The organism is Roseibium sp. MB-4 (assembly GCF_053005265.1).
Window position 1 is genome coordinate 1194294 of sequence record NZ_JBRKQB010000001.1, and the last position, 114024, is coordinate 1308317.

The 114024-nt window shown below is 56.0% G+C and carries 107 protein-coding genes and 1 tRNA gene (2 of these 108 running past the window's edge); 56 read left to right on the forward strand and 52 right to left on the reverse strand.

Annotated features, from left to right (window positions below; all coding sequences use genetic code 11):
• Positions 1-1216: the 3' portion of a tetratricopeptide repeat protein gene (locus ACVDG4_RS05560; protein WP_447234308.1), read on the forward strand. It extends 638 nt beyond the left edge of the window; the window shows 1216 of its 1854 coding nt (coding positions 639-1854); the start codon falls outside the window, past its left edge; the stop codon is at positions 1214-1216.
• Positions 1217-1224: 8 nt separating this feature from the next.
• Here the strand turns inward: ACVDG4_RS05560 and ACVDG4_RS05565 are convergent, their stop codons facing one another.
• The 5 genes from ACVDG4_RS05565 to ACVDG4_RS05585 all read right to left on the reverse strand — a co-directional run bounded on the left by ACVDG4_RS05565 (position 1225) and on the right by ACVDG4_RS05585 (position 6757).
• The gene (locus ACVDG4_RS05565; RefSeq protein ID WP_447234309.1) at positions 1225-2103 is read right to left on the reverse strand and encodes a class I SAM-dependent methyltransferase; all 879 of its coding nucleotides are present in this window, start codon (positions 2101-2103) and stop codon (positions 1225-1227) included.
• 22 nt (positions 2104-2125) lie between these two features.
• Entirely contained in the window at positions 2126-2815 is a 690-nt protein-coding gene (locus ACVDG4_RS05570; RefSeq protein ID WP_447234310.1) for an acylneuraminate cytidylyltransferase family protein, read from the reverse strand.
• Positions 2816-2836: 21 nt separating this feature from the next.
• Positions 2837-3868, reverse strand: coding sequence for a GDP-mannose 4,6-dehydratase (locus tag ACVDG4_RS05575; RefSeq protein WP_447234311.1), 1032 nt, complete (start codon positions 3866-3868; stop codon positions 2837-2839).
• Entirely contained in the window at positions 3861-5684 is a 1824-nt protein-coding gene (locus ACVDG4_RS05580) for an N-acetylneuraminate synthase family protein (protein WP_447234312.1), read from the reverse strand. The genes ACVDG4_RS05575 and ACVDG4_RS05580 overlap by 8 nt, the downstream gene beginning before the upstream one ends.
• 260 nt (positions 5685-5944) lie before the next feature.
• Positions 5945-6757, reverse strand: a complete 813-nt coding sequence (locus ACVDG4_RS05585; RefSeq protein WP_133950461.1) for a ferredoxin--NADP reductase — start codon at positions 6755-6757, stop codon at positions 5945-5947.
• Between the two features lie 459 nt (positions 6758-7216).
• On the opposite strand from ACVDG4_RS05585, the gene ACVDG4_RS05590 reads away from it, so the two are divergent.
• A complete protein-coding gene (locus tag ACVDG4_RS05590) occupies positions 7217-8251 on the forward strand; it encodes a GlxA family transcriptional regulator (RefSeq protein ID WP_133950463.1) in 1035 nt (344 codons plus the stop codon).
• A gap of 73 nt (positions 8252-8324) precedes the next feature.
• Here the strand turns inward: ACVDG4_RS05590 and ACVDG4_RS05595 are convergent, their stop codons facing one another.
• From ACVDG4_RS05595 to ACVDG4_RS05605, 3 genes are all read right to left on the reverse strand, one after another.
• Positions 8325-9179 carry a substrate-binding periplasmic protein gene (locus ACVDG4_RS05595; RefSeq protein WP_447234313.1) on the reverse strand — a complete coding sequence of 285 codons (855 nt, stop codon included), beginning with the start codon at positions 9177-9179 and terminating at the stop codon, positions 8325-8327.
• A gap of 150 nt (positions 9180-9329) precedes the next feature.
• Positions 9330-10085, reverse strand: coding sequence for a sulfite exporter TauE/SafE family protein (locus tag ACVDG4_RS05600; protein ID WP_447234314.1), 756 nt, complete (start codon positions 10083-10085; stop codon positions 9330-9332).
• 29 nt (positions 10086-10114) lie between these two features.
• Positions 10115-10954, reverse strand: coding sequence for a substrate-binding periplasmic protein (locus tag ACVDG4_RS05605; RefSeq protein WP_447234315.1), 840 nt, complete (start codon positions 10952-10954; stop codon positions 10115-10117).
• Positions 10955-11110: 156 nt separating this feature from the next.
• Between ACVDG4_RS05605 and ACVDG4_RS05610 the strand changes: the two genes are divergently transcribed.
• Positions 11111-12322, forward strand: a complete 1212-nt coding sequence (locus tag ACVDG4_RS05610; protein WP_447234316.1) for a winged helix-turn-helix domain-containing protein — start codon at positions 11111-11113, stop codon at positions 12320-12322.
• Positions 12323-12448: 126 nt separating this feature from the next.
• Entirely contained in the window at positions 12449-12652 is a 204-nt protein-coding gene (locus ACVDG4_RS05615) for a YgaP family membrane protein (RefSeq protein ID WP_040453271.1), read from the forward strand.
• 203 nt (positions 12653-12855) lie between these two features.
• On the opposite strand, the gene tdh is transcribed toward ACVDG4_RS05615, so the two are convergent.
• Together tdh and ACVDG4_RS05625 are read right to left on the reverse strand one after the other, a co-directional pair.
• Positions 12856-13893 carry an L-threonine 3-dehydrogenase gene (gene tdh, locus ACVDG4_RS05620; RefSeq protein WP_447234317.1) on the reverse strand — a complete coding sequence of 346 codons (1038 nt, stop codon included), beginning with the start codon at positions 13891-13893 and terminating at the stop codon, positions 12856-12858.
• Positions 13890-15077 (reverse strand): glycine C-acetyltransferase, encoded by a 1188-nt coding sequence (locus ACVDG4_RS05625; protein WP_447234318.1) that lies wholly within the window; start codon positions 15075-15077, stop codon positions 13890-13892. The genes tdh and ACVDG4_RS05625 overlap by 4 nt, the downstream gene beginning before the upstream one ends.
• Positions 15078-15313: 236 nt before the next feature.
• On the opposite strand from ACVDG4_RS05625, the gene ACVDG4_RS05630 reads away from it, so the two are divergent.
• A complete protein-coding gene (locus ACVDG4_RS05630; RefSeq protein ID WP_209002457.1) occupies positions 15314-15592 on the forward strand; it encodes a hypothetical protein in 279 nt (92 codons plus the stop codon).
• A 122-nt stretch (positions 15593-15714) separates the two neighbouring features.
• Here the strand turns inward: ACVDG4_RS05630 and relB are convergent, their stop codons facing one another.
• Entirely contained in the window at positions 15715-16275 is a 561-nt protein-coding gene (gene relB / locus ACVDG4_RS05635) for a type II toxin-antitoxin system RelB family anti-toxin (RefSeq protein WP_209177562.1), read from the reverse strand.
• A gap of 201 nt (positions 16276-16476) precedes the next feature.
• Between relB and ACVDG4_RS05640 the strand changes: the two genes are divergently transcribed.
• The 7 genes from ACVDG4_RS05640 (at position 16477) to ACVDG4_RS05670 (ending at position 24150) form a co-directional block, all read left to right on the forward strand.
• Positions 16477-18147 (forward strand): formate--tetrahydrofolate ligase, encoded by a 1671-nt coding sequence (locus ACVDG4_RS05640; protein ID WP_133950480.1) that lies wholly within the window; start codon positions 16477-16479, stop codon positions 18145-18147.
• A gap of 210 nt (positions 18148-18357) precedes the next feature.
• Positions 18358-19062, forward strand: coding sequence for a cobalamin B12-binding domain-containing protein (locus tag ACVDG4_RS05645; protein ID WP_447234320.1), 705 nt, complete (start codon positions 18358-18360; stop codon positions 19060-19062).
• Positions 19063-19068: 6 nt separating this feature from the next.
• Positions 19069-19746, forward strand: coding sequence for a DUF1638 domain-containing protein (locus tag ACVDG4_RS05650; protein WP_447234321.1), 678 nt, complete (start codon positions 19069-19071; stop codon positions 19744-19746).
• Positions 19747-19849: 103 nt separating this feature from the next.
• Positions 19850-20152 carry a virulence factor gene (locus ACVDG4_RS05655; RefSeq protein ID WP_133950486.1) on the forward strand — a complete coding sequence of 101 codons (303 nt, stop codon included), beginning with the start codon at positions 19850-19852 and terminating at the stop codon, positions 20150-20152.
• Positions 20145-21038 carry a methylenetetrahydrofolate reductase gene (locus ACVDG4_RS05660; protein ID WP_447234322.1) on the forward strand — a complete coding sequence of 298 codons (894 nt, stop codon included), beginning with the start codon at positions 20145-20147 and terminating at the stop codon, positions 21036-21038. The genes ACVDG4_RS05655 and ACVDG4_RS05660 overlap by 8 nt, the downstream gene beginning before the upstream one ends.
• On the forward strand, positions 21039-21992 hold the full coding sequence (locus tag ACVDG4_RS05665) for a methyltetrahydrofolate cobalamin methyltransferase (RefSeq protein ID WP_209173542.1): 954 nt from the start codon (positions 21039-21041) through the stop codon (positions 21990-21992).
• Between the two features lie 121 nt (positions 21993-22113).
• Complete coding sequence (locus ACVDG4_RS05670) at positions 22114-24150, forward strand: ASKHA domain-containing protein (RefSeq protein WP_447234323.1); 2037 nt, start codon at positions 22114-22116, stop codon at positions 24148-24150.
• Positions 24151-24182: 32 nt separating this feature from the next.
• Here the strand turns inward: ACVDG4_RS05670 and ACVDG4_RS05675 are convergent, their stop codons facing one another.
• Positions 24183-26618 carry a GcvT family protein gene (locus ACVDG4_RS05675; RefSeq protein WP_447234324.1) on the reverse strand — a complete coding sequence of 812 codons (2436 nt, stop codon included), beginning with the start codon at positions 26616-26618 and terminating at the stop codon, positions 24183-24185.
• Between the two features lie 137 nt (positions 26619-26755).
• Positions 26756-27739: a LysR family transcriptional regulator gene (locus ACVDG4_RS05680; RefSeq protein ID WP_447234325.1), complete on the reverse strand. Its 984-nt coding sequence runs from the start codon at positions 27737-27739 to the stop codon at positions 26756-26758.
• A gap of 193 nt (positions 27740-27932) precedes the next feature.
• On the opposite strand from ACVDG4_RS05680, the gene ACVDG4_RS05685 reads away from it, so the two are divergent.
• Together ACVDG4_RS05685 and ACVDG4_RS05690 are read left to right on the forward strand one after the other, a co-directional pair.
• The gene (locus tag ACVDG4_RS05685; protein ID WP_447234326.1) at positions 27933-28658 is read left to right on the forward strand and encodes a spermidine synthase; all 726 of its coding nucleotides are present in this window, start codon (positions 27933-27935) and stop codon (positions 28656-28658) included.
• A gap of 88 nt (positions 28659-28746) precedes the next feature.
• Positions 28747-30039: an MFS transporter gene (locus ACVDG4_RS05690; RefSeq protein WP_447234327.1), complete on the forward strand. Its 1293-nt coding sequence runs from the start codon at positions 28747-28749 to the stop codon at positions 30037-30039.
• 15 nt (positions 30040-30054) lie between these two features.
• Here the strand turns inward: ACVDG4_RS05690 and ACVDG4_RS05695 are convergent, their stop codons facing one another.
• Complete coding sequence (locus tag ACVDG4_RS05695; RefSeq protein ID WP_447234328.1) at positions 30055-31041, reverse strand: calcium/sodium antiporter; 987 nt, start codon at positions 31039-31041, stop codon at positions 30055-30057.
• Between the two features lie 305 nt (positions 31042-31346).
• Between ACVDG4_RS05695 and ACVDG4_RS05700 the strand changes: the two genes are divergently transcribed.
• Positions 31347-33533 carry a putative bifunctional diguanylate cyclase/phosphodiesterase gene (locus tag ACVDG4_RS05700; protein WP_447234329.1) on the forward strand — a complete coding sequence of 729 codons (2187 nt, stop codon included), beginning with the start codon at positions 31347-31349 and terminating at the stop codon, positions 33531-33533.
• Positions 33534-33542: 9 nt separating this feature from the next.
• On the opposite strand, the gene ACVDG4_RS05705 is transcribed toward ACVDG4_RS05700, so the two are convergent.
• The gene (locus tag ACVDG4_RS05705) at positions 33543-34241 is read right to left on the reverse strand and encodes a DUF2161 domain-containing phosphodiesterase (RefSeq protein WP_447234330.1); all 699 of its coding nucleotides are present in this window, start codon (positions 34239-34241) and stop codon (positions 33543-33545) included.
• A gap of 131 nt (positions 34242-34372) precedes the next feature.
• Between ACVDG4_RS05705 and ACVDG4_RS05710 the strand changes: the two genes are divergently transcribed.
• Entirely contained in the window at positions 34373-34801 is a 429-nt protein-coding gene (locus ACVDG4_RS05710) for a hypothetical protein (RefSeq protein ID WP_447234331.1), read from the forward strand.
• An 11-nt stretch (positions 34802-34812) separates the two neighbouring features.
• On the opposite strand, the gene ACVDG4_RS05715 is transcribed toward ACVDG4_RS05710, so the two are convergent.
• Positions 34813-35640 carry a DUF1194 domain-containing protein gene (locus ACVDG4_RS05715; protein ID WP_447235088.1) on the reverse strand — a complete coding sequence of 276 codons (828 nt, stop codon included), beginning with the start codon at positions 35638-35640 and terminating at the stop codon, positions 34813-34815.
• Positions 35641-35802: 162 nt separating this feature from the next.
• Between ACVDG4_RS05715 and ACVDG4_RS05720 the strand changes: the two genes are divergently transcribed.
• The 3 genes from ACVDG4_RS05720 (at position 35803) to ACVDG4_RS05730 (ending at position 39496) form a co-directional block, all read left to right on the forward strand.
• On the forward strand, positions 35803-36624 hold the full coding sequence (locus ACVDG4_RS05720) for an enoyl-CoA hydratase (RefSeq protein WP_447234332.1): 822 nt from the start codon (positions 35803-35805) through the stop codon (positions 36622-36624).
• Between the two features lie 5 nt (positions 36625-36629).
• The gene (locus ACVDG4_RS05725; RefSeq protein WP_306147309.1) at positions 36630-37160 is read left to right on the forward strand and encodes a CoA-binding protein; all 531 of its coding nucleotides are present in this window, start codon (positions 36630-36632) and stop codon (positions 37158-37160) included.
• 1055 nt (positions 37161-38215) lie between these two features.
• A complete protein-coding gene (locus ACVDG4_RS05730; protein WP_447234333.1) occupies positions 38216-39496 on the forward strand; it encodes an O-acetylhomoserine aminocarboxypropyltransferase in 1281 nt (426 codons plus the stop codon).
• Positions 39497-39568: 72 nt separating this feature from the next.
• Here the strand turns inward: ACVDG4_RS05730 and ACVDG4_RS05735 are convergent, their stop codons facing one another.
• Positions 39569-40696: a COX15/CtaA family protein gene (locus tag ACVDG4_RS05735; RefSeq protein ID WP_447234334.1), complete on the reverse strand. Its 1128-nt coding sequence runs from the start codon at positions 40694-40696 to the stop codon at positions 39569-39571.
• A gap of 136 nt (positions 40697-40832) precedes the next feature.
• Between ACVDG4_RS05735 and ACVDG4_RS05740 the strand changes: the two genes are divergently transcribed.
• Complete coding sequence (locus tag ACVDG4_RS05740; protein ID WP_040451813.1) at positions 40833-41045, forward strand: DUF2842 domain-containing protein; 213 nt, start codon at positions 40833-40835, stop codon at positions 41043-41045.
• Positions 41046-41058: 13 nt separating this feature from the next.
• Here the strand turns inward: ACVDG4_RS05740 and ACVDG4_RS05745 are convergent, their stop codons facing one another.
• Positions 41059-42132 carry a polysaccharide deacetylase family protein gene (locus tag ACVDG4_RS05745; RefSeq protein ID WP_447234335.1) on the reverse strand — a complete coding sequence of 358 codons (1074 nt, stop codon included), beginning with the start codon at positions 42130-42132 and terminating at the stop codon, positions 41059-41061.
• 153 nt (positions 42133-42285) lie between these two features.
• On the opposite strand from ACVDG4_RS05745, the gene ACVDG4_RS05750 reads away from it, so the two are divergent.
• A complete protein-coding gene (locus ACVDG4_RS05750; protein ID WP_447234336.1) occupies positions 42286-43488 on the forward strand; it encodes a GNAT family N-acetyltransferase in 1203 nt (400 codons plus the stop codon).
• Between the two features lie 36 nt (positions 43489-43524).
• Here ACVDG4_RS05750 and ACVDG4_RS05755 read toward each other — a convergent pair whose 3' ends face one another.
• Positions 43525-45885, reverse strand: a complete 2361-nt coding sequence (locus ACVDG4_RS05755) for a Wzz/FepE/Etk N-terminal domain-containing protein (RefSeq protein WP_447234337.1) — start codon at positions 45883-45885, stop codon at positions 43525-43527.
• A gap of 196 nt (positions 45886-46081) precedes the next feature.
• Here ACVDG4_RS05755 and ACVDG4_RS05760 point away from each other — a divergent pair, with 196 nt between their 5' ends.
• From ACVDG4_RS05760 to ACVDG4_RS05780, 5 genes are all read left to right on the forward strand, one after another.
• Positions 46082-46639: a polysaccharide biosynthesis/export family protein gene (locus ACVDG4_RS05760; RefSeq protein ID WP_133950516.1), complete on the forward strand. Its 558-nt coding sequence runs from the start codon at positions 46082-46084 to the stop codon at positions 46637-46639.
• Between the two features lie 105 nt (positions 46640-46744).
• Positions 46745-47974 carry a glycosyltransferase gene (locus ACVDG4_RS05765; protein WP_447234338.1) on the forward strand — a complete coding sequence of 410 codons (1230 nt, stop codon included), beginning with the start codon at positions 46745-46747 and terminating at the stop codon, positions 47972-47974.
• Positions 47974-49587, forward strand: coding sequence for an undecaprenyl-phosphate glucose phosphotransferase (locus ACVDG4_RS05770; protein WP_447234339.1), 1614 nt, complete (start codon positions 47974-47976; stop codon positions 49585-49587). The genes ACVDG4_RS05765 and ACVDG4_RS05770 overlap by 1 nt, the downstream gene beginning before the upstream one ends.
• On the forward strand, positions 49584-50852 hold the full coding sequence (locus ACVDG4_RS05775; RefSeq protein WP_306146779.1) for an O-antigen ligase family protein: 1269 nt from the start codon (positions 49584-49586) through the stop codon (positions 50850-50852). Before ACVDG4_RS05770 ends, ACVDG4_RS05775 begins: the two co-directional genes overlap by 4 nt.
• Before the next feature lie 137 nt (positions 50853-50989).
• Positions 50990-51066, forward strand: a tRNA-Pro gene (locus tag ACVDG4_RS05780).
• Positions 51067-51141: 75 nt separating this feature from the next.
• Here the strand turns inward: ACVDG4_RS05780 and ACVDG4_RS05785 are convergent.
• Positions 51142-51588 (reverse strand): MarR family winged helix-turn-helix transcriptional regulator, encoded by a 447-nt coding sequence (locus ACVDG4_RS05785; protein ID WP_447234340.1) that lies wholly within the window; start codon positions 51586-51588, stop codon positions 51142-51144.
• 86 nt (positions 51589-51674) lie between these two features.
• Here ACVDG4_RS05785 and ACVDG4_RS05790 point away from each other — a divergent pair, with 86 nt between their 5' ends.
• The 3 genes from ACVDG4_RS05790 (at position 51675) to ACVDG4_RS05800 (ending at position 54368) form a co-directional block, all read left to right on the forward strand.
• Positions 51675-52121, forward strand: a complete 447-nt coding sequence (locus ACVDG4_RS05790) for an ABA4-like family protein (RefSeq protein ID WP_447234341.1) — start codon at positions 51675-51677, stop codon at positions 52119-52121.
• Between the two features lie 288 nt (positions 52122-52409).
• Positions 52410-53570, forward strand: coding sequence for a matrixin family metalloprotease (locus tag ACVDG4_RS05795; RefSeq protein ID WP_447234342.1), 1161 nt, complete (start codon positions 52410-52412; stop codon positions 53568-53570).
• 135 nt (positions 53571-53705) lie between these two features.
• Entirely contained in the window at positions 53706-54368 is a 663-nt protein-coding gene (locus tag ACVDG4_RS05800; RefSeq protein WP_447234343.1) for an SOUL family heme-binding protein, read from the forward strand.
• Positions 54369-54433: 65 nt separating this feature from the next.
• On the opposite strand, the gene ACVDG4_RS05805 is transcribed toward ACVDG4_RS05800, so the two are convergent.
• Positions 54434-54619 (reverse strand): hypothetical protein, encoded by a 186-nt coding sequence (locus ACVDG4_RS05805; RefSeq protein ID WP_420338047.1) that lies wholly within the window; start codon positions 54617-54619, stop codon positions 54434-54436.
• Between the two features lie 276 nt (positions 54620-54895).
• Here ACVDG4_RS05805 and ACVDG4_RS05810 point away from each other — a divergent pair, with 276 nt between their 5' ends.
• The 3 genes from ACVDG4_RS05810 to ACVDG4_RS05820 all read left to right on the forward strand — a co-directional run bounded on the left by ACVDG4_RS05810 (position 54896) and on the right by ACVDG4_RS05820 (position 58830).
• The gene (locus ACVDG4_RS05810) at positions 54896-56131 is read left to right on the forward strand and encodes a cytochrome P450 (protein ID WP_447234344.1); all 1236 of its coding nucleotides are present in this window, start codon (positions 54896-54898) and stop codon (positions 56129-56131) included.
• Between the two features lie 72 nt (positions 56132-56203).
• Positions 56204-57403, forward strand: a complete 1200-nt coding sequence (locus ACVDG4_RS05815) for a glycerophosphodiester phosphodiesterase family protein (protein ID WP_447234345.1) — start codon at positions 56204-56206, stop codon at positions 57401-57403.
• 119 nt (positions 57404-57522) lie between these two features.
• Entirely contained in the window at positions 57523-58830 is a 1308-nt protein-coding gene (locus tag ACVDG4_RS05820; RefSeq protein ID WP_447234346.1) for a hypothetical protein, read from the forward strand.
• Positions 58831-58838: 8 nt separating this feature from the next.
• Here ACVDG4_RS05820 and ACVDG4_RS05825 read toward each other — a convergent pair whose 3' ends face one another.
• The 6 genes from ACVDG4_RS05825 to ACVDG4_RS05850 form a co-directional block, all read right to left on the reverse strand.
• Complete coding sequence (locus ACVDG4_RS05825) at positions 58839-59441, reverse strand: MerR family transcriptional regulator (RefSeq protein WP_447234347.1); 603 nt, start codon at positions 59439-59441, stop codon at positions 58839-58841.
• Between the two features lie 8 nt (positions 59442-59449).
• Positions 59450-59755 (reverse strand): integration host factor subunit alpha, encoded by a 306-nt coding sequence (locus tag ACVDG4_RS05830; protein ID WP_040451807.1) that lies wholly within the window; start codon positions 59753-59755, stop codon positions 59450-59452.
• Positions 59756-59897: 142 nt separating this feature from the next.
• Complete coding sequence (locus ACVDG4_RS05835; RefSeq protein ID WP_447234348.1) at positions 59898-60875, reverse strand: beta-ketoacyl-ACP synthase III; 978 nt, start codon at positions 60873-60875, stop codon at positions 59898-59900.
• Positions 60872-61936, reverse strand: coding sequence for a phosphate acyltransferase PlsX (gene plsX, locus ACVDG4_RS05840; protein ID WP_209177536.1), 1065 nt, complete (start codon positions 61934-61936; stop codon positions 60872-60874). Before plsX ends, ACVDG4_RS05835 begins: the two co-directional genes overlap by 4 nt.
• Positions 61937-62140: 204 nt before the next feature.
• Complete coding sequence (locus tag ACVDG4_RS05845) at positions 62141-62719, reverse strand: YceD family protein (RefSeq protein WP_447234349.1); 579 nt, start codon at positions 62717-62719, stop codon at positions 62141-62143.
• A gap of 24 nt (positions 62720-62743) precedes the next feature.
• Positions 62744-63289 (reverse strand): ubiquinol-cytochrome C chaperone family protein, encoded by a 546-nt coding sequence (locus ACVDG4_RS05850; protein ID WP_447234350.1) that lies wholly within the window; start codon positions 63287-63289, stop codon positions 62744-62746.
• Between the two features lie 114 nt (positions 63290-63403).
• On the opposite strand from ACVDG4_RS05850, the gene ACVDG4_RS05855 reads away from it, so the two are divergent.
• Positions 63404-63841: an outer membrane protein assembly factor BamE gene (locus tag ACVDG4_RS05855; protein WP_008197254.1), complete on the forward strand. Its 438-nt coding sequence runs from the start codon at positions 63404-63406 to the stop codon at positions 63839-63841.
• A 78-nt stretch (positions 63842-63919) separates the two neighbouring features.
• Here the strand turns inward: ACVDG4_RS05855 and ACVDG4_RS05860 are convergent, their stop codons facing one another.
• The 9 genes from ACVDG4_RS05860 to glyA form a co-directional block, all read right to left on the reverse strand.
• Positions 63920-66058 carry a sodium-translocating pyrophosphatase gene (locus ACVDG4_RS05860; RefSeq protein WP_447234351.1) on the reverse strand — a complete coding sequence of 713 codons (2139 nt, stop codon included), beginning with the start codon at positions 66056-66058 and terminating at the stop codon, positions 63920-63922.
• Between the two features lie 217 nt (positions 66059-66275).
• The gene (locus tag ACVDG4_RS05865; protein ID WP_447234352.1) at positions 66276-67499 is read right to left on the reverse strand and encodes an MFS transporter; all 1224 of its coding nucleotides are present in this window, start codon (positions 67497-67499) and stop codon (positions 66276-66278) included.
• A 135-nt stretch (positions 67500-67634) separates the two neighbouring features.
• The gene (gene thiL, locus ACVDG4_RS05870) at positions 67635-68633 is read right to left on the reverse strand and encodes a thiamine-phosphate kinase (protein WP_447234353.1); all 999 of its coding nucleotides are present in this window, start codon (positions 68631-68633) and stop codon (positions 67635-67637) included.
• A 2-nt stretch (positions 68634-68635) separates the two neighbouring features.
• Complete coding sequence (gene nusB, locus ACVDG4_RS05875; protein ID WP_447234354.1) at positions 68636-69169, reverse strand: transcription antitermination factor NusB; 534 nt, start codon at positions 69167-69169, stop codon at positions 68636-68638.
• A gap of 5 nt (positions 69170-69174) precedes the next feature.
• Positions 69175-69624, reverse strand: coding sequence for a 6,7-dimethyl-8-ribityllumazine synthase (gene ribH / locus ACVDG4_RS05880; protein ID WP_306146759.1), 450 nt, complete (start codon positions 69622-69624; stop codon positions 69175-69177).
• A gap of 168 nt (positions 69625-69792) precedes the next feature.
• A complete protein-coding gene (locus tag ACVDG4_RS05885; protein ID WP_447234355.1) occupies positions 69793-70404 on the reverse strand; it encodes a riboflavin synthase in 612 nt (203 codons plus the stop codon).
• Between the two features lies 1 nt (position 70405).
• Complete coding sequence (gene ribD / locus ACVDG4_RS05890; protein ID WP_447234356.1) at positions 70406-71533, reverse strand: bifunctional diaminohydroxyphosphoribosylaminopyrimidine deaminase/5-amino-6-(5-phosphoribosylamino)uracil reductase RibD; 1128 nt, start codon at positions 71531-71533, stop codon at positions 70406-70408.
• A 14-nt stretch (positions 71534-71547) separates the two neighbouring features.
• The gene (gene nrdR, locus ACVDG4_RS05895) at positions 71548-72024 is read right to left on the reverse strand and encodes a transcriptional regulator NrdR (protein ID WP_133950560.1); all 477 of its coding nucleotides are present in this window, start codon (positions 72022-72024) and stop codon (positions 71548-71550) included.
• 28 nt (positions 72025-72052) lie between these two features.
• The gene (gene glyA, locus ACVDG4_RS05900; RefSeq protein ID WP_422024387.1) at positions 72053-73360 is read right to left on the reverse strand and encodes a serine hydroxymethyltransferase; all 1308 of its coding nucleotides are present in this window, start codon (positions 73358-73360) and stop codon (positions 72053-72055) included.
• Between the two features lie 365 nt (positions 73361-73725).
• Between glyA and ACVDG4_RS05905 the strand changes: the two genes are divergently transcribed.
• From ACVDG4_RS05905 to ACVDG4_RS05920, 4 genes are read left to right on the forward strand one after another with little or no spacing between them, the layout of a single operon-like run.
• Entirely contained in the window at positions 73726-75312 is a 1587-nt protein-coding gene (locus tag ACVDG4_RS05905) for a SpoIIE family protein phosphatase (protein ID WP_447234357.1), read from the forward strand.
• Positions 75313-75321: 9 nt separating this feature from the next.
• A complete protein-coding gene (locus ACVDG4_RS05910; protein ID WP_209177525.1) occupies positions 75322-75873 on the forward strand; it encodes a SiaB family protein kinase in 552 nt (183 codons plus the stop codon).
• Between the two features lie 18 nt (positions 75874-75891).
• Complete coding sequence (locus tag ACVDG4_RS05915) at positions 75892-76290, forward strand: DUF1987 domain-containing protein (RefSeq protein WP_133950566.1); 399 nt, start codon at positions 75892-75894, stop codon at positions 76288-76290.
• On the forward strand, positions 76287-77108 hold the full coding sequence (locus ACVDG4_RS05920; RefSeq protein WP_447234358.1) for a GGDEF domain-containing protein: 822 nt from the start codon (positions 76287-76289) through the stop codon (positions 77106-77108). The genes ACVDG4_RS05915 and ACVDG4_RS05920 overlap by 4 nt, the downstream gene beginning before the upstream one ends.
• Positions 77109-77184: 76 nt before the next feature.
• Here ACVDG4_RS05920 and ACVDG4_RS05925 read toward each other — a convergent pair whose 3' ends face one another.
• The 7 genes from ACVDG4_RS05925 to ACVDG4_RS05955 all read right to left on the reverse strand — a co-directional run bounded on the left by ACVDG4_RS05925 (position 77185) and on the right by ACVDG4_RS05955 (position 83483).
• Positions 77185-77418 carry a DUF6898 family protein gene (locus ACVDG4_RS05925; protein ID WP_306146750.1) on the reverse strand — a complete coding sequence of 78 codons (234 nt, stop codon included), beginning with the start codon at positions 77416-77418 and terminating at the stop codon, positions 77185-77187.
• A 112-nt stretch (positions 77419-77530) separates the two neighbouring features.
• Positions 77531-78757 carry a L,D-transpeptidase family protein gene (locus ACVDG4_RS05930; protein ID WP_133950572.1) on the reverse strand — a complete coding sequence of 409 codons (1227 nt, stop codon included), beginning with the start codon at positions 78755-78757 and terminating at the stop codon, positions 77531-77533.
• Between the two features lie 384 nt (positions 78758-79141).
• Positions 79142-79657: a transcriptional regulator LdtR gene (ldtR, locus tag ACVDG4_RS05935; RefSeq protein WP_008190274.1), complete on the reverse strand. Its 516-nt coding sequence runs from the start codon at positions 79655-79657 to the stop codon at positions 79142-79144.
• Positions 79658-79813: 156 nt separating this feature from the next.
• Positions 79814-80704, reverse strand: a complete 891-nt coding sequence (gene mmsB, locus ACVDG4_RS05940; protein WP_306146747.1) for a 3-hydroxyisobutyrate dehydrogenase — start codon at positions 80702-80704, stop codon at positions 79814-79816.
• A 115-nt stretch (positions 80705-80819) separates the two neighbouring features.
• Positions 80820-81239 carry a DUF6163 family protein gene (locus ACVDG4_RS05945; protein ID WP_133950576.1) on the reverse strand — a complete coding sequence of 140 codons (420 nt, stop codon included), beginning with the start codon at positions 81237-81239 and terminating at the stop codon, positions 80820-80822.
• Positions 81240-81257: 18 nt separating this feature from the next.
• Positions 81258-82289 carry an enoyl-CoA hydratase/isomerase family protein gene (locus ACVDG4_RS05950; RefSeq protein ID WP_447234359.1) on the reverse strand — a complete coding sequence of 344 codons (1032 nt, stop codon included), beginning with the start codon at positions 82287-82289 and terminating at the stop codon, positions 81258-81260.
• 54 nt (positions 82290-82343) lie between these two features.
• Positions 82344-83483: an isobutyryl-CoA dehydrogenase gene (locus ACVDG4_RS05955; protein ID WP_008192462.1), complete on the reverse strand. Its 1140-nt coding sequence runs from the start codon at positions 83481-83483 to the stop codon at positions 82344-82346.
• A 268-nt stretch (positions 83484-83751) separates the two neighbouring features.
• On the opposite strand from ACVDG4_RS05955, the gene hemB reads away from it, so the two are divergent.
• Positions 83752-84747, forward strand: a complete 996-nt coding sequence (hemB, locus tag ACVDG4_RS05960) for a porphobilinogen synthase (protein ID WP_447235089.1) — start codon at positions 83752-83754, stop codon at positions 84745-84747.
• Positions 84748-84906: 159 nt separating this feature from the next.
• Here the strand turns inward: hemB and ACVDG4_RS05965 are convergent, their stop codons facing one another.
• The gene (locus ACVDG4_RS05965) at positions 84907-85866 is read right to left on the reverse strand and encodes a hypothetical protein (RefSeq protein ID WP_447234360.1); all 960 of its coding nucleotides are present in this window, start codon (positions 85864-85866) and stop codon (positions 84907-84909) included.
• A 166-nt stretch (positions 85867-86032) separates the two neighbouring features.
• Between ACVDG4_RS05965 and ACVDG4_RS05970 the strand changes: the two genes are divergently transcribed.
• From ACVDG4_RS05970 to ACVDG4_RS05980, 3 genes are all read left to right on the forward strand, one after another.
• Complete coding sequence (locus ACVDG4_RS05970; protein WP_447234361.1) at positions 86033-86548, forward strand: RDD family protein; 516 nt, start codon at positions 86033-86035, stop codon at positions 86546-86548.
• A 155-nt stretch (positions 86549-86703) separates the two neighbouring features.
• Positions 86704-88542 carry an SLC13 family permease gene (locus ACVDG4_RS05975; protein WP_447234362.1) on the forward strand — a complete coding sequence of 613 codons (1839 nt, stop codon included), beginning with the start codon at positions 86704-86706 and terminating at the stop codon, positions 88540-88542.
• 30 nt (positions 88543-88572) lie between these two features.
• Positions 88573-89352 (forward strand): arginyltransferase, encoded by a 780-nt coding sequence (locus ACVDG4_RS05980; protein ID WP_133950583.1) that lies wholly within the window; start codon positions 88573-88575, stop codon positions 89350-89352.
• A gap of 6 nt (positions 89353-89358) precedes the next feature.
• Here ACVDG4_RS05980 and ACVDG4_RS05985 read toward each other — a convergent pair whose 3' ends face one another.
• Positions 89359-90018: a uracil-DNA glycosylase gene (locus ACVDG4_RS05985; protein ID WP_447234363.1), complete on the reverse strand. Its 660-nt coding sequence runs from the start codon at positions 90016-90018 to the stop codon at positions 89359-89361.
• A gap of 10 nt (positions 90019-90028) precedes the next feature.
• Positions 90029-90619 (reverse strand): LabA-like NYN domain-containing protein, encoded by a 591-nt coding sequence (locus ACVDG4_RS05990; RefSeq protein WP_447234364.1) that lies wholly within the window; start codon positions 90617-90619, stop codon positions 90029-90031.
• Positions 90620-90999: 380 nt separating this feature from the next.
• Here ACVDG4_RS05990 and rpoZ point away from each other — a divergent pair, with 380 nt between their 5' ends.
• From rpoZ to recO, 9 genes are all read left to right on the forward strand, one after another.
• A complete protein-coding gene (gene rpoZ / locus ACVDG4_RS05995; protein WP_133950589.1) occupies positions 91000-91401 on the forward strand; it encodes a DNA-directed RNA polymerase subunit omega in 402 nt (133 codons plus the stop codon).
• Between the two features lie 103 nt (positions 91402-91504).
• Positions 91505-93745, forward strand: coding sequence for a RelA/SpoT family protein (locus ACVDG4_RS06000; RefSeq protein WP_447234365.1), 2241 nt, complete (start codon positions 91505-91507; stop codon positions 93743-93745).
• Positions 93746-93776: 31 nt separating this feature from the next.
• Positions 93777-94358: an orotate phosphoribosyltransferase gene (gene pyrE, locus ACVDG4_RS06005; protein WP_447234366.1), complete on the forward strand. Its 582-nt coding sequence runs from the start codon at positions 93777-93779 to the stop codon at positions 94356-94358.
• A gap of 35 nt (positions 94359-94393) precedes the next feature.
• Positions 94394-94996: a DUF2062 domain-containing protein gene (locus tag ACVDG4_RS06010; RefSeq protein WP_306146737.1), complete on the forward strand. Its 603-nt coding sequence runs from the start codon at positions 94394-94396 to the stop codon at positions 94994-94996.
• 54 nt (positions 94997-95050) lie between these two features.
• Complete coding sequence (gene acpS / locus ACVDG4_RS06015; RefSeq protein ID WP_133950595.1) at positions 95051-95482, forward strand: holo-ACP synthase; 432 nt, start codon at positions 95051-95053, stop codon at positions 95480-95482.
• 113 nt (positions 95483-95595) lie between these two features.
• Complete coding sequence (lepB, locus tag ACVDG4_RS06020) at positions 95596-96348, forward strand: signal peptidase I (RefSeq protein ID WP_209173413.1); 753 nt, start codon at positions 95596-95598, stop codon at positions 96346-96348.
• 48 nt (positions 96349-96396) lie between these two features.
• Entirely contained in the window at positions 96397-97104 is a 708-nt protein-coding gene (gene rnc / locus ACVDG4_RS06025) for a ribonuclease III (protein WP_447234367.1), read from the forward strand.
• Positions 97105-97224: 120 nt separating this feature from the next.
• Complete coding sequence (era, locus tag ACVDG4_RS06030) at positions 97225-98124, forward strand: GTPase Era (RefSeq protein ID WP_209002498.1); 900 nt, start codon at positions 97225-97227, stop codon at positions 98122-98124.
• 61 nt (positions 98125-98185) lie between these two features.
• On the forward strand, positions 98186-98941 hold the full coding sequence (recO, locus tag ACVDG4_RS06035) for a DNA repair protein RecO (protein ID WP_447234368.1): 756 nt from the start codon (positions 98186-98188) through the stop codon (positions 98939-98941).
• Between the two features lie 13 nt (positions 98942-98954).
• Here recO and ACVDG4_RS06040 read toward each other — a convergent pair whose 3' ends face one another.
• The gene (locus ACVDG4_RS06040) at positions 98955-101003 is read right to left on the reverse strand and encodes a putative bifunctional diguanylate cyclase/phosphodiesterase (RefSeq protein WP_447234369.1); all 2049 of its coding nucleotides are present in this window, start codon (positions 101001-101003) and stop codon (positions 98955-98957) included.
• 295 nt (positions 101004-101298) lie between these two features.
• On the opposite strand from ACVDG4_RS06040, the gene parC reads away from it, so the two are divergent.
• Positions 101299-103551 carry a DNA topoisomerase IV subunit A gene (parC, locus tag ACVDG4_RS06045; RefSeq protein WP_409690965.1) on the forward strand — a complete coding sequence of 751 codons (2253 nt, stop codon included), beginning with the start codon at positions 101299-101301 and terminating at the stop codon, positions 103549-103551.
• Here the strand turns inward: parC and ACVDG4_RS06050 are convergent.
• On the reverse strand, positions 103548-104429 hold the full coding sequence (locus tag ACVDG4_RS06050; RefSeq protein ID WP_447234370.1) for an AraC family transcriptional regulator: 882 nt from the start codon (positions 104427-104429) through the stop codon (positions 103548-103550). The genes parC and ACVDG4_RS06050 overlap by 4 nt on opposite strands.
• 16 nt (positions 104430-104445) lie before the next feature.
• Between ACVDG4_RS06050 and ACVDG4_RS06055 the strand changes: the two genes are divergently transcribed.
• The 4 genes from ACVDG4_RS06055 to ACVDG4_RS06070 all read left to right on the forward strand — a co-directional run bounded on the left by ACVDG4_RS06055 (position 104446) and on the right by ACVDG4_RS06070 (position 107632).
• Entirely contained in the window at positions 104446-104853 is a 408-nt protein-coding gene (locus ACVDG4_RS06055; RefSeq protein WP_447234371.1) for a PTH2-like family protein, read from the forward strand.
• Between the two features lie 154 nt (positions 104854-105007).
• On the forward strand, positions 105008-105739 hold the full coding sequence (locus ACVDG4_RS06060) for a hypothetical protein (protein ID WP_447234372.1): 732 nt from the start codon (positions 105008-105010) through the stop codon (positions 105737-105739).
• Positions 105740-106016: 277 nt separating this feature from the next.
• Positions 106017-107180: an iron-containing alcohol dehydrogenase gene (locus tag ACVDG4_RS06065; protein ID WP_447234373.1), complete on the forward strand. Its 1164-nt coding sequence runs from the start codon at positions 106017-106019 to the stop codon at positions 107178-107180.
• Positions 107177-107632 carry an acyl-CoA thioesterase gene (locus ACVDG4_RS06070; protein WP_447234374.1) on the forward strand — a complete coding sequence of 152 codons (456 nt, stop codon included), beginning with the start codon at positions 107177-107179 and terminating at the stop codon, positions 107630-107632. The genes ACVDG4_RS06065 and ACVDG4_RS06070 overlap by 4 nt, the downstream gene beginning before the upstream one ends.
• Positions 107633-107812: 180 nt before the next feature.
• Here ACVDG4_RS06070 and smpB read toward each other — a convergent pair whose 3' ends face one another.
• Positions 107813-108292, reverse strand: coding sequence for an SsrA-binding protein SmpB (gene smpB / locus ACVDG4_RS06075; RefSeq protein WP_133950617.1), 480 nt, complete (start codon positions 108290-108292; stop codon positions 107813-107815).
• Between the two features lie 42 nt (positions 108293-108334).
• On the reverse strand, positions 108335-109213 hold the full coding sequence (gene dapA, locus ACVDG4_RS06080) for a 4-hydroxy-tetrahydrodipicolinate synthase (RefSeq protein ID WP_447234375.1): 879 nt from the start codon (positions 109211-109213) through the stop codon (positions 108335-108337).
• 274 nt (positions 109214-109487) lie between these two features.
• Between dapA and ACVDG4_RS06085 the strand changes: the two genes are divergently transcribed.
• Complete coding sequence (locus ACVDG4_RS06085) at positions 109488-110402, forward strand: alpha/beta fold hydrolase (protein ID WP_447234376.1); 915 nt, start codon at positions 109488-109490, stop codon at positions 110400-110402.
• Positions 110403-110559: 157 nt separating this feature from the next.
• Here the strand turns inward: ACVDG4_RS06085 and ACVDG4_RS06090 are convergent, their stop codons facing one another.
• Complete coding sequence (locus tag ACVDG4_RS06090) at positions 110560-111735, reverse strand: porin (RefSeq protein ID WP_209173402.1); 1176 nt, start codon at positions 111733-111735, stop codon at positions 110560-110562.
• Positions 111736-112186: 451 nt separating this feature from the next.
• On the reverse strand, positions 112187-114024 hold the 3' portion of the coding sequence (pbpC, locus tag ACVDG4_RS06095; RefSeq protein ID WP_447234377.1) for a penicillin-binding protein 1C. The gene runs 289 nt beyond the window's last position; the window shows 1838 of its 2127 coding nt (coding positions 290-2127); the start codon falls outside the window, past its right edge — the gene reads right to left on this strand; the stop codon is at positions 112187-112189.

Sequence of the window (114024 nt, forward strand, 5' to 3'; positions counted from 1 at the left end):
AAACGCCGACGTAAAACATGAAGCGGCGCGCCTTTTGTTCTCCATGAACGAGTCAAATCTTGCGGTCTTCTATTCAAAACAGGCGCACGAGGCTGACCCTTCAGATTACCACAAATGTGTAACGCATGGCGTGAACTTGCTTATGCACGGTGATCACAAAGAAGCACTTCAGGTCATGAAAAAGGCCAAAAAGCATGCGCCGCCAAATAATCGAACTGTGGATTGGAACCTGGCACTAGCCTATCTCGCGAACGGTGATCTTAAAAACGGCTGGGAACTTCATACTGCGCGATTTGAAGATCCTTCCGCCCAAATCCTGCGGCGAACATTCGAGGTCCCGGAATGGCAAGGCGAAGACATTTCAGACAAGACGATACTCGTCTGGGCTGACCAGGGACTCGGAGACGCTCTGAAAGCAGGCACTATGTTGCCTCAGTTAATCAAATTGGCTGGAAAGGTAATTATCGAACTCTCGGAAAAAGGCGCCAAATATACGCAGTATTGTTTTCCAGAAGCCGTGTCCCGATTGGCACGAATGGATGAAAACAATTTTCAAACCTCTTTTGATTACGATCTGCACGTTAATATTGGAGAGCTCGTAAAGCATTTCAGACCGACGCTTGAGTCGTTCAAGACCGCCCCTTGCCCCGTCTATTCATTCGAGAGGGATAGGGCAGTCGAGTATTTGAAGCGTTTGAAGGGCTATCAAGACAAACCCGTCATCGGCTTTTCTTGGCGTTCCAAAAACCTCGCCGTGAACAGAGCGCGGTATTATCTTTCTGCGCCCGGAGTCACGCCCATATTGAAATCCAGAGATGCGATTTTCGTGAACCTCCAATACGCGGCGTTGGATAAAGAACTCAGTTATCTGAAAGACCAAGCCGGAGACCATTTCCATAACTTCGATGACGTCGATTTGTTTGATGACCTTTTAGGGGCTGCTGCACTAACAGCTGCCTGCGATTTCGTTGTATCGGCGAATACCAGTGTCGCGGATATGGCTGGCATTCTCGACGTGCCGGCAATCCGTTTTGGCCAACAGGAGCCTCCGCTTCTGCTGGGTCAAAAAAATCCGCCTTGGTATCCTTCGATGACATACATGCATCCATACACGGACAAGGCGTGTGTGGAGTTTGTTCCGGAAATCATCAAGGAAATGGACCGCCAGCTGGAAAACTGGACGCCAGAGCGACGCAACAAGCGCCTCGGACTTTAGATCAGCGCTTAAGCGGGTTTCCGCACAATCGCAACCAAGGTATCGGTGGCGTCGATCCGGTTAAGCGCCGCTTCATAGGAATTTCTAAGGTCTGATGTATCGATTGCCGCAAGTGTGGATTTGTGCCCACCGGGTCGCCCTCTGGACAGCCAGCCCAAATGATTGGACAGCGGATACCTCTGAACACCTTCAATAACGATCTCGGCGAACCCCGAAGCCGCCAATAGCCGTCGCAAGCTGTCACGGGTATGAAGCACCAGATGCTGGCTCCACAAAGTGAATTCTTTAAACTCATCGCAATTCAGTTGGTTTAGCAGAACATCCCCGGCGTGCGGAACCTCAGCGACCATCACGCCGCCTGGTTTCAAGACACGGTACAGCTCGTGCAGAATGGGAGCGGGCTCGGGAAGATGTTCCAGGACATGAAAACTCAGGACACTGTCCATTGAACTGTCCGGCAAAGCTGACAAGGATTTGTGGCACAATATCCCGGCAGCATTTAGAGCCGTGACATAATCCTGTTGCAATTCCACACCGCAGCAGCTCTGAGCTTCATTGCACACAGAATGGAGAAAGGCGCCGTCACCACAGCCAAATTCGACGATGTGCTTGCCAGTCACGAAGGGGCGGTAGGCCTCAACACGCCGCGATGCATCTACCGTGACTTCATAGTCCCGTTTGCCTATCAAAGCCTCATTTGCTTGCCGGTAGTCACCCTCTTGATAGACTTCATCGCCCCCGTAAAATCCGTCAATATAGATCACCCCTGAAAGCTGATCGCGATAAACGGTGACATCCTCACGATCACGGGTACGCGTCGCAAAGACCTCCTGGGTCTCCTTACTGGCGACGCCTAATTCTGCCAGCGTGTCATAAATGCTTGCCATCAGCTGTTCCTCAGCATTCCGTTCAGGACTGGTGTCCTGTAGCCCTTGCATATGCTTCCAGTGCCAACCAATCCCGTGGGGTATCCAAATCAATCTCGACCGCATCTGGCAGAACGACAGGGACGCTGCGCCCGAAGAACCTCACACCTGCGGACACAAAGGCATCCTTGCGAAGTGCGTATATTGCACCTGTTTCCCTAAACTCTTTTGGACGGTCCTGACGGCGCTGACGCGGTTTGCTGGCATCGTGATTGATCCCCCTCCCCGTACCGTCGGCCTCGACCTGCCATAGAAACGCATGCACCTCGACAACAGAAAATGCCGTATCCGCGTCCAATTCCGCACGAGCCGTCACGACCTGATCGATCTCCTCAGATGTCGTCAATGGCGAGGTACACTGCAAGAAAACAACCGTGTCCGCCGCTTGGCATGCATCGTTTTCAGAAATTGCATGCAGGACCGCGCTTTCGGAAGAGGCTTCATCCCCCGAGATATTTGCTGGTCGCTTCAAGGCTGCAGCCCCATACTCAAGCGCAACGCTTAAGATTGCTTCGTCGTCGCTTGAGACGAGAACATCAGAGATCGTTTTTGCACCCAGCGCTGCTCTGATTGCGTGAGCGACCAACGGGACCCCGAGGAAAGGCTTGAGGTTCTTTCCCGGTATACCCTTGGACCCACCCCGGGCAGGGATGATCGCTGCGACCCTTTCCATGCTTAGACCTCCAGATTTACCTCAAAGGCCTGGCGTGTTGAGTGCCGCTTTCTTCAGATCGTAAATGGCCATCCGGCGCGCGATCTCGGGAGCCAAGATCTCCGGCTTCCATCCAAGCAGTTCCTGCGCCTTGGCATTGTCACCGCGCAGATACACCACGTCGGATGCCCGGAAGTATCGGGGATCGACATAGGCAATCAACTTGCCCGTTTTCCGGTCGTAGCACTTTTCTTCCAGGCCCTCGCCTTCCGAATGAAGATCAAAGCCAACCTCCTGCGCAGCCATAAAGAGGAAGTCGCGCACCGTGTATTCCGTGTTGGTCGAGATCACGAAATCGTCTGGCTGGTTATGCTCTAGCATCTTGATCATCATGTCCGTGTACTCAGGCGCATATCCCCAGTCGCGCACACTGCTCAAGTTTCCGAGCGGCAATGCGTCTTTGCCCTGGAGTTTGATTTCCGCCAGCCAGCTTGTGATCTTCCGGGTGACAAACTCCAGCCCCCGCAGTTCGGATTCATGGTTGAACAAGATCCCCGAGGTTGCGAACATATCATACGCTTGCCTGTAGTTGACCACCAGAGAATGCGCCCCCAGTTTGGAAACAGCGTAAGGACTGAGCGGATTGAATGGCGTTTTTTCCGTCTGCGGTTTCTCCAGAACGTCGCCGTACATCTCAGACGTGGAGGCCTGATAGAGTTTTGTATCCAGCTTCAAGATACGCATGGCTTCAAGGATGTTCAGCACACCCATGTAGTTCACGTCAGAGGTGTAGTGCGGAAACTGGAAACTGTCGGCTACGAAACTTTGCGCGGCAAGATTATAGATCTGATCCGGTCTGATCTCGTTCAAAACATTCTGAACATTGGCAAATTCGGTCACTTCCAAAGTGCAGTATTTGATCTTGTCCCGGATGCCGAGTTCATTCAGACGGCCGGTCTTGGATGTGCTGCCCCGGCGCATTGCTCCATAGACTTCATGCCCTTTGTCAAGAAGGCCACGCGCCAGAAATGCTCCATCCTGACCGGAAATCCCGGTAATCAGCACCTTAGCCATTTTTTTCTCCTAACTGCCGGATGGCCTTGTCAAAACCATCTCCCTCTGACAGGTGTCCCTGCCAGACTTCCAGGACTTTGCGGCCTGGTCCGTTAATATATCGCGTTGGGTCTCCAAGGTCCCCTTCGCCAAATTCTATGCCCTCGCCATCAATTCCCACCGCATCGGCAATGTGGATGTGCTTGGAGAGTGGCATAAGCCTTAAGCACCAATTGCCCCAATCCGCCTTCGAGTAATTCGCGGACAGGATCAGGTGAGACAGATCCAGACAAACCTCCATGCCGATAGACGTGATGAAATCGATGTCATCCTCACCGCAGAACATGTCGAGGACCTCAGCACCGCCGAAATACCAAGCAATCCGAGGGAGCCACTGCGGATAAATCGGAGCTCCACGATCACGGCCAGCCTTGAGAAGAGATGCATGCAACTGATCATATGTCGCGGCCTTGCCCTCCGGAAGGACCCGGGAAAAGCTGCCCACGATCGGAACGCTGGCGCCTGTGCGTTGCTCAAGCTCCAGAGCCAAATCAACACAGGTTTCGATTACTTTAAGGCTGCGGCTTTGGGTGTCGGTGTCGGCAGCCAGTGGGTCGATCAGAGTTTTGCTGTCAATGTAATCCGGAATGTGGATTGAGTAATGGCGGTTCAGGTCCAAACCCGCCAACCCGTCATCCATGGACGCGCCAAACCTCGCAACTTCTTCGTAGGACAAATGAAGTTCATTATTTTTGATTGGAAACCGCGATTGGAGCACAGCGGCATCGTGCAAGCGAATTGGTATGGACAGTTGCTTCTCGTCGCAGAATCCGACCAATTCGGGCTCAAGCGGCGGTTTCGGTTCGGTGAAATGCAGCTCTGAAATGGCTACACCCTCAGCCACTGGCCGCCGGATGTTTGTAAGCTGGCGTTTTTTTATTTCAGCCCAGGTCAGTCCTTTCCGGGGTGCTTTAACAACGACATTGTCCACGCTCAGTGTCTCGCCTGCTTCAATAGCGCGGTTGGCATACAATGATGATCCAAGGTTCTGCATGTTTATGCGTTCACCTTGATTGATTTCGCGCTTTCCAGACCCTTGGACCGTGTAATAGGCATTTAAAAGCTGGCACATGCGGATGAACTCCGACGGGTCAGAAGATGAACTGTCATCAATGCCCTTGCCGTTCTTGTCCATCGTCAAATGGCGTTCAAACACCGTCGCGCCGTTCCCCGCAGCAACAAGGCAGACTTCCCAGTCTTGATCGTGGCTTGAATATCCGATTTCCGCATCGGTCTTTTGCTTCAGCGTTTCAATGAACTTCATCTGCTGGTTTCCGAGCAGAACTGGATAGTTCGAAATGCAGTGGAGATAGCAAATACCAGGCACATGACGGGTGGTGTCTATTGCTCGGAAAATATCCTCTTCGGTGTGCCCACCGGTGCTCAAGATCAAGGGCTTGCCGAGCGACGCCATTGAACTCACAAGATCGCTGTTCATGAGTTCCGCTGACGGCACCTTAAAAAAGTCAAACGTATTCAGCTGATCCCCGAAATCACCGGCATCTTCAAATTTGAAGAAACTGATGCCCGCAGCCATCCCTTTGTTCTTGATGTATTGGGCAAGCGCCAGGATGTCTTCAGGCGGTATGTAACTTTCATCGATTTCTTTGCTCAGGATCTCATCGCCAATCTCGCTCACGGCCTGGTAGAACCCGGCCTGACCGCGATACTGGAATTTCACGCCCCAAGCGCCTGCGGAAGCGGCAACATCAATAAGCTGTTCCGCGACCTGTGATGACCCGCGATGGTTGATGCCGAGTTCGGCAATAATCTTCATCCGTCCCTATCCCGACTCGGAATTGATTTTTGTGCGCCTACTGAAAACCCGTGAAGCTTGCGCCAAGGTTATTGCATGCATCACGCTGTGGATATTAACCGGCTTTGCGTTGGCACTGCCGTCCACAGCTTAACTCTGTATTTGCAATGGTATTGAGGATAAATGACGGTGTTAGAGCATGCAGGCGAACTGAATGCCCCGCGCAAAAAAAAGGCCGGGTCGCCCCGGCCTTTGTGATTCTCAGTCAGTGGAAACGCCGGTTAGCCGACGAATGCTCGTTCGACAACGAATTCTGCCGGCTTGTTGTTGGCGCCTTCGGTGAGTCCCGCTTCTTCCAGTAGCGCCTTGGTATCGCGCAACATGTCCATCGAGCCGCAGATCATGCCGCGGTCGATCGCCGGATCAAGTGGCGGAACGCCGAGGTCTTCAAACAACTTGCCTGACTGGATCAGATCGGTGATCCGGCCCTTGCGCGGGAAGTCTTCCCGGGTGACCGAGGTGTAGTGAATCAGCTTGTCTTTCGCGAACTCACCGATCAGCGGATCATTGAGTGTTTCCTGAACAAGGTCCTCACCATATTTCAGTTCAGCCACTTCCCGGCATGTGTGGGTCAGGATCACCTGATCGAACTTCTCATAGGTGTCCGGATCCCGGATCAGGCTGGCGAACGGCGCAATCCCGGTACCCGTTGAGAACATGTAGACCCGCTTGCCCGGTACGAGTGCATCGTTGACCAATGTGCCCGTTGGTTTCTTTTTCATCAGAACCGCATCACCCGGCTGGATCTTTTGAAGATGAGATGTGAGCGGCCCATCCGGCACTTTAATGGAGAAGAACTCAAGCTCTTCATCCCAGGCCGGGCTTGCGATCGAGTAGGCGCGGTAAAGCGGTTTGCCATCGATCATGAGACCAATCATGACAAACTCGCCGGAGCGGAACCGGAAGCTGGACGGCCGGGTCATCCGGAAGCGGAACAGCCGGTCGGTATAGTGCTGGACAGTCTTGACCTCTTCCACGAAGACACCGGCTGGGGCGGCGTCTGCGAGATCTGCGGGTTTGGCAAGTACGTTCATATTTGATCGATCCGTGGGTCTTGGCACATGCAATTAAAGCCCGTGTACCACCAAGTGCACCTTGACTTGAAGCAACATGGGACCACGAAATGCGCTTTCGGCAAAAAAAACATCCAAAAAAGCGGTGTAATGCGGTTTATCCGCTGGCGTCGGCAATGCCCGGGGAACTTGGGAACAGCGGCCTTCCCGGTCTGACCGTCCAAGCAATACCGCAGCGCAACATGTCCATTACTGACACAAGACAAGACCATTCTTGTATTACCGCTCAGCTTCTGGGCAGGTGACGGCCAGAAATTGATCAATGCGATCAAACCTCAAGCATTACCAGTGGATGGTTTACGACAAAATCGCGAACATTCGTCTTCACGTCGGATTTTATTTGACAGCCAAGTCAAAAACAAACAACTTACTGCAATCAAAAGATAAGCTTCAATAATACCTTCCAATGAGGCAAAGTAAATGTCCGGACGCGCGCACGACGACAGCTGTCAAAAAATAGCATTCGTGATCATGGACCGTTTCTCCATGAATGCATTCGCGAGTGTCATCGAGCCACTTCGCATAGCAAATCGGATGCTTGGCAGGGACTATTACGTTTGGGAAACTTATTCCCTTGACGGTAATCCCGTGGTGGCGAGCAACGGATGCGAAATTTCCGTAAAAAAATCTATTCGCGACCTTGGCGATGCGGACATTACACTTTTGTGTACTGGCGTCGATGTCGAGCGCTTGCCTCTTGATCCCGAACTCGGCAACAAACTGCGGCGCCTCAATGCCCTTGGCCGGACATTCGGTGCCATCTGTACCGGCGCATATTTGCTGGCCCGTTACAATCTTCTCGATGGCCGCCGCTGCACCATCCACTGGGAAAACCTTCGCTCCTTGCGCGAAGAATTCCCGGACGTTGAAGTGACATCAGATATCTTCTCGATTGACCGCAACTGCATTACCTGCGCTGGCGGAATGGCCTCTTTGGACATGATGTTGCGGTTGATCGCTATTCAGCATGGCGCCTATCTTGCGCACGAAGTGGCCGAAGTTGCGCTCTATCAGAACATGCGGTCTGGCGAATCCGCCCAGCGCCACGACATTGAAGCCCGGACGGGGATTTCCAACGCCAAGATCCTCGATGCTATCCGAATTATGGATCTGCACATTGAAGACCCGCTCAGCTGCCAGCAGCTTGCCATGACGGTGAACCTGTCTCCGCGTCAGCTAGAACGGTTGTTCCGCCGGCACTTCAACTGCACGCCAGGTCAGTATTATCTGCGTTTGCGTCTAGAGACCGCGCGCGATCTGTTGCGACGCACGAGCCGTCCGGTTCTGGACGTCGCACTTGCCTGTGGCTTTGCATCCACATCGCATTTCACAAAGTGCTACCGGGAGCGCTTCTTGTGCACCCCGACAGAAGAGCGTCAGTCCTATCAATGGGCCAATACCAAACCAACATCGAATGTTGGCACAGCGACCCCCATGCGTCTTGTCGCGAAGTAAGCACGGCCATTCCAACTTGCAAACGCCGCTCCGACTGGGGCGGCGTTTTTAATTACAACCAGTGGGATGGTCTTTATTGTCCAGGCCTTCGGTAGTCTGCCAGGACAGTGTCTATCCATCCTTCGGCCCGAAGCTCCTTGAGCTGTTCTTCGAAGCGGCCGAAAAGGTGCGCACAGGGCGATGTCCTGGAGAACAGAATATGCACTCCATTGGAGACAACCGGCCACTCCAGATCGATTAGTTGATCCGCCCCCTCACCCTCCTCAATGATTTTCAACCCGTGAAATCGGCCGAGGACGGCATAATCCGCGTTTTCGTTCAGCAGCATCGCAAGCATATCACGTCTAAAATCCGTTGGAACGGGAGCAATTTCCTGCATCGCGAGATGTTCACGCGCATATTGGTCGAAATCTTCGCCATAAGATCCGCCAAACGGCCTGATGCCCAACCGGCCCACCAGATCGGACCACTTCGACAAGGGAAACTCCTTGCCCTTCAAAACAAAAATAGCAACTTCGTCATCTAACACACTGGAAGAGTACTGGAATTTTTCTGCGCGCTCTTTTGTCCAGTATGCACCGAGAACAGTATCGAGACTGCCGTTTTCCAGTTGAACAAGTTGCCGCTTGAAAGGCGTTACAGGTTGGAAGACGACATCTATCCCGACGCGACGCCCGAGTTCGATCATTGTTGCCGGCAGCACACCAGACGCCAAGCCCGTATCGCTTGGTCGCATGATGACCGGATACCAATCCACGGTGCCATTCACCCGGATTCGATCACAGCGTTCCGCGGCCCGGGCCAGACCTGCTCCGCCAGCAGACATCAGCAACGCCGTTAGCAGCACTCCCAGCAAGCGAGTAAGCCCACGCTGGCATTTAAAAGAAGTATTACATTTAGGACGCATGTACCCGGGGTATCGAACCATAGATACCGTTCCTCGATCCTATCGGCCTTCTAAAAACCAGAGCGCCAAGCACCTCTGGTGACACTCAGACAGCCTGCGCATGCATTCCTAAAAAACACAAAACACAACTTCTGAAAACACGCCGGTTGCATTAACGCAGAGACAGGGAGATCAACCGGTTATGCGCCAGAGGCCCAGAGGCACCAAATAGAGCCCGAGGCATAGAATTGCGCCAAGGAATGCGCGGCGGAACCCGGCGTCCGACAGACGACCCCGCAAGCGCTGACCTATAAAGACACCGGTAAGGGCTGGAACCGTCAGGAGCAGTGACTGGATTGCCCCCTCAAATTCGAGAAGGCCGAAGCCGCCCAGTGCGAGCGCCAGCATGACCGTTGCAGACAAGAACAACAGCCCCATGGCCTGTACCAATTCGTCGCGATCAAGGCCCAAAGCCTGAAGGTACATCACTCCCGGGACTGTATAAGCCCCCGTCAACCCGGAAAAAATCCCGTTCAACGCCCCAAGGACCACACCAACGGACCGTTCCCATTCCAACGGGATGTGCAAGCGAAGACCTGCGAGCATTGGCACTGCATAAGCAATCATCAAGGCACCCAGGATCAAATCCGGCACACCCTGTGGCGCCTTTGTCAGAATGAAAGTTCCAAGCATCAGCGTTGCAGAGGCCGCAGCGAGAAACGGCCATAGCCGTTTGGTCAGTGCCTTCAGGTGCCCCCCGTAGACCGCTTGCCAGAGGTTCGTCAGGAAAGTGGGCCAAAGGATCAGCACAATGGCCGCTTCAACCCCGACGAACACAGTCATCAAACCGAGGCTGATTGCCGGCAGCCCCATTCCAACGGTTCCCTTGACGATCCCCGCCAGAATAAAAACGGCCGCTGCGATCAGATAAAGTTCAGGGCTGTTCATCTAGTAGCGACCGGCCCTCTTTCGGATGATCATTTTGCTAAGGATTCGGCTGACGGCGCAGTTTTCTTAAACCCGCCCGCAGTTTCAAATCCGGCTTGATACGCGTCCAGGATACCGGCCTGCAGCTGCTCTTCAATGACCGCATTGAACTTCGGGAGCAGATCAACACAGGGTGATTTGCGTGAAAACATAAAATGCACCGACCGCCGCGCCGCTGTCCACGGAACATCCTGGATCTGCCCGTCGAACCCAAACGTGGACACCGCTTTCTTCCCATAGCTGCGGGACATCATGATGTAATCGAACCTGCCATCTTTCAACATCTCCAGATCGGCGGCGATGTCGTCAAGCGACTGGCTGTCAATAATAAGATTATCAGCAGCGAATTTGTTGTTGTCTTTGCCAAGATGTACCCCGTAAGGCGCGCGTCCGCGCAATCCTATGAGGCTATTCAGATCGCGAGGTATCGTCTTCATGCCCGTCCGGATAAAGACAGTCACCTCATCTTCGTGAACAGGGTTGCTAAGTTCAAACTTGCTGAGACGTTCTTCCGACAGATAAGCTCCCGCGAGCACATCAATACTTCCGTGCTCCAAAAGCGCAAACAGCCGGTTCCATGGAAGGTCCGGCCCATATTCGCTCCTGACAGGTGCCTGCTCGGAAACGGAATGCGTTATTGCCGGGAATATGCCTTTCATTTCGCCAAGGTCGGGTGTCCTCCAGGAAAAGGGCCGCCATTCATTGGCGCCATTCACCTTGAGAACGTCGCAACTTGCATATGCAGGGCCGCCAATGAAGAGAACAACACTATACGCAACAAGAAATGCGAAAAGCCCCCCGCGCTTGCGTGGCTTTATACTTTGCCCCATTTTAATTGCACACTCCCCAGCCACACCTATAACACGAACAGTGCCCACATAGCTTACGATAGGTCAAGTAAAATTGCCAAGGGCTGGTAAGCCCCTCTGAGCCACCTGAGCTGAAATCGGGTTTTATTACCGATGTTTGGAATGTTAGATAATGTCATGATGAGTGCAGCCACCCCGATTATTGACAATACAACCGCACGCCAGCTTTTTCTGGATCGCCATGGTCTTGCGGTTCTTTCGGGCCGCACGACCACCGATCGTGTAAGCGAAACAATTTCCGCTCTTGGCTTTGTCCAAGTCGACAGCATAAACACGGTTTCCCGCGCTCATCACATGATCCTTTCCTCGCGGCTTCCCGGCTACAAGGAAACACATCTCAAACGGCTGCTTGAGAACGACCGTCAGCTTTTCGAACACTGGACCCATGATGCCTCGGTCATACCAACTGCCTCTTTTCCCCATTGGCGACTGCGCTTTGAGCGTGACCGGGCAAAGCTGATCGGGCGCTGGCGCAACTGGCGGCAAAACGGTTTCGAAGAGAAATTCAACGAGGTCCTGAAACAGGTTTCCGACCATGGACCTGTTTCTTCTTCGACAGTGGGAGAAAATGAGGCCCGCAGCAAAGGCGGCTGGTGGAACTGGCATCCGTCGAAAACAGCGCTTGAGTTTCTGTGGCGGACGGGTGAGCTGTCTGTCTGCCACCGGCGCGGATTTCAGAAAATCTACGACCTGACCGAACGTGTCATTCCGCAAGCGCATTTGGCGCAGCGTTTCGACGTAGACGAGACAATCGATTGGGCTGCTCGGTCGGCCCTAGACCGTCTGGGCTTTGCAACATCCGGAGAGATCGCGGCATTTTGGGACCTGATCACGCCTGCAGAAGCAAAAAGGTGGTGCGAAGCCAAGCTAGCAACCGGTGACATCATTGAAGCTTTGATCGAAGGCGCCGACGGCTCCCTTCGAAGAAGCTTCCTACAGCCGGAAACGCTGGTAACACTGGACAAACTGCCACCTCTGCCGTCAAGGGTGCGTATTCTCTCGCCTTTTGATCCGGCCTTGCGGGACCGTAAGCGCGCAGAACGGTTGTTCGGCTTTTACTACAGGATCGAAGTCTTCGTTCCCGAGCCGAAGCGGCAATACGGCTATTACGTCTTCCCCGTCCTGGAAGGAGACAGTTTGATTGGCCGGATCGATATGAAGGCATACCGCGCCGATGACCGACTGCATGTCAGAGCGTTTTGGCCGGAGGTAAAGACCCGGATGGGTAAGGGCCGGGTTGGAAAACTGGAAAACGAAATCGATCGGATCGCCAGATTCGCGGACTGCGGATCTGTCAGCTTTGAGCCAGACTGGCTGCGAGTTCCTTAAAGCGCTCGGTTGAGCTTTCTACGACCAAAGCCGCATGACGCTTTGCCGCACAATTTTGGCTGGTGTCAGGATGTTTTTAATCTCATTATTTCGAATGTTCGAATTATCCAATTAATGGAGAAGATCATGACAGTCGAACGGGGAATTCTGCTGGTGGTTGGTGCGCTCGTCCTGGCGACTGTGCTGCTGGCTGTTTACGTGAACATCAATTGGCTTTGGGTGACCGGCATTCTCGGTGTGCATTTGATGCAGGCCTCTTTCACCGGCTTTTGTCCGGTGGTCATGACCTTGAAGAAACTCGGTCTGCCGCAACGCCCCGGTTTTTCCTGACACCCACGTGCAATTTTGATTGCCAAGCTGCCCGTTGCCCACCGGGCAGACCGGCCTCACCGGATTGCCCGAGCCCACACTTGGGCAATCCGGTCTTTGTTCTTCAAAAACACGTATCCATGTCTACCGGCCGCGGCATGCCGACTTCCAATCATGGGCCTCGGTCTGTGTACATCAGCAGGCCAACGCCGTTTAGCTTCCAATCATTGCCAGCTTAAAACCACTTTGCCCGCCTCGCCGGATTTCATCGCCGCAAAGCCTTTTTCAAAGTCATCGACACCAAACCGGTGGGTGATGACGTTGCGCACATCGAGGCCGTTCTGCAGCATCGCAATCATCTTGTACCAGGTTTCGAAGATCTCTCGGCCGTAGACGCCCTTGATCGTAATCGCCTTGAACACAATCCGCGACCAGTCGACCGGTGATTTGCCAGGCGGAATGCCAAGCAGCGCGATCCGCCCGCCCATGACGAGGTTTTCAACCATTTGATCGAGCGCGATTTGATTGCCGGACATTTCCAGCCCGACGTCAAAACCTTCCTTCATGCCGAGCTTCTTCTCGATGCCCTTGAGATCTTCGCGCGCGACATTGACGGGTACGACATCTACAACGCGCGTTGCAAGATCAAGGCGGGCCTGGTTGACGTCCGTAATCACCACATTGCGGGCGCCGACATGGCGCGCGACGGCCGCGGCCATAATGCCAATTGGCCCTGCGCCGGTGATCAGCACGTCTTCACCAACCAGATCAAAACTCAAGGCCGTGTGGACTGCATTGCCGAGCGGATCGAGAATGGCGCCGATCTCGTCGTCAATCTCATCGGGCAGAGGCACCGCGTTGAACGCCGGCAACCGCAAGTATTCAGCAAATGCGCCTTGCTCGTTTACACCGATGCCCCGTGTCTCTGGGTCCAGATGAAACTTGCCTGACCGGGATTGTCGAGAATGTTTGCCGATCAAATGCCCCTCCCCGGAACAGCGCTGCCCGACTTCAAGATCATCAACGTTGCGGCCGACTTCGACGATCTCACCTGCAAATTCGTGCCCGGTGATCATTGGTACGGGCACCGTTTTGGACGCCCAATCGTCCCAGTTCCAAATGTGGATGTCGGTGCCGCAGATCCCGGTCTTGTTGATCTTGATAAGAACGTCGTCGGGACCGATTTCCGGAACCGGCGCGCGGGTCATCCAGAGCCCTTCCCGTGGCTCGGATTTTTCCAAAGCCTTCATCTGATTGCTCATAACAACACTCCTGTGGTCTTGCCGGCTTTCGCAAAAGCATCGAGCGCCCGGTCGAGATCTGCACGTGTCAGCGCCGCATTCATCTGGGTGCGGATACGCGCCTGGCCGCGCGGGACAACCGGGAAGAAAAAGCCTGAGACATAGACCCCTTCCTCAAAAAGGTTTGCCGCCATTGCCTGGGCCAATTTGGCCTCTCCCAGCATCACCGGAATGATCGGGTGTTCGCCGGGCAACAGCGTAAAGCCTAGAGCTTCCAGCCCTGCCCGCCAATAGCGCGCGTTGTCAAAGAGGTTTCTACGAAGCTCATCCCCTTCTTCCACCAGACGGATCGCCTCAAGGCCGCTCATGACAATGGACGGCGGCAGACTGTTTGAGAAAAGATAAGGCCTTGCCCGCTGACGCAACAGATCAATGACCGGCTGCGGTCCAGCGATATAACCGCCAATGCCGCCGCCCAGCGCCTTGCCGAGCGTTCCAGTCAAAATGTCGACATCCACGCCGAAATGTGCCGGAGTGCCTTCGCCTTTCGGTCCCATGAACCCGGTGGCGTGGCAGTCATCGACCATCACGACCGCCTCGTATTGTTTGGCGAGCGCGGTGATCTCAGGCAGGTTGGCGAGATATCCGTCCATGGAAAAGACGCCATCGGTCGCGATCATGATGTGACGGGCACCAGCCTCGCGGGCTTCCCGGAGCTTTGCCTCCAGATCCGTCATATCGGAATTCTGGTAGCGGTAGCGCTTGGCCTTGCAAAGCCGGATGCCGTCAATGATAGAGGCGTGATTGAGCGCGTCCGATATAATCGCGTCTTCCGGGCCAAGAAGCGGCTCGAACAGGCCACCGTTTGCATCAAAACAAGCGGCAAACAGGATGGCATCGTCTTTAGCCAAAAACCTTGCCAGGCGCTGCTCCAGCTCGCGGTGAATGTCCTGTGTGCCGCAAATGAACCGCACGGAAGCCATGCCGAACCCCTTTGGATCCATGGCATTTTTGGCGGCTTCGATCAGGACCGGATGATCGGCCAGCCCGAGATAGTTGTTGGCACACAGATTGATGACATCGCGCCCACCAACAGCGATATGGCCGCCTTGTGGTGACGTGATCAACCGCTCGCGCTTGTAGAGCCCTTCTGCCTCGATTTCCTTCAAGGTAGCGGAAATGTTTTCCAAGAACGCCTGCGACACGACAACCTCCGATAATCTGGAATTTTATCCATAATAGCGGATTCTTAGGTCTGGCGAAAGTGGAATTTCCATTATCACGGAGAGGATGGCAGTTTCACGGATGCAATAATCCATCCGACAATGACTCAACCTTGCGGGTTATATCAGACTTACGAATCTACTATTGGTTGATATTCTTGAATTGCACACTCGGCTCTCTGAGCAGCATACCCATTGAATACAACCGGGAGGCAAACATGACAGCTTCATTTGCATCAGCTCTTGTCGGCAGCGATGGAAACCTAACTTCGTCACAACATGTGGCCAGTTGCGACCACACCGGCACCGGCTCTTACATGGTGAACTATGATAGCAATTTTTCAGCTGTCACTGGGGCTCAGGCCACAGTGTGGGGCGATGGCCTCACTGTTGGCCTGAATATCTTTGCGGAAAACACCTGCCAGGTGAACATTCAAGACGCAAACGGCAACCCAAAGGATGCCGGCTTTTCGTTTTTTGTCCCGGGAACAACCTGACGCCTCCCGGGACCTCGTGGCGCCCTGATCCATCCCCTGATCAGGGGCCACACATTCTCAAATTTAGACAGCGACTTAATACCGACTGAGCAGCTGAAGCCCATCTCACTAGATGACGACTACTAGAAACGGACCACCATCAAAATAGCACGGGCTGGCCCGTTGACCGCCTCAATCGTGTGCGCCACATCGGCGGCGTAACGCGCGGTATCGCCTTTTTCAATCATCCCCGTTGCAACGCCGGACATGACCTTCAACGTTCCCTCTTCGGCGATCAACTGCTCCCGGGTTCCACGCTCATGAGGTTTGCTCTCCAGCTTGCCGCCATCAGCAAATATGAGCTCATAGACTTCAAACCGGCCCGTGTCCTGAGGCGCGGACAAGATCCGGATCTTGCATCCATCTCCCGCCCGATCAAGCGCCGGGGTTTGGCTCACCTTCACAATTTCCACCCGATCCTCGACAGCCTCTTCTCCGAGCAGGCCGGCAAAATCGACATTGAGTGCCCGGGTCAGATTGAGAAGCGTCGCAACCGTGGGATTGGATTCGCCCCGCTCAATCTGGCTGACCATCGAGCGCGACACACCGGAGAGCTTTTCAACCGCCTCAAGCGACAAGCCTTGCGCCCGGCGGGCCTTTTTCAACCGCTCCGGCAAACGGGAGAGAATATCTGAATCTGTCATGGCGGAATTAAAATCCGCTTGGCTAGAAAATGCAATTCTGAACCAGTGCCATTTCGCAATTATCGAAGCAGAAACGCCATCGTCGCATCCCAAACTTAGTAGGTCGCATTCAGAACATCTGTTGCACCGCCCTCTCTTCTAGCGTGCGGCAAAGACAACGCCCGGCTTTTTCCGGGAAACATAACATGTCGAGGAAACAGCATGGCCAGTGATATCGAGATTGCACGCGCAGCCAAAATGAAACCGATCCAAGAGATCGGCGACCGGTTGAACATTCCGGAAGAATCGCTGCTGCCTTATGGCCGCACCAAAGCGAAGATCTCCGCAGACTTCATCGAAGGGCTGAACGGCAAGGAAAACGGCAAGCTGATCCTGGTCACCGCAATCAACCCGACACCGGCCGGCGAAGGCAAAACCACAACGACTGTCGGCCTGGGGGATGGTCTCAACCGGATCGGCAAGAACGCCATGATCTGTCTGCGCGAGCCGTCCCTCGGCCCGTGTTTCGGTATGAAAGGTGGTGCAGCAGGCGGCGGCTATGCGCAAGTGGTCCCGATGGAGGACATCAACCTCCACTTCACCGGCGATTTCCATGCGATCACGTCAGCGCACAACCTTCTGGCCGCCCTTATCGAAAACCACATCTACTGGGGCAATGAGCTCGGCATCGACCAGCGCCGGGTGGTTTGGCGCCGGGTGCTGGACATGAACGATCGGGCGCTCCGCGAAATCGTCTGTTCACTCGGCGGTGTTGCCAACGGTTTCCCGCGTGAAGGCGGCTTCGACATCACTGTTGCGTCCGAAATCATGGCGATCCTCTGCCTGGCGACAGATCTGGAAGATCTGCAAAAGCGCCTCGGCGACATAATCGTTGCCTACCGCCGCGACCGCACCGCGATCACCGCGCGCGAACTGGAAGCTGACGGCGCGATGACCGTTCTCCTCAAAGAGGCCATCCAGCCAAACCTCGTGCAGACACTGGAAAACAATCCTGCCTTCATTCACGGCGGCCCGTTCGCCAACATCGCCCACGGCTGTAACTCCGTCATGGCGACCCAAACGGCTCTGAAACTTGCCGATTATGTCGTGACCGAAGCCGGTTTCGGCGCGGACCTTGGCGCCGAGAAATTCTTCGACATCAAATGCCGCAAGGCTGGTCTTTCGCCGGATGCGGTGGTGATCGTCGCCACCGTGCGTGCGCTGAAGATGAATGGCGGCGTTGCCAAGGAAGACCTTGGCGCAGAAAACATCGAAGCGGTCCAAAAGGGCTGCGCCAACCTCGGCCGCCACATTGAAAACATCAAGCAGTTCGGCGTCCCGGCCGTCGTCGCAATCAACCACTTTACCGCAGACACGGACGCTGAAGTCCAGGAGATCAAAAACTTCTGTGCGGATCTTGGTGTCGATGCCGTTCTGGCGTCCCACTGGGCCAAAGGCTCGGAAGGCACGGCAGAACTTGCCGAAAAAGTCGCAGCGCTTGCAGAAAGCGGTGCAGCCCAATTCGCTCCGCTCTACGAAGACGATATGCCGCTCTTTGAAAAGATCGAGACGATTGCAAAGCGCATCTACCGCGCCGACGAGGTCCTGGCCGACAAATCCATCCGGGATCAACTTCGCCGCTGGGAAGCAGACGGCTTCGGCAACCTGCCGGTCTGCATGGCCAAGACCCAGTATTCCTTCTCCACCGATCCGAACCTGCGCGGCGCGCCGACCGGCCATGGAGTGCCGATCCGCGAAGTTCGCCTGTCCGCCGGTGCCGGCTTCATCGTTGCGATCTGCGGGGAAATCATGACCATGCCGGGTCTGCCCCGCGTGCCGTCTGCAAATCATATCAAGCTGAACGATGAAGGCTTGATCGAGGGTCTGTTCTGATCTGTCCGGACCAGAACAGAAAACTTGAGGCGGATCCGCGTGATCCGCCTTTTTCTTTGCAAGTCATGGCAGTGCACCAATTCGAACCATCAGAAGCCCTCTGTCGCGAAAGCGACTAGCCATGTCGCATTGATGATATCGGGCAATTCCCCTTAAGGCATAAGGTTTTTCAACGTTTACCGGCCACGATAGCCTTTTTGGAGCTGCCAAATGTCTGACGAAGACGACATCGACCTGTCGGCCCTGTCTGACGATGAACTCGTCGAGCAGATGCATGATGATCTATATGATGGTCTGCAGGAAGAAATTCAGGATGCGGTGAACATCCTTCTGGAACGCGGCTGGGCACCTTACGACATCCTGACCAAGGCCCTTGTTGAAGGCATGCGGATCGTCGGCGTCGACTTCCGCGATGGTATTCTGTTCGTGCCTGAGGTTCTCTTGTCCGCAAACGCCATGAAGGCTGGCATGGGCATTTTGCGTCCGCTTCTCGCCGAGACCGGCGCTCCGAAAGTCGGCAAGATGGTCATCGGCACTGTCAAAGGCGACATTCACGACATCGGCAAGAACCTTGTCTCCATGATGATGGAAGGCGCTGGTTTTGAAGTGATCGACATCGGCATCAACAACCCGGTCGAAAACTATTTGGCTGCTCTTGAAGAGCATCAGCCGGACATCCTCGGCATGTCTGCCCTTTTGACCACCACTATGCCTTACATGAAGGTCGTCATCGACGAGATGAAGGAAAAGGGCCTGCGGGACGACTACATCGTTCTTGTAGGCGGTGCGCCGCTCAACGAAGAGTTCGGGCAAGCCGTTGGTGCGGACGGTTACTGCCGCGATGCAGCTGTAGCTGTTGAAATGGCAAAAGACCTGATTGCCCGGCGGCATAACCAGCTCGCCAACCGGGGCTGACAGAACATGTTTGAGGAGGCTCCCGACATGCAGGCGGGTGAGCCTCTTTTCCCGATCGGAACACAAGAGGACGCGAACGACAAGATCGGCCGCGTCCTTGTTGTAGCTTGCGGAGCATTGGCGCGTGAGATCATCGCACTCCGCGATCTCAATCAGCTTGATCACATTGATCTGACTTGTCTCCCGGCACAGCTGCACAACACACCGGAAAAGATCCCCGACGAAGTCCTGCGAGTCATTCTCCAGAACCGCGATATTTATTCCGACATTCTGGTTGCTTATGGCGATTGCGGCACTGGCGGTCTTCTCGACAAGGTACTGGAAGAAACCGGAACCCGCCGGATCGAAGGCGCGCATTGTTATGCGTTCTTTGCCGGACTGGAGACATTCGACCAATTTGAGGAAGACCAGCTCGGCAGCTTTTATCTGACCGACTTCCTCGCCCGGCACTTTCAGACAATGGTCATCGAACCCCTCGGCCTCGATTGGCATCCCCATCTGCGCGACATGTACTTTGCCCACTACACACGGGTTCTCTACCTGGCGCAGACAGATGATCCGGCCCTTGAAGAGGCCGCAAGACGGGCAGCGGAACGTCTTCAGCTTCCGCTTGAAATTGAACGCACCGGCTATGGTTTGCTGGCACCATTCCTGACGAAAGAACCTGCGATGCCTTCGCGCTGACATGCGGCACTGCACGGGTCGGTTTTTTACCGTGCAATGCCGCTATCAAGCGACCTGGATTGAGAGCTTTCCGGCAATCATGCTCGAAAGAGGACGACGTGAAATGGCGCAAAAGACAATCGTTTACTGGCGGGACATCCCGGCACAGATCCTGGTGAAAAAGGGCCGTAAGTCCGCCCGCCGGGAGCTGCCGGCTGTCTTCATGGAAACGATCGATGCCTGCGCGATGCGTGTCGGTGCCAAAGACAGTGATGCCTATATGGCCGAATGGCGCCGGGCAGAGCCTGTCGATGTTTCCGACGACCTTGAACAGGAAGCTGACACCGCGCTTGAAGCGCTTGTTGCCGATTACCCGAAACACCGCCTGATGGACCTGATGGCGAATGGAGGCCTGGAAAATGACTGATAGCAGCCTTTTGGCAAATGGCCGCCTGCCCGCCTCGACCGAAATGTCACCCAAACAGGTGGTCGAAAAGACAGAGCTTCTGGCTGCGATCCCGGCTGGCAGCCAGGTCTATGTCACCGATCTTGGCAATGCTCCGGAAGACACGATCGTCGCCGCAGCCAAGACCCTGACCGACAAGGGCTTGACTGCCGTGCCGCATATGGCCGCGCGTCGCTATGCGAGCGCTGCCGATTTCGAGCGCCGCATCACCCGCCTGACCCAGGAAGCCGGTGTTAAGGAAGTGCTCGCAATTGCCGGTGAAGCCGACAAGGCTGGCCCTCTTACCTCATCCGTTGCCCTTCTCGAAACGGGCCTTTTCGACAAGCTGGGCATTCAAAAGATTGCCGTAGCCGGTCACCCGGAAGGGGCACCGGACATCAAGCCGGACGTCATCAAATCGTTCTTGATGCGAAAGCATGAGCTTGCCGCAGACAGCGATGCGGAGTTTCGGATTGTCACACAGTTCGGCTTCGATCCGCATCAGGTCAGCGTATGGCTCGACGAGATCCGCGGCTGGGGCAATCAATTCCCGGTTCATATCGGTGTAGCGGGTCCGGCCAAGATGACGACGCTTTTGAAGTTTGCGGCCTTCGCAGGTGTCGAAAACTCGCTCAACTTCCTGAAAAAGCGCGGTGGCGCGGTGGTCTCCATGCTTGCAGGCTATGATCCGAACACAATGGTCGAGCCGCTGGAAGCCCGCGTCACCAGCCAGCCGGACAGCCAGCTCGCCCAAATCCACGTTTATCCATTCGGCGGTGTCGCCAAAACAGCTGAGTGGCTCACCAGCCGCGGGAGCTGGTCCTTTCAAACTTCGTCAACATCTTTGACCGCCAACGAGAGCGCATAAATGACCAGAACAATTGTCGCCTCCGCCACCAAGGAAGTCGTGATCGGCTTTGACCAGCCGTTTTGCGTGATTGGAGAGCGCATCAACCCGACCGGCCGCAAGAAGCTGGCTGCTGAAATGGTTGAAGGTAATTTTGAGACCGTGAAAGCTGACGTTTTGGCCCAGGCTGCAGCTGGCGCCACCATGCTCGACGTCAATGCCGGCGTTACCGCGGTGAACCCGAACGAGACCGAACCGCCGCTTCTGGTAAAAACACTCGAAATCGTTCAGGAGTTGAGCGATCTTCCGATCTCGATCGATTCCTCTGTCACCGAGGCGATCAAGGCAGGCCTAGAAGTCACCAAAGGCCGCCCGCTGGTCAACTCCGTAACCGGTGAAGAGGAAAAGCTGGAAGCGATCCTGCCGCTCATCAAGAAATATGACGTTCCGGTAGTTGCGATCTCCAATGACGAAACCGGTATCTCCGAAGACCCGGACGTGCGCTTCGAGGTTGCCAAGAAAATCGTTGAGCGTGCGGCGGACTTCGGCATTCCCGCGCACGATATCGTTGTCGACCCGCTCGTCATGCCGATCGGTGCCATGGGCACGGCCGGGCAGCAAGTGTTTGCGCTACTGCGCCGCCTCCGTGAAGAGCTGAAGGTCAACACCACCTGCGGCCTGTCCAACATTTCCTTCGGACTGCCGCACCGCCACGGCATCAACGCCGGCTTTATTCCGATGGTCATCGGCGCTGGCATGACGTCCGCGATCATGAATCCGTGCCGCCCGCAGGAAATGGAAGCGGTCCGCGCTGCCAACGTCCTGAACGGCACCGATCCGAACTGTCAGGAATGGATCATGACCTATCGCGACCACAAGCCGGCGGCGGCCGGTGCGGCGACGGCTGCACCAACAGAAGCCGCAGCGTCCGGCGGACGCCGCCGTGGGGGCCGCGCAGCGCGCCGGGCCGGCTGATTGCCAAATTGGCTCGGCAGCACACTTCAAGACCCGGGCGGCTTGCCGATCCCGGGTCTTGCCATGACCGCGCCAGATCATTGACAAACTGAACTCAAAACCGCTTGGACACAAATAGGACATGTCAGAGAGCACCGCGAAACTCGCCAAGGTTGTTTTCCAGCCCAGTGGGCGGCGTGGCACATTTGAAGTCGGAACACCGCTTCTGGATGCCGCGCGTTCTCTTGGTGTCTACGTGGAATCGGTCTGCGGCGGGCGCGGCATTTGCGGGCGCTGCCAGATCTCCGTCTCCGAAGGCACCTTCGCCAAGGAAAACCTGACGAGCGCCGCGGACCACCTTGAGGGTGCAACAGAAGCGGAAACACGCTACGCCACCTTACGTAATCTGCCGGACGACCGGCGCCTCTCCTGTCAGGCGAGAATCCTCGGCGACCTGGTCGTCGACATTCCAACCGACGCCCAAACGAACCGGCAGGTCGTGCGCAAGCGGGCCGAGGCGAAGACGATTGAACCGGACAGCGCGATTTCGCTGGTGACTGTTTCCATCGACGAACCGGATATGGAAACCCCGCGCGGTGACATTGACCGCCTGCGCGAGGCGCTTGCCAAAGAAGCCGGCGTTGAGACGCTGGCGACCGATCCGGTCCTGCTGCCAAAGGTCCAGACAATCCTGCGCAAGGGACACTGGACGGTCACTGCCGCCCTCCACACGGACATTTCGAGCGGCCCAACACTGGTGGCGCTCTGGCCGGGTGAAAAACAGGCTGTCTATGGCTTGGCTGTTGACATTGGCTCGACCACCATTGCCGCGCACCTGTGCAATCTTCAGAACGGACGTACAGTCTCTTCCGCCGGCACCTCGAACCCGCAGATCCGCTTTGGCGAAGACCTGATGTCGCGGGTTTCCTATGTCCAAATGAACCCGACGAAACTGCCGGATCTCGTCAAGGCCGTGCGCGAGGCGATCAATGCCCTTGTCGGCAAGCTGATCGGCGATGTCGGCGCAGAGCGCGCCGATGTGCTGGACGCCACCTTTGTTGGCAACCCTGTGATGCATCACCTGTTTTTGGGGATCGATCCGGTGGAACTCGGCGGCGCGCCTTTTGCGCTCGCGGCGTCTGACGCCATGGTTCTGAATGCCCGCGACCTCGATCTGGATCTCAATCCGGGCGCGCGCGTCTACATGCTGCCATGCATCGCCGGTCATGTCGGCGCGGACGCGGCGGCTGCAACGCTCTCCGAAAGCCCCTATTCGCTCGAAGAAACGACACTGCTTGTGGATGTCGGCACCAACGCGGAAATCGTGCTTGGCAACAAGCATCGCCTGCTGGCCGCTTCCTCCCCGACCGGCCCGGCTTTTGAGGGTGCGGAAATCTCCTCCGGCCAGCGCGCAGCGCCCGGGGCCATCGAGCGCATCCGCATCGACAAGGACACGTTGGAGCCCCGGTTCAAGGTAATCGGCGTCGACGAGTGGTCGGATGAAGAGGGCTTTTCGGAAAAGATCGACAGTGTTGGTGTCACCGGCATTTGCGGCTCCGGCATCATCGAGGCGGTCGCGGAAATGTATCTCGCTGGCCTGATCACCGAAGACGGTGTGATTGACGGCGCCATGGCAGAGAGAACCCACAGGGTCCGGTCTGAGGGCCGCACGTTCTCATATGTCATTGCCGAAGACGGCATCGAGATCTCGATCCTACAGACCGACATCCGCGCCATTCAGCTTGCCAAAGGCGCGCTCTATGCCGGCATCAAATTGTTGCAGGACAAGCTCGGCAGCGATCACATCGACCGCATCCGCTTCGCCGGTGCGTTCGGCAGCTACATCGATCCGAAATACGCAATGATCCTGGGACTTATCCCCGATTGCGCGCTCGACGGTGTTTCCGGCGTCGGCAATGCCGCCGGAACCGGTGCCCGCATGGCGCTGCTCAATCGAGGCTACCGGCGTGAGATCGAAGAAACAGTTCACAACATCGAGAAAATCGAGACCGCTTTGGAACCGAAATTCCAGGAGCATTTTGTCAACGCCATGGCCTTGCCCAACAAGGTCGATCCCTTCCCGAACCTGCGCGCTGCCGTGGAACTGCCTGTACGCAAGGAGCCGGTCGCAGCAGAAGGCACAGGCGACGGCCGGCGACGGCGGAGACGGCGGGGCTAGTCTGTTTTTTCACAGTGAAATGGCCCGTGCCCCTATCCGCGCATCCTTGTATGACCGGGATCATAAGGGGACGGCGCGATGATCTCAGCGCTGACCCTGTCTCCAAGAAGGTCAAGATCAAGCACCGTTCCTTCTCCCGAGAGCGCAGTGTCGACAAACGCATAAGCGAGATTCAGGCCGCTGCGATGGCCCCACTCGCCGGAAGTGACTGTCCCCACAACGGTGTCCCCCTGCATCAGCGAGGCCCCGCCATATGCGGGTGCGTGGGTCGCGTCAATTTTCAGAGTCACAAGTTTCTTCCTCGGCCCGTCCTTTAGGCGCTGTATCAAGGCGTCCTTGCCGACAAAATCGGGCTTATCCAACTTCACAAAGCGATCCAACCCGGTTTCAAAAGGATCGAATTCGGTGATCAGATCCGCCTTCCAGTGCAAGAACCCCTTTTCCATGCGCATGGATTCCACAGCTCTTGCGCCGAACACTCTCAGATCATGCGCCTTTCCAGCGTCCCTTAAAGCCAGATAGGCAGCATAGAGTGAAGCATTCGGGACATGGATCTCATAAGCAAGCTCGCCGGAAAAGCTGACCCCCATAACGGTTGCCGGGGCATACCCGATGAAGGTTTCGCGCACCGACAACCAGGGGAACCCTTCCTTCGACCAGTCGCCACGGCTGGCCGATCGCAGAACCGCCCGCGCCTTTGGTCCTGCCAGAACCAGAATGGTTTGGTCGTTGGTTAGGCTCCTTATCTCAACATCTTCATCCGGACGCAGATGGGACTTTAGCCAATCCATATCATGATATTCGGAGGCTGCTGCCGACCCATACCAGACACGGGCCGGCCCACGATCCGAAGCCGGAATGTTGGCGATTGTTGCCTCGGCCTTGACCATGCCATGCCGATTGAGCAGATACCCGAGACCGACCCGACCCTCCCGTTTCGTAACTGCGCCGCAAAACAAGCGATCGAGAAACGTGTGCCGATCCGAACCGGTGATCTCGATCCGGTTGAAACCATTGACTTCGCACAGGCCCACATGCTCCGCGATATGTTTCACCTCGCTTGCGACCACATCGAAAGCCTCATCGAAATGAAACCCGAGCGTTGGATGAAACTCTGGTGACGGCTTAATATAATCTACGCGTTCCCAGCCGTTCACCACCGTAAATTCTGCCCCTTCCGCCGCCATCACGGGTGTCAGCGGCGTTGTCTTGGCGGACCGCCCCGCTGGGCGATGTTCATGAGGGAAGTGAAATCGGAACTCGTTCTGGTAGTCTTCTTTGGCTTTCAGAGCGGTGAGCTCGACATTGGCGTGGCCGGTAAAACGGCGCGGATCGAGGCACCATGTGTCGTAGCACGCCTCGCCGTGCACGATTTGCTGCGCCAGCAGCCAACCATGTCCGCCTCCCTCACCCAAACCGGCCCTAAGCCCGATGATACAAAAAGCATTGCGTTTGCCCGGGATCGGTCCGACCAACGGCGCGCCATCGATTGTATAAGTGATCGGACCGTTGATGACGGTGTGAATTCCAGTGTCCATCAATGCAGGCATGCGGGCAAAAGCACCCTCAAGGACGTCGGTTACCCGATCCAGATCATCCGGACAGAGCGCGTTGACAAAATGCGGATCGATCCCGTCCATACCCCACGTCTTGCAATCCTGCTCGTAGAAGCCGACCAGCAAACCGTTCTTTTCCTGACGGCAGTAGTAGTCGCTGATCGGGCAACGAAGCAGTGGCATCCGGTGCCCCGCCTCCTTGATCGCCTGTATTTCCTCGGTCAGAAAATATTGGTGCTCCATTGAAGCGACGGGATGATGAATCCCCATCATTGCCCCGATTTCGTTCACCCTGTACCCACCAGCGTTCACGACAATATCGCAGTCGATGTCTCCATGCTCGGTATGAACCGTCCAGGTGTCATCCTTGTGCTGTGTCAGGCCCGTGACTGGCGTGTTGCGATAGATGGCCGCCCCGGCCTTGCGGGCACGGCGGGCCAGCGCCTGACAAAGCTGTGCCGGATCGATGTCGCCATCGAGCGGATCCCAAAGACCGCCAAGCAGATTGTCTGTTGAAATCAACGGATGGCGGCGTGCGCACTCCTGCGCATCAATGACTTCGAAGTCGACATCCATGCCGCGTGCCATTGATGCAAAGTGCCGGTAGCCCTGCATCTGGGCTTCGGTGTTGGCAAGTCGAATGCCACCGTCTGCATGGTGATAGTTGATCGGGTAATCTGGATCTTCGGCCAGCTCCTTGTAGAGCCGGATAGAATGGCTCTTCAAACCGACCATGGTTTGATTCATGCCGAAGTTGGTTACTTGGGCTGCAGAATGCCACGTCGTCCCGGACGTGAGTTCATTTCGTTCGACCAATACGACATCCGTCCAGCCCTCCTGGGTAAGATGGTAGATTGTCGAACACCCGGCGATACCTCCACCGATCACAACCACTTTCGTCCGCGTTTTCATACAACACCTCCACCACATCTCTCTCCGGGGTGCCGCAGTTTGAACAAAGTGGCAATGAGGCGGGCTGCGATTTTCAAAATATCAATATTGAACTTCGAAAAATTCGTAATTCCGAAGTGCTGTCCAAAGAATTCCGGTCAATCAGCACCCGTGACCAGACAAAATCGGTCCTCAAGCCAAGCGTTGCTTTGATGCATGGGGGTCAGCGCATGGCGTGTCAGCAGCTTGCGGAGTTTCTGATCGATGAGACCACGCACAGATCCAGCGCAATCTGGTGTGGTGATGAGAGACAGCGTCCGCGCAAAGCTTTTTCCGGGAAACTGGTGCATGCGAAGCTTTGAATGAAACCGGCGCGCCCTGGAGAACAGTAAAGGTGTTGTTATGGTCCATCCAGCACCTGCCGCCACCATTGCCATGAGGGTCTGGTTGTTGCCGCATTCGAAACGGTCGGGCATCTCCACTCCCAACCGGCGCAATTGTGCTTCGATCTGCCGAGCTATGAGCAGGTCACTGGTAAACTGCAGAAACGGTAGATCCGATTTGCCGGCCATGACATCTGCTGTCTCGTCAGTCCGCCCTTCTGGCAGCACCACCACAAATGGGTCACGAAGCAAAGGGGTGTCTTGCAGATTATTCACCCTCTCTGGCGGCATGGTCGCTATGCCGATGTCCAACCGGCGGTCACGCAGCATGTCAAGAAGTTCGCGGCTGGATCCGGACCGGAAAACGAAATTGCACTGGGGCATTTTTCTGGAAAGGTAAACCGCAAGGTCAGGCGTAATATCGCTATCCATGTCGGCAATACTGCCGAACCTGAGATAACTGGTTTCCGTGACATTCCCGGCACTAGCTTCCGCTGTCGCCTTGCGGATGGACCCGAGGGCCACGTCGATTTCCTTCAAGAACATCTGCCCTTTGGGCGTCAGCATCATAGGGCGACGGGCATGATCGAACAGCTCTACGCCAAGATGTTCTTCAAGGCTGCGCAGGTGGTGCGAAACAGTACTGATGGACAAGCCTGTTTCATCAGCAGTCTCCTGAACCGACGACTTGCGGGCGCAGATCTGAAAGAGTTCCAGGGCTTTCAAGGTAAGGTCTTTGCGAGCAGATGAACGTGGCATGCGGCTGTGTAACTCGAGAGACGTGAGGAACAGGCTGAGTTTCGACCTGTTCGAAACAAGAGTCCAATAAATTCGAATTTTTACAGGTACTCCCGAGTTGTACCGCATAAAAACTCTGTTCGTCTCCGCTTGCAGTGCGGGAGCAGTGCATTCGCGCCCTTTCCAAATCACCAACCACCCGTCATGGTACGGCATGAGTAAGATGTTTGAAGAACTGGATTATGCCCCGACACCGATTGGGGCCGTGTCCCTCCGCCGCCGGCATCTCCTGGCGCTGAAAACCGACGTCTTCGAAATTCTCCTTGGAGAAGAACACCTGATGTCGAGCCTGTTCACGGCCTCTGAAGTGGCGCTGGCGGATCTCGGTGCTAAAGCGCTTGCAGGAAGTGAATTGGATGTGTTGGTCGGCGGACTGGGCCTTGGCTACACCGCACAGGCGGTTTTGGCCCATCACACGGTCTCCAGCCTCACCGTCGTCGATCTTCTGGAACCGGTCATCCGCTGGCACCAGGAGGGGCTGGTCCCGATGAAAACAGAACTGGTGGATGATCCGCGCTGCCAATTGGTTCAAGGAGACTTCTTTGGCCTCGCAGTGTCAGATGATGGTTTCGATGCCAGTCGTCCGCAACGTCAATACGATGCCATTTTGATCGATATCGACCACACGCCCGAGCGGTTGCTGCATTCAGGGTCCAAGGGCTTCTACACCCAGGAAGGTTTCACTGGCGTGCAACGCTTTCTGAAACCCGGTGGCGTCGTTGGCCTGTGGTCGGACGAAGCTCCGGATGCTGCCATCACCGCCAAACTTGCCGAAGCGTTTGATGAGGCATGGGCGGAACCGGTGGTGTTCGAAAACCCACTTCAGGACGGGCGCGAAGTGACGCAATCCGTATACCTCGGACGGAAGGCACACAGCTGATAACGATCAGTGAGAAAGGCCGCCATCTTCCGGGAGGGCTCAGGCGCGCTGCTACCCTTTTGTTTTCAGAATCAGTACTGTGGCGGGCATGATCAGACAAATCGTTCCCATTACCGCACTCTTGTTCGGCTCCGCACTTTTGCTCTTTGCCGGCGGCATTCACGGCCTCATCCTGCCGGTTCGCGGAGCTGCGGAGGGATTTTCCGCAAGTTCGCTTGGTCTTTTGGGAACCGGTTGGGCGATCGGCTATGTGCTGGGGTGCATCTTCGTCCCCCGGCTGGTGGGAGCCGTCGGTCATATCCGAACATTCGGTGTGATGTGCGCCTTTGCCGCCGTCTCGATGCTGCTGCAGGCGCTCTTGGTCGAAGCCTGGGCGTGGATCCCCATCCGAGCCGTCTCCGGGTTCTGCTTTGCTGGGGCTGCAATGATCGTGGAATCCTGGCTCAACGACAAGTCCGAGGCCAACACACGCGGCACCATTTTCGGTGTCTACACGATGGTCAATCTTGGGGCTTTAACAGCCGGGCAGATGGTCATCTCGCTTGGCGACACGATGAGCTTCCTGTTCTTTGCGATTGGCGCCATTGTCTATTGTCTGGCTCTTGTGCCAACGGCGTTGTCGACGTCCGCCTCGCCGGCTCCGCTGACATCGGTGCAGCTCAATATACGCGTCCTTTGGAACAATTCGCCGGTGGCCGTTGCGGCCGTGTTTCTCGTCGGGATCTCCAACGCCGCCTTCGGGACGCTGGCTGCCGTCTATGCCGGGCGGGTGGGTCTTGAACTGACGTCGATTGCGCTTTTTGCCAGCATCCCGGTCCTTGCGGGCGCCGTCGCCCAGATCCCGATCGGATACTTGAGCGACCGCATGGACCGCCGCATCGTTTTGGCCGTTGTGGCCGCTGTCGCACTTGCTGCCGATATCGCCTTCGTGGTGCTGCTCCCCGACAGCCAGCTTACGAACCTTTTGCTGGTTGCCGTGTTCGGCGCAGCGATTTTTGCGATGTACCCTGTGATCGTTGCCCATGCCAACGACCATGCACCTCCAGGAACGTCCATTCAGGTGTCAGGCGGACTTTTGATGATGTTTGGCATCGGCTCCATTATCGGACCGCTGATTGCCGGTGTCATGATGACAAGCATCGGCCCGCAAGGCCTGTTCATCACGACCATCGGCGCTCACGTCGTCATGATTGCCTTCACGCTGTGGCGCATGACCCGGCGGGCGGCGGTTGCCGAAGAAGACAAGGGCGCGTTTCAGGTCAGCGCCCCTGCCCGTATGGTCACACCAGAAACCGCGACACTTGCGGCCGGCGAGGACGAAGCTCTGCCGCTGGAAGACGCCGATGTGGGAACGTCCCCATCAGACAACGAACAGGTCTAGCGGCACACCCTTTGTTCAGGACGGCCAAAGGGCATAAAGGTAGACAAGATATCCGCCAAGCAGCACTGCGCCCTCGCGCCGGCCGATCCGTAGGCCGGTTGCTGCGAAAATCACGAAGATCACCGAAACGCCAATCATGACCGGATTGTCGAAACTGATGATCTGGGACGGAACTTCGCTCGGCGCGATCAGAGCCGTTGCACCACCGATCCCCAGAATATTGTAGATGTTCGACCCGATAATGTTGCCGAACGCAACGTCTGTCTGACGTTTCAGGCCGGCAACGACTGATGTCACCAGTTCCGGCATGGAGGTGCCGATCGCGACGATCGTCAGGCCAATAACTGTTTCCGAAATTCCAAAACCGCGCGCCAGGCTGACAGCGCCCTCCACCAGGAACTTGCCGCCGAACACCACAAGCGCCAAACCGCCCAGCGCGAGCAGCAGCGCGGCCACCAGACCACCTTTTGGCTGGGCTGGAATGTCCAAAACCGGATCCGTCTCGATCAACGCCGTACTTTTTCCATGCACTGCGCCGCGGTTTTCCTGGACGGCTGCCCGCTCCTGCCGGATGGCCATGTAAATGTAGGTGCATAGAGCTGCAAGGAAGACCCCGCCGACCAGCCGACTGGCATCCATGACGGTGACAACGCCCGCATAGACCAAGGTGACGGCGAGCATCACCGCAGCATCGCGTTTCAGCGCCGTGGACGACACGGCGATCGGAAACAACAGCGCCGCGACACCACCGATTAGCAATATGTTGGCGATGTTCGATCCGACAACATTGCCGTAAGCAATGCCAGGCGCACCCACAAGTGCGGCATGCACAGAGGTAACAAGTTCTGGCGTCGAGGTGCCGAACCCGACCAGGGTCAAGCCGATCACGAGCGGCGACACCCCCAGATGCGTCGCGGCATTTACAGCCCCGCGCACCAAGAACTCTCCGCCTATGATCAAAAGAAATAAACCGCCGATCAGCGGCACCGCTATTTCAAACACCTGGAGCTCCATGACCCCGAGAATACCAAGATCTGCATCTGGTTGTTGTCATGACCGCCAACAAGAGGCAAATCGCGCGGGGGTCGAAAACAACACGCTGTCGGCTCGTCCCCCATCAGCAGCAGAAAGAAATTGGAACAATTACGAATGATCTACCTCAACTTTTCACCAAGACTATCGTTATAAGTATCAGCCAATTTTCATGTTTCATGAAATTGACAAAAAGCAAAGCATTTGGAAGCAAAAAGCTTCTATTCTCTGCTCACTGTTTTCGATTTTGACAATTGCAGTGAGCGCAAGCTTCGATGGACAACAAGGTCAGCAAAGTCTACCCGGTTCAAACACTACGGCGACCGGGAGAGCTGTTTGAAGAAGTCGAGGCGCTGGCCGGCATCGGCTATTGGGAATGGGACGAAGTCACCGACAACTGCATTTTCTGTTCAGAACAGCTTGCCCGCATGCATGGGGTCACAGTTGAAGAATTCGTGCGCCGCGCAACCTCAATGGACGCAGATCTGGAGTGGGTGCACCCGGATGACCGTGAACACTACAGAAGCCAGACCCGCCGCTTAAGCGAAACCAAAAACATCGTTGAGCTTGAATACCGTATCATCAAAACGGGCGGAGGAGAGATCTTCGTTCGGGAACGCGGCGTTGCAGTTGTCGATGCCGACGGCACACATCTGCGCTCCTACGGGTTCATCCAGGATATCACGTCGCTGAAGTCAGCCGAAGTGGCACTCCGCGACTTGCACCAGCGCCAGGAAGAGATACTGGAACAACGCACCAAGGCCTTGAGGCTCAGCGAAGAGCGATACGCTTTTGCCATTTCGGGGGCCAGCCAGGGCGTCTGGGAATGGGACCTCAACGACGAACACAATTACATGTCAGAACAGTGGAAAGTGCGGCTGGGCTACACCGAAGAAACCCTTCCGAATGCGCCTGGTCTGTTTATCAAAATCATTCATCCTGAAGACCGGGCGAATGTCGAACAAGTGTTCAAAGAACATCTCAAGGATCGCGTTCCATTCGATCTATCCTTGCGGCTGTTGCACAAAAATGGCGAACAGATTTGGGTCCGCGCGCGCGGACATGCCGTTTGGAACAATGAGAATCGCGCAACCAAGATGGGCGGAACGATCAGTGACATTACCGAATATCGGAAGCTTCTGGACACTGCCCAGTACTATGCGGAACGCGATCAGCTAACCGGGCTTTACAATCGCCACTACTTCATGCGGATTGCGGACGATCTCTTGCACAAAAGTTCATCCAATTGCCGGTCCTGCGGGGTCGCGATTATTGACCTTGATGACTTCAAAGAGATCAACGATTGCCACGGCCACCCTGCCGGTGACAGTGCCCTCATCGTATTGGCCGAGAGGCTCGTAGACTACATCGGCGATACAGGGATCGTAATCCGGCTTGGCGGAGACGAATTTGCGGTCATTTTTTCTGCTCAGTTGAGCTGGGGGGAGACGGTTCAGTACTTCAAACGCTTGCTTGAAGAAATTTCAAAGCCAATTGCCTGGGAAGGTTTTTTGTTCGAATGCTCGGCATCTCTGGGTCTTGCAGAGAAAACACACGCCAACGGTTCGGATGTAAACGACCTCCTTCAGCAAGCCGACCTTGCCGTCTATGACGCAAAGGCGTCGGGCGGAAATGCCGTGCGTTGTTATTCGGAGGCGCTTCTCACAGCAGCTCTGAACCGAACGAATACCCTAAACTCTGCACGGCGTGCCTTAACCGACGAACGCTTTGTGTTGTGTTTTCAGCCGAAAGCTGACTTGCAGTCGCAAAAGCTGGCGGGATTCGAGGCATTGCTGCGACTGAGTAACGAGGACGGTACGCTGGTTCCGCCAAGCAGCTACGCTGAGGTGTTCGAGGACAGCGTGCTCGCGCGCCGCATTGGAGAGATGGTTCGTTTGCGCGCCATCGATCAAGCCTCATCATGGCTCAAAGCGGGACATGATTTTGGCCATATCGCGTTCAACATTTCTCCACCCGAATTTCAGGCCTATCAGCGTGATGCTCAATTTGTGGATCGATTGATGGAGGCCATTGCCAAAGCGGGGCTAAAGCCAAGCCACATCCAAGTAGAAGTCACCGAAGATGTTCTTCTTACCAGGAAGCGTGAAAACGTCTCCAGTATACTTCGGCACCTGCGAGAAAACGGCATTACCGTCGCGCTGGATGATTTTGGAACCGGACATGCCTCTTTGCTGCACTTGAAAGAAACCGAATTTGATCTGGTAAAACTCGATGTGTCTTTCGTTCGCTCAATGCTGACATCCGATGTCGATATGGCAATCGTCGAAACGATCGCAAAGCTCACAGCCAAGCTTGGCAAGCAAATTGTTGCCGAAGGCATCGAGACACAGGAACAGCTTGCAGCGCTTCAAAACCTTGGCGTGGCGTTCGGTCAAGGTTTCCTGATTGGCCATCCTGTTCCCGGAGATGCCGTAGGCTTTTCGTCAAACGCCCTGTTTTGAAATCTCTATTTAGAATTGCCCCTTATTTTTTCGTTCAGATGCTTCAGTTATCTTGTTTTCCCTCGCCTTTTCGCCCTTCGGGGTCAAACCGTAAATCCCACGGCCCACCCGTTCGAACCAACCGTAGTGATCATCCGCCATCATCCGTGTGGCCCGGTCAACGCCGGTCGCTTTGGCAACCTCTGAGCCACGGCTTGGACCATTTTCACTTAAATACTGAGCACATCTCATGGCATCTTGCCTGTAGGCTGTGACGAGCGTGACGCGCGTCGAGCCGCCGGTGTTCGGATCTCCGACACGGCGGGCAAATTCACGCAGAAGCCGGTCTTTCCGCGGTTTCATCTTGCGCGGTGTGAAGGGCGCTGGATCAGCATGAACTTCGACCAGCTGATCTGTGAGCCGGACCGTAATAAGTCCAAGCCCCAGCCTGCGCGCGAGCTTGAGATTGTTTTTTAGCGCCGCTTGAAAACGGCGCCCGCTGCCACGCGCAACGGCGATATAAACCGAGTCGGTCACCCCTTGCCGGTCAACGGCCTGGTGAAACAGGCTGAGGGTAAAGCCGGTCTTCAGTTCCACGATCACCGGATCGTCGTCACCGCGGCAAGCCACAATGTCGGCTGATCCTACTTCGGCCTTCACCTCATATCCCTGTTTTTCCAAGAATGCCTTGACCGGCTCGTAAAGCTCGGTTTCCAGAATGCGTGCCATGGATTCGATCCTATGGCTGCGCCAATAGCGGGTCCAGCAGCGATCTGAGCCGGATGCAGGTTGACCACGACTTCCTTGCATTGGATGCAAACACCGGATGATGCCAAGAACCGGAAATTTTGAGCGTCCTCTTGCAGTTGCCTCAATTGTTTCCCATGTCGCTCTTATTCCCGGACGGCCCCGCCCGGATAGCATTCCTAAACTGGGATCCAGACAAAATGGAAATCATACAACCTGCTGCGGTCATGGCCCTTTCTGCCGCGGTCTTCGGGTTTATAATTTGGGCATATTTTCGCGTTTCCGGACACTTCCAGAGCGAGACCCGCGATCAAAAAGGATGGGGAAGCGACCGCATTTCTATCTTACTTGCGATAGGTCTCGTGATTGGCTTCACAGTCAGCTACATCGAAATTTTCATATACGCGTTCAGGCTGCCCTTTTCCGGCGCCGTTGATGTCACTATCGGACTGGCTGCGGCTCTGATCGCGATGTCCGGAGCTTATGCTGTACAGACATACAGCGAAAAGCGTGAGATCAGGGCAAGTCGGCCACGAAACTGAAGGCCACACACTCAAGGATCGAGAAAAAATCTTTCGCGCAAGTTGCGCCACATCTTCTCGCCGACCATACAGTCATAAGGCTGGCCGAACGTGATCTGCGCCCGGTAGACACGTGCTGGTTCTTCTGGAACCCGCCCCCCGATTTCCAGGACCAGTTTCCGGCGAACCGCTTCTGGAAACTGGGCCCAATCGTTTACCGGAATTACAAAACTGCCCGGCCCGCCAATCACGCAGCGGCGGTAGTATTCATCGAGATCCGGAATGTTGAACTGGCCGCCAAATCCGCCGGTCGTCATCAATGGCAACCCGTTGATCACAAAACCGGCCTCCACTGCCAGGTCCCGGGCACGGGTCACAGCGATACCCTGATTGTTGGGCCCATCGCCGGATATGTCGATAACCAGCCGATCCGCCTGAAAAGGGACATCCAGCAGCAACTTCGACGCATACCGGATCGCACCGGATATAGAGGTTCTGCGCTGACCAATGGTCTGATCTTCGCTGATGATGGTTGATACACCCTCTGCGTCTTGCGGCGTTTCAATGAGGGTCCAGGGCACGATCTCGCGAATATGCGCATCGTTGGCCCATTCAAACATGGTCAGTGCAATCCGGCCATGAAGCCCCTGCTCTACAGCTCGAATGACTGATGGATGCGCAATCGCAGCGGCATATCCGTCCCGCTGTATGGCCAATTCTTCCGCCGACATGGACCGCGAGACATCAACGGCCAGAACGAGAGCTACGTCGACGGGTTGAGCCGCTTTGACGGAAGCTGAACCAAATTGCCCCATTAACAAGGCGATCGCGGTGATCAGGGTTGAGACGAGGCTCTTCATAGAACTGAGAATAATGCAGTCCAGCCCGCCGACCAGAGGAAATCCTCCGCTTTGTGTCAAATGATCGTCAGGAACGAATATTGACTGCAACCTTTCGGGTACTCGCCGACGAACAGGAGTTCAGCTATAAGGCTTTGAAATAGAGACCTCAGGGAGTTTTCCATGACCGACGCTGTTGCAAACGACATGGCCGAAAAACCAATGCTGGCAACGCTTCTGCATGAAGGTGTGTATCGGATCGTCATGCAGCGCCCGGAACGGATGAACGCGCTCTCGAGCGAAATGATGAGCGCTTTGTCCGCCGAACTGACGAGAGCAGCGGCGAACCCGGATGTACGGGTGGTTCTCCTCGGCGCAGAGGGCAAGGTCTTTTGCGCAGGTCATGATCTGAAGGAACTGACGAGTGCGCGAGCCGAAGCTGACGGCGGCAAGGCGACCTACGAGCGGATCATGCGCCAGTGTTCAGACCTCATGCAGCAGATCGTACGGCTGCCAAAGCCGGTCATTGCTGTCGTGACAGGTGTTGCAACCGCTGCCGGGTGTCAGCTGGTCGCGTCCTGCGATCTGGCAATTGCAACAGATACCGCCACGTTCTGTACGCCTGGCGTCAATATCGGCCTCTTTTGTTCAACGCCGATGGTCGCACTGAGCCGCAACGTTGCTCCAAAACAGGCGATGGAAATGCTCTTGACCGGCGAAAGCATCGACGCATCGACCGCCAAGGATTTCGGCCTGATCAACCGGATCGTGCCGCGCGACTACCTGGAGCAGGTCGTTCAGAAATACGCGGAGAGCATTGCCTCCAAGTCTGCCCATACCGTGAAGATCGGCAAGGAAGCCTTCTACCGTCAACTTGAAATGCCGTTGTCGGACGCCTACGACTTTGCAGCAAACACCATGGTAGAAAACATGATGGCCCGCGATGCCGAAGAAGGCATCAATGCTTTCCTGCAAAAGCGCAAACCGGAATGGACGGACAGCTGATACCGATGGACCACGACAGCTATTCCGACACCTACATCAAGGGCATTCTGGATGAGGTGAAAACCATCGCGATGATCGGGGCGAGCGCGAACACCGTGCGCCCGTCTTACTTCGTGCTGAAATACATGCTCTCCAAAGGCTATGATGTTTGGCCGATCAATCCTGGACAAGCGGGCAAGGAAATACTTGGACAGAAGGCCTACGCGTCTTTGGAAGACCTGCCGGACACGCCGGACATGATCGATATCTTCCGGAATTCCGAGGCGGCGGGCCAAATCGTCGATGACGTGATCGCAAGCGGCAAATTGCCGAAGGTTATCTGGATGCAGTTGACCGTGCGCCACGAAGAGGCTGCACAGCGAGCGGAAGCTGCGGGTATCAAGGTGGTCATGGACCGCTGCCCCAAGATCGAATATGGGCGGCTGTCTGGAGAGATTGGCTGGGCCGGTGTCAATTCCCGGACACTCTCCTCAAAGCGCCCCGCCCTGAAAGCCGGTTTCCAGCACCGGGGCTTGTCGCCGACGAAAAAGACCTAAGCTCTCAGCACTGATGGGGCACAATTTATCATCAAAGAAAACCCAAATTTGATTTTTTGGACACAGAGACAACTATCTGGAACGGCAATTGAAAAAGATCGCTGGCCACTTTTGTTTTTGCAACAACAGTGACGGTGCAAATGTCTATTTGCTTCAAAAACAAAACGATTTTCTGAAAAGCCGTATAGAAAAAGGTAACCAAGAAAACACCCTCTGATTGCACTTCACTCGAGATCCAATCAAAGGTGCTGTTAAGAGATCGGCAATGATTAACAGTTGACTAAACTGTTAGCAAAATTCTTTGCCCAATCTTTATATCGTGAACAGACACTTTAACGACTTGTTGACCTTTTCCCGCAGGAGGCATTCATGGTCGATCCGTTCACGCAGTTCACTATCTATCACCTGGTTGTGGTTGTCGCCATCGTCATGGTGCTCATCTTCAGAGCTATTTCAGATTGATATCGGTGACGAAACTGCTGGCTCCCCTAACGCACTGTCCAGAGCGGGCAAAACACGCAGTGTCGCAAGACAGGTCGTGTAATGAGTATAGGCTGAGTTGGGCTGGCCAGTTTGCTTGCCCTTCTTCGACGTCAAACACTGCATGTATTCTAATGCCGAGCACATATAATTATTTACAGTTTTCATCAATATTCTTGAAATTTTATTTTTCATTTCGAAACTGGTCTTACCAATTCATCCACATGACGCGTCTATCTTTAATTGCATCACAGAAATTCCATGTTGGGATCGGATGAGTCCATGCTTTACGAAGTGATAGATACGGGCCTCCTCGCTTTGGTGATGCCTCTTGCGGCCAGTGTTCTCATGTTTGGCATCTATCTTGTTATAAAAACCGACATGAATTTGGAGCGTGATGAACGCTCGCCGCGGCGCTTTGTCAAAACGCCATAGGCGTTGCAGCAGCATCCGACCCAATTATCTTCCAGAAAAAGAACGTTATTTCCGTTTTTTCGCGGTTTCAGAAATCAATCCTTTGACCTCCCGCACGGCTTTGACCAAACTGCGCGCCACATATCCAAGGGAGGTTCTTTATGAGCGAAAATATTCCAGGCTTTTCCACGCTGGCCATCCACGCAGGCGCGACACCAGATCCGTCAACAGGCGCTCGGGTCACACCGATCTATCAGACGTCTTCATTTGTCTTTGACGATGTCGACCATGCTGCGTCCCTGTTCGGCCTTCAGGCCTTTGGAAATATTTACACCCGCATCACAAACCCGACCACTGCCGTTCTTGAAGAGCGCGTTGCAGCACTTGAAGGCGGTACGGCCGCGCTCGCAACCGCTTCCGGTCACTCGGCACAGCTTCTTTGTTTCCACACGCTCATGCAGCCGGGCGACAATATTGTGGCGGCCAACAAGCTTTATGGCGGCTCCATCAATCAGCTGAACCACTCTTTCAAAAGCTTCGGCTGGGGCGTGAAATGGGCTGATCCATCGGACATGGCGTCCTTCGAAGCGGCGATTGATGACAAGACCCGTGCAATTTTCATCGAAAGCCTTGCCAATCCAGGCGGGATCATCGTCGACATTGAAGCTATTGCCGCCATAGCCAAGGCAAAGGGCGTTCCGCTGGTTGTCGACAACACCATGGCGTCTCCGTACCTGTGTCGACCGATCGAACATGGCGCCGACATTGTCCTGCATTCCTTGACCAAGTTCATGGGCGGCCATGGCAACTCCATGGGCGGCATTATCGTTGACGGTGGATCCTTCGATTGGTCCGCATCAGGCAACTATCCGCTTCTGTCATCGCCGCGTCCGGAATATCAGAACATGGTTCTGCACGAGACCTTCGGCAATTTCGCTTTCGCGATCGCCTGCCGCGTTCTTGGTCTGCGCGATCTGGGCCCGGCGATTTCGCCGTTCAACGCTTTCATGATCCTGACGGGTATCGAAACCCTGCCGCTCCGCATGCAGCGCCATTCAGACAACGCCAAGAAAGTCGCGTTGCATTTGTCCGGGCATGACAAGGTCAAGTGGGTGTCCTATGCGGCCCTTCCGGAGGATCCGCACCATGAGCTTCAGCAAAAGTACATGCCGAAAGGTGCCGGAGCTGTCTTCACGTTTGGAGTTGAAGGCGGGTACGACGCCGGGGTGAACCTTGTGTCCAAGGTCGAGTTGTTCTCGCACCTTGCCAACATCGGCGATACACGGAGCCTCATCATTCACCCGGCCTCCACCACCCACCGCCAGCTGTCGGATGACCAAAAGACATCTGCAGGCGCTGGTCCGGATGTTGTCCGGATTTCGGTCGGTCTCGAAGATGTCGATGACATCATTGCTGATCTGGAGCAGGCTCTCGCTGGCTAACAACTAGCTAACGGACAAAAAAACAGCCCGCCGTTTTGGCGGGCTGTATTCATTTCAAACCCTGTGCATCCGTCAGTTCTGGATCGGGTACTCGCCTTTCAAGGCTGCCATGTAATCAATCGTTGCCGCGATCACGAAGACAGCAAAGCCCTGGTGGACAAGCGCCACACCGAGTTGGTGCATGGACAATTCCCCGGTGTAGTTTCCAAAACCCAGCAGCGTGACGATCCCGAAAACCATCTGCAGGAAGACAAAGGCCGCCAAATGAAACGCCGGCAAACGGATCCGTTTGGCATCCGTTACAACGCATGTCCGCCATACCAGAAAAATCGCTGCAGCACCCAGAAGATAGGCAACCATCCGGTGTTGAAACTGAACGGTCAGGACGTTTTCAAAGAAATTCAGCCAGGCAGGTGACTGCATCAACAGACCTGACGGGATCATCTTACCGTCCATCATCGGCCATGTATTGTAGGTGAAACCGGCGTTCAGACCCGCGACAAGACCGCCAAAGAACAGCTGCAGGAACAACAGGCCTGTAAACACCCAGCCAACCGGCAGCAAAGCGGAGCGTGTATCAGCGGGCGGCGCACCATGTGGCGCCAGTCGTCGGGCAATCCAGAAAAGATACGCAAAGATAATGAAGGCCAGGGTCAGGTGAGTTGCCAAGCGGTACTGGCTGACATCTGTTCTCTCCACCAATCCCGATGCCACCATCCACCAGCCGACGAACCCTTGCAGACCGCCAAGAGCCAGACCAACCACCAACCGTGGTTTCAGCCATGGTTCAATCCGCCCAGACGCCCAGAACACGACCATAGGTACAAAGAAGGCTACACCAATCACCCGCCCGAGTAGACGGTGTCCCCATTCCCACCAGAAGATGAATTTGAACTCATCAAGGCTCATGCCCTTGTTGATCAGCTGGTATTCCGGAATCTGGCGGTATTTTTCCAGTTCTTCCTGCCACTCCGCCTCTGTCAGTGGAGGGATCACGCCGTGGATTGGTTTCCATTCCGTGATCGAAAGCCCGGACTCGGTCAAACGGGTCGCCCCACCCACGACCACCATCACCAGAATAAGAAAGCAGACGCCGTAGAGCCACCAGCGGATCATCGCCCGGCTTGAGCGAATGAATTCCTGGTCTTTGATGTCTTTTGTTTGGCCGGCCGTTCCCAGGCTGTCCTCGGACACTATCATTGCCCTGTTGTCTCCAAAATTCGTCTACCGGTTTGACCTTTGGTATCGGGAGATATAGGTGCTGGGGAAAAGCGGCAAGCCTTTGTGGCCGGGTCGCGGCAAATCATCGCTCTTTGGGTTACAGAACGGGTCAAGAATGGTTCCCTCGCTCCGCAAGTTTATCGGTATGGTCGCGCTCGTCTTGTTCGTGATTGTCTACGCTCTGACCGCAATGGTGGTCGGTGACTCTCCCCGATTGCAGGAATCGTCGACGCTTATCCAGTTCACTTACTTTGCAATTGCTGGTCTTGCTTGGGTCATCCCTGCTGGCGCCATCATCTGGTGGATGGAACGCGGCAAAAAGAGCTGACTGCAATTACGTTTCAAGTTCGAGCGCGCAGTCCAAAACCGGACGTCAGCCATTTGGCGGCCCGGTAAAGCGCAAACGGCGCGCCGGTTAGATACTGATCGACAAAGGCCGGGTCCTGATAAACCCCGTTGAGCGACACACGTGGCAAAAGCATCAGGTCCCGCGCGCTTGCCGATTGCAGAACACCTGGAAATGTTGTGACAGCGGAGGCAAAGCCGAATTTGCCGACAACCTCGGCAGCGCCTGCGTCAACCGCGTTGTGTTTCCCGTATGGGTACGCGAAGTGTTTGGGCCGCTGCCCCAATTCCGCTTCGAGCCGTTCAAGACCCTTTTCTATATCCTGCCGTGCAGCGTCTTCGGGGAGACGCGCCAGGGCAAAATGATCGTGCGTGTGAGCGCCAATCGTGACGAGTGGATCTGATGCCAGTTCCCGCACTTCATCCCAGGTCATCATCTCCTGATCCGCGAGCTCAGCGAGGTCAATTCCGTACTGGATAGACAAGGCACGGATAATTGCCCTTTGATCCCGTTCGCTCACATCGTTTTTCAAATGAGCGACTAGGCGATTGAAACAAGAACACTTTTCGTCAACGCTTTCGCATACTGTCGGCTCGTCTGCTTCAGACGAGAAAACGATCTGATCATTCGCGGCTATGATCAGCTCCAGCGCCTGCCACCATAGCTCACTCGACCTGTCCACAAGACCGCTTGCGACAAACACGGTGAACGGTGCACCAAGTTCTTTCAGGACCGGAAGCGCATATTCCAGATTGTCCCGATAGCCGTCATCAAAAGTCAGAACCGCATACCGTTCCCGGCCATATCCGGATTTCAAAAGGTCAACCGCTTCATCCAAGGCGATGATCTTGTAGCCATTGGCCCTGATCCGCTCCACCGTTGCACGCAGGAACTCGGGGGATATCTCAAGGTGCCGGTTGGGCTGAAAACCGCCAGAGCGCGCAGGCCGAACACGATGCAACATGAACACAGCGCCGCAGCCTTGCGTAAACGGTGCAAAGAGTTGGCTCAGTCCCGTCGTCTGCAGAACCCGGAATGCGTTGGTAATTGCTGTTTGGCGAATGCTCATCAGCCGCTCGGCCCGTGTGTTTGGAACCGGTCCATTAGCGCACCTTTTCTTTAAGAATTATTGATATTTCTCGCTAGAGTTTGGTCGAATAAGCGCACCACCAAACATAGTTAACCACCGTTTAACCAATCCCGTTTCATTGAGTGATCTCCCATGTCAGCCGCCGCAATTGATATCTCTGGCACCCACTCCGGATCGGGATCCGGGAAGGACGATCTGCAACTGACAGAAGACCTTGAAGAACTGGCGTCGGTGTGGACCCAGCTCGAGAGCGCAGGGATCGGGAATCCCTATCACGGTTTTCTCTGGTGCAAGGCTTTCCAAAACACATTGGGAACGGCAGAACGCAGTCGGCCATTGATTGCACTGCTGCGAGCGGCGGGACGTCCGGTTTTGCTGCTACCGTTTTCTATTTTCACACACAACGGTATCAAGGTTCTCGCCTTTTTGGGCGCACGCTTCGGCAATCAGAACACGGGGCTTTGGGACAAGGCTTTCTATGAAGCAGTTGGGCCGGAGACTATCCGCAGTGTTCTTGATCGGGTTTGCCAGGAGAGCAGTGCCGATTGCATCGACTTGCAAAACGTTCCTTGCCACTGGAACGGCCGGGCGCACCCTCTGGTCCTCGACAATGCGCAATTAAGCCCGAATCCGCTCTACCGCGGGTCTGTCATCGACACATTTGAGGACGTTTTCAAAGCCCTGCATAGCAAGTCTGCGCGCAAGAACCTCACCCGGAAACGGCGACACCTCCAGGAAGCCGGCAAATATGAGATCCGGATTTGCCAGCAACCGGCGGAAATAGAAGCCGGGCTTGAGGCATTTCTTGAGCAGCGCGAGGCGCGCGCTCAGATCACCGGCATCCCGAATGCTTTTTCCGGCCATGAGGCGAAGGCGTTTTTGCGTCAGGCAACTCAAAGCACCGCCCTACCCGTGACGCCGGACACCACGAGCGCGCCCCTCAAAATATGGGCCTTGTCGGTCTCAGGGCAGATCAGGGCAACATATTTGTGCGCGCGAGATGAGGGCACACTCCATGCCTATTCGAACAGTGTTGCGCATGATGAGTTTTTGAAAAACAGCCCGGGACTGGTTCTGATACGAGACATCGTGGAGAAGATTTGCGCCAACCCGGATATAAAAACGCTCGACCTGGGCATCGGCGAGGAGCACTACAAGACGAGCTGGACCCGTCCAGAACCTATGTGCGACAGCCGGTACGTCAGAACAGCCAAGGGCAAGATCTATTCCGCAGTCCAAACGGCAAAAACACGCCTGAAATCGCGCATCCGCAACTCCGACCGGCTGTGGACGATGGTCAAAAAACTCCGGAAGATGCGCGCATCTGGCAACTAAGCTTCCTTAGGCACTGCCCAACAAATTGGTGCGCATTCAAGCAGCGTGTCCACCTCCATTGCGCCGCGGTCCGGAACCGGGTCCACCTGCAATGACGATCTCCACATCCGCGCCGGTGTTATGTGCCAGAAGGTTGGCCGCACTTTCGAGTTCGTGATTGTGATCTGGTCCACTCGCGGCGATCAGCACACGGTCCGCAAAACTCAGCATGCGGGCGCTGGCAAGCGTTCCATCGATCGCCCCAAGATCCACAACAATGGTGTGGTAGGTCTTCTTGATCGCATCGAGCGCGAGCTTGAAGCGATCGGACTCAACCATCTCATCGTTGATCTCGACACGGCCGGCTTCAATAATATGCGCCTTCGACCCAGCATCCCGGTAGACGACCTTGGCAAACGGCGCCGCGCCAGAAACAATGTCTGAGAAGCCTTCCGCCCCGCGCGAATTGAACTGTTCCGGAAAGACCTCCAGAAACAGTGCTGTATCGCCCTTTCCTGCTGCCCGGCGGGCGAGGTCAAAAGCGAGCCTGTGCGAAAGATCCGGCTCATCAACGCTCAGAACAACGATCCGGCCGGTCGGGTCGACGTCAGAAGCCGCCTGCGGCTCGTTAGATGGAAGAGGCGCTGCGGCGGGTCTGGCGACATCGTCCTCCTCAGGCTCCTCAACAGGATCTTTCGGGGTCGAGCGCATTGCGCCGAGCCAGTCTGGCGCGACGTCCTGGTCATAGTTGCCTCTGCGCTTCGACCGTCGGTTTGGCGGACTGCCGACCTCCCTTTGCGCAGGTATAGGAGCAACAGTGCTGTCATCGTCGAGATCCGGTTCCACCCGTGGTTTCTTCGGCTCTGCCTCCGCTCCGATCTCACTGCCGAAACTGTAGCCTTGGTATCCGCCTGCATAAGACGGGCCCCATGTGAAAGCCCCACCGGCTTCGCGCGCCGGTGGCACGGGAGCTGATCCGGTTCCCGGGTTGGCAGTTCCTTGGGGCTGCGCAGGTGAGTAAAGAGCCCGTCCCGTGAGCAATTCGCGCATGATTACAAAGGCCGTTCCCAAGATGAACGTGACCAGAGCTGCAATGATGGTGCTGGAGACCACTTTCGGAGAGAACGGCTCAACCGGGACATTGGCCCGGGAAACAATTCGGGCATCAGCTGGCAGGAGCTGCGCGCGTAAACGCGTATCGGCTTCCTGAAAACTAAGCAACAACTGGTCAAGTTGCGCAGCCTTTGCATCGGCTTCCCGTTCGAGTTCGCTGAGGCGGGCCTGATCCGCATTGGATTTCGCGGCAGCGACCTTCAATTCGTCCAGACGCCTCTCCAAGGCCAAGGCCTGCTGACTCGCAACCCGCGCATCGTTTTCCAGCCCCTCAAGCACTTTTCGCGCTTCAGAACGTATCTGACGGTCGTAGTCACTCAGCTGAGATTGCAGGGCCTTGATCTGCGGGTGGTTGGGCAAAAGCGTGATCGACAGTTCGGCAATGTTGGACTGGATTTCAACTTGGCGTTCGCGCAAACGCTGAATGAGCTGAGAATTCAGGACATCCGTTGCAGTCTCCAAAGATCCACCGGAATTCAAAAGTTCGCGGATCAGTTCGGCCTTGGCCTGAGCTTCAGCTTTCGCAGCTTGCGCCGCGGAATAGTCGCTGCTCGTATCCGCCAGCTGCTGCTGATTAAGCGGAATGTTGTCCGCACCGATCAACAGGTCGGCTCGCGCCCTGAAATCTGCAACGGCCTGGCGGGCCGATTGCACCTTCTTCCGCAATTCGACGATTTGCGGCTCCAATGCAGCGGATGTGATTTCTGTCGTCTGCCGTTTGGCACTGGACTGCAGCTCCAGAAATTCGTCGACAATCGCGTTTGCGACTTCGGAAGCCAAAAGCGGATCCTCTGACGCATAGTCGACGGCAATCACACGAGATTCGTCGAGGCGGTAGACCTCCAGATTTTCGTAATAGTGCTTGAGGACGCGCTCTTCGGCTGAGTCGCCTGAAGGCGCTCGATCAAATCCGAAAATGGTCAGGACCTTATCAAGAAAGGACATGCCGCCGCGGGCGCCAAACTCCGGCACGGAAGCCAGATCCATCTTCCGGACCACTTTTCGGGCAAGGTCAGTCGCCATCAAGATCTGGATCTGACTGGCAACACCCTCGGTATCGAGCAAAGCACGCTCGCCTTCAACACCGCGTGTCCCACCTGGAATGTTGATTTCCGTGCTTTCGATCAGAACCCGAGCCTCGCCCATATATTTGGGTGCAACGAATTGCAGGGCGATGAAAACGATCAACGTCATCAAAAGGGTCAAAGGGACCAGCCACAGCAATGACCGCGCCAAAGCCTTTAAAAGCCCGCCGAGATCCAACGCCATATCGTCGTCTGTGTAGGTCTGCCGCCCAGATTCCATATTACTTCTCTCCAGATACGCGGCGAATAATGTCTGATTATGGTAAGCGTTCGGTTAAGCTTCAACACAGCTGGCTGGAACAGCCGTTAATTTGTGTATACGCATTATTGACAGGCTATCTGTTCGCCTTGATCCGTCTTCACCCTCAATTAACCATACCTTGCGATCCTCTTGCCGAATTGTAGGCGAGTCGTTGATGCGAATGAGAGCGCTTCTGGTACCGGCATTGTGCCTGGGACTTGCTGCGTGCAGTGGGTACCGGCAACCGCCGACAGCGTTTCATGAAACTTTGACCCAGCCGTATCGCCTGGATTCCAGCGACCGGTTGCGCATCATTGTGTTCGGTCAGGACGATCTCTCTAACACCTATGTCATTGATCAAGCTGGTTATATTTCCTTTCCGCTGGTCGGAAGCGTCGCCGCACGCGGTAAAACCCAACAAGGGCTTGCCGCTGAAATTGCAGCCAAACTGCGCCAAGGCTATATCCGTGATCCTGACGTCTCCGTTGAGGTGGACACCTACCGTCCAATCTTTGTCATGGGAGAGGTGCAAAACGCGGGCCAATATAGCTATGTCGCAGGTATGACGGTCCAGAACGCGATCGCAACAGCCGGTGGATTCAGCTCCCGGGCCCGCCAGGAAGACGTCGATATCACCCGCCAGATTAACGGTGAAATCCTAAACGGACGCGTTCCGATTTCGGATCCTGTCCGACCCGGAGACACTATTTACGTTCGGGAACGGTATTTTTGACAAGCCGCGAGTTAACCGCGGACTCATTTCCCTTTGCTAGGGTGCATCCTGACTGCTGAACGGGCTCACCAAGAAGCCTGAAAGCAAAAACAGGGATATTGCACCATGACAACGCCTCCAATGCGGATCGTGCATTGCGTCCGCGCGCCGGTCGGCGGGATTTTCCGTCACGTCCGCGATCTGGCTCACTGCCAGGAAGCTTTAGGACATAAGGTCGGCTTGATATGCGACAGCACAACCGGCGGCGCTTTTGAAGATGCCCAAATAGAAGAGCTGCGCTCGACGTTGTCCTTGGGTCTCGCCCGGTTTCCCATGCGCCGCCAACTCACTGTTCAAGATTTCTCGGCAACCCTCGCCCTATACAGACATATCAGGGATCTGAAACCCACGGTCCTGCATGGCCATGGCGCTAAAGGCGGTGCTTATGCGCGCCTAATCGGCACGTATCTCGGGCTGCGGGGCCAGAGACCAGCACGCATCTACTCCCCACACGGGGGCAGCCTGCACTATCATCCTCACAGGCTTGAGGGTCGTGTCTATCACACGCTTGAACGCCTTCTGGGACGGATAACCGACGGCCTCATTTTTGTCTCCGATTATGAGAGCGCTGCTTATGAGACGAAGATCGGTTCCGCACGCGCCACAAACCGCATCGTCTATAACGGACTGTCCAAACAGGACTTTGAGCCGGTAAATGCAAATGAAGACGCAGCCGACTTTGTGTTCATCGGCATGTTGCGTGATCTCAAGGGGCCAGACCTGTTTATCGAAGCACTCTACAATCTGCGCCTGAAGCTCGGGCGGGCTCCGTCTGCTATCCTGGTTGGAGATGGCCCGGATGAAGGGCGATACCGCGAAATGGTCGAGAAACTCGGCTTGACCGGGGCCGTAACCTTTACAGGTCCGATGAAGGCACGCGAGGCCTTCAAACTTGCAAAAACGGTCGTCATCCCGTCGCGGGCCGAGGCCATGCCTTACATCATTCTGGAGACGGTCGCGGCCCAACGTCCCTTGATAGCAACGCGCGCAGGCGGAATCCCGGAAATATTCGGCAAATTCGCCAACCGCCTTATCGAGCCGGGTCACATCACACAATTGACCCTTGCCATGGAAGACGCCTTGGCAAACCCTGAGAAGAAACAGGCAGAAGCCGTTGAAATGCGGCCCTGTCTTGCAGAGACCTTTTCCACGGATTTGATGACCGATCGCATCAATTCGGTCTACATGGAGGCACTGGGGATCGCACCAAGCGACGTCCCGGCTCAACAACCCGAGCTCGCGCCCAATCAAGCCACTTCCCTATCATCTGTCTATGCGAGATCGAGCCAGCGATAATGAGCGAACCCGCATACGATAGAGCCGAACAGGGAACGGCGGCCAGCGCGCCAACGCCTGCCGCTCAACCGGGCGTCAGGGGGCACCTTGAAAACCGGCTGCGCCAATCTCCTCTGGCCTCAAGAGAAGCGACCAAGATCTCGTTCGAAGATTTTGCGAACACCAATCTGTCGCTTGATGCGCTGGATATTGCCAAAAATCTCGGAACACGCGGAATTTCGGTTCCGGTGCTCGGTGGCTCGGTTCGTCTTTTTGATATTCTGATCATTCTTGCCTCAGCTGGGATCGCACTTCTGACCGGGCCCAGCACTGGCAGCCCAACCGGCATCCATGCGCTCGCCGCTGGCTTGGCAGTTCTTTTCACGCTCGCCTTCTTTCAAGCGTCCGATGTCTACCAGGTTCCGGTCATGCGTCAGCGCCTGGCCCAAATCGGTCGGGTGTCGGCGGGTTGGACACTGGTCTTTGCAATGTTTGCAGTTTTACGAAGTGCGACTGGTATTGGGTCCAGTGTCTCTGACGCCTGGATCGGTGCCTGGTACAGTATGGGCCTCGTCAGCCTTTGCATCTCACGGCTCGTGCTCTCGCGATTGGTGCGGGGCTGGACGAAATCTGGAAGCTTGGAACGGCGCGCCATCATTGTTGGTGGCGGTACGGCCGCCCAGGAACTGATCCACGATCTGGAAGCCCAATCGGATAACGATATTCGGATTTGCGGCATCTTTGACGACCGTTCCAACGATCGGTCGCCGCCAGTCGTGGCCGGCTACCCGAAACTCGGCAACATCAGCGCTCTTGTGGAGTTTGCGCGCCTTGCCCGCATCGACATGCTGATTGTTTGCATTCCTCTGCGCGCGGAAAAACGTGTGCTGGAGCTTTTGAAGACCCTCTGGGTGCTGCCGGTCGACATCCGTCTATCGGCACATACCGACAAGGTGCGGTTCCGTGATCGGGGCACATCCTTCATCGGAACGGTCCCCTTCGTCGATGTCGCTGAAAAGCCGATCGCCGATTGGGATATGGTTGCCAAGCGGATCTTCGATGTTGTGTTCTCGCTGATCGCGATAGTTTGTCTTGCACCGGTGATGATTGGAACCATTATTGCCATCAAGCTGGACAGCAAGGGCCCGGTTATCTTCCGGCAGAAGCGGTATGGCTTCAACAACGAGATCATTGAGGTTCTGAAGTTCCGATCCATGTACACGGATATGGCAGACCCGGACGCAAAGAAGGTGGTGACCAAGGGCGACCCCCGGGTGACAAAGGTTGGGCGGATCATCCGCAAGACGTCGATCGATGAGCTGCCGCAGCTGTTCAACGTGCTTGCCGGAAGCCTGTCGCTCGTCGGCCCCCGCCCCCATGCGGTCAATGCCCACACCAACAATGAAACCTGGGACGACGTGGTTGACGGTTATTTCGCGCGCCACAAGGTCAAGCCGGGGGTGACTGGCTGGGCACAGATCAATGGCTGGCGCGGAGAGGTCGATACACCTGAAAAGATCCAGAAGCGCGTTGAATGCGATGTCTACTACATCGAGAACTGGTCGATCCTGTTTGATCTGAAGATCCTGTTCCTGACGCCCTTGAAGCTGTTGAACACGGAGAACGCCTATTGACCGTTTGGGCCGCCCATGACGGGCGGGCGCTGACGGCCCCGCCCCCGTTCGGCCTGTCGGTCAGATCGCTGGGCAATGGCGCATTGTGGCTGGCGGCCTTCCTGTCAGCTTTCGTGATCGAAGAACCGGCTCCTTACGAGCTCTACATGGTGGCTCTGACCGTCATCTGGCTCGCGTGCGGGCTCAAGTTGCGCCGTGAGTTTGCACCGCTGATCGTCCTAATGATGGTGTTTACAGCCGGCGGCCTTGCGTCCGTGCCGTTCGCAGAGGATTTTGGCGATGCGCTCATGTATGCCGCCGTTTCCGGATTTCTTGCGATCACGGCGATCTTTTACGCCGCGATCCTGAGCGACAAACCCGAACGCAGCCGGATCATTGAGCGCGGCTACATTATCGGTGCGGTAATTGCCGCCCTTTTTGGGATAGCCGGCTATTTCAACCTGTTTCCAGGAGCCGAGTATTTTACCCGCTTCGACCGCGCGCGCGGAACCTTTCAGGATCCGAACGTGTTTGGTCCGTTTCTGGTACTGCCAACCCTTCTGCTCATTCAGAGATTTTTGCGCGGCCCCACCTTGCGCAATCTCTATGTGCTACTGCCGCTGAGCATCCTGCTCTTAGGCATTTTCTTGAGTTTCTCACGCGGTGCCTGGGGTGTGCTCTTGGCGTCGCTGCTGCTGCTTTACACGATCCAATTGGTGACCGAACAGAACCTTGCCCGCCGAGGCCGGCTGATCCTGATCGGCATGGCCGGCGTCTTCTTTTGTGCGCTCCTCATGACAGTCGCCTTGTCGTTCGAGGCTGTCTCGGACATGTTTTCCCAGCGGGCCCGTCTGGTGCAGGACTATGACGGTGGACGCCTTGGCCGGTTCGCCCGTTACGCGATCGGCTTTCAGCTTGTTATGGAGCATCCTCTGGGTCTTGGCGCGCTGGAGTTCGGCAAAACCTTCGGTGAGGATGAGCACAATGTTTATCTCAAGGCCTTCACCACCTACGGCTGGATGGGGGGCATTGCCTATATCGTCATGGCCATATGGACGGTCTGTGCGTTCCTTCCGCTGATCTTCAAATCCCGTCCGTGGACCCCGTTTGTGCAAGCTGTATTTGCGGTGTTTGTCGCGCACTTGCTGCTGTCCGTCGTTATCGACACCGATCACTGGCGGCATTTGTTCATGCTTTATGGCCTTGCCTGGGGGCTGATCGCAGCAGACAAGCTGGAACGGCGTAGTTGGCGGCGCAGCGCTCTGCAGACGCCCATTCCTGACTGACATCCAGAGCTTTTGAACGCTCCCCCCTCCATTCCTGACGCTTCTTCCGGTGCGCGTGACAAGCTGGGCAAAACCATGGGACGCCTGCCAACAAGCATCTTGCGCAGGGATTGCGAACACGATAGTTAGGTCGGGTTCGGGCAGTAGCGCAGCCTGGTAGCGCACTTCACTGGGGGTGAAGGGGTCGTCGGTTCAAATCCGGCCTGCCCGACCAACATTTTCAAGACAATTTTTTGAATACCTAGCTTGAATTCCGTTTTGTTTAGCTAAACAAGACCAATGCAACTGTTCATGTCAGATTTGGAAGCGTACCGGCGACAAGCCGATTGAGCAGTTTGGACAGGCTGTCCAATTCAGCACTGGACCATCGGTCTCCTAACGCTGCACGCGCGTGCTTCGCAAAGGTCACTTTCGCCTCACCCAATCTGATAGCCCCCGATTTGGACAGAACGACATAGGCCAATCGCGCGTCCCGGATATCGGCCTCACGGGTCACAAGCCCAAGCTTTTCCATCGGTGCGGCCATCCGCGTGACCGTGGAGGCACTGACATACATGCGCTTGGCCAGCTCGACACGGGACAACCGATTGAGCGGTGCTCTTTGAAGATGCATGAGCAAAAAATACTCATTCACGGAAAGACCGTGAACAGCGGAAAACTCACCTGAGAGCTTTGCCCGAAACTCATCTGCCGATTGCATAAGCCTCAGTGCGTTGATTGTGTAAATATCTTCCATTCGGCTTTTTTATTGCAATATGATTGCATCTGCAAGCATATTGCAATAACTACTACCTCATAGGATGGAGCCCAGGGAGTTTTCTAATGGACTATGAAACCGTGTTTTCCGGTGTGAGCTCTCTGGCGATGCTCGGCTGGGTATTGTTGTTGATTTCGCCCCTCATCCCGAAGTGGTCAGACCGTATTTCAGGCTACGCAATCCCAGCCCTTCTTGCCGTTAGTTACGTCGCAATCGTGGGCTTTTTCCCTGTCTCTGAAGGTGGCTATGGGAGTTTTTCCGCGGTTGTTCAACTGTTTTCAAATCCAAACGCGGTTATGGCGGGCTGGATCCACTTTCTGGCATTTGACCTTTTTGTTGGTGCATGGATGTGTCGGAGTGCCCGTGCCAAAAATATGAGCTTTTTGTTGGTTCTGCCCTGTTTGCCGGTGACCTTTATGTTCGGACCCGCCGGGTTTTTGATGTTCGTCGCGCTGGGAACTTTGCGATCGGCACTCGGTACTGATGCCAGGGTAAATGACGCTGCTGTATAAAGGCAGCTGTTCTCCGAGCAAAAAGCCCAATTGCTCCTTGCCAATTCTTTACCTCCAAGCTGCCGAAAGGCTCGTTGCACTTTGTAACTTTGCGGAATTGCCGTGCCGGTCCAAGCATGCTTTCATAAGCCTTACCTTAAGGCAGCTATTTCGCTTCGATAAAACATTGACGGCCTGATGTGTGTTACCTCAGACCACAAGCGGGAAATTGGTTGAGAAAGAATACGACAGCCTTTCCAACCAAAACAGCGGGGCCGGTAAGAACGAGCATTTAAGCGGGGAGATACCATGTGCATTATCTGCGGCAGCCCGGTGGCTGACTTCTCACTGAGCTATAACTCGGACGGAAAGAAGACCGGCAGCTTGAGTTGGACCGCCGAACGGACGCAAGGCGACTACAACATTGTCAGTGATTTTGTGCTGTACAACCCGCTTCCGAAATGGGGCACGAGCGGCACCCCGGGCACATCCGGAGGGGAAGTTACCTGGAGCTTTGCAACAACAACGTTGAGTGGAACTGTCGGCGGAACCCCCTACGCCTCCGACGCCGCGATCACGGACCCGAATTTTCAACAAGCGGTGCGCCAAGCCTTTGATGCTTGGGCGCAAGTGGCCGATATCAGCTTCCGGGAAGTGACGGATGCAAATTCTGTCCAAATCAGATTTGCGATGGATGCAATCGACGGAGTGAGCAACACACTAGGGTTTGCAGACTCTCTCTTTTCCAGCAGTGACGGTGGAGCCACCTACACAACCGATTCCGTCCAAGTGATCTTTGATACGGCAGAAAACTGGAACACCACCGCTTTCCTGAGTACGGCAATCCATGAAATCGGACACGCTTTGGGCATTGGGCACAGTGAGGATCCGAACGCGATCATGGCTGCTGTGGTCGTTAACGAGAATTATGGCACGTCACTGACGCAGGATGACATCAACGCCGTCCAGGCGATCTATGGGGCGGCGACGACGACCCCAACAACTCCGACGGTTACGATCCCAGAAGTTGATTTGGGGGTCTACCGCTTCTTCAACAGCTCCACCGGCACACATTTTTACTCAGCAAATCACACTGAAGCCGTTTCAATCAGCACCAACTTGGCGCAATACAGCTATGAAAGCGTTGCCTACAAAAGCGTGAACAGCACCGATGCGAATGCGGTCGAGTTCTACCGTTTTTACAATACGGAAACCGGGACGCACTTTTTCACTGCAAGCGCTGCGGAACGGGATTCCGTAATCTCCACGCTCTCTCAGTTCAATTATGAGGGGGTCGCCTATCACCTTCACAGCACAGCCGATGCAGATGACATCGCACTTTATCGTTTCTTCAATACGGACACCGGCACTCATTTCTACACGGCGAATGAGGCCGAAAAAGACAATGTGATCGCCACGCTGTCCCAGTACAATTATGAGGGGATTGTTGGCTATGTTGATGTCGCATAGGCGGCATACCGACTGCTTGAATATCTGAACGGGAAACTGGTTTCATGGTTGGATCCGAGGCGCAACTGCTTGGCATTCAAGCATAGATGACACACGCGCTATGGCCGTCCTTCGGCATTGCCCCATATTCAGTGCATGACGCATAAACCTCTATCGTTTCTCCGCCGGAAACCGGGATGGCTGGGAATTACAGGCCCAACAGTTTTCACGCTTTTGGCCATTTTGTCTTCTGCCGCCGCAGCACTCGAACAGCCGAGTTACAAGGTCCTCTCGTCCGATGGCCCAATCGAGATCCGGCAGTACAAGGATATGGCTGCCGCAGCGGTGACCGTTGTGGGCGATCGAAGCGCCGCGACCCGCAAGGCTTTCAGGATCCTGTTCCGCTACATCTCTGGCGATAATCAAGGCAGCAACAAAATCGAGATGACAGCCCCCGTCCGCCAGCAAGCGGAGCCGGCGGAAATTGCAATGACCGCCCCGGTCACGCAGCAGCAGGCTGGGAATGGAGAGTGGCGTGTCGCTTTTTACCTGCCATCAGAATACACGGTACGCACTGCGCCACGGCCGGATGATGACCGGATCAGGATTGTAAATGTAAAAGGAAAGAAGGTCGCCGCCATCCGGTTTTCCGGCATGTGGACCGATCGAAACTTCAACCGGCATTTGCAGACGCTAGAGGAATATCTCTCCAAAAACAGCTTAAAGGCAGCTGACGCGCCCGTTTTCGCCTATTTCAATGCGCCCTTTACACTGCCGCCCTTCCGGAGGAATGAAGTCCAAATTCCTTTGTCCCGATAACAACAGCGAGTGTTGCGTCGGTTTTTTTTTAAAAAGGCCCGCTATCAGCCAGACACCCGTCACTCTCAAGCCACTTCGCGGCCTTCTTCCAGACGCCCGAGAAAATCCGACAGCCACGCTATTTCCTTTAGATAAACTTCCATGCTGAGCGATGCGAGCTCCATCAAAAGGCTTTGCGGATCCGGGTCATCAAAGCCTGTTTCCAGCAAAAACCCTTGATATTCTTCATGAAACCGTTCCGGCAATTGCATCTCAGCCCCCTGTTCTTCCGCCGTCATTTTTTTGAGACAGCGCCCTTAGCAGGTGTGAGCCGATCTTAGGAGGGGGACCGCACCTCGCCTCATTGTCAAAACTGTCCTTTCCTCACAATCCCCAGCCGATGTCCTCACACAGAACCTCGACCTGCGGAAAACCCGTTCTGCGGGTGGCCCGAAACCCTTTTCGCTTGTATTTCTCAAAAAATATCGTGCGGCCCTTGCGAATCGTAAAAAGCGCCGCCCCCGCCCGCCCAGTACCCAGAGCCTAGAATGAGCCACACATCCGATCTTGAATTTAATCCCCTTTCTGATGCATTCGCGCAGGATCCTCATCCGTTTTACGCGGCGCTGCGCGCGAAGGAAGGTTTGACTTATTTTGAGGATTTTGATGTCTGGCTGGCCACGCGTTTTGACGATGTCTCGGAAATCGTGATGAGTGAACACATGGTCCGGTCCATGGAGCACATCGCGAGTGCAGAAGAGATTGCAAAACAGAAGCGTGATGGAAACTGGCATGACATGCCGCATCATTCCCGCTTCGTGCAATTTTCCCTGCTCGACAGCGACGGCGACGTCCATGACCGGCTGCGCAAGCAGGTGTTCAAGCTGTTCACTCCGGTGATGGTCAACAAGCTGCGCGACGAGATCCAGGCTTATGTCGACAGCCTCGTTGACAGTCTGGCGGACAGCCAAGAGATCGACTTCATCGAGGAACTCGCTGCCCATGTTCCAGGTCACATTATCGGCCGCATTCTAGGGGTTCCGGACGCGGACTGCCCGCAACTGCGCATCTGGTCGGAGAACATCGTTCAATACTTCGATATCGACCGGTCTGACGAGCGCAAGGACCTCGCCGAGCGCAACACAACCGAATTCTATCATTACCTGTCGAACCTGAAGCGCCAACGCGAAGCGGCGCCAAAAGACGATCTGATTTCGGTGATGATCGAGGCCCAAAAGGCCGGCCACATGAACGAGGACGAGTTCATTTCAACCGCCATGCTCATACTGATGGCCGGGCACGGATCGACCATCGACGTTCTGGGCAGTGGCATGCACGCGCTTTTGAAGTTTCCGGACCAGATGCTGCGGCTGCGGGACGATCAAAGCCTGATGAAGACGGCGGTCCAGGAAATGTTCCGCTATGAATCGCCCCTGCCCTTTTTCCATCGCTATGTGACACAGGAGATGGACGTTTGCGGCCAGAGGTTCGAACGCGGCACAAAGTTTGGCGTTCTCTATGGTTCCGCAAACCGCGATCCAAAGCAGTTTCCAAACGCAGATACCTTTGATGTGGGTCGGTCCCCTAATTGGCACATTGCCTTTGGGCGCGGCGCTCACTTTTGCCTCGGCAATCACCTCGCCCGGCTCGACATGGATATCATCTTCTCAACCCTGCTGCGCCGGTTTTCAAAGATCGAACTGGCAGCAGAAGATGTTCGCTACAAACGCGGCTTGTCGGTCCGAGGACCGGAAGCACTGAAAATTCGCTGGTCGCCTTCCTGACAAAGGCTGTAATCTGATTGCCATTCAAGCAGGTTACCTAGGCCGCCTATAGCAACGGAGAATTCCATCCTCATGCGCTTCACCAAAGCAGCTTCGATTGCCGCACTCGCTGTGTTGTCTACTTCCGTGATTGCCGACACGATTGAGCTTGGACCGCGTCCCTATTACCTGATCGACCAGATGGCCGAAGGTCCGCTGAAGGAAAAACTTGAGGCCTGCATCGGTCAGCCGCTGAGAAAGACCGACTTCTCGATTGGCCATCGGGGCGCGCCGTTGCAGTTCCCAGAACATACAACAGAGAGCTACAAGGCTGCTGCTTTGATGGGCGCAGGGATCCTGGAGTGCGATGTCACCTTTACCAAGGACAAGGAACTTGTCTGCCGACACGCACAGAACGATCTCCACACGACCACCGACATCTTGGCGACAGATCTGGCTGGTAAATGCACCAAGGGGTTCAGCCCTGCAGATGGCAGCACAAAAGCCTCTGCAGAATGCAGGGCCTCTGACCTGACGCTTGCCGAGTTCAAGACACTCCAGGGCAAAATGGACGCTGCCGACACGAGCGCCACGACCGTTAAAGCCTATATGGATGGCACAGCGGGATGGCGCACGGACCTTTATGCGGCAACAGGCACATTGATGACCCATGCGGAATCGATTGCCTTGTTCAAGGACCTCGGCGTCAAGTTCACACCGGAACTCAAATCGCCGTCGGTGGATATGCCGTTCGACGGTTTCAGCCAGGAAGACTACGCGCAGAAACTGATCGACGACTACAAGGCCGCCGGCGTTCCGGCCTCTGATGTCTTCCCCCAGTCGTTCAATCTCAATGATGTTCTTTACTGGATCGAGAACGAGCCGGAGTTCGGAAAACAAGCTGTTTATCTGGATGGCCGCCGGGACCTGAACCCGTCCGACCCGAGCACCTTTTCGCCGTCCATGGCCGAACTGAAGGCAATGGGTGTCAACTTCATCGCTCCCCCGCTTTGGGTTTTGTTGACGCTGGACAAAGGGGAAATTGTTGCCTCTGCCTATGCGCGCGCCGCCAACGAAGCAGGGCTTACCCTGATCACCTGGACACTGGAGCGCTCCGGTCCGCTCAATACGGGCGGCGGCTGGTACTTTCAGACGGTCAAGGATGCGATCGACGGTGATGGCAAGGTTTATGAAATGGTCGATGTCCTTGCTCAGGACGCCGGTGTTGTCGGTCTTTTCTCCGACTGGCCCGCTACAACCACATTTTACGCCTCCTGCATGGGGTTGAAATAGACCTTGTAAATAGTGAGCTTCTAGCCACCAAGATGCGATGCGCGCGTAGATTGATAAGTCCTTCTTTACGTGTGCATCGCTAAAGTCCTTTGGAGATTTCAGTCCAATGGTGTTTTCAGATGAAGATCTTTCCAACCCCGAGCATTGATGCTCAGGTGCTGATGGAGCGTTATGAACCGCTTTCCGGTAACGCAGTCTTGGAAATGATCGTGCGCGCTGCCGTCGCCGCCGGGCTGCCTGCCGAAGAGTGTAAACTTCTAAAAACATCAACAGAGAAGGATATCCGGGTTCTCTGCGGCAACTACCGCATTTTTGTGACGCAAACAGTGCCGTTTGAAGCGAGCGCTCAGCTTGAAACAGCGCTCAACAGCTTCTCCGTGAAGTCAAGTTTTCCGGAAGCTGCTGACGTTATTGAGGCGACGACAGCCTATACACAAATCTCCGTCTACAAGGGGCTTATCCCAGTCGGTGCTTTTCCTGAAGGGGCTTTGCAAGAGATCGGTGAAAGCGTTGCAACCTTCACTGACAGCAGCGAGAGCCAAATGGCGATGGCGATTGTGAAGTCTGTCACGGACAGCATCGCAAATGCGTCTTCTCCAACTGCCATTTTCTGGATGCCCAGTTTGTTCCTGATGACACCAGACACTTTCAAACTGGTGGCGGATGAAGACACACCACTTCTTCTTTATGTTCACCCCCACCTTTACGGTGAAACGTCTCCGCTCACCGGTGAACAGCTCATTGGCGTGATCGGCTCGGGAGCCCCGTCTATCATCGGTTATTCGGTGGAATTCACGCCTTCCAAACTGCCAACCGGTTACCTCATTGAACGGCTTTATTCGTTCATTGGCTTCACACTCAAACGCGGGAAGGTGTTTCCAAGTGGAGATGTTTTTGGTTCAGACGAAAACGAAAAAATTCAGGTGTTTCACCACCCTCCGCAAGACGGCGGCGCGCCGCGCCTTGAACTGAAAGTGGTCCATAATCCGGCCCTTGGTGTCGAGCGAGACCCTGTTCCCACGATCTACAAAGAATACGATACCGAAGGTGCCCTGACAGGCGAACGCATTGACGGGGCAGAAGAGGTTGTTCTTGATCCCGACGATCCGATTGACGCGGCCATTCTACAGCAACTTAACCGCCAGAAAACTGGCGAGACTTCGGCTGCCACGTCGGCAAATCGCGTAAAGCCAATTCGCCGGCCGCCAGCCGCATCTTCGCCGGAAGCTTCCCAGCCAGGTACACAGCCTCGACGTCCACGCGTGGTCGGCGATGAGACGGCTGGTGGGGCATCAGAAGCTGGGCCGAAAAAACGCTCGTCCATGGATGAGCTCCGTCAGATCGCGATTGCTGCACAACAGGCAAACGCCAGCGATCAACCCTCAAAGGGCGGCGGATTTCTTGGGCGGTTTTTAAAGCGGAAATAGCGGGACTGTTAGCGCGCCCGGTCCAGAGTGCGCTTGCACTCCAGCAACTCGAACAAGGTGGACTGCAGGCGGCGGATATCTTCTTTCGAAATCGCTTTCGCAGGACCAGCTGCCGCGCTCTCCGGCTTTTCACCCCGCAGGCGACTCAAAATACCAAACCCGCTGCTACCCTGCCCGTCAGCAGGTTTGTCGGCTTCATCGTCGATGACATCGTGCGGCACCGAACTTGAGGGCATTGCCCCAGTGGCCGTTTGGCCGGGTGTTGTTTCTTCTTTTAAAGGAGCTGGTGCTGAAGACGTGATCTGCTGGTTGACGATGAGTGGATCGGCATCCTCGCGCCAGATTTGCATGACGAACTTCGGACCCTGCTCTTTCAAAATCCGCTGTACACCCTTGATGGTGTAACCCTCACCATACAGAAGATGGCGGATTCCCTTGAGGAGCTCAACGTCATCCGGCCGGTAATAGCGTCGGCCGCCGCCCCGTTTCAGCGGTTTGATTTGCGAAAAGCGGGTTTCCCAGAAACGCAGCACATGTTGCGGCAAATCCAGATCCTCAGCGACTTCGCTGATGGTGCGAAAAGCGTCTGGGCTTTTGTCCTGTGAGCTCATGCAACCCGTTAGCTGCCGGTCAGGGCGTCGTTAATCCGTTGTTTCAAGACATTCGATGGCTTGAAGACCATCACACGGCGCGGGGAAATCGGAACTTCCTCACCGGTCTTCGGGTTGCGGCCGATGCGCTCCCCTTTGGAACGGACGACGAACGACCCGAAGCTAGACAATTTTACCGATTCTCCCGTCACGAGACAGTCGGAAATTTCGGAAAGAACTCGCTCCACCAATTCCGAAGATTCGGTCCGCGAAAGACCCACCTTCTGATAAACGGCTTCACACAGATCCGCTCGGGTAATAGTCCGGTTGCCCATAACCCCTCCTCAGGACGCCATTGATCTGGCTGATTTTACACAGAAACTCTGCTGCAGGCTCTCACGGTATTGCCTCAAGGGGACCCGGTCAACAGGAACTCTTAATAGGGCTGCGATTTGTTGCCTGCACTGTCAGAAGTACTTACCAGCGCAAAAGCACAGAGCCCCATGTAAATCCACCGCCCATCGCCTCAAGCATGATGAGATCGTCTTTTTTGACACGTCCGTCCCGAACGGCCAGATCCAGCGCCAGCGGAATGGAGGCTGCGGACGTGTTTCCGTGCATCTGAACGGTGGTCACGACCTTCTCCGGCGCAATCTTCAACTTCTTTGCACTGGCGTCGATGATGCGTTTGTTGGCCTGGTGTGGAATAAACCAGGTCAGATCCTCGGACGTCAGGCCAGTGGCGGAGTATGCATCTTCAATCACATCCGTGATCATACCGACCGCATGTTTGAAGACTTCCTTGCCTTCCATACGCAGATAGCCAACCGTCTGGGTCGAAGACGGCCCGCCATCAACAAAGAGCTTGTCCTTATGACGGCCATCCGAGCGCAAATGCGACGTGAGAACACCCCTGTCGGCCGTATTGCCTTCGCCATCTGACGCTTCGACAACCACAGCCCCAGCGCCGTCACCGAACAAGACGCACGTGGTCCGGTCGTTCCAATCCAGAATTCTGGAAAAGGTCTCTGCGCCAATCACGAGGCAGCGTTTGGACATTCCCGCGCGGATATAGGCGTCCGCCGTCGTGAGCGCATAGACGAAGCCGGAGCAAACCGCGTGGACGTCGAATGCGAAGCCATGGTTGATGCCGAGCCGAGCTTGCACGGAAACGGAGGTCGCCGGAAACGTGTTGTCAGGCGTAGCAGTGGCCAGGATGATCGTATCGATGTCGTCGGCTTTCCGGCCAGCGCTGTCCAGGGCGCGCAAAGCAGCTTCTACTGCGAGATCCGAAGTCACCTGCCCTTCAGCAGCAACATGGCGCTGCTGAATGCCGGTGCGCTGAACGATCCAATCGTCCGAAGTGTCGACCATCTTGGCCAGATCGCTGTTGGTCAGGATTTTTTCCGGCAAATAACTTCCGGTACCAGTAACGATTGAACGGATAACGCTCACAAATCACCTTCCGATGTCGGCGCCGCTTCAGCGAAGCGCCCGCGATGGTAATGCACAAGATCTTGCGCGATCTTGTGCGTCAGTTCGTTTTTCACCATGTCGTAAGCCAGATCGATGGCCGATGCGAACCCTTCCGCATCCGTTCCGCCGTGGCTCTTGATGACAATGCCGTTGAGGCCAAGGAACACCCCGCCGTTGACCTTGCGCGGGTCCATTTTCTCGCGCAGCAGGTCAAAAGCGCCCTTGGCAAATAGGTAGCCGAGTTTCGACATGAAAGTGCGGTTCATGGAAGAGCGCAGGTAACTGCCGATTTGTTTGGCTGTTCCTTCTGCTGTCTTCAGCGCGATATTGCCGGCAAAACCTTCGGTGACAACCACGTCGACCGTGCCGGCGCCCAGGTCATTGCCTTCGACAAAGCCGGAGTATTGCAAGGAGCGTAGCGGCGTTTCGCGCAGCAGGCGTCCCGCCGTGCGCACCTCTTCCAGTCCCTTGACCTCTTCAACGCCGATGTTGAGGAGGCCAACAGTGGGTTTTTGAATGCCGAACAACGCTCGCGCCATGGCTCCACCCAAGATGGCAAAATCAATCAACTGCTGAGCATCTGCACCGATGGTCGCGCCGACGTCGAGCACGACGGATTCGCCCCGCAAGGTTGGCCAAATGGCTGCAATCGCCGGGCGCTCGATGTTGGCCATTGTACGCAAGCAGAATTTGGACATGGCCATCAACGCGCCGGTGTTGCCAGCGGAAACGGATACGGCGGCATCGCCGGTTTTCACGGCCTCGATGGACTTCCACATGCTGGACTTCCACCGCCCCTGGCGCAGCGCCTGACTGGGCTTGGTGTCCATGGCGATGGAGACTTCGCAGTGATGAAAAACGGAGGCATCGCGCACGCGCGGGTACTTGTCGAGAAGTGGACGGACGACGTTTTCATTGCCATACAGCAGGAACCGGATATCTGGATGCCGGACAAGCGCAATTTCAGCGCCCGGGATTACGACCTCGGCTCCGTGGTCGCCTCCCATGACATCAAGTGAAATCGGAATCGTTTTCGCCATTTAGAAAGTCTTTAAACGTTTACCGGCAAGGCGGAGATTGCCTCGCTGTCACAGATGTTGAACCGGTCCCTAAGGGGTCTTGAACCGGGCGCGAACATAAAGGTTTTGGCTGAGGTGACAACCGTTTTCCTGCCAATGCATGGCAGCTTGCACGAAAAAGCTCCCGCTTACGCGTCGGTAATCGCAGGCACATCCCGTTCGGCTTTACTTCTGGGGCGGTTCTTTCAATGCACTGAGTGCAGCAAATGGAGAGGGTTTGCCGGTTTCCTCAATTGACTCTGAAGGATCAGCGTCTTCCTCGCCGCCACCCTCAAACTCAACACCGGGTCTACGCGGAAACGGATCAAGCGCAAGCGCAAGCTCTTCACATATGACGTTGCCAAGGTCCAGCACGCCGTCCGTTATGACATCGGGCGGATCCAGCGATTCAAGATCGATCTCGATTTCACCGTCCTCATTGAGATCGCGAATTTTCCGAGGCCGGCTGGAATGCGGCTCAAACGTCCGGTCAATGTCGAGTTTCAGTTCCTGTATGAACGGCTCCAAAGAAACAACGCAGGTCTGCTCCAGTTCAGCCGTGATGTGTCCTGCAACCCGCAGTCCGGCTTTCCGGTACGGCTTTAGAACAAGATCTGCGACAAGGCTTTTGACGCCATCGAGGTCATAGGCTGTCGCAATCGCAGCCCGGTCCCCCTCGTTTGCCGTCACCGTTATTTTCTCATCCTTGTCCACGACCCGCGCCGCGTTCACCTTATGGCTGTAAGGAAAGGTTTCATTGGCCATATCTTTTGAGGCTCGTCTTTTTGTTCACTTTTCAGACAGGAAGGGTGCAGGATCCGGCCAGCTGATGTTACCGTTCAAAAGGTCCTGCGTATCTTGCCCCGTCAGCTCCGCAGCGGCAGCGATGACATAGCGAGCAAGACGTTCCTGAGCAATCGGCTCTTCTTTGTCCGTGTAGATGTTACGGCCAAGGGCCTGCGCGAGATCCTCAGCGTTTCCGGATTCAACGGCTGCCATATAAGCGTCCGCGCGGCCAAAAAACGCCTCGCCCATCTTCCGGACTTTCTTGGGAACGCGTGTATCGCTTACGCCCATTTCGCGCAAGGACGCATCCATGTCCTGAAAGAAGAGATCAAAGACATCCTGCGTGAACTCGGCGACCTTCTTGCCTTCACCCTGCATGCGCTTAAAATAAAGGACAGCGTGCAATACGATGAGGTCGAAACGCCCATCTATTGTGTCGGGGACAAGAAAATCCGTGTAAAAAACGGGCTGCCGTGCTTGAGCCACGATTTCACAGTAGGTTTTGTGTTCGGCGTCACGAGATCTGCGGCGGAACAAGCCGAGGATCATGGCGGTCTCCTTAGAATTCAGGTGTTGCCTTGTGCCCTATCCCACGATAGTGACTTTGCCAAGCAACGAAATTGACATACAGCCGGACTGATCTGGCATTACGGGACTTCATAGATGAACTTCAAGGCTTGCGCCCTGTTACTCCCCTTGATGGCAACTCTGCCCCTTGGTGGCTGTTTTACATCTACCTACACGCACGGCCATGTCATCACGTCCAACATGATGAGCCAGGTTCAAGTCGGCTCAAGCCGCGAACAGGTAGAACTTGTTTTGGGTTCGCCGTCGACCAGGTCAAGTCTTGACGGCGATGCGTACTACTACATCTCGCAAAAAACCGCGACGACAGCCTTCCTGGCACCCGACATCGTCGAACAGCGGGTTGTTGCCGTTTACTTCGATGAAGATGGCTTTGTGAAGGACATGGGCAACTACACCCTTGAAGACGGCAAGATCGTCGACATTGTGACCCGGACAACCCGCACCGGCGGCGCAGACTACGGCTTCCTCAGCCAGATCCTCAAGGGCGCGGCGAACCCGGGCCTGGGTCTATAAGCCGCACACTTTTTGGACAAAGAAAAAAGTCCCGGTCTTTCGACCGGGGCTTTTCTGTTTTCTTGGCTTCGACGCCGATCAGTGCGCCAGTACCGCGAGCAGCAAGAGCGCCACGATGTTGGTGATCTTGATCATCGGGTTCACCGCGGGACCTGCAGTATCCTTGTAGGGGTCCCCTACGGTATCACCGGTGACAGACGCCTTGTGCGCTTCGCCGCCCTTCTGGTGCGTCACACCGTCTTTATCGGTGAAACCGTCCTCAAAGGACTTCTTGGCGTTGTCCCATGCCCCGCCGCCGGCGGTCATGGAAATCGCCACGAAGAGACCGGTGACGATCACACCAAGCAGCATTGCGCCGAGTGCAGCAAAAGCATCCGCAGGTGTTGCAACCGCACGCACCACAAAGAACACGACAATTGGCGAGAGAACCGGCAGCAGCGACGGGATGATCATTTCCTTGATCGCCGCCTTTGTCAGCATGTCAACCGCCCGGCCATAGTCCGGCCGTTCCGTGCCTTCCATGATGCCCGGCTTTTCCTTGAACTGGCGGCGGACTTCCTCCACCACGGCCCCTGCCGCCCGGCCCACAGCAGTCATCGAAATGCCGCCGAACAGATACGGCAGCAATCCGCCAAACAACAGACCGGCAACGACATACGGGTTCGACAGGGAGAACAGGGTGTCCACGGAGATGCCGTAGAAGATCGAACCTTCCTGCGCATTGGCGCTGAAGAACTTCAGATCCTCCGTGTAGGCAGCAAACAGCACCAGGGCACCAAGACCGGCAGAACCGATCGCATAGCCCTTGGTCACTGCTTTCGTGGTGTTACCAACCGCATCGAGCGCATCTGTTGTGGTCCGGACTTCTGCCGGTAGATCCGCCATTTCAGCAATACCGCCGGCATTGTCGGTCACCGGGCCGAATGCATCGAGCGCGACGACCATCCCCGCAAGCGCAAGCATCGTCGTCACCGCGATTGCGATGCCGAAGAGCCCGGCAAAGGCATACGTCGACAGAATGCCAACGATGATGATGATTGCCGGAAGCGCTGTTGCCTCGAGGGAGACCGCAAGACCCTGGATCACGTTGGTTCCGTGTCCGGTTACAGAGGCCTGCGCGATGGACTTCACCGGCCGGTAGTCTGTACCGGTGTAGTACTCCGTCACCCAGATGATGAGGCCGGTCACGATCAAACCGATCACGCCGCAGATGAAGAGATCGAACCCGGTGAAGCTTGCGCCGCCGGAGGTCGTATACTCGGTCCCTGCGCCCAGCCAGCCGAAGACGATGATGGCCAGGGCAACCGCAGACAGGACGGCGGTGGCGATAAAGCCTTTGTAGAGTGCGCCCATGATGGAGTTGTTTTCGCCGAGTTTGACGAAGAACGTTCCCATGATGGACGTGACCACGCAGCTGGCTCCGATCAGGAGCGGCAACAACATCAACTCGGTTGCCTGGGCACCGGTGAAGAAGATCGACGCCAGAACCATCGTTGCAACCACGGTCACAGCATAGGTTTCGAACAAGTCGGCCGCCATACCGGCACAATCGCCCACGTTGTCGCCGACGTTGTCCGCAATGGTTGCCGGGTTGCGCGGATCATCCTCCGGAATACCAGCTTCCACCTTGCCGACGAGGTCACCGCCGACATCCGCACCCTTGGTGAAGATGCCGCCGCCAAGACGGGCGAAGATGGAAATCAGAGATGCGCCGAAACCGAGCGCCACCAGCGCATCGATCACCACACGGTCACTGGCGGCGTAGCCGATTGGACCGGTGAGGATCATGTAGTAGACAGCGACGCCCAAAAGTGCGAGGCCGGCAACCAAAAGGCCGGTGACAGCACCGGCCTTGAAAGCAACTTCCAGTCCCGCACCCAGGCTTTGGCTTGCGGCCTGGGCGGTGCGCACATTGGCCCGGACAGACACCATCATACCGATGTATCCGGCGGCCCCGGATAACACGGCCCCGATGAGGAAACCGATTGCAGCAGGTCCGGAAAGCAGGATCCATGCAAGAACAAAAACAACAGCACCGACAATGGCAATCGTTGTGTATTGACGGTTGAGATATGCGCTGGCCCCCTCCTGGATCGCTCCAGCAATCTCCTGCATGCGGGCGTTCCCCGCGTCCGCTGCCATAACGGACTGAATTGCCCATGCGCCGTACGCGATGGACAAGAGGCCACAAATAATGATGACGACAAGCTCGATCATGCTTCCTCCCAAGGCTGTGGCGGGCGGTGTTGTTGTAGTTTTACCCGCCAAATCGCCTCACACCTGAATTCCCCAGCGTGAAGCAACTGCACGATAGCAGCAAAGCAGCGCGGGGCGTCAAGCACTTCGATTGTATTATTTCTATATGCCGTTGCGTCATTAACTTGCGCAGCGCAGCAATTATGCTGCAACGGCGAAGTGAATTTGCGCAGAGACTTTAAGCGGTTGTAACGGCTTTTCTTTCTGCCAATGCGAGCCAGACCAACAAACCGATGCACAACACAACGAACGGGAACACAAGGATGTTAACCGTCGCCCAGCCGAACGCGTTGAGGAGCGCGCCGGACGAGAAGGACGCTGCCGCAACGAATCCAAAGACGAGGAAATCATTGACGGCCTGAACGAGGTTGCGCTCTTCCGGACGATACGTATCGGTCAGCATGGCCGTTGCACCGATAAAGCCAAAATTCCAGCCAAGGCCAAGGAGGATCAAAGCCGTCCAGAAATGGGCAAGCTCCAGCCCCATGAGGGCGACAACGGCACAGCCGGCCAGAAGCGCCAGACCGATCGAGACGATGCGCTCCTTGCCAAACCTCGCAATCAAGCTGCCGGTAAAGAAGCTTGGGCCGAACATGGCCAGAACATGCCACTGGATTCCAAGCGCAGCGTCCGTTTCGCTCAGTCCGCAGCCGATCATGGCAAGCGGTGTTGCGGTCATCACAAGGCTCATCAAAGCGTAGGAGCAAATGCCACACGCAGCCGCCACGATGAAGCGCGGTTGTTTCATGATTTGCCCAAGTGGCCGTCCACCAGCCTGCTTGTGGCTTTGACGCGGCGGCTTCGGGATCTTGATAAAGGCCAGCAAAAACATGGCGATCAAGGCGAGGCCAGCCTGTGCAACATAGGTTCCGGCAAAGAGGATAGGCGCAAACATGTCCTTGGTGGCAATGACGGTTTGTGGTCCGACAACACCGGCAAGCACCCCACCGGCCAAGACCCACGAGATCGCCTTGGGCTTGAATGCATCGCTCGCCGTATCGGCGGCGGCAAATCTGTATTGCTGGACAAAGGCTCCTGCGAAACCACCCAAACCGCACGCAAAGGAAAAGAGCAGAAAGTGGTTCAGCAGCACAGCGTAGGCGGCAAGCAGACCAGAGGCAACACCCACCAACGCAGAACCCATGAATCCGGCCCGGCGGCCGAAACGCCGCATGATGATCCCGGCAGGAATCGTGCCAAACGCGGTTCCGAGAACCATTGCGGATACAGGTACAGTCGCCAGCGCCTTGTCTTCGTCGAGCATCATGTACCCGACCAACGACCCCGTCGTGATAACGATGGAAGCGGATGCCCCTCCAAGCGCCTGGGCCAGAGCAAGAAGAACAGCATTTCTTTTGGCCAAACGGTCGTCGACAAAGGCGTCTTGCGCAACAGCAGTCATTAATCAGGATCTCAAACGGGACAAGGCCTCAGGGCGTATTCGCCTTTGGCGCGGGAAAGACACCTTGCCTATCACGCTTGCGGGAGCTCGCAAAGCACCGCGGCTCCTTTTTCGATCAAGTTGAAGCAGGCCCTCTTAGAAGTGCCTGAAACCGTTCTGAAGATCAGCAGATACGGGAGCACCGTAGTCGAGCAGGTTTACCGTCCCCTCGCCCTCCACGACCTTGCCGACGGCAGTCACTGGGCACCCGAGTTCGGAAGCTTCCGCCGAAAAGGCCTGCGAAACGGCCTCAGGAACCGACACCAGAATTTCGTAGTCGTCGCCGCCATTTAGACACGCGAAAAAGACGTCCGGAGCCGCGCTCTTCAGATGTGTCAGCGCAGGTGACAACGGCACAGTTTCCAGATTGATCTGGATCGCCGAAGAGCTTGCAGAAGCCATATGGCCGGCGTCCGACAAGAGACCGTCAGAAATGTCCATTGACGCATTGGCGTACTTCACGACCAAGGGTGCCAAACGGGTGCGCGGCCGCGGCAGCAAATAACGATCTAGAAGATGCGCTTCATGGTCGGCGTGAAGCCCGGCTGCAGAGGCAAAACCTCTGTCGAGCCGCGCTTTAAGGCCTGCTGCGGCATCCCCGATCGTGCCTGTTGTGAAGACAATATCACCGGGTTTGGCACCGCACCGGCGGACGGCTTTCCCGCTTGGTACTTCACCTATCGCGGTAATAGATGCCTGCAAGCCATTGGAAGATCGTATGGTATCACCACCAAGGAGTTGAATATCGTAAGCGGCCTGATCGGCAGCCAGTCCCCTGCAGAAGCGCTCGAGCCAATCCGCCGTCCAGCCTTTGGGCAGCGCTATGCCGAGAAGATAACCGCGCGGCGTGGCTCCCTTTGCTGCCAGATCGGAAAGATTGACTCGCAAAGACTTGGCTGCAATGGCCTCCGGGGCGTCTTCGGCAAAGAAGTGAACATCAGCCGCCAGAACGTCTTTTGTCAGAACGAGATCGAAACCCGGCCGGGGCTTGAGAACCGCAGCATCGTCCGTCAAACCAAGACTGCCGGGGTCTTTTGCCAAGGGCGCAAAAAACCGCTTGATCAGCTCAAACTCTCCGGGCCGGTCGGCCGCCATGTTCAGGCCTGTCCGTCCGCGTCCTTGACGTGGAACTCCGGGCTGCGCAGCTCGTGGGCCAACCGGTCCAATACACCGTTGACCAGTCCCGGTTCATCATCCTCGAAGAACGCTTTTGCGACATCGATATATTCGGAGATGATCACCTTGGCCGGCACATCCCGGCGCCTCAGAAGCTCATAGCCGCCAGCGCGCAAGATGGCCCGAAGCAGGCTGTCGATACGCTTGAGCGGCCAGTCTTCCTTCAAGGCAGTATGGATGTAGGGATCCAGGAACTTCTGGTCCGCAACAACGCCCGCCAGGATGTGCTTGAACCATTGCTCGTCGGCGTCGCGATACTGTTCGCCATCGATTTCCTTGCCCAAACGAAACGCCGTGTATTCGCTCACAACATTGGTCAGCGGTGCGCCGCCAATATCCATTTGATACAGAGCCTGAACGGCAGCCAGACGGGCAACGCCACGCTTGTTGGCGGGGCGGGTTGCGTTGTCGTTTTTTTGTCGTGCCGGTTTGTCCGGGTCGGCCTTTCCGGTCATTTTTCTTATACTCCGAAGCGCTCGCGCAGGGCGATCATGTCAAGAGCTGCCTGAGCCGCGCCTCCGCCCTTGTTCTTGTCGCCAACTTTTGCGCGGGCCCACGCTTGTTCGTTGTTTTCGACTGTCAGAATACCATTTCCGACAGCAAGATCCGCATCGACGATCAAGTCCATGATCACGCGGTTGGATTCATTTGCCACGATGTCGTAATGCGTGGTCTCTCCGCGGATCACGACACCCAGAAGAACAAAACCATCGTAGAGTGCGCCCTCGTTCTCCATGGCCGTCATGGCCATCGACAATGCTGCAGGAATCTCCAGAACACCAGGGACGGCCACACGCTCATAAGTCGCACCCGCCGCTTCTAGCGTTGCGATAGCGCCTTCGGCGAGGGAATCGGCGAGGTCGTCATAGAAGCGGGCTTCAATGATCAAGAGTTTCGGTGCAGCGCTCATAGCTTGATCCTTTGTAAGGCCGCGACAGGAACCACGTCTGCCCCGGTTTGTCCAGTGTCATTCCTGCAAGACCGTTAAGACCGGACGGCATAGCTGCCATCTGGTTCCGCCGATCCGATGTGCTCGGGTCCAGGCTTCAGATCTGCTTGAAAGTGTTGGGACCGTCCCCTACCCGGTCTTGGTGAATTCCGCAAGACGTGCCGCATAGCGCGCCATCATATCCACTTCCAGATTAACGAGGTCCCCGGCCTTGCTCTCTGACCAGTTGGTCACTTCCAGCGTGTGCGGGATCAGGAAGACGGAAAACAAAAGCCCGTCGACCTCATTGACGGTCAGCGATGTGCCGTTGAGTGCCACGGATCCTTTTTTGGCGATGAATTTGGCGACATCCTCCGGTGCACGAAACTGGAAATAGACGCTGTCGGGATGATCTTCGCGCTTGGTGATTTCGGCAACACCATCAACGTGGCCGAGAACGAGGTGACCGCCGAGCTCTGCCCCCATGGTCAGCGAGCGCTCCAGATTAAGCTTTTGCCCCTCTTTCCAATCGGAGACATTCGTCAACGCCAGGGTTTCGGCGGCAGATTCAACTTCGAACCAGTTACCGCCTGAACTGTTCTCCTTGGCTGTCACCGTGTGACAGACGCCGTCACAGGAAATGGACGCCCCGATATCGAAGCTGTCCGTGTCGTACACGGTCTTGATGCGGGTTCGCTTGCCTGCCGGAATGTCCAACGCGGACTGAATCTCGCCGAGGTCGGTCACAATACCGGTGAACATGTCAGGCTCCACTCTTTCTGAGGTAAGTATATCGGTCGGCCCCAAGGTACCGGGCTCCGATTGAGGCAAATTGGGGGTCGGTCAGGACATTTGCAAGATCAAGGTCATGCAAGGCAGGTATGCCGCCCTCGCCAATCTCGATGTCTCCGGTGACAACACAAAGATCGTCCACCAGCCCGGCGTCCAGGAAAGAGGAGGCAAGCCGTGCGCCGCCCTCCACCATCACCCGGGTCACACCGCGCGTTGCAAGAGCGCTCAAGATCACATCCGGGTCGATGCCGGAAGGTGTGGCCGGTACGCGGATGATATTGACACCGGCTGCAGCCAGCGCATTGACCTGATCGGCATTTGCCCCGTTTCCGCATATCAGCCAAACGGGGACGTCCACACAGGTCCGGACAAGTTTGGAATTGAGCGGAAGCCGGGCTTGCCGGTCGACCACCACCCGAACCGGCGAGCGGGCATACAGCCCGGGCAAACGGCAGGTCAGTTGGGGATCATCGGCCAGCGCGGTGCCGATGCCAACCAGGATGGCGTCTGATGCTGCCCGAAACCCATGGACCATACGCATGGAGATCGGCCCGGATATCTTGATCTGGCCTTCCCCTTCCCGGCCAATGAAGCCGTCTTTTGACACTGCGAGCTTTAGGAAAACGGATGGCCGATGCCGGCGCTGCCGGTAAGTAAAACCTCGGTAGAGATCTGTGAGGGCTCGCTCCCGCACGCCTGTGACAACCTCAATGCCAGCATCCTGAAGCATGCCGACACCCCGTCCAGAGACACGCGGGTTCGGGTCCAGCATTCCGACAACGACCCGCGACACACCGGCTTCGATAAGCGCGAGCGAACACGGAGGCGTGCGTCCGTAATGCGAACAGGGCTCCAGGGTAACGTAGCACGTTGCGCCTTTGGCCAATTCACCGGCCTGGTTGAGGGCGTTGACTTCCGCGTGCGCCATTCCGGGCCGGGACGTGACGCCGCGTCCCACAAGCACAGGGACGCCGTCGGAGTTTTCATGGACGATCATGGCGGCGACAGACGGATTTGGCCAAACGCGGCCAAGCCCCCGCCGGGCCAGCCGTTCAGCGGCCGCCATGAACCGGTTGTCGGTTTCTGTAATTGAAGACATAAGCGCGCCGGAAATCAGTCTTTGTCGGAGACCGGTGTCACTGGATCGCTCAGCTCATCGAGGAGAGCTTCGAAATCCTTGGCCTCACGGAAATTCTTATAAACGGATGCGAACCGGACATAGGCCACGTCATCAACGCCCTTGAGCCCTTCCATGACGTGGTTGCCGATGGTCTCGGCAGTGATCTCGCTTTCGCCGGAGCTTTCCAGCTGGCGTACGATGCCGCTCACCATGCGCTCAATCCGCTCCGGGTCGACCGGGCGCTTGCGCACTGCGATCTGAACGGACCGCATCAGCTTTTCGCGATCGAACGGCACCCGGCGGCCAGACCGCTTCAGCACCATCAACTCACGCAACTGTACACGTTCAAATGTGGTGTATCTGCCGCCGCAGGTGTTGCAGATCCTGCGGCGGCGAATGGCTGTGTTGTCCTCGGTGGGGCGGGAATCCTTTACCTGGGTTTCCTCGCCGCCGCAAAACGGACATTTCATATGTCAAAGCTCCTGAACGAGCCGGTCTTTACCCGTAAATCGGGAACCGTGCTGTCAGTGCTTCTACCTTGGCTTTGACTGCGGCTTCAACTGCCGCGTTGCCATCTTCACTGTTTGCGGCCTTCAAACCGTCCAACACTTCCGTGATCAACAGGCCAACTTCGCGGAATTCTGCGACACCGAAGCCCCGTGTGGTCGCCGCAGGCGTGCCGAGGCGGACACCAGAAGTGATCATCGGCTTTTGCGGGTCGTTCGGGACGCCGTTCTTGTTACAGGTGATGTTTGCCAGACCGAGAGACTTCTCTGCGTCACGGCCCGTCAGCATTTTAGGACGCAGGTCCACCAGCATCAGGTGCGTGTCGGTGCCATCGGAGACGATGTCCATGCCGCCTTCGCGCAAAGTTTCAGCCAGAACCTGAGCGTTTTCACGAACTGCGCGGATGTAGCTCTTGAAGTCGTCCGTCAGGGCTTCGCCAAACGCCACTGCCTTCGCAGCGATTACGTGCATCAGTGGACCGCCCTGGAGACCCGGGAATACTGCGGAGTTGATCTTCTTGGAAATCTCTTCCTTGTCGGTCAGCACCATGCCGCCACGCGGACCGCGCAGGGTCTTGTGGGTCGTGGTGGTGGCAACATCGGCATATGGGAACGGGCTCGGATGCTCGCCAGCCGCAACCAGACCAGAAAAGTGCGCCATGTCGACCATCAGATACGCGCCGACCTCATCCGCGACTTCGCGGAACTTGGCAAAATCGATCTGACGCGAGTACGCAGAGCCGCCAGCAATGATCAAGGCCGGCTTGGTTTCGCGTGCTAAAGCAGCCATTGCATCATAGTCGATCAGACCTGTTTCAACGTTCAGGCCGTACTGAACAGCGTTGAACCACTTGCCGGAGAGGTTCGGCTTGGCCCCGTGGGTCAGGTGACCACCCGCATCCAGGCTCATGCCGAGGATGGTGTCGCCCGGCTTGATCAGCGCAAGGAAGACCGCCTGATTCGCCTGGCTCCCGGAGTTCGGCTGAACGTTGGCAAAGCCACAGCCAAAGAGCTTCTTTGCGCGATCGATGGCCAAATTTTCCGCCATGTCTACGAATTCACAACCGCCATAATAGCGCCGGCCCGGGTAACCTTCGGCGTATTTGTTGGTGAGCACAGAGCCCTGTGCTTCAAGAACGGCACGTGACACGATGTTCTCAGACGCGATCAGCTCGATCTCATGCTGCTGGCGGCCGAGTTCCTTTTCGATGGTGCCGAAGAGTTCCGGATCTGCTTCAGCAAGACCGCGGGTGAAAAAATCCGACTGAACGGATTGATCGGAAGATTCCATCAAAGACATAGCACCATCCTTATTGTGTTGTGTTGTGTCTGTGTCGTAGCGCAGTTTCGCAGGCCGGATTCTTTACAGATCCTTGGTCCTCTCACCGCTGTGTGGCGTGGGAGTAACACAGCCTTGGGGTGGAACCAAGAGCAACAGCGACGCAGGGCTTCTTGAAACCGGCATGGTTCGGTTTCCAACGCAGCCTGCACTTCTCCTAAGGGAAACTCTTAGTTTATCGACTCCCTTGATGTATTTAACTAGTAGAATAAATTTTCTCCAACTTTATCCAGGCCCGGTCCACGTCCTTTAATTGTTTCCAAACGAATATGAAAACTAATACGAGCTAGGGGATCAACTTAGTAACTTGTATTGGGCCCGGGGACATGAAGATACTTGATTGGCTGAAAGACAAGCAGAACCTGCCCACCATGGCCTATAGCCTCGGGTTGGGTCTCATTGCTTTCGCCGTGACTGCTATCTGGGTTGCGGATACAAGGTTTCTTGCTGACCAGCATCGCATCGGTGCCGAAGTGAACTTGGCAGGCCGGCAGCGCATGCTCAGCCAGCGCATCGCGATGGTCGCTCAGGACATGAGCCGGTTCGAGCGTGTCAACGGAGCCAGCCCAAGTTTCATGTTGATCGGTTGCGCTGACCAAATGATGCGCGCGCATACCGCACTTCTTTCAACGGATATCGACCGGATCAAGAAGGCACTTGGCGAGGGCATCAGCTGCCATGTTGGCGCTGCCGAAGAAGTTCCGACAGGCGATCTCTCGCCGGCTCTCCAGGGCGCGTTTTTTGGCGGCAATTATCCGCTTGATCCCTTGCTGCGGGACTTTATCAACCGGGCCGTCTCTGTTGCACAATCAGAACCGCCCCGGCAAGAAGACATCGACGCGATCGTACAGATGGCCAACCTCGAACTGCCGGTAAAACTGAACACACTTGTGCGTGTGTTTCAGGATGAGGGCGAAGAGTCTCTTCATGCGTTGGATCGCTTCATCACGGCAATGTGGGCCCTGACACTGCTTCTGATCCTTTTGGAAATTGTTTTCATCTTCCAACCGATGGCACGGAAGATCCGCGAAACGATGGCGCAACTTCATAAGACGTTGGGCATCTCGGAAAAGCGCGGGATCGAGCTGAAAGAGGCCAATGAGCAGCTTCTGGAAAGCATCCACTACGCGCGCAAGATCCAACAAGGTGTGCTTGCCGATGTCACGGACATGCGCACATCGGTCAAGGATGCCGCGATGCTGTGGGAGCCTCTGCAGGTCGTCAGCGGCGACTTTGTTTGGTCTTCGGAAGTCGATGGCAAAACGGTGTTTTTCGTTGCCGACTGTACCGGGCACGGTGTTCCCGGCGCGCTTTTGACCATGGTTGTCTCTTCTGAGCTGAAAAAACTCCTGGACCTTGGAGAACTCGCAGACCCTGAGCGATTAATGCTGGATCTCGATCGGGGTGTCCGTCAACGTCTTGGTCAAGATCGGCCTTCGGATGCGGGGAACGATAACCAAACGTCCGATGATGGCTTTGAAGCCGCCTTGGCAATCTATGACCCCGCCGAAAACACCCTCACCTTCATCGGGGCTGGTATTCCGCTCTACGTTCAATCTTCGGACGGCATCAAGCGGATCCCGGCCGATCGGCACCGTTTGGGTTATCGCAGCCTCCGCCGCCCGGAAAGCTTCAAGGTGCATCATTTAGACGTCGAAGAAGACGAAACCTTCTATCTGGCGACGGACGGAGCCACCGATCACATTGGCGGCGAACGCAAACGCGCCTTTGGCCGGAAACGCTTGTTCGAGGTCCTGGAGGCCAATGCCTACGCAGATCTCGAAACGCAGCTTTCAAAGCTGAAATCTGTCCTGGAAGACTATCGCGGCTCAGAGCCCGCGCGGGACGACTACACGGTTCTGGCGGTGACGCCACGTTCAAACAATCCAGCGCACAAGCAGGCAGCTGAGTAGGAGGCCGAAGTGCTCGCAAACGACATGTATTCATTCAAACAGGAACTCAGCGACCGGAAAATGCTGTTTGCATACTCGGGTTACCTTTCGGAGCACCTTCTTGAGTCGCTCGGCAATTCCGTCAAGCAGCAAATGGAGTTGAAGAACGCCGAAAGCAAAGTGGCCAAACGGGTCTTTTCTGTCTTTGTGGAGCAGGTCCAAAACATCATTCGGTATTCTGATGAGCAGGAATTCCTCTCAGAAACCAAGGCCGACCGTCTTTCCGGCGGCGTCGTTGCCTTCGGCCATGAACATGAACGGTTCTTCGTGATTTGCGGCAACCCGGTGCCCGGCTCCGAGGCCGACCAATTGCGAACCCGTCTTGAAGAAATTGCCAGCATGGACGAAGTGACTCTGCGCAAGCATTATCGAACGAAATTGCGCGAAGAACCGGAAGAGCAAAGCGAAGGTGGGTCAATCGGCCTTCTGGAGATCGCGCGGCGGGCCACCCAACCGCTGGAATTCGATTTCCATGAAATCGAAGGCAATCGCAAATTCTTCGTGCTCAAAGCATTCATCTAAAGAGAGAACGAGAACAAAATGACAGATACGTCTCTTAAGATCGAAGCAACCTCCCGCTCTCCGGAAGTCCATTTGGATGCTGCAAACGGCACGCTGTCCATGTCCGGTGAAAGCTACCCGGAAGATGCAAGCGCTTTCTTCGGTCCGGTGTTCCAGGCCGTTGCCGAACACGTGGCTGCCTCTGAAGGACAAGCGCTGACGGTCGACATGCGGTTCATCTATTTCAATTCTTCAAGCGCCAAGGCCATCATGAACCTCTTTCAGATGCTGGAAGAGGCTGCCGAAGACGGCAAGACCATCACCATCAACTGGTACTTTGATCCAGAAGACGACATGATGGAGGAGATGGGCGAGGACTTTGCGGAAGACTTCGAACATGCCACATTCAACTTGAAGCCGGAAACCGAGGACGCATGACCGAGACCTCCAAAAAGGCCGAAACAGATTTCACGCTCTTCGACAGCGAAGACCGCGTGCTGGAACATGCCAGCACGATCCTTGACGGCCTGGAGGAAACGACTGACCTCATAAAAACGCTCACGACGGCTTATAAACGGGCAGTCAAGGACCAGAAGCGGATGGTTCGCCTTTGCGACCGGATGCAAGAGGAGCTGATCGCGGTCAAGGAACGCTTGGAAGGCGAAGTCAAAGCCCGAGCGGAACTCGCCGAGCAATTCCGCATGCAGGCGATTACGGACGGCCTCACGCAGGTTTTCAACCGCGGCCATTTTCTGGAACTCTGCAATCACGAACTTAAAGCGCGCAGCCGGACAGAAGCACCGCTGAGTGTTGCGCTCTTGGATATTGATCATTTCAAGTCCATCAACGACACCTATGGGCATGCCGCCGGTGACGAAGCGCTGCGGGTTGTCGCGCGTACTCTTGAAAACAGTCTCCGGCAAAGCGACGTCGTTTGCCGGTGGGGCGGCGAAGAATTCAGTCTTCTGATGCCGCGGACAAATTCTGAAAATGCCTCTGGTTTGGCAGACCGTCTGCGCAAAACCCTCTCTGAGATTACTATCAAAGAAGGTGGCACGAGCTTCTCTTTGACCGCGAGTTTTGGGGTAGCCACCATGGTGGGGCCCAATCCAGCATGCAAGGCGACCGGCGCTGACGCCATTGATCTGTTGTTCAAAGATGCAGATGACGCGCTCTATGAAGCCAAAGGCGCGGGCCGGAACAAGGTGATTACAGCTAAGGCCCGTCTTCTGGAAACCGCTGAAACCGTAGGTTAGCGGCATACATTATCGCGGCCAATGCCCGTCCAGATATCTCGTTTTCAAATCACAAAAAGTATCGCCACCGCACGTTTCAATACAGTGTCGGGTCCCGGTCCTTGTTTGCAAGCTCTGCTGCACGCACCTGCTCGACCCGGCGTTTTAGCTTGCGGACGGCGAGCTTTTGTAAGTCACTTTGCAAAGCAGAAGACGGGCCGAACATCGAGACTTCGATGCCAGTCGCAGCATCTATCGCCGTAACCTGCACCTGCTTTCCCATCGGCCTGAACTCGATATAGATTTCGCCCGCCCTCGGACCGCGATTCATCCGGCCTGAATCCTTTGCTGGTTCAAAAGGTCCCTCTTCTGCCTCAATAGACACGAAACGCCGGCCTCATCAAGACCGGCGTTCCAGAACCATTCATGACTTGCGGATGTTCCTAGAGGCGGGCTTGCTCGCCTGTGCCGCTAAGGTCATCACGATTGTATATGTCTTCGCGGAAATGAACCACGCCGTCTGAGTTCGCCCATGCGGTAACATAAGTCATGTAAAGCGGAATCGAGCGCTTCAGCTTCACATCTTCCCGTTCACCGGTCCGAATGACTGAATCGACCTTGGTGCGGTCCCAATCCGGTGTCGTGGATTGCAGCAGCCAGGTTACCAATTCGCGGACGTTTTGAACGCGCACGCAACCGGATGAGTGGAACCGGTAGTCTTCACCAAACAAGGTCTTGGACGGCGTATCGTGAAGATAGACCTGGTGTTTGTTGTGGAAGTTGATCCGCACGGACCCAAGTGAGTTTTCTTGTCCTGGATCCTGGGTGAAGCGGTACTGTGTCGCTTCGTCCGTATTCCAGTCAATCTGCTGCCACGCCACTTCCTGGTTGTCACGCCAGTTGAAGATCCGGATCTTGTTGCGAGACAGATATTCCGGGTCTTCCTTCATCTTCGGGATCAGGTCCTTGCGGATGATTGAAACAGGCACGGTCCAATAAGGGTTGAAGTTCAGCTCATAGATCTTGCTGTTCAGGATCGGCGTTTGACGATCGATCTTGCCGACGACGGCGGTATGGCGCGAACGGACACGGCCATCTTCCACCGCTTCGATCTCAGCCGCCGGAATGTTCACCATCACATAACGATCGCCGAGATTACCGGACATGGACCGGACCCGGACAAGATTGGTTTCGAGCTGACGCAAGCGCACGTAAGCCGGAATATTGAGCGCCTCAACGGTGCTTTCGCCCATCACCCCGTCCGGAATCAAGCCGTGACGAAGCTGGAAACGGCGCAGGGCAGCATCAACATAAGAATCGAATGTGTCGGAGAGCCCGGATTGCTGCTCCAAATCACCAGAAATAATCAGGCGTTGGCGCAACTGCACAACGCGCGGGTCTTTCATACCGATGCGCAGCGCTTTGCCGCCAGTGGCCACCGTGCCCCATCCGCCCATTTGCACGATCGACTGATAGCGTGTGATGGCAGCGCCGATGTAGTCAACCGTCGTTGGTGACAAGGTCGGGGCGTATGACTTCACCTCGGTGATGTTGTCCGTTGCGATATCGAAGCTGTCGGCCCATTCAAGGTCCTGCCCCGCAGTCCGGAAAGACTGCTGCGCAGACGCAGCTCCCGTGACCACTACTGGCGCGGCCAAACCAAGCAGCATCAGCCCGTTTTTCCAAAATTTGGCGTTCAACTTGAAAGAAGACTTTGTCCCAGCCGAAGCGGAAAAAAGTGTCATTGCCGACCCCACAGTGCTGTGTACAAGGCGCCATCCGGCGCATTCATCGTCAATCCGGTTCAACGGTCGTTGACCTCGCCGGTAGATTACCGGCTCACGACCATTATGGGTACTGCAGCAAGGTTAACAAATTAAAAGACTGCTCACCCGCCACGATTTAACAGCCCAATGGCCATTCCATTGTGTCCACAAGATGTCGGATTCGGCCGACCGCAAGCCGATCACGAATTTGTCAGCCGATTAAGTGCCGAAAAACAAAAGCACCGCCACTTGGGCGGTGCTTTGTCATCTGGATACGCCGTGAATTGATCAGAGGCGATATAGAATTTGGTCGGTCCAGAACCGCTCGAGACGGCGCAGCGACTTGTTCAATGTAACAAAGTCTTGCGGGCCGATTTCACCAACCTGCTCAACGGACAGAATATGGCGCTCATAAAGATCATTGACGATCTTTGCCACTTCCTGGCCCTTGTCGGTCAGGCTAACCCGGACAGACCGGCGGTCCATGCGCGAGCGCTGGTGGTGAATGTAACCGGTTTCAACCAGTTTCTTCAGATTATAGGACACGTTGGAACCGAGATAGTATCCGCGGGTCCGCAGTTCACCAGCGGTCAGCTCGGCATCGCCAATGTTGAACAGCAACAACGCCTGAACGCTGTTGACATCCGACCGGCCCATGCGGTCGAACTCGTCCTTGATGACGTCCAGCAAACGCCGGTGCAAACGTTCTACAAGTGTAAGAGCCTCGAGGTAGAGCGGCTTGATGGCCACTTCTTCCTCTTCACCCTGTGACACAGCATCGACTGCCCTACTTGCGGTGATCATGTGATTGCGCCTCTTTTTGTACCTGTCATTCGACGGATATTTTCCCGCCTTGATTCACAATCTACAGAAGCGATTCTAAAATCCGCTTAAGAGACACACTGAATCAAATATTAACTTCCACAAGGTGTTTTAGAGGCCGATTTAATCTTTGATTTACTATGAACCCCTGAGAAATTTGACAATAGCAGAGAAATCCAGGGATTCCCCGCCCTGGTTGCAGAAGAGCGAATAGAGCGATGCGGCTTCTGCACCCATGGGTGTCGCTGCGCCTGAGGAATGCGCGGCCTCCTGAGCCAATTTTAAATCTTTCAACATCATGCCCGCGGCAAAGCCTGGCTGGTAGTCTCGGTTGGCAGGAGATGTGGGCAACGGTCCGGGCACCGGACAATAGGATGTCAGCGACCAGCACTGACCGGATGCGGTTGAGGAAATGTCGAACAGCTTCTGCGCATCAAGGCCAAGGCGCTCTGCAAGAACAAAAGCCTCGGAGACGCCAATCATGGAAATGCCCAGGATCATGTTGTTGCAGATCTTGGCCGCCTGCCCGGTTCCTGCGCCGCCTGCATGGACGATCGTCTTGCCCATGATATCGAGATATGGCTTGGCTGCTTCGAAGGCGCTGTCTTCTCCGCCGACCATGAATGTCAGCGTTCCACCAGCTGCTCCGGCAACACCACCGGAAACCGGCGCATCGACCATTGGCATGGACTTTTCCGCCGCCGCAGCGCTTACCGCCCGCGCGCTGTCGACGTCAATCGTGGAAGAATCGATCAGAAGCGTTCCGGCTTTCGCATGATCCAGAATGCCGCCTTCGCCCATGTAGACCTGACGGACATGCTTGCCTGCCGGGAGCATGGACACAATGACATCGGCCTCAGAGGCCAGTTGAGCGACATCGGATGCCGCCTCGCCGCCTTCGGCAACAAGAGCGTCGATAGCTGCCTTCGACATGTCAAAGCCCAAGACCCGGTGCCCTGCCTTTGCAAGATTGATGGCCATCGGGCCGCCCATGTTCCCAAGACCGATAAAGCCAACCGTGGTTGCCATTGTTTTCTCCCGTGACAATTATTTTCGTATTTTCAGTTTCATAGGCCGGCATGTTGATGCTCCGGGCCAAGCCCTTCAAAAGTTGAGTCAGCTGACGCCAGCACAACCTACTGCATCATGCCGTTGCCGTTCGGTTCTCGCGGCGCATCAGATAGGTGAGCCCCGCAAAGATCAATATGGTCAAAAGGTAGAAGGCGATCTCATAAGGACGGCGGCCATAAAGATCAGAAAAGGCCGTGTGCATGACGATTTGGCAGAAGCACCGGAAGATCCACATGACCGTTCCCCAGGATACGGTCAGCCAAAGGCCGATCGCCGCCACAAGGTCCAGCACCGCGAAGAAAACAACGGCACCTTGGATGGCAATCGGCATTTCCCAGAACCACATGCCGCGCCATTCAACAATGCCAATGATCCTGGCCCAATAGATCACGCCTCCGCCCATCAGAAGCAGCGCCATCGCGCGCAGATACCAGATCAGCACGGTGCTCCAGGGCGGGCGCGAATAGAAGAGGTCCTGAAAGCTCGTGATCATGGCCGGTCCGTTTGTGCGTTAGAGCGGCAAGTCTCCGCCTGCCGGTTCCCGGAAATACGCTGCCAGGTCTTCCTTGTCCACTTGATCAAGGCTTGGAGGGGACCATTTCGGGTCCTGGTCCTTGTCGACAAGCACCGCCCGCACGCCTTCGTAGAACTCGGAGCCCTTCAGGATTTCGGAGACAATACGGTATTCGAGTTTCATGCATTCGTTGAAACTCAACTCCCCGCCGCGCTGCATTTGCTCAAAGGCGATCAGCACGCTGGTCGGAGATTTTTGCCGGATCGCCTGAGCAGCCTTCAATGCGAATTCGTCGCTGCTCTCGTCCAGTTTCGCCAAAATTGCATTCACACTGTCTTCTGAAAAGCAGCGCTCAATCGTATCAGCAGAGGCCATCAGGGGCCCTGGCTCAGCCTCAACAGCATATCGGCTGAGCACTGCATCCACATCGCTGCTTTCCGACAGCGCGGCTTCTATTATGGGCAAGTCCGTTTCCTTGATGGCATGGGTCAGCACACCCGTTGCCAGCGCATCGCCCTGCTTCAGGCGGCCAGCGGACAAGGCGCAGTAGACACCGGTTTTCTTGGGCATGCGCGGAAGAAAATACGTGCCGCCTACATCCGGGAAAAACCCAATCCCAGTTTCCGGCATGGCGAACATCGTCTTTTCCGTTCCGACGCGGTGGCTGCCATGGGCAGATACGCCAACCCCACCGCCCATGACAATGCCATTGATGAGCGCGATGTAGGGCTTGGGATACGCCTTGATTTGCGCGTTGAGGAGATACTCTTCCTTGAAGAATTCTCCGAGGCCCTCCATCTCGCCGGCCATCTTCGCATCATAGATGCTGCGGATGTCACCGCCGGCGCAGAATGCTTTTTCTCCGGCCCCGGTGATCACCACATGGGCAACGTCAGGATCCTCCGCCCACGCGGTCAGCTGAGCCGCCAGCGCAGAGCACATCGGATGGGTTAGCGCATTCAGCGCCTTCGGCCGGTTGAGAGTAACAAATCCGGCCTTGCCGCGCTTTTCAAACAGGATGTCGCTCACTGCATGTCCTCAGGAAACTGGAAAAGTGGTCGTGTTTTTGCCGTGAGAAGACGGTCAGTCTTTCAGGAGATGCCGTGAGATGATCAAGCGCATGACCTCATTGGTGCCTTCCAGGATCTGGTGCACGCGAACGTCCCGCAAGAACCGCTCGATCGGATAGTCCCGCAGGTATCCATAGCCGCCATGCAGTTGCAGAGCGTCGTTTACCACCTTGAAACCGGTGTCCGTGGCCAAGCGCTTGGCCATAGCCGCAAACTTCGGCGCATCCGGTGTTTTCGCATCCACTTCGGTTGCAGCTTTGTAAAGGAGCAGGCGTGCGGCCTCCAACTCGGTCGCCATATCGGCAAGGCGGAACTGAAGCGCCTGGAAAGCCGTCAGCGGTTTGCCGAACTGCTTGCGCTCCCGCATGTACGCAATCGCCTGGTCGAGGCACTCCTGCGCCGGGCCGATCGAGCAGGCACCGATGTTCAAGCGCCCGCCATCAAGCGCAGCCATTGCGATCTTGAAGCCTTGACCCTCGACACCGATGAGGTTGGACTTTGGAACACGGCAATCCTGGAAGTTCACCTGCGCGGTCGGCTGGCTCTTCCAGCCCATTTTCACTTCGTTCGCGCCAAAGCTGAGGCCCGGTGTGCCTTTTTCAACTAGCAGGCAAGAAATCCCGCCCGGCCCTTCGTCACCGGTCCGGACCATCACAGCATAGAGATCGCTGACACCGCCGCCCGAAATGAAGGCCTTGGAGCCATTGAGGATGTAGTGATCTCCATCATCCTTGGCTGTGGTCCGCAAGGCGGCTGCGTCCGAGCCGGATCCCGGCTCGGTCAGGCAGTAGCTGGTCAGGAGTTCCATGGTGCAGAGTTTCGGCAGAAACTTCTGGCGCAGGTCTTCGTTGCCGAACGTATCGATGATCCAGGCGACCATGTTGTGGATCGACAGGTACGCAGCGGTCGACGTGCAACCCTTCGACAGTTCTTCAAAGATAAGCGCTGCGTCCAAACGGGTCAGAGCGGAGCCCCCGACATCGTCCCGTACATATATTCCGGCGAGCCCGAGTTCGGCCGCTTTGCGCATGACAGGAATTGGGAAATGGCTGTCTTCATCCCACTGCGCGGCGTGCGGTGCGAGTTCTTCCCGCGCAAAGCTTGCCGCCATATCGCGAATTGCCCGCCGGTCTTCGTTCAGTTGAAAGTCCACGATATCCTCCCGGGAACCGGTACGGCCGATTCTAGCCATACAGGATGTGTTTGATTTCTGACGCGCATAAAACCACATTTGACGCAAACGTCAAACAATCTCTTTTTCGTATTTAATTTCAGTTATTTTACAGAATGTTGGACGTCAGAAATCTGCGTGATAATGTGGCACAAATGTCCGGCGGACATCCGATCTGAATTTTCTCACCTAAGTGCAGGCCCGTTTTATGCCGTCCCACCGCTCTCTTCCGCCCATCACATCCGATCATATGGACTCGCTGCTTGCCGGCACCCGCATGCGCCGCAACCGGCAAACCGACTGGTCCCGCCGGCTCATCCGGGAAAACACCTTGACCGTGGATGATCTGATCTGGCCGATCTTCGTCGTGGATGGCGAGAACATTCGCCAGCCGGTTCCGTCCATGCCGGGCGTGGAACGCCTTTCGGTCGACGAGGCTGTGCGCGATGCAAATCTTGCAGCAGAACTCGGCATTCCGGCGATCGCGATCTTTCCCTATACCGACCCGGACCTGCGCGACGATACGGGTTCGGAAGCCCTCAACCCGGAAAACCTCACCTGTCAGGCCTGCCGGGCGATCAAGCGCGAAGGTCTGAATCTCGGCCTGATGACGGATGTCGCGCTGGATCCCTATACAAGCCATGGCCATGACGGGCTGATGCACGGCGACAGCATCTTGAATGACGAGACGGTGGATCAACTCTGCCGCCAGGCGCTCAATCAGGCCGAGGCCGGGTCCGATGTCATTGCCCCGTCCGACATGATGGACGGACGAATCGGTGCCATCCGGCAGGCACTCGACACGCAGGATTATCGCGGCACGCAGATCATGGCGTATTCCGCCAAATATGCCTCCGCATTCTATGGCCCGTTCCGTGATGCGGTCGGCTCGTCCGGCACCTTGAAGGGCGACAAACGCACCTATCAGATGGATCCGGCCAACACGGACGAAGCCTTGCGCGAGGCGGAGCTGGACATTGCCGAAGGCGCCGACATGATCATGGTGAAACCCGGCATGCCGTATCTGGACATTGTCCGCAGGCTGAAGGACGAGTTCCAGGTACCGACCTATGCCTATCAAGTGTCCGGCGAATTCGCGATGATCAAGGCAGCGAGCGGCAACGGCTGGCTCGACGGCGACCGTGCTATGATGGAGAGCCTTCTCGCCTTCAAACGCGCCGGCGCCGATGGCATTCTCACCTACTTCGCGCCCACCGTAGCCAAGATGCTGGCGGGCCGGGACTGAGGTATCCGACCTACAGAATGCCGCCCCGGCCGCCGAGCCGGGGCCACTCTGGGAAAACTTCCGCGATGGCTGGGTGGTCCCGGATCGAGTTCGGGGACAGCGCTTTTAATGCAAAATAGCACGGAAAGAAGCTTAAGAAGACACAAAATGCCATCAAGTTCATGCATCACTTAGACCTGCATGGGTCAGCGTAGCCTTTAGCAACTTGTCTCCACGTTTGCTGGCATTGATCTGCATCTGAACCGTAGTCTTTTCCCACTCACCCTGCTGGAGGCTTCTTAGTTGATCATCACCTAGGGTTCCCTCCGGAATATCAATCGTGATGCGGTCATTGGTTTCTATGTTTTCGATAACAGCTTTAAAACCATTTTTGATCGCACCTGACTGTACCGACAATATTCTGTAAAGGCCGTCCATCCTGACTTCGATCGGTGCATCCGGCACTCTTCGAACCAGAGTTTTGCCTTCGTGACCGCTTACGGCCGTCCCCTCATTAAGCACCAACTGATCTTGGTCTTCGAGTTTTCTGATGAGCTTTTCATTGCTTTCTTCGAGTGCTGCTTTTGACCCTGCCAGCTGTTGATTGCGTTTCGCGAGATCAGCGATGATCCGATACCGCTCGGTCTCCTGCTCACTGACTTTGGCATCGAATTCAATCTCTTTTTCTTTCGACCTATTGTTCAAAAAGATTTTGAGATACCAACCAGCCCCAGCAATTGCAGCCACGCCAAGTATTGCTGTGAGCGTTTGTGTCCCATCCATGCTCTTCACCGCTGTATCAAGAACATTGTTAAACGCTTTCCAGAGTTCTGCTTCAAACTTGGTAGAACCCTTTTCAAGGTGAACCACCAGCTCCGTCTTTTTCCTTTCCTCCTTTGTAAGCCTTTTTTGTTCGCCATAAACACTACGGGCATATGCCTCATCTATTGCTTTTTGTAAGGACAGCAGCGCAGGCATGATTCTTGTGGGAACTCCACCATCAAAATCCTCACCCCTTACAATTACCTCATATTTCGGCCAACCATCAAACTTGACTTCAGTGGCATCAACTTCAACTCCTATTTCGATCTGTTCAATTAGTTCAAAAAGATCATCTTCATTAGAAATTATTGTGGCCATACTCTCCAACCCAAACATCCATAGATCAGAGAATTTTGCGCATTCAATTTTAATTAGCAATACTACACAAAGCCCTAATAAGTAGAAAATTGCTTATCGCAAAGCATTTGCGTTTCCCAATTCCGATCCCCATATCCAACTCATCACGAATTGGAGAGCTTATTTCATGTCCGCCGACACATCGTCCCAATCCTCCAGGCAAGACGCATTTGATCCGCTCCTGCAACCGGAGCTGTTTGAGGGCGTGCGCAGCCGCCGGATTTTGGCTTTCATTATCGATGCGTTTGTGATCACCCTGCTGACGCTTGGAGCGGGCATTCTGGTGTTCATTCTCGGGGTTTTCACCCTGGGTCTCGGCTTTCTGCTTTATGCAATCCTGCCGGTGTCCGTTGCGCTGATTTATGTCGCGTTCACGCTGGGCGGACCGAGCGCCTCCACGATCGGCATGCGCGCGATGGGTCTTGAGATGCGGCTTTGGTATGGCGCAAAACCCTACCCGCTGCTGGCCGCCGTGCACCTGTTGCTGTTCTGGTTTTCCATCTCCCTGCTCACGCCGTTTGTGCTGCTCGTATCCCTGTTCTCGGACCGCAAGCGCCTGTTGCATGACCTGATCCTGGGGACTGTGGTGATCAATTCGGCCTACCACCGGGCCTACACCCGCGAACATTCCGCTGCTGCGTGATTTCTTGCTCAGAGAAAAAATGATCTTATTTCAACGCTCTGCATGAAATATGAGCAGCGTTCCGGGTGTGAATTCGAAAGGTGAGCCCTTCCAAAGCCCAAAGCGGCTGGTCTAAACTGCCAGAAGAAATGGGCAGTTAGGATCTAGGCGGGTGAATGCTCTCAGTTGATATCGCGATGGCGTTGACCTTTGTGGTCCTGACCGCCACCGTCGTCTTGTATGCGCTTGAGCGTTACCCGATCGAAACGGTCGCGCTCGGATCCGTCACCAGCTTCATCGTAATATTTTCGCTGATACCGGTCTTTCACAGCGACGGATCGCGCGTTGCAACGGGTGATTTTCTGGAAGGCTTTGCCAATCCGGCCCTCATCACCGTCATCTGCCTGCTCGTGATCGGCCAGGGCCTGTTCCAGACAGATGCCCTGGAAGGCCCGGCCAAAGCGATCGTCCGCTGGACGCGTGGACGGTCAAAATGGGCGACCGCCCCAATTCTGCTGGCCGTCGCCGTCCTCAGCGCGTTTTTGAACAATACGCCAGTGGTGGTGATGTTTCTGCCGATCCTGACCGCCGTCGCAGCCACGGCAGGGCAATCGGCCTCACGGGTTTTGATGCCGCTCTCCTTCATCGCAATTCTGGGCGGCATGACGACGTTGATCGGGTCTTCGACCAACCTGCTGGTGGCCAACTACGCGGGGCAGTCCTCGGATCTGAAGCTGACCTTCTTCAGCTTCACCCCAATCGGGATCATGGTGGCCGGTGCCGGGATCCTTTACGTGCTGTTCGTCATGCCGCATCTGATGCGCAATCGCAAAACCATGGCCGAAGAGTTTCAAGCCACCTCCGGCAAGCAGTTCATCGCCCAGATCGAGATCACCTATGGGCATCCGCTTGTCGGCACCGAAGCCGTGTCCGGCATGTTTCCGAGCCTGAAGGACATGACCGTCCGTTTGGTCCAGCGCGGTCAGCAGCCACTTCTTCCGCCCTTTGAGAATGTGATTCTGTCACCAGGCGACACGGTGATCGTGGCTGCCACCCGCACCGCCCTTGCCAATGCCCTGGCGCAGCGCCAGCCGTTGATGGAAACCGATGGGGGTGAAACCAATGTAACCGGCCGCGAAGCCACGCCAAACCAAGACGGTTCTCTCAGCCTTGCAGAGGCTGTCGTTGCGCCCGCTTCGCGCCTTATGGGCCGCACACTGCCGCAATCCGGCTTCTATACAGAAACCGGCTGTCTTGTGATGGGCATTCAACGCCGCAGCCGCATGCCGCGCATGGCCATGAATGATATCCGCCTGGAAGCCGGGGACGTTCTGTTAGTCGCAGGATCTGAAGAAGATATCGCGCGGTTGCGCGGCAACCGGGACGTCCTGCTGCTTGATTGGTCGACGGCAGAAGTTCCACGCAAACGCTATGCGCCGAGAGCATTGGCGATTTTTGCCTGCGTTGTCGCGCTCGCAGCCTCAGGCCTGGTACCGATTGTGTCCACGGCCGTTGCCGGGACCTTTGCCATGATCGCCTCCGGATGCCTCAACATCCGTCAGGCCATGCGAGCCATCGACAGTCGGATATTCATGCTGGTCGGCGCCTCGCTTGCCGGGGCGGTCGCCCTGGAATCCACCGGGGGCGCCTCGGCTATTGCCATGTCACTTGCCGACATCCTTCACGGCAGCCCGCCTGGCGTCGTCCTGTCCGCCTTGTTTTTCATGGTGATGATCCTGACGAACTTTCTGTCGAACAACGCGGCCGCAGTCCTCTTCACACCCATTGCGATTAATCTCGCTGATCAGATCGGCCAGCCGCCAGAAGCCTTTATTGTCTGCCTGATCATTGCCGCGAACACGTCGTTTGCCACGCCCGTTGGATATCAAACCAACCTGATTGTGATGGGACCCGGACATTACCGTTTTGCTGATTTCCTGCGTGCTGGCGTCCCGCTGGCGCTTGTTTTATGGTTGACCTTCTCACTGATCGCACCATGGTACTATGGGCTGTGAGGGACGACTTTTACGCCGTAGGAATAGCTGGTGACACGCCACCCGACCGACCATCCGCAGTTTTATCTGACTGCCCCCGCGCCCTGCCCCTATCTTGAGGGTTTGCAGGAGCGCAAGGTGTTCACGCATCTCGTCGGCCACGGCGCCCCCGCGCTCAACGAAGTGCTCACACAAGGTGGTTTCCGACGCAGTCAGAACATCGCCTATCGTCCGGCCTGCGAGAACTGCCAGGCTTGCGTCTCCGTGCGTGTTCGCGTCGACGACTTCAAGTGGACAAAGTCGCTCAAGAGGGTTTGGAAATCCGGGGCTGATGTCATCGGAGCCCGCCTTCCGCCGAGTCCATCGGCCGAACAATATGATCTTTTTCGCGATTACCTGCAGGCGCGCCACGAAGACGGCGGCATGACAGAGATGAGTATTCTCGATTACGCCATGATGGTGGAGGATACGCATGTCGAGACGATGGTGATCGAGTATCGCAAACGCGGACCGGATACATTCATAACAGGGGCCGGGACTGGGCCGCTGCTTGGCGTTGCCCTGAGCGACCAGCTCAGCGATGGCCTGTCGATGGTATATTCCTTCTACGATCCCGCTTTCACTGAAACCGCGCTCGGCACTTATATGATTCTCGATCACATCGAGCGCGCGCGGAAACTCCGCCTGCCCTACATCTATCTCGGTTACTGGGTCGATGGCTCGGTCAAGATGGCGTACAAGGCGCGCTTCCGGCCACAAGAACATCTCGGGCCGGACGGCTGGACGACAGTCGACGCGCCGAGTGGGCCCGGCGATTCAACAAAAGACTGATGCTTTCTAAGGAATGTGCTGACGGATCGACGTGAAGACATCGCGGAACATGTCTTCGGTCAAACGCCCCGTATTCGTGTTGTACCGGGAGCAGTGGTAACTGTCGAACAAGACAAGATCCGTTCCCGGAAGTTCATGACGCCCATTGTGTGAAAACGGGAATTGAGCCCGTTTCAATTCCAAGGCGGTCAAAAACGTCTCGTGCGCAATCCGACCAAGTGCCAAGACCGCCCGGATAGACCGGTTGGCTGCTAGTGTCGACAACAAGTACGGCCGGCAGGTCTTGATTTCGGGTCCAGTTGGTTTGTTCTGCGGCGGCAAACAGCGCACGGCGTTTGTAATCAGCGCGTCAGTCAGCACCAATCCATCGTCCGGCCGCGCTTTGTACGTCCCTTCGGCGAAACCGAAATCCGACATGGTCTTGTAGAGGAGATCACCGGCATAGTCGCCGGTGAATGGGCGCCCGGTCGCATTGGCACCGCGCATGCCCGGCGCCAGTCCAATGACAAGCAATCTAGGGTCTGGTGACGTAAAGGACGGCACCGGCGCATTGAACCATTCGGGATGCTCGGCCTGAAGACCTTCCCGAAATTCAACCAAACGAGGGCACGCCCGGCAATCCAGAGGCGGATCGACGGGCGTGGCCTGAACATCATGGACCGGCATCTAACCGCTCTTAGTAATCGTCGTCTTCATCCTCATCATCGACCTCCGGCATTGGAGGACGCTGAGGACGTTCGGACGGATCCCGGCCGATTTTGTTGGCGAGACTTGCCAGATCGATGAAGTGATCGGCCTGCCGACGCAGATCATCGGCAATCATCGGCGGCTGCGTTTTCAAGGTCGATACAACACTGACCTTGCGGCCTTTGCGCTGAAGCGCTTCGACCAGTGACCGGAAATCGCCGTCCCCGGAGAAGAGCACGATGTGATCCACGGATTCCACAAGTTCCATGGCATCAACAGCAAGCTCGATATCCATATTGCCTTTGACTTTGCGGCGTCCCGCACTGTCAACGAACTCCTTCACAGGCTTCGTGATGACTTTGTAGCCATTGTAGTCGAGCCAATCGATCAACGGGCGGATGGAGGAATATTCCTGATCCTCAATCAGCGCCGTATAATAGTAGGCACGCAACAGATAGGCCTGGCCTTGAAATTCCTTCAGCAGACGCTTGTAATCAATGTCAAAGCCGATGGCCTTCGCAGTCGAATACAAGTTTGCACCGTCGATGAACAAGGCAACCTTTTCTCGTGCATCAAACATTTATATTGAAACCCTTCTAAGTGGTATGCGCATCCTGTTTGAGACCGCTGACCCGAGTTTCCTTCCCACCAAAGGAACCTCACGGAACAAAAACAAAATGACCGCATATAACTTCCGATCACTGGCCGCTTTCTCGCCATTCGCGTGATCAGATTATTTTTAGTTCTTCTAGAACGCCTTTTTAGTTATAGGGCGCTAAGGACTGGCGTACACTATCTCCTCTCCAAGCCGCAACGGCTATGGCGCGCAGGCTGTGAAAAAATATCCGGATTTTTGTATAATTTCCGCCGTCTCCCCGGATTTTCGACAAGGGGTTGCTTTTTGCCAAGGTCATCACTATACGCTTGAAGTTATTGTTCCTAAAGCTATGGAGACGTCGAATGGCGCGCGTGACCGTCGAGGATTGTATCGACAAGGTCGAAAACCGGTTTGAGCTGGTGCTGCTTGCTGCGCATCGCGCTCGCATGATTTCCAGTGGTTCTCCGTTGACGATCGATCGCGACAACGACAAGAATCCTGTTGTCGCTCTGCGTGAAATCGCCGAACAGACCGTCAGCCCTGAAGACATGAAAGAAGATCTGATTCACTCGCTTCAAAAATTCGTTGAAGTGGATGAGCCGGAAGCCGAATCTGTTCCGGTTGTGGCCGTTCCAGGCCAACAGCAGGTCACTCAGGTCAACACCGTTGACGACAGTGCCGTCGAGTTCGACCGCATGACAGAAGAAGATCTTCTGCGCGGCCTGGAAGGCCTTGTGCCGCCTGAGCGGACCGACGATATTTGATATCATTCTCATGGCTGGAGCGTTGCTGGACTGACCTGGCGCTCTGGCCGCAGCTAATCAGTTCCGCCTTGTATGTTGGCGGTTGCATGGGTCAGTCTCGACCATGATGCGTCAATATGAATTGGTTGAGCGTGTCACCCGCTACAACCCCGATGCCGACGAAGCCTTGCTCAACAAGGCTTATGTCTACGCCATGCAAAAACACGGCTCGCAAATGCGGGCCTCTGGTGACCCCTATTTTTCTCATCCTCTGGAAGTTGCTGCGATCCTTACGGATTTGCGCCTGGATGATGCGACGATTGCTGTAGCTCTGCTTCACGACACCATCGAAGATACGGACGCGACCCGCACTGAGATCGATTCTCTGTTCGGCGAAGAGATCGGCAAACTCGTCGATGGCCTGACCAAAATCAGCCGCCTAGATCTGGTGTCCCGGAAAGCAAAGCAGGCGGAGAATTTCAGAAAACTTCTGCTCGCAATCGCAGATGATGTCCGTGTCCTGTTGGTGAAGCTCGCCGACCGGCTGCACAACATGCGCACGCTCCATCACATGCCGGAGCACAAGCGCGGCCGGATCGCGGAAGAAACCATGGAGATCTATGCGCCCCTCGCCGGTCGCATGGGCATGCATGACATGCGGGAAGAGCTGGAGGACATTTCCTTCCATACGCTCAATCCGGAAGCTTATGAGACGATCAACGAACGTCTGGAAGACCTCAGAGAGCGCAACAAGGATCTGATTCTCGACATTGAGACGACCCTGACTGAGCGATTGTCGGAAAGAGGCATGGCCGCGCTGGTCAAAGGCCGCGAAAAACGCCCCTACTCCATCTTCCGCAAGATGCAGCGCAAGGCGATCGGGTTTGAACAGCTTTCGGATATCTACGGATTCAGGGTGACCGTTGGCACCCTAGAAGCCTGTTACCGGGTACTCGGTGTCATTCACACGACCTGGCCGACGGTTCCGGGCCGGTTCAAGGATTACATCTCCACACCGAAGCAAAACGACTACAAGTCGCTGCATACGACGATTGTGGGCCCCTCCCGCCAACGGGTCGAGCTTCAAATCCGCACAGTGAACATGGACCGGGTCGCCGAATACGGGATTGCCGCACACGCGCTCTACAAGGACGGTGAATTCGGTGGGCGGAACATTGCCAATCATACCGAGGATTGCCGCGCGTTTGAATGGCTCCGCCGGACCACAGAGCTTCTGGCCCAGGGGGACACACCAGAAGAGTTTCTTGAAAACACGAAACTGGAACTCTTCCACGATCAGGTCTTCTGCTTCACACCGAAAGGGCGTCTGATTGCCCTGCCGCGCGGCGCGACGCCGATCGATTTCGCTTATGCGGTGCACACGGATATCGGCAACACCTGCGTCGGCTGCAAGATCAACGGAAAGATCATGCCGCTGGTCACTGCGCTCCACAACGGCGATGAGGTTGAGGTCATCCGGTCGCAAGCGCAAACACCGCCGCCGGCCTGGGAAGCGATTGCCGTGACCGGAAAAGCGCGTGCCGCGATCCGCCGGGCAACACGGGAATCGGTGCGCAAGCAATACGGCGCGCTGGGCGAGCATATTCTCAAACGCGCCTTTGCACGCGCCGACCAGAGCTACTCAGAAGACCTTCTCGAGGCGGTCTTAGACACGCATCACCAAAACAGCGTTGCAGATCTCTTGGCCGCCGTAGGCCGGGGTGATCTCAGCGCCCAGACCGTTTTGAAAACCGCCCATCCCGATTATCAGGATGAACGTGTCGCCATTTCAGGACCACCGTCCGGCGAAGGCTGGTTTGACCTCAAACAAGGCCATGGTCTCAAGTTTCGCATTCCTCCAACAGGGCTTGCCGGTGCAATCGTTGAGGACGGCGATGATTGGTCAGGTAACAATGCTCTGCCAATTCGGGGCTTGTCCGGCGACATCCCGGTCAGCTTTGCGCCAGATGGCGGCGCTGTGCCCGGTGATCGCATTGTCGGGATCTTGACCTCATCCGGCGGGCTGACCATCTATCCGATACAATCGCCTGCCCTGAAAGAATATGACGACGAGACTGAGCGCTGGGTTGATGTGCGCTGGGATATTGACGTTAACAATCCGGAGCGGTTTCCGGCGCGGCTTGATATCTCCGCTGCCAACGAGCCCGGATCACTGGCAACGATCGCGCAGGTCATTGGCGAGAACAGTGGCAACATCGATAACGTCAAAATGCTTCAACGCGCACCAGATTTTCATCAAATGTTGATTGATTTGGAAGTGTGGGATTTGAAACACTTGAACCGCATCATCAATCAACTCCGTTCCAAACCGAATGTCTCCAGTGTAAGCCGGGTGAACGGCTGACCGGACTGATCAAGTCAAAAGGACCCGCTTTATGACACGTGACGACGTGCTGTCCGTTTTCCGCGATGCCGGTGCCATCCTCGAAGGACATTTTATCCTGACTTCCGGCCTTCGCAGCCCGATCTTCCTGCAAAAGGCGCGGGTTTTCATGTACCCGGACAAGACGGAAATCCTATGCAAGGCGCTTGCTGAGAAGATCAAGGCATCGGATCTCGGGCCTCTGGATTTTGTTGTTTCCCCAGCCCTTGGCGGACTTATTCCGGGTTATGAAACTGCACGGCATCTTGATGTGCCGGCAATGTGGGTCGAGCGGGAAGACGGTGAGTTCCGTTTGCGCCGGTTTGAGATGCCGGAAGGCGCAAGGGTCATCATTGTTGAAGATATTGTCACAACCGGGCTCTCCAGCCGCGAAACGGTAACGTCTCTGAAAGCACTTGGTGCTGAAGTTCTTGCTGTTGCCTGCCTGATCGACCGGTCCGGCGGTGAGGCAGATGCAGGGGTTCCGGTGATCGCTCTGGCGGATTACAAGGTTCCGGCCTACGAACCGGACAACCTGCCGCCGGAACTTGCCGCGCTGCCGGCCGTCAAACCGGGCAGCCGGGGCCTCGCCTGATTAAAAGTGTGATTGAGAGGATTTGACGCCGCCACATGCTGTTCCGCCGCCGTAATAGACCAACACATGTCGAGCGCCTTCGTGTAGCTGTTTGGCCGCGGCACAGCTGGGCCCGGTCGACACGTTATTTCGGCAAGCGTGTCCTGCGGTTGACGGCAACGCCTCATGCGATTGCCATTGGCTTTGCAGCCGGGGCATTTGCGTCGTGTACGCCTCTGATTGGCTTTCACTTTCTGACAGCCTTCGCACTGGCCTGGGTCCTTCGCGGTAACATGATTGCGGCGGCGCTGGGCACATCGATCGGCAACCCACTCACCTTTCCGTTCATTTGGGCGTTTACCTACAAGATCGGTCAGTGGGTGCTTTATGGTCAGGCCCCGGATGCTGACCCACATGCGGTCCATGCGCAGTTCCAAAGCTCGCTCTTTGCCAAATCACTCGATTCGCTGTTGCCCATGGTCAAACCCATGTTCATCGGCGCGGTTCCCATGGGTCTGGTGCTCGGCACGGTTTCGTATTTCATCGTCTATAAGAGCGTTGAGGTGTATCAGCGGCGCCGGAAAGTCACACTTGATGCCCGGAACAAGCGTCTGTTCCCGCCGCCGAACCGCTCCTTTGACGAGGACCCTGGCAGCTGACGGGATCCCACCTTACATAAGCGGCCTGAACGGAACGAACGGAATTGACCAAACATGATTTTGGGCATTGGCAGTGATCTCATCGACATTCGCAGGATCGAGAAGACCCTGGACAGATTTGGCGAGCGTTTCACCAATCGGGTCTTCACCGAAGTGGAACGGGCCAAGTCCGATCGGCGCGCACAAAGGGCAGCATCCTACGCGAAGCGGTTTGCAGCCAAAGAGGCCTGCTCCAAGGCACTGGGTAGCGGAATTCGCATGGGTGTAGCCTGGCGGGAAATGGGCGTTGTGAACCTGCCGTCGGGAAAACCGACCATCAGCCTGACCGGCGGCGCCTCAGACCGGCTAAACGCCATGGTCCCGGAAGGTTTCAAGGCAACCATCGACCTGACCATCACCGACGATTTTCCTTTGGCGCAGGCCTTTGTTGTCATTTCAGCGTGGCCGGAAGACTGGCCGGAGCCCCCATCAACAACTTCCTCGTGAGCATAACAGCGAACCTTTGGCTATTGATTGCTTCACTGGCCGCAACCGGCTAAGAGTGGCCGATATCCGGGCACCGGCTCCGGCGGACTTTAGAGAACAACTTTAGGGACAGCATGAGCGTGACCGAAAACGGAAAAGATAAGGAAGGCGGCGTTTACGAGACCGTAAAAGTCATAATCCAGGCCCTTCTGATCGCCCTTGTCGTCCGGACTTTTCTCTTTCAGCCCTTTAATATCCCTTCCGGGTCGATGAAGGACACGTTGCTGATCGGCGATTACCTGTTCGTTTCGAAGTTCAGCTACGGCTATTCGCGATATTCCTTCCCGTTTGGTCTGGCACCGATTTCCGGCCGCGTCTGGGATGCAGAACCAGAGCGCGGCGATATCGCGGTTTTCAAGCTGCCGACTGACACCTCCATTGATTATATCAAGCGGGTCATCGGCCTGCCGGGCGACACCGTTCAGATGATCAATGGCGTCGTTCATATCAACGGGGAAGCTGTCCCGCGGGTCAGGATCGACGATTACATCGAAGAGTCCTCCTCCGGCGCTGTGCGCCGGGTTCCGCGCTACCGGGAAACCCTTCCCAACGGTGTGAGCTACGACACGTTGGACATCACGGACCGCGGCCAACTGGACAACACTCGTGAATACACGGTGCCGGAAGGGCATTATTTCATGATGGGTGACAACAGAGACAATTCGGTTGATAGCCGTGTCCTCAGCCGGGTTGGCTATGTTCCTTATGAAAACTTTATCGGCCGGGCAGAGATCCTGTTTTTCTCCATCGGTGACGGCACGCCGGCCTGGCAAATCTGGACATGGCCATGGACAGTCCGTTGGGACCGCATCGGCCGGGGCCTTTGAGGCTCTTCTTGAGTGGCAGTGTCCGGTGACCAGCACCGGACCAACGATATGACAAAAGATAAAAAACAAAACCCCATCGCAGCGCTGAAGGCCGCGCTGGTTTACGAGTTCAAGGATCTGGAGTTCCTCCGGGTCGCCCTTACCCATGCGAGCGCGCTTGATCCGGCCGATACTGTGGCGGGCAGTTACCAACGGCTAGAGTTTCTTGGTGACCGTGTGCTCGGGTTGGTGGTCGCCTCCATGCTCCATCACCATTTCCCAAAGGCAGATGAGGGCGAGCTGGCCCGCCGGTTCAATCACATGGTCAAACGCGAAACCTGCGCGGAGATCGCCAGCGAACTCGGCGTCGGTGATGCCATGCGCATCGGTCAGGCAGAGGCTCAGACCGGCGGGCGAAAGAAAACCGCTCTTCTTGCTGATATCTGCGAAGCGATCATTGCCGCAATCTATCTCGATGGCGGCTTTGACGCCGCAGATGCATTCGTCCGGCGCCTTTGGGAGCCGCGTATGCTATCCTGGACCGGCCCTTTAAGAGACGCAAAGACTACGTTGCAGGAGTGGGCCCAATCCAAGAGCCTGCCAACGCCGCGCTACGAAGTTGCGAGCCGGGAAGGCCCGGACCACGCACCGAGCTTTACAGTGTCCGTCATTGTGCAGGGCCTGAAGAACGGTGAGGGAACAGGCGGGTCGAAACGGATTGCCGAACAACACGCCGCCGAGGCGGTGCTGCGCCGCGAAGGCGTGTGGAAGGACTGAACGACGTTGAGCGACGATACCTCAAACGAACCTGAAGACTTTGAGACCGACGACGCAGGTACAGAGTTTGTCGCGCCGAAAGGCCGCTTCGATATTCCCCTGCCCGACCCGCTGGGGGCAATGCCGTCAGACACGAAGGCCGGCTTTGTCGCTCTGATCGGCGCGCCGAATGCCGGAAAGTCGACGCTGATCAACCAGCTGGTCGGAACAAAGGTCTCGATCGTCACGCACAAGGTGCAAACCACCCGCTCGATCGTACGCGGTGTGGCGATGAACGGCACGGCCCAGATTGTATTCATCGACACCCCTGGGATCTTTAAGCCCAAACGGCGGCTCGACCGGGCCATGGTCGATACCGCTTGGGGCGGTGCGCGCGATGCCGATGTCATCGCTCTTTTGATCGACGCCCGGAAGGGCATCGACGAGGAAGTGGAATCCATCCTCAAGCGCCTCAAGGGTCAGACTGCACCGAAGGTGCTGATCCTGAACAAGACCGATGTTGCCAATCGGGAGAAGCTGTTGAAGATTGCGCAAGCGGCCAATGAACACATTGAGTTTGAAGAGACTTTCATGATCTCCGCGTTGACCGGCGACGGCACGCAGCAGATTCTGGACTACTTTTCCTCAAAGGTCCCGGATGGTCCGTGGCTTTATCCGGAAGACCAGCCATCCGACCTGCCCTTGCGCATTCTCGCGGCTGAAATCACGCGCGAAAAGCTTTTTGAGCGCTTGCACCAGGAGCTGCCATACATTTCTACGGTCGAGACCGAGCGCTGGGAAACCAAGAAAGACGGATCGGCCCGGATCGAACAAACCATCTATGTAGAGCGCGACAGCCAGAAGAGCATTGTGCTCGGCAAGAAGGGCCAAACGATCAAGCAAATCTCCCAGGCCTCGCGCAGCGAGATCTCGGACATCATCGAAGCACCAGTACATTTGTTCCTGTTCGTTAAGGTGCGTGAAAACTGGGCCGATGATCCGGAGCGCTACCGGGAAATGGGGCTGGAATTTCCAAAGTAGTTGGCCTTCTGTACGCGAATCCGGCACGGTCTAGCGTCGGCCTGAGCAAGGGACAGTCGCGTTGGAATGGAGCGGACACGGTGTGGTGCTAACCACCCGCAAGCACGGCGAAAACGACGTCATACTGGAAGTGATGACCGCAGATCGCGGCCGTCACCTCGGCCTTGTTCGTGGTGGCAGGTCAAAGCGCCACCGCCCTGCATTGCAGCCCGGCAATAAATTGTCTCTCACCTGGAAAGCCCGGCTCTCCGATCACCTCGGGCAATTCCAGATAGAACCACACACCGCCCGTGCTGCTGATCTGATGAACAGCGGAATTGGATTGGCTGCCGTTCAACACCTTGCGGCGCTGGTTCGGCTTCTCCCAGAACGCCATCCCTATCCGCGCATCTATGGCGCGCTGAATGTTGTGCTGGATCACCTTGATGCGAGCGATGCGGCGGCAGCTCTCATGATCCGCTTTGAGCTGGAATTGCTTCAGGAACTGGGGGCTGGTCTCGATCTGACCTCCTGTGCCGCGACCGGAACGACCGACGACCTTGCCTACGTCTCACCACGCTCTTCCCGCGCTGTTAGCCGGGAGGCCGGGCGGCCCTATCATGACAAGCTGCTCCCCCTGCCCTCGTTTTTGCTGGAGGGGCAGCGGCAAGCCGGGACCGAATTGACCTGGCAAGATGTCACCCAAGGATTTCAACTGACCGGCTTCTTTCTCGACCGGCAGCTTGGCGAGCGTAAAGTCACTGACAGCGGTACGCGTGCACTTCTGACGAATGCGCTGGAAAAACGCTACAGAACTGAATTCCCTTGGAATTTTTGACGCTGAACCCAGATCAGCTGGCTCTTGGAAGCCCGTCGATTGAAGGGGCTACGCGATCCGATAATCCCGTTGCCAGAAGCTGTGACAACTCCGGAGCATTGAGCGGTTTTGAGAAGAGATAGCCCTGGACGAATGATGCCCCGAGGTCTTTCAGAACAGACAGTTCTTCTTCCGTTTCAACACCCTCGACCACACACGAGATTGCCATGTCCCGGCTGAGTGCCAGAAGTGATTTCACGATGCCATAGCCGGTGCTTCCCGGACAAAGGTTAGACACAAAACTGCGGTCGATCTTGATACAGTCGAGCGGCAGGCGATGAACGTGGGAAAGGCTCGAGTACCCGGTTCCGAAGTCATCCAGAGAAATCCGGACACCTGCTTCCTTCAAGGTGTCCAGCGCGCGCCGTGTTTCCTTGAAGTCCCACATGACGGACGTTTCGGTCACTTCACAGCTCAACCGCTGAGGGTCGATCCCGGATAGTTTGAGGATCCTCAGAAACTCAACGATGAAACGTCTTGAAGACAAGTTGGACGCCGACAGGTTGAACGACAGTCGAAGGCTCTCCGGCCATGTCTTGGCCTGAGACAAAGCCTTTTCGAACAGTTCGAGACTGATCTGATTGATCACACCGGACCGTTCGGCGAGCGGGATGAAGTCGACCGGTGCGACGTGGCCAAGTTGAGGATGATGCCAACGCGCGAGGCACTCAACGCCGAGGATCGAGTTGCTTCGAATATCGATGATCGGTTGAAACGCCAGATGGAGACCGTCTCTGGTCTCTTCATCGAGCAACACTGACAGGATCTCGGTGTCCCGGGACCGGCGGGCATCAAGGCACGCATCATAGGAAACAGAGGTTTCCTTGCGGTTTTCACGAGCGGTGGAAAGGGCAAAATCAGCCCGTTCAAACAATTCCGTCGCACATGTCACAGCCCCGTTGGAGTGGGCTATCCCGGCGGAATAGTTGGGCCGGAAACGGCCTTGTTTGGTTTCAACCGGTTGCTCGATCAGGAGCTCAAACGCCGCTTCCACCCTTTGATACTTTTCAGGATCGCAGGTCCCGAAGAGTCCAAATTCGTCGCCGCCGACCCGGCCAACGAACACCCCTTCACCTTCCATGCCGGCTAGACGCCGGGCAACTTCCTTTAACACCTGGTCTCCGGCATCCAGTCCGTAAATCTCAGTGATCGATTTAAGGCCGCCGATGTCGAAGATGCACAGACCGAAACGCTCTCCCGATGCATTCGCGGCGCGAAGCTGCCGGTCCAGTTCTTGCCGGAAAAACCGTTTGTTTGCGACACCGGTCAGATGATCAGTGGTGGCGAGCTGGTAATTCAACGCGTTGAGTTTTTTGGTTTCCCGATGTTTCTGCTCAAGATTATGGCTTTGCTCTTTAAAGCGCGTTCCGGTTTTGATGAGCGAAATGAAGTCCCGATAGGTGTTCATTTCAATCAGCGCCACGAAGAATGTAACCGCCACCCCAAAGAGTGCCATCAATTGATAGGCCGGGTCCCCGTACCAGCTGAAGAAGAGTGTGTAGATGCCTGTGCTGGAAACCGCGTTGGTGACTGCGATTGAGCGCAGATGCGTCAGGCTGAACAAGGCACTCAGGTTGCCGACAAGGATCGCCAGGAAAATCTGAACCTGCGAAAACGCAGTTCCATAGGGAAACAGCACCAGAGCCCAGACTGTAAAGATGGAGGGGGCCAGGGCTGCGATGATCTGTGTTCTCTTCCGCCAGACGATCAACGCCTCCAAAGTTCGCGGAGGTGATTTTGGTGCGGACCAAAGACGGCGAATACGGCAATAGGACCAGACTGTTGTGCAAATTGGATAGATCAGGACCAGCCAAAGTGGCGCGTAACTGATTTGCGTGAACGCAATGGTCCAGGCGCAGATGAACCGGATGATGTAGAGAAAAGGGGCCTGGCGCCGTGTCGATTCATACTGCGCTTTTGCAACTTCAATGTCCTGGCTGTCATCCAGCAACCAAGTGGACAGTGCGGACTTCAAACTAGAAAAAGGGCTGGAAACTCTGTTCATACCGATGATCGTCGACAATCCTGCTCGTTACATTTCGGGCAACTTCTCAGACAGCCTCGATCCGAGGTGTTAAAAACACCATAATGCCTTTTTCATTGTTATTTTTACAGTAAAAGAACAACTAATGGTCGCATTTAAAACCGAAACACCTCTTCAAACTGACAGGGTTGCGGTGAGCGCTCGAAATTGAATTCAAACCGCACTTTCTGCTGCCTGTGTATGATGCGGAAAACCGTTGAAAATCTGCGGTTTTGATCCCTATGTGCGCGCCGGTTGATTGAACTGTTTCGCGGAAGCCGGTAGGCAAACAACTATGGGACAAGAAGTGACACCGCCGCCAAGCGGCATTGAAGGCATCAACCTGAAGGACGCGCTGGAAGAGCGCTACCTGGCCTACGCATTGTCAACCATCATGCACCGGGCTCTGCCTGACGTTCGTGATGGCCTGAAGCCGGTGCACCGGCGCCTGCTCTACGCAATGCGGCTTTTGAAACTCGATCCTGGCCAGGGTTTCAAGAAATGCGCCCGCGTCGTCGGCGATGTCATCGGTAAGTACCACCCCCACGGGGACCAAGCGGTCTATGATGCGCTGGTCCGCCTGGCCCAGGACTTTGCACAGCGCTATCCGCTGATCGACGGCCAGGGCAACTTCGGCAATGTTGACGGCGATAACGCCGCGGCCATGCGGTACACCGAAGCCCGCATGACCGACACCGCCAAACGTCTTCTCGACGGTTTGGACGAGGATGCCGTCGATTGGCGCGAAACCTATGACGGCGAAGACAAAGAACCGATCGTCCTTCCAGGCGGGTTCCCAAACCTTCTCGGCAACGGTTCGTCCGGTATTGCGGTAGGCATGGCAACCTCAATACCGCCGCACAATGCCTTTGAACTCTGCAACGCTTGTCAGCATCTGATCAAGAACCCGGATGCTGAAGTCGATGAGCTTCTAGAGCACATTAAAGGCCCGGACTTCCCGACCGGTGGCCTGCTGGTCTCCGATCAGGGTTCTATCCGCGAGGCCTACGCCACAGGGCGTGGCAGCTTCCGCGTGCGGGCCCGCTGGGAAGTGGAAGAGCTTGGCCGGGGACAATGGGCGATTGTCGTCACCGAGATCCCCTATCAGGTTCAAAAGTCACGGTTAATCGAAAAAATCGCCGAGCTTCTGACCGCCCGAAAACTCCCGCTTCTTGATGATGTGCGCGACGAGTCCGCGGAAGACATCCGGATCGTTCTGGTGCCGCGCTCCAAGAACGTCGATGCCAACATCTTGATGGAATCCCTGTTCAAGCTGACGGATCTGGAAAACCGGTTCTCGCTGAACATGAACGTTCTATCCATGGGCAAGGTCCCGATGGTGATGGGCCTCAAGCAGGTGCTGCGGGAGTGGCTGGACCACCGCAAGGTCGTCCTTGTTCGCCGCTCCGAACACCGGCTTGGCCAGATCAATCACCGGCTGGAAGTGTTGGCCGGCTATCTGATCGCCTATCTCAACCTTGACGAAGTCATTCGCATCATCCGCGAGGAAGACGACGCCAAAGCATCGCTGATCCGCACCTTCGAGCTGACCGACGTTCAGGCCGAAGCGATCCTCAACATGCGCTTGCGCTCCTTGCGCAAGCTGGAAGAGATTGAGATCCGCAAGGAACACGACAAGCTGACGGATGAAAAGGATCAGCTGACCAAACTTCTTGGATCCGATGCGCGCCAGTGGACCAAGATCTCCAAGGAAATCGGCGAAATCGCCAAGGTCTATGGACCGGAGACAGAGATCGGAAAGCGCCGCACGGACAAGGCGGAAGCTCCGGAAGCTGATCTGGTCGACATCCAGCAGGCGATGATCGAAAAGGAACCGATTACGGTCATCATCTCTGAAAAGGGCTGGATCCGGGCACTCAAGGGCCACCAGGCGGACCTTTCGAGCCTCTCCTTCAAGCAAGGCGACAAGCTTAAGCTCTCCTTCCATGCGGAGACGACCGACAAGATCCTGGTCTTCTCCACCGGCGGCAAGTTCTTCACGCTCGGTGCGGACCGCCTGCCGGGCGGACGTGGCCATGGCGAGCCGATCCGTTTGATGGTGGAAATGGACGAGGCACAGGATGTCGTCAGCGCCTTCGTTCACAAACCCGGACGGAACCTTCTCCTCAGCAACAACGAAGCCCGCGGTTTTGTCGTCAGCGAAGATGATGTCGTTGCCAACACCCGGAAGGGCAAACAGGTCTTGAACCTCACAGCACCGGCTGAAGCTGCTTTGTGTGTCGATGCGACCGGCGATCATGTTGCGATCATTGGCGAGAACCGGAAGCTTCTTGTGTTCCCGCTCGCGCAAATCGCCCAGATGGGGCGCGGCCGCGGTGTCCGCCTGCAGCGCTACCGGGATGGCAATGTCTCTGACATCCGCGTGTTCAAAGGCGAAGACGGTCTTACCTGGACCGACAGTTCCGGGCGCAGCTTCACCCGCTCGCTGGAGGAGCTTTCCGAATGGCTCGGCGACCGCGGCCAGGCAGGCCGCCTGCCCCCGACCGGGTTCCCGCGCTCAAACAAGTTTGGGCCGAAGACGCTTTAAGCCAAGCTGGCGGCATTCAACTGCCGCCATTTTCCAGGTGACATGCCAAACGCACATTTGAAATGACGGGACATATGGCTTTGGTCTGCAAAGCCACCGGCCGTGGCCGCTGCCGCAAGGCATTCGCCGCCCGCAAGGCCGCTCTTGACCCGCTCCAAACGGCGCATGACCAGATACCGGTGCGGGCTCGTTCCAAAAGCCGTCCGGAACTGGCGGGACAGCGCAAACCGGTCCAGACCTGAGACTGCTTCCAGATCACCTGAGTCAATCGGATCTGCCGCATGTTCTTTCAAATACGCGGCGCAGGCTTTCAGAACCGGCCAGTCGAGCGCTCGCCGGACGGGTCGTGCATCATCTGAGAAGCGGCTCAAACAACTGGCCAGATCTGCCAGAAGATCAGAAACTCTCAAGTCCCCCATCTCACCGTCGAGATCTTGCAAGGCTTCGATCAGGCTCCTCTGAAACAGAGGATCCGTCAGAACGGGAGTCGCAACGTGGGGCAGCGCTGTCCCCCCAAGCGCCTCCGCAATCATTTCCGGCGGGATATACATCATCCTGTAGCGCAAGCCGGTCTCTGTCCCAGCCCCGCCATCATGAATTTCATCCGGGTGGAGGACGATCACCTGACCAGGGCAGGACACCCGCTCCGCGCCACGATATTTGAACCGCTGCACGCCGTGCAATGTCAGGCCAATGGCATAGGTATCATGACGATGAGGCGAGAAGCCGTTGCCCTGGAAATTGGCTTCGATCCGCTCAATCCCGGCTTCAGTCGGCGCTACGCGAATGCCGTCCCGACCGATTTTGCACAAACGTTCAAGACCGTTTCCGGCCACACCGCCTAGGCTGGCCGTCTCTCGCCTTTCCTCAAATCCCATTCTGGAATTTTCATTCATGTTCGATACCAAATTCGTCATCGTCGTCCGCGAAGACTTGGCCATGTGGCAGAAGCTGAACGTCACTGCATTCTTGTCCGCCGGTGTCGCCGCTGCCAAGCCAGACATCATCGGAATGCCCTATAAAGACGCTGACGGCAATGTCTATCATCCGATGAGCGTCCAACCTGTGATCGTTCTGGCTACCAATGCAGAAACGTTGAAGAAGATCCACCGGCGCACGCTTGAGCGGCAAGTCAAATCGAGCCTTTACATCGAAGAAATGTTCTCAACCGGCCACGACAGCGCCAACCGCGCGGTCTTTGCCGAGCACACTCCGGAGAATGCGAAAGTCGTCGGCATTGCTTTTCACGCGGACAAAAAGACCACCGACAAGATTTCCAAAGGCGCGAAGATGCACGGATAAGCTCTTCGACCCGTGCGTTTCATGGTACCGACCAATTGCCCCGCACCGGGATTGCGATTATGCAACACCCTGCAGGCAACTCGGAATTGCTAGCAGCCAGAACACCTACTCTGCGCGCATCAATAATACACTATTAGCAAGGACATCCTCCGGCATGGCCAAGCTTACAACGAAAAAAGGTTGCCTGACCTCGTTGAAGGTGCTTGCCGTTCTGGGGCTGATCGGCTGGGGACTGTTGTCCTGGTTCGCACCAACGGCCCATGTCCGCTACGAGCTGGAGGTGACCCTGGAGGTAGACGGCAAACCGGTGACAGGCAGCGTCGTCCAGGAACTTACAGTCAATCACGGCGGTGTTCAGTTGCTCCCAGACGGTAGACTGATTGCCCGGAAGGTTCGCGGCCAAGCGCTAGCCTTGGATCTTCCCGGGCGCGGCACTTTGTTCGTGACCATGGCGCTCTACTGCCCAGGGAAGACGGAATGGGGACAATGCAAATACGGCTATGCCTATCTCGTTGAGACAGCCTGCGAGATCAAGAAGGAACAGCCCAACTTCGCGGTGTTCGTGCGTCGGTTCAAGCGGCTCGACGGCTCCTGCCCCATCGCTGAGGATCAATTGCCCGTCATGGTCCGGTTTGAGGATCCGCTGCGCTCTGAGACCGCGCAGCAGGTTCTACCGCAGGATCTGGGCACAGCATTTGGGCCTGATGTCCGGTTCGTAAGTGCTGGCCTCACCTTCACCGACGTCCCACTCTCCACCGGAATTGATAACCGCTTGCCTTGGTTGTCAGACAATCCCTCGCGACATCTTGGTGAGTTCACTCACGAAATGCCTCAGCCATTCTACCGAAACCTCACTCATGGCGCATTCAAAAGGATCTGGAAATGAGACATTCTGTAGAAGAATTGCAAACAATGTTGGCCTCTCGCAGTCCGGACCTTGGCTCATCATTAATCGTTGGCCAATAAGCTATGCACCTGACATCCTTCATTAAAATACTAGATTCAATTTTTTAACATAGCAGCGCAGTGAGATATTTCGGCGCCATGGACAAAACCAGCGGTTTTGGCAGGAGCCATCGACACCACAGTTACACTTCCCAGACGAATTGCCCCTCGACGCGGCCGGTTTTGTTATGCACACTTGCGAAAAATCGGGAGGGAATATGGTCGCGGCGTTTACTTTTCATACCAGCGAACGGATTGTTTTTGAAAATGGTGCCGCAGCTGCGCTTGACCGGCATGCGGCGGATTTTCTGGGTGACCGGCCCTTTCTGGTCACCGATCCGGGAATCGTTTCCCTCGGATTGCAAGAAGCGTGTGAAGCAAGCCTGACTGCCGCAGGATATCAAATCGACCGCTTTTCTGAAGTTGTTGCGGATCCGCCGCAAACACTGGTTGAAGAGGCTGTCGCAGCGGCCAAGGACCATGGCGCGACCTCAATCATCGGGTTTGGCGGCGGCTCCTCTCTGGATGTTGCCAAACTGGTCGCCCTATTGCTCGGCAGCGGAGAAGATCTGAACGATGCCTGGGGCATCGGCAATGCCAAGGGCCCTCGCCTGCCCCTCATCTTGATCCCGACCACCGCGGGTACAGGGTCTGAAGTGACGCCAATCTCGATCATCACGGTCGGCGCCGATGAAAAGCGCGGTGTTGTTTCCCCACACCTTTTGCCGGATTTGGCCGTTCTCGATCCACTTTTGACCCTTGGGCTGCCGGCTCATGTCACCGCCGCCACCGGTGTGGATGCCATGGTGCATGCGATCGAAGCCTATGCTTCGAAGTCCGCCAACAACAATCCGTTGTCGCGCACGCTTGCTGTCGAGGCACTGAAGCTGCTCGGCGCCAACATTGAAACTGCCGTGTTTGATCCCACCAATGTGAGCGCCCGTGGCGGCATGCTGCTCGGTTCGAAACTCGCCGGAATGGCGTTTGCCAATTCCCCGGTCGCGGCCGTGCATGCCCTCGCCTACCCGATTGGCGGGACATTCCATGTGCCCCATGGGCTTTCGAACGCGCTGGTCCTCCCGCATGTGCTTGCATTCAACAATGCGGTTGCAGCACCGACCTACGCAGACCTTGCCCCCGCACTGTTTCCGGATCTGAGTGATCTTCCAAGCGCCAACGAGCGTGCGGACGCCTTTGCAAAGCGTCTCGCCGCGCTTACGGAAAAACTCGGCCTGCAGACCCGCTTGAGTGAAGTTGGTATCTCTGAAAAGGATCTGCCGAAAATGGCGAGTGATGCTATGAAACAAACCCGTCTTCTGGTGAATAATCCGCGTGAAGTGACCGAGACGGACGCCTTCAACATCTACGCAGCGGCCCTATGACGGCAAACAAAGCTTCAGCGCCTGAGCGCGCAAAACCACTGCAACGGTCAGATTTCGGAAGCTTTTTGGAAATCCCCACCCGGTGGATGGATGTGGACATGTATGGTCATGTCAACAATGTCCAGTACCTGAGTTACTTCGATACCGCCGTGAACAGCTGGTATATCGAAAATGGTCTGCTGGATCCGGTGCGCGGAGAAACCGTGTTTCTTGTTGCTGAGACGGGTTGCAACTATTTCGCGGAGCTGTTGTTCCCGAGCATTGTTTCAGCGGGTCTCAGAATAGAACAAATCGGCAAGAGCTCAGTGGTTTTCCGGGTCGGTCTCTTTTCCGGTGAAGACCTTCAGACTGCCGCGCACGGCCGCTTTGTTCATATCCATGTTGACAGGCAAACCCGGCGCCCGGTTCCAATCTCGGACGAAACCCGCAAGGTTCTGGAAACACTGTGTTAGAGAACTAGATGCCAGCAAAGTTGCTATTCGCTAGAGCAGAGTTCTCCACAACTCTACAAGCTGCGCACAGGTGATCAACAGTGGTCTACCCACAGCTTATCCACACGCTAGCAACAGTTTATAGACAGGCTGTTCCACACGCCATGGCCGAGAGCCAACTCGATTTATGAACGAGCGGCTTTAGGAAAAATTCTTCATCAAACGAGACTTCTCACGCTGCCAGTCGCGTTTTTTCTCCGTCTCGCGCTTGTCATGAAGTTTCTTGCCGCGCGCCAGGGCCAGTTCCAGTTTCGCCCGCCCCTGTTCATTGAAATAGAGCTTGAGCGGAACAATCGTCTTGCCGTCTTTTTGAACGGCTCCAGCCAGCTTGCCGATTTCGCGTTTGTGCAGAAGCAGCTTCCGCGGACGGCGCGGTTCATGGTTGAACCGGTTCCCCTGCAGATACTCTGGGATATAGACGTTGTAGATCCAGATCTCGCCCTTGTGCTCGGCAGCGTAAGATTCGCCGATATTCGCCTTGCCCGTGCGAAGGGATTTGACTTCCGTCCCCTTCAGCTCGATGCCGGCTTCCAGCGTGTCTTCGATCTCGTAATTGAACCGGGCCTTCCGGTTGTCGGAGATGATGGTCCGGCCCGGATGCCCCCCTTTTTTCGGAGCCATAAGCGTATTCCCGGGGCGTGCCGCAGCACGCCCTTCTTTGTATTAGTTGATCAGACCTGCATACGACAACGCGCTGCGGATCTCTGCCTGCGTGCCTTCGGAAATCGGAACGAGCGGCAAACGCAGCTCTTCGACGATCTTACCCAAAAGCGACAAGGCATATTTGGCCCCTGTTGGGCTCGGTTCAAGGAACAAGGCCCGATGAAGCGGTGCGAGACGGTCCTGATACTCAAGCGCCTTCGAGTAATCACCGGCAAGTGTCGCAGCCTGAAACTCCGAACACAGCCGCGGTGCGACATTGGCTGTTACCGAAATGCAGCCCACCCCGCCATGTGCATTGAAAGCCAACGCAGAAATATCTTCACCGGAGAGCTGAATGAAATCCGGACCGCACAGCTGGCGCTGCCGCGAAACCTTTGCCATGTCCGCAGTTGCGTCCTTTACACCTTTGATGTTGTCGCAGGTTTCAAAGAGCTCGGCCATGGTCTCCGGTGTCATGTCGATGATTGACCGCCCCGGAATGTTGTAAATGATGATCGGAATCCCGACAGCATCATTGATCGCCCTGTAGTGCGCCTTCAGGCCTGCCTGGTTCGGTTTGTTGTAGTAAGGCGTCACCACCAGAAGCGCGTCCGCACCCGCCTTTTCAGCGTGCTGGGCGAAATCAATCGCTTCGATCGTGTTGTTCGAGCCTGCGCCGGCGATCACCGGAACACGGCCGCTGGCAGCCTCAATGCAGAGCTCGATGACACGCTTGTGTTCATCGTGGCCAAGTGTCGGGCTCTCACCAGTGGTTCCGACCGGAACGAGGCCAGTGGAGCCTTCCTTAATCTGCCAATCCACGAACTCCTGAAACCGTTTCTCATCAAGCGCACCGTCCTTGAAGGGCGTGATAAGCGCTGGGATGGAGCCTTTAAACATCTCGGTTTCCTTTTGGATCGGCAGTACGTGGCTAAGCTTGGGACGAATGCCCAAAGAGTTCTAACGGAGGCGCAACATACTCACCCGGCCCGCTTCCGGCAATCCTGCAACTGCTGTTTAGAAGGCTCAATTTCGCTTTTCTTGCGGCTGTTGCACCATTGGTTCGAATTTCACCCACCTGGTGGCTGTGTCGTTTAAGCAATCTTTCTATGGCAGCCGCCGCGCGCTCCAGTTATCTTTCAAAAAAACACAACATATCCTAGGGAGAACAGCCTTGACGCTTGCACCAGAGGAACCGCCGCACGCTGTCCCATCCAGCGCTCCGATCAGCTTGACCTATCAAAGCCCGGACGGACTGACGCTGGCGGCGAAAGAATGGCCCGTGCCACAGTCCGCGGCAAAAGACGAAAAAGTCACGGTCCTGTGCCTTCCCGGCCTTTCGAGAAACACGCGGGATTTCAACGAGATCGCAGCTTTTCTTCAAGGCCAGGGTCACCGTGTTATCGCCCTTGACTATCGCGGACGCGGCGACAGTGATTGGGACGCGGAGTGGCAGAACTACGCGCTTCCCGTTGAGGAAAAGGACATCGATGCCGCGATCGAGGCGTTCAAACTCGATCGTTTTGCGATTTTGGGCACGTCCAGGGGCGGGCTGCATGCGCTCGCAATGGCCCACCGGTATCCACCCGACCAGCTGGCCGCCGTGATTTTCAATGACATCGGGCCGCATATAGAGATGCGGGCCATCCATCGGATTGCGGCAACACTTGGCCGCAACATGTCCTACGCGTCCCTTGATGAGGTCGCTGGCTCGCTCCGGCACATGCTCGGAATGCAGTTTCCGGTGTTTTCAGCTGATGATTGGCTGAAAATGGCGGGCCAGGTTGCCTCTGAGAAGGATGGAAAGGTTGTGCTCGACTACGATCCGGCGCTTGGGCATCAATTTGCAAGTCTTGATGACGGCGCTCCGGTTCCCGACCTTTGGCCTCTTTACGAATTCTTGAAGGACAGGCCAGTCATGGTCATTCGCGGTGAAAAATCGGACCTTTTGGGAGAAGACACTGCACAAAGGATGGTGGATAGCCACTTGAACGCTGTGCTTCACACGGTTGAGGGCCAGGGTCATGCGCCTGTTTTGTGGGACAGCGAGACGCATGAGCGTATCGGAGATTTTTTGAGCAAGGTCTGACAATCCCTGTATTTGTCCGGCCGTTGCGCCAGACAAAGAGAGAAAAAGCCGGGACCCGCTTGAGTCCCGGCTTTTTCTTTGCCGCACGTCGTTCTGGGCAAAAAGAAAACCCGGCGTTTCCGCCGGGTTTTCCATCAAACCTTAAGATAAGGATTGATTAGAACGTGCGCTGTACACGGAAGGTAACAGTCATGTCCTGGTTGTCGGTAGCGCCGCCACCGAAGTCTTCGTCACGGTATTCGAATTCAGTACCGATTACGAGACCGGAGACCGGTGTCCAGCCGAGGGTCGCGTGTGCGGACCAAGCGGACAGATCGTTGACGTTGTTCAGAGCGTCGATATCCCAGTACTGACCTTGAACCGCGGTGTAGATGGTCGGGGTCCAGTAGTGAGTGATACCAGCTGCAACGCCCCAACCGGTGGAGTTGGACAGGCCAGTGCCAGCAGCATTGAGGGTCGCGTCGTAGGAACCGTATGCTTCGTGGATGTAGCCGATTGCACCGTCAGCGTAGACAGCGCGCAGGCCGAGGCCAGTGTTGGAGCCGAGCATCGGCAGGTTGAAGCGTGCAGATGCACCGATCGCCCAACCGGTCTCAGAGTCAACCGGAGCTGTGGAAGCACGGTTAGCTTTAACAACACCCATCAACTGAGCGCCGCCCCAACCCTGAACTACGTTCACGTTGGCTACGAGAGCCGGGTAGCGGAAGCCACCACGGGAGTAACCGCCGATGTAAGTGCTCGGGGAGCGCTCACCGGTGTTGGACTCGAGAGAGACGCTTGCAGACAGGCCGTTACCGAAGGTAGCGGTGTAAGCTGCGAGGTTTGCACGGGAGTCAAGACCCTGACCGATGCGGGAACCCCAGGATTCACCAGTCCAGTAGTCGAAGAAAGAACCGGTACGACCGAAGGTGAAGCCGCCGAGCTGAACGAATGCGTCCCACAGCTCAGTGTTGCCGCCAGCGGAACCGAAGTTGGAGTTGTTGGAAGTGAACCAAACGTCGGTGTAAGTGCGCAGCAGGCCGAATTCGGTCTGTGTACGAGCGTCGAGGCGGATGTAACCACGAGCACGGAAACGCAGGCTGTCGTCAGCCTTGGAGTCCCAAGAGTTCGGGCCGTCGTTGCCGAAGTCAGAGATGCCGTAGTCGGCACGAACACGACCACCTACACGCAGGCAGGTTTCGGTGCCCGGGATGTAGAAGAAGCGAGCGCCGTAAGCGTCACAGATACGTACGTAGTCAACCGGCTCCGGAGCAACCGGAAGATCAGCTGCCTGAGCAGTTGTGGCGGTAGCAACGGCTGCAGCGCCGAGCATCATGCCCTTAAAGAGTTTCATGTCTGACCTCCAAAATCAGTCAAATTTGCCAGCATCAAAGTGATGCCATTATCCCCGCGAATAATTTCTGTATTTGCTTCCTGCCGGAGGTTGGACGTCCGCGGTATGCAAATCAGTGCGGCCCGAAGCCGCTCGCAGTTGTGACCATACGCATCCCGATCTGCCGTTCAACTCAGAAATCCGGTTTGGAGCCGCAGGGCAGGGTTTTCAGAAACCGGTGTTGCGTGAATGTCACAAAATCAGCCCCGACGTTTAGGATTTGGTAGGATTTAGAGACGTTTGAGGGTGTTAAAAGGGGTTTCCAAGCTGGTCTTGCTCCACAGAGCAGCATGGGTTCGACGCCCCCAGAGACCGGAATCGCGCCAAGGAATCGCTTCCCACCTCAACTCCGGTCGCAGAGCGCCCGTAAATCGTAATTCCAGAGGAAAGCCGCTGACTGCGGTTCCGGTAACTAAGGTTTTTCCGGGCTTTGTATTGCCTCTAGGACGATCGACACCTTGGACGTCTGCCCCTTCCCGTCCAGAATCATGAGGTCGGCAAAGCCGGAACCGGGCGCGTTCCATAAGAATCGGCGTTCAAATGTGGCCTTGCCCGTCGGTGTTCCGTTTACAAAAAGCCGGAACGGCCGTTGACCGCCGTCAAACTTGACGACCATTGGATGTGCGCCTTCAGAGGAGGCCCTGCCAATCTGCAGTCTTGCACCATCCGGCGGGAAGGTGATTCCCAAACGGCTGGCAGTCCTGGTCATCTTTGGACGGGATTTGACACGGGCATACCGCAGCGGTTCGGGAAGTGGCCGCTTCGCGGCGTGAGCGATGTCTTCCGGCGGCTTGGGCAAAGGTTCCCGCCCCGCGGCCAAAGACTGATAAGCTTCATGGAGGATTGGCACCGCTGACGACGCACCGGTTTGGCCCGGGACTGGCGACCCATCGGCCCGGCCTGTCCAGATGCCGACCACATAGCGGCCGTCATATCCAACAGCCCAGGCATCGCGATAGCCATAGGACGTGCCGGTTTTGTAGGCGATGGCCCCTTTTGCTGGATTGAGAGGCTGCGGCAAGCCGGACAGACTGTCAGTGACTTGATACGCCGACTTCTCGTTCAGAACCGGCATGGCCTGCCGCGCAGCTCCCGAATCAGACTTGCATGGGTATCGACAGGATCGCAGCTCAACCGGATCTCCGCGCCGTGCGAGAGCGGCATAGGTCTGGGTGAGGTCGCGGAGCGACAATCCGATTCCCCCAAGACCAATGGCAAGCCCCGGCGCACTGCCTGGTTCCAGCTGCGGCTGAACGCCCGCCCGTCTCAACCGGGCAAGAAGTTTGGTCGGACCAACTGATTCCAAGAGCTGGACAGCAGGTGTGTTCAAGGAGAGTTGCAGGGCCTCATCCAAAGTGACCGTTCCCTGATAGCCCCGATCAAAATTGGTAGGACGATAACCGGCGATGTTGGTTGGCCTGTCGACAATCAGGCTGTCCGGCTGGCCAATCCCCTCTTCAAAGGCGAGCCCATATATAAAGGGTTTCAAGGCAGACCCGGGTGACCGGCTTGCCCGGGTCATGTCCACGTGCCCTTCCCGGCTTTCATCCAGAAGGTCGGGTGCGCCAACGCTTGCCAGGATCTCGCCGGACTTATGATCCGCAACCACCATCGCGATCGACAGCGGTGCAGGCATGACCGCCGCCCGCCGGCGAGCGAGATCTTCCAGGGCCTGTTGCAAGTCCCTTTCCAGTGTCAGACGCAGAACCGGCTCGGAAGGATAGGCGGCCCTTGCCTCCCGGGTCTCATGGGCTGCGAGCAGCGGCATTGGATGCCGCTCGGCCCGAAGTGGTTCGTTGGCTGCGGATCTAGCTTCCTCTTCACCCAGCACACCTTCCCGGACTGCACGCGCTAGAACACGGTTGCGGGCCTTCAGTGCATTTTTGGGATGCCTGTCGGGGCGCCGGTTCTCTGGGCTTTGCGGCAAGGCCACAAGAAGGGCCGCTTCGGCCGGGGTCAAACGCCGCGGTTCCTTGCCGAACCATGTGAGGCTTGCCGCCCGGACCCCTTCCAGATTGCCGCCAAAGGGTGCGCGCAAGGCATAAAGATGCAGGATCTCGTCCTTGGTTGCCACCTGCTCCAGCTGAACAGCTTTCAGGATCTGCTGATACTTTCGTTTCAGCGACTTGGTCGGCGTCTCGTCCAGAAGCCGTGCAACCTGCATTGTCAGTGTCGAGCCACCGGAGACAAGCTGGCCGCTGGCAATTGCCTGCAAAGCGGCGCGGCCCAGCGCCAAAACATCAACACCGC

Bases quoted from the DNA above. Each gene is read 5' to 3' on its own strand.
- ldtR (WP_008190274.1), bottom strand. From the start codon at position 79,657: ATGATCACCGCAAGTAGGGCAGTCGATGCTGTGTCACAGGGTGAAGAG.
- ACVDG4_RS05965 (WP_447234360.1), bottom strand. From the start codon at position 85,866: ATGGCCACAATAATTTCTAATGAAGATGATCTTTTTGAACTAATTGAA.
- ACVDG4_RS05830 (WP_040451807.1), bottom strand. From the start codon at position 59,755: ATGGGCAACCGGACTATTACCCGAGCGGATCTGTGTGAAGCCGTTTAT.
- ACVDG4_RS05675 (WP_447234324.1), bottom strand. From the start codon at position 26,618: ATGAAAACGCGGACGAAAGTGGTTGTGATCGGTGGAGGTATCGCCGGG.
- ACVDG4_RS05925 (WP_306146750.1), bottom strand. From the start codon at position 77,418: ATGAATCGCGGTCCGAGGGCGGGCGAAATCTATATCGAGTTCAGGCCG.
- ACVDG4_RS05615 (WP_040453271.1), top strand. From the start codon at position 12,449: ATGACAGTCGAACGGGGAATTCTGCTGGTGGTTGGTGCGCTCGTCCTG.
- rnc (WP_447234367.1), top strand. From the start codon at position 96,397: ATGACAAAAGATAAAAAACAAAACCCCATCGCAGCGCTGAAGGCCGCG.
- ACVDG4_RS05855 (WP_008197254.1), top strand. From the start codon at position 63,404: ATGAACTTCAAGGCTTGCGCCCTGTTACTCCCCTTGATGGCAACTCTG.
- ACVDG4_RS05590 (WP_133950463.1), top strand. From the start codon at position 7,217: ATGTCCGGACGCGCGCACGACGACAGCTGTCAAAAAATAGCATTCGTG.
- ACVDG4_RS05850 (WP_447234350.1), bottom strand. From the start codon at position 63,289: ATGATCCTCGGCTTGTTCCGCCGCAGATCTCGTGACGCCGAACACAAA.
- ACVDG4_RS06070 (WP_447234374.1), top strand. From the start codon at position 107,177: ATGACGGCAAACAAAGCTTCAGCGCCTGAGCGCGCAAAACCACTGCAA.
- ACVDG4_RS05740 (WP_040451813.1), top strand. From the start codon at position 40,833: ATGGTTCCCTCGCTCCGCAAGTTTATCGGTATGGTCGCGCTCGTCTTG.
- ribD (WP_447234356.1), bottom strand. From the start codon at position 71,533: ATGTCTTCAATTACAGAAACCGACAACCGGTTCATGGCGGCCGCTGAA.
- ACVDG4_RS05680 (WP_447234325.1), bottom strand. From the start codon at position 27,739: ATGCCACGTTCATCTGCTCGCAAAGACCTTACCTTGAAAGCCCTGGAA.
- dapA (WP_447234375.1), bottom strand. From the start codon at position 109,213: ATGTTTAAAGGCTCCATCCCAGCGCTTATCACGCCCTTCAAGGACGGT.
- ACVDG4_RS05805 (WP_420338047.1), bottom strand. From the start codon at position 54,619: ATGCAATTGCCGGAACGGTTTCATGAAGAATATCAAGGGTTTTTGCTG.
- ACVDG4_RS05640 (WP_133950480.1), top strand. From the start codon at position 16,477: ATGGCCAGTGATATCGAGATTGCACGCGCAGCCAAAATGAAACCGATC.
- relB (WP_209177562.1), bottom strand. From the start codon at position 16,275: ATGACAGATTCAGATATTCTCTCCCGTTTGCCGGAGCGGTTGAAAAAG.
- ACVDG4_RS05785 (WP_447234340.1), bottom strand. From the start codon at position 51,588: ATGGAAGATATTTACACAATCAACGCACTGAGGCTTATGCAATCGGCA.
- ACVDG4_RS05790 (WP_447234341.1), top strand. From the start codon at position 51,675: ATGGACTATGAAACCGTGTTTTCCGGTGTGAGCTCTCTGGCGATGCTC.
- ACVDG4_RS05800 (WP_447234343.1), top strand. From the start codon at position 53,706: ATGACGCATAAACCTCTATCGTTTCTCCGCCGGAAACCGGGATGGCTG.
- ACVDG4_RS05600 (WP_447234314.1), bottom strand. From the start codon at position 10,085: ATGAACAGCCCTGAACTTTATCTGATCGCAGCGGCCGTTTTTATTCTG.
- ACVDG4_RS05815 (WP_447234345.1), top strand. From the start codon at position 56,204: ATGCGCTTCACCAAAGCAGCTTCGATTGCCGCACTCGCTGTGTTGTCT.
- ACVDG4_RS05585 (WP_133950461.1), bottom strand. From the start codon at position 6,757: ATGAACGTACTTGCCAAACCCGCAGATCTCGCAGACGCCGCCCCAGCC.
- ACVDG4_RS05990 (WP_447234364.1), bottom strand. From the start codon at position 90,619: ATGTTTGATGCACGAGAAAAGGTTGCCTTGTTCATCGACGGTGCAAAC.
- ACVDG4_RS05665 (WP_209173542.1), top strand. From the start codon at position 21,039: ATGACCAGAACAATTGTCGCCTCCGCCACCAAGGAAGTCGTGATCGGC.
- ACVDG4_RS06000 (WP_447234365.1), top strand. From the start codon at position 91,505: ATGATGCGTCAATATGAATTGGTTGAGCGTGTCACCCGCTACAACCCC.
- ACVDG4_RS05720 (WP_447234332.1), top strand. From the start codon at position 35,803: ATGACCGACGCTGTTGCAAACGACATGGCCGAAAAACCAATGCTGGCA.
- ACVDG4_RS05690 (WP_447234327.1), top strand. From the start codon at position 28,747: ATGATCAGACAAATCGTTCCCATTACCGCACTCTTGTTCGGCTCCGCA.
- ACVDG4_RS05765 (WP_447234338.1), top strand. From the start codon at position 46,745: ATGACAACGCCTCCAATGCGGATCGTGCATTGCGTCCGCGCGCCGGTC.
- ACVDG4_RS05905 (WP_447234357.1), top strand. From the start codon at position 73,726: ATGAAGATACTTGATTGGCTGAAAGACAAGCAGAACCTGCCCACCATG.
- ACVDG4_RS05750 (WP_447234336.1), top strand. From the start codon at position 42,286: ATGTCAGCCGCCGCAATTGATATCTCTGGCACCCACTCCGGATCGGGA.
- ACVDG4_RS05705 (WP_447234330.1), bottom strand. From the start codon at position 34,241: ATGGCACGCATTCTGGAAACCGAGCTTTACGAGCCGGTCAAGGCATTC.
- ACVDG4_RS05715 (WP_447235088.1), bottom strand. From the start codon at position 35,640: ATGAAGAGCCTCGTCTCAACCCTGATCACCGCGATCGCCTTGTTAATG.
- ACVDG4_RS05725 (WP_306147309.1), top strand. From the start codon at position 36,630: ATGGACCACGACAGCTATTCCGACACCTACATCAAGGGCATTCTGGAT.
- ACVDG4_RS05745 (WP_447234335.1), bottom strand. From the start codon at position 42,132: ATGAGCATTCGCCAAACAGCAATTACCAACGCATTCCGGGTTCTGCAG.
- nusB (WP_447234354.1), bottom strand. From the start codon at position 69,169: ATGACCGGAAAGGCCGACCCGGACAAACCGGCACGACAAAAAAACGAC.
- thiL (WP_447234353.1), bottom strand. From the start codon at position 68,633: ATGGCGGCCGACCGGCCCGGAGAGTTTGAGCTGATCAAGCGGTTTTTT.
- mmsB (WP_306146747.1), bottom strand. From the start codon at position 80,704: ATGGCAACCACGGTTGGCTTTATCGGTCTTGGGAACATGGGCGGCCCG.
- ACVDG4_RS05700 (WP_447234329.1), top strand. From the start codon at position 31,347: ATGGACAACAAGGTCAGCAAAGTCTACCCGGTTCAAACACTACGGCGA.
- ACVDG4_RS05645 (WP_447234320.1), top strand. From the start codon at position 18,358: ATGTCTGACGAAGACGACATCGACCTGTCGGCCCTGTCTGACGATGAA.
- ACVDG4_RS05915 (WP_133950566.1), top strand. From the start codon at position 75,892: ATGACAGATACGTCTCTTAAGATCGAAGCAACCTCCCGCTCTCCGGAA.
- pyrE (WP_447234366.1), top strand. From the start codon at position 93,777: ATGACACGTGACGACGTGCTGTCCGTTTTCCGCGATGCCGGTGCCATC.
- ACVDG4_RS05575 (WP_447234311.1), bottom strand. From the start codon at position 3,868: ATGGCTAAGGTGCTGATTACCGGGATTTCCGGTCAGGATGGAGCATTT.
- ACVDG4_RS05845 (WP_447234349.1), bottom strand. From the start codon at position 62,719: ATGGCCAATGAAACCTTTCCTTACAGCCATAAGGTGAACGCGGCGCGG.
- ACVDG4_RS06060 (WP_447234372.1), top strand. From the start codon at position 105,008: ATGGCCAAGCTTACAACGAAAAAAGGTTGCCTGACCTCGTTGAAGGTG.
- smpB (WP_133950617.1), bottom strand. From the start codon at position 108,292: ATGGCTCCGAAAAAAGGGGGGCATCCGGGCCGGACCATCATCTCCGAC.
- hemB (WP_447235089.1), top strand. From the start codon at position 83,752: ATGGACTCGCTGCTTGCCGGCACCCGCATGCGCCGCAACCGGCAAACC.
- ACVDG4_RS05650 (WP_447234321.1), top strand. From the start codon at position 19,069: ATGTTTGAGGAGGCTCCCGACATGCAGGCGGGTGAGCCTCTTTTCCCG.
- ACVDG4_RS05970 (WP_447234361.1), top strand. From the start codon at position 86,033: ATGTCCGCCGACACATCGTCCCAATCCTCCAGGCAAGACGCATTTGAT.
- glyA (WP_422024387.1), bottom strand. From the start codon at position 73,360: ATGTCTTTGATGGAATCTTCCGATCAATCCGTTCAGTCGGATTTTTTC.
- ACVDG4_RS05570 (WP_447234310.1), bottom strand. From the start codon at position 2,815: ATGGAAAGGGTCGCAGCGATCATCCCTGCCCGGGGTGGGTCCAAGGGT.
- era (WP_209002498.1), top strand. From the start codon at position 97,225: ATGCCGTCAGACACGAAGGCCGGCTTTGTCGCTCTGATCGGCGCGCCG.
- ACVDG4_RS05920 (WP_447234358.1), top strand. From the start codon at position 76,287: ATGACCGAGACCTCCAAAAAGGCCGAAACAGATTTCACGCTCTTCGAC.
- ACVDG4_RS05730 (WP_447234333.1), top strand. From the start codon at position 38,216: ATGAGCGAAAATATTCCAGGCTTTTCCACGCTGGCCATCCACGCAGGC.
- ACVDG4_RS05760 (WP_133950516.1), top strand. From the start codon at position 46,082: ATGCGAATGAGAGCGCTTCTGGTACCGGCATTGTGCCTGGGACTTGCT.
- ribH (WP_306146759.1), bottom strand. From the start codon at position 69,624: ATGAGCGCTGCACCGAAACTCTTGATCATTGAAGCCCGCTTCTATGAC.
- ACVDG4_RS06010 (WP_306146737.1), top strand. From the start codon at position 94,394: ATGCTGTTCCGCCGCCGTAATAGACCAACACATGTCGAGCGCCTTCGT.
- ACVDG4_RS05630 (WP_209002457.1), top strand. From the start codon at position 15,314: ATGACAGCTTCATTTGCATCAGCTCTTGTCGGCAGCGATGGAAACCTA.
- ACVDG4_RS05660 (WP_447234322.1), top strand. From the start codon at position 20,145: ATGACTGATAGCAGCCTTTTGGCAAATGGCCGCCTGCCCGCCTCGACC.
- ACVDG4_RS06055 (WP_447234371.1), top strand. From the start codon at position 104,446: ATGTTCGATACCAAATTCGTCATCGTCGTCCGCGAAGACTTGGCCATG.
- ACVDG4_RS05860 (WP_447234351.1), bottom strand. From the start codon at position 66,058: ATGATCGAGCTTGTCGTCATCATTATTTGTGGCCTCTTGTCCATCGCG.
- ACVDG4_RS05975 (WP_447234362.1), top strand. From the start codon at position 86,704: ATGCTCTCAGTTGATATCGCGATGGCGTTGACCTTTGTGGTCCTGACC.
- rpoZ (WP_133950589.1), top strand. From the start codon at position 91,000: ATGGCGCGCGTGACCGTCGAGGATTGTATCGACAAGGTCGAAAACCGG.
- acpS (WP_133950595.1), top strand. From the start codon at position 95,051: ATGATTTTGGGCATTGGCAGTGATCTCATCGACATTCGCAGGATCGAG.
- ACVDG4_RS05865 (WP_447234352.1), bottom strand. From the start codon at position 67,499: ATGACTGCTGTTGCGCAAGACGCCTTTGTCGACGACCGTTTGGCCAAA.
- tdh (WP_447234317.1), bottom strand. From the start codon at position 13,893: ATGAGCAATCAGATGAAGGCTTTGGAAAAATCCGAGCCACGGGAAGGG.
- ACVDG4_RS06065 (WP_447234373.1), top strand. From the start codon at position 106,017: ATGGTCGCGGCGTTTACTTTTCATACCAGCGAACGGATTGTTTTTGAA.
- ACVDG4_RS05735 (WP_447234334.1), bottom strand. From the start codon at position 40,696: ATGATAGTGTCCGAGGACAGCCTGGGAACGGCCGGCCAAACAAAAGAC.
- ACVDG4_RS05885 (WP_447234355.1), bottom strand. From the start codon at position 70,404: ATGTTCACCGGTATTGTGACCGACCTCGGCGAGATTCAGTCCGCGTTG.
- ACVDG4_RS05770 (WP_447234339.1), top strand. From the start codon at position 47,974: ATGAGCGAACCCGCATACGATAGAGCCGAACAGGGAACGGCGGCCAGC.
- ACVDG4_RS05825 (WP_447234347.1), bottom strand. From the start codon at position 59,441: ATGAGCTCACAGGACAAAAGCCCAGACGCTTTTCGCACCATCAGCGAA.
- nrdR (WP_133950560.1), bottom strand. From the start codon at position 72,024: ATGAAATGTCCGTTTTGCGGCGGCGAGGAAACCCAGGTAAAGGATTCC.
- plsX (WP_209177536.1), bottom strand. From the start codon at position 61,936: ATGGCGAAAACGATTCCGATTTCACTTGATGTCATGGGAGGCGACCAC.
- ACVDG4_RS05810 (WP_447234344.1), top strand. From the start codon at position 54,896: ATGAGCCACACATCCGATCTTGAATTTAATCCCCTTTCTGATGCATTC.
- ACVDG4_RS05655 (WP_133950486.1), top strand. From the start codon at position 19,850: ATGGCGCAAAAGACAATCGTTTACTGGCGGGACATCCCGGCACAGATC.
- ACVDG4_RS06050 (WP_447234370.1), bottom strand. From the start codon at position 104,429: ATGGGATTTGAGGAAAGGCGAGAGACGGCCAGCCTAGGCGGTGTGGCC.
- ACVDG4_RS05820 (WP_447234346.1), top strand. From the start codon at position 57,523: ATGAAGATCTTTCCAACCCCGAGCATTGATGCTCAGGTGCTGATGGAG.
- ACVDG4_RS05595 (WP_447234313.1), bottom strand. From the start codon at position 9,179: ATGGTTCGATACCCCGGGTACATGCGTCCTAAATGTAATACTTCTTTT.
- lepB (WP_209173413.1), top strand. From the start codon at position 95,596: ATGAGCGTGACCGAAAACGGAAAAGATAAGGAAGGCGGCGTTTACGAG.
- ACVDG4_RS06090 (WP_209173402.1), bottom strand. From the start codon at position 111,735: ATGAAACTCTTTAAGGGCATGATGCTCGGCGCTGCAGCCGTTGCTACC.
- ACVDG4_RS05945 (WP_133950576.1), bottom strand. From the start codon at position 81,239: ATGATCACGAGCTTTCAGGACCTCTTCTATTCGCGCCCGCCCTGGAGC.
- ACVDG4_RS05755 (WP_447234337.1), bottom strand. From the start codon at position 45,885: ATGGAATCTGGGCGGCAGACCTACACAGACGACGATATGGCGTTGGAT.
- ACVDG4_RS05610 (WP_447234316.1), top strand. From the start codon at position 11,111: ATGATGAGTGCAGCCACCCCGATTATTGACAATACAACCGCACGCCAG.
- ACVDG4_RS05670 (WP_447234323.1), top strand. From the start codon at position 22,114: ATGTCAGAGAGCACCGCGAAACTCGCCAAGGTTGTTTTCCAGCCCAGT.
- ACVDG4_RS05685 (WP_447234326.1), top strand. From the start codon at position 27,933: ATGAGTAAGATGTTTGAAGAACTGGATTATGCCCCGACACCGATTGGG.
- ACVDG4_RS05930 (WP_133950572.1), bottom strand. From the start codon at position 78,757: ATGCTGCTTGGTTTGGCCGCGCCAGTAGTGGTCACGGGAGCTGCGTCT.
- parC (WP_409690965.1), top strand. From the start codon at position 101,299: ATGGGACAAGAAGTGACACCGCCGCCAAGCGGCATTGAAGGCATCAAC.
- ACVDG4_RS05580 (WP_447234312.1), bottom strand. From the start codon at position 5,684: ATGAAGATTATTGCCGAACTCGGCATCAACCATCGCGGGTCATCACAG.
- ACVDG4_RS05985 (WP_447234363.1), bottom strand. From the start codon at position 90,018: ATGCCGGTCCATGATGTTCAGGCCACGCCCGTCGATCCGCCTCTGGAT.
- ACVDG4_RS05795 (WP_447234342.1), top strand. From the start codon at position 52,410: ATGTGCATTATCTGCGGCAGCCCGGTGGCTGACTTCTCACTGAGCTAT.
- ACVDG4_RS05605 (WP_447234315.1), bottom strand. From the start codon at position 10,954: ATGGGGCAAAGTATAAAGCCACGCAAGCGCGGGGGGCTTTTCGCATTT.
- ACVDG4_RS05565 (WP_447234309.1), bottom strand. From the start codon at position 2,103: ATGGCAAGCATTTATGACACGCTGGCAGAATTAGGCGTCGCCAGTAAG.